This is a genomic window from Paenibacillus sedimenti (assembly GCF_014534655.1).
Taxonomy (GTDB): domain Bacteria; phylum Bacillota; class Bacilli; order Paenibacillales; family NBRC-103111; genus Paenibacillus_E; species Paenibacillus_E sedimenti.
In genome coordinates this window covers 980,415-1,095,757 of record NZ_JACVVD010000001.1, presented here as the reverse complement: position 1 = coordinate 1,095,757, position 115,343 = coordinate 980,415, and the positions used below count along the sequence as shown (strand labels likewise).

118 protein-coding genes, 1 tRNA gene, 1 pseudogene and 1 other annotated feature (2 of these 121 cut by a window edge) are annotated in these 115,343 nt (G+C 47.4%); of the genes and pseudogenes, 33 read left to right on the top strand and 87 right to left on the bottom strand.

All coding sequences use genetic code 11. The features are described from left to right. The 4 genes in view from recG to ICC18_RS04320 are tightly spaced (at most 30 nt apart) and all read right to left on the bottom strand, a layout consistent with a single transcriptional unit that may run on beyond the window. Positions 1-1,340, bottom strand: the 5' portion of a protein-coding gene (gene recG, locus ICC18_RS04335) for an ATP-dependent DNA helicase RecG (protein WP_188173118.1). 709 nt of this gene lie to the left of the window's left edge; only the first 1,340 of its 2,049 coding nucleotides appear in the window; its start codon is at positions 1,338-1,340; the stop codon falls past the left edge of the window. A gap of 1 nt (position 1,341) precedes the next feature. Then, a complete protein-coding gene (locus ICC18_RS04330) occupies positions 1,342-2,199 on the bottom strand; it encodes a fatty acid kinase binding subunit FakB (protein ID WP_188173117.1) in 858 nt (285 codons plus the stop codon). A gap of 25 nt (positions 2,200-2,224) precedes the next feature. Next, positions 2,225-3,967, bottom strand: a complete 1,743-nt coding sequence (locus tag ICC18_RS04325) for a fatty acid kinase ATP-binding subunit FakA (RefSeq protein ID WP_188173116.1) — start codon at positions 3,965-3,967, stop codon at positions 2,225-2,227. Between the two features lie 30 nt (positions 3,968-3,997). Continuing rightward, on the bottom strand, positions 3,998-4,357 hold the full coding sequence (locus ICC18_RS04320) for an Asp23/Gls24 family envelope stress response protein (RefSeq protein ID WP_188173115.1): 360 nt from the start codon (positions 4,355-4,357) through the stop codon (positions 3,998-4,000). Between the two features lie 290 nt (positions 4,358-4,647). Between ICC18_RS04320 and rpmB the strand changes: the two genes are divergently transcribed. Further along, positions 4,648-4,836 (top strand): 50S ribosomal protein L28, encoded by a 189-nt coding sequence (gene rpmB / locus ICC18_RS04315; RefSeq protein WP_134754871.1) that lies wholly within the window; start codon positions 4,648-4,650, stop codon positions 4,834-4,836. Positions 4,837-4,952: 116 nt separating this feature from the next. Here rpmB and spoVM read toward each other — a convergent pair whose 3' ends face one another. From spoVM to ICC18_RS04220, 19 genes are all read right to left on the bottom strand, one after another. After that, positions 4,953-5,033 (bottom strand): stage V sporulation protein SpoVM, encoded by an 81-nt coding sequence (spoVM, locus tag ICC18_RS04310; RefSeq protein ID WP_014652194.1) that lies wholly within the window; start codon positions 5,031-5,033, stop codon positions 4,953-4,955. 250 nt (positions 5,034-5,283) lie between these two features. Then, positions 5,284-5,529: a hypothetical protein gene (locus tag ICC18_RS04305; protein ID WP_188173114.1), complete on the bottom strand. Its 246-nt coding sequence runs from the start codon at positions 5,527-5,529 to the stop codon at positions 5,284-5,286. A 16-nt stretch (positions 5,530-5,545) separates the two neighbouring features. Then, the gene (rpe, locus tag ICC18_RS04300; protein ID WP_188173113.1) at positions 5,546-6,196 is read right to left on the bottom strand and encodes a ribulose-phosphate 3-epimerase; all 651 of its coding nucleotides are present in this window, start codon (positions 6,194-6,196) and stop codon (positions 5,546-5,548) included. Positions 6,197-6,200: 4 nt separating this feature from the next. Further along, positions 6,201-7,127 carry a ribosome small subunit-dependent GTPase A gene (rsgA, locus tag ICC18_RS04295; protein WP_188173112.1) on the bottom strand — a complete coding sequence of 309 codons (927 nt, stop codon included), beginning with the start codon at positions 7,125-7,127 and terminating at the stop codon, positions 6,201-6,203. Continuing rightward, positions 7,127-9,235: a Stk1 family PASTA domain-containing Ser/Thr kinase gene (gene pknB / locus ICC18_RS04290; RefSeq protein WP_188173111.1), complete on the bottom strand. Its 2,109-nt coding sequence runs from the start codon at positions 9,233-9,235 to the stop codon at positions 7,127-7,129. Before pknB ends, rsgA begins: the two co-directional genes overlap by 1 nt. Positions 9,236-9,241: 6 nt before the next feature. Continuing rightward, entirely contained in the window at positions 9,242-9,997 is a 756-nt protein-coding gene (locus ICC18_RS04285) for a Stp1/IreP family PP2C-type Ser/Thr phosphatase (protein ID WP_188173110.1), read from the bottom strand. Positions 9,998-10,012: 15 nt separating this feature from the next. Beyond that, positions 10,013-11,083, bottom strand: a complete 1,071-nt coding sequence (gene rlmN / locus ICC18_RS04280) for a dual-specificity RNA methyltransferase RlmN (protein WP_223192273.1) — start codon at positions 11,081-11,083, stop codon at positions 10,013-10,015. A 225-nt stretch (positions 11,084-11,308) separates the two neighbouring features. After that, on the bottom strand, positions 11,309-12,772 hold the full coding sequence (gene rsmB, locus ICC18_RS04275) for a 16S rRNA (cytosine(967)-C(5))-methyltransferase RsmB (RefSeq protein WP_188173109.1): 1,464 nt from the start codon (positions 12,770-12,772) through the stop codon (positions 11,309-11,311). A 23-nt stretch (positions 12,773-12,795) separates the two neighbouring features. After that, positions 12,796-13,764: a methionyl-tRNA formyltransferase gene (gene fmt / locus ICC18_RS04270; RefSeq protein ID WP_312029476.1), complete on the bottom strand. Its 969-nt coding sequence runs from the start codon at positions 13,762-13,764 to the stop codon at positions 12,796-12,798. Continuing rightward, complete coding sequence (def, locus tag ICC18_RS04265) at positions 13,761-14,243, bottom strand: peptide deformylase (RefSeq protein WP_188173108.1); 483 nt, start codon at positions 14,241-14,243, stop codon at positions 13,761-13,763. The genes fmt and def overlap by 4 nt, the downstream gene beginning before the upstream one ends. Positions 14,244-14,285: 42 nt before the next feature. Next, positions 14,286-16,799 carry a primosomal protein N' gene (gene priA, locus ICC18_RS04260; RefSeq protein ID WP_188173107.1) on the bottom strand — a complete coding sequence of 838 codons (2,514 nt, stop codon included), beginning with the start codon at positions 16,797-16,799 and terminating at the stop codon, positions 14,286-14,288. A gap of 19 nt (positions 16,800-16,818) precedes the next feature. Next, entirely contained in the window at positions 16,819-18,024 is a 1,206-nt protein-coding gene (coaBC, locus tag ICC18_RS04255; RefSeq protein WP_188173106.1) for a bifunctional phosphopantothenoylcysteine decarboxylase/phosphopantothenate--cysteine ligase CoaBC, read from the bottom strand. Between the two features lie 221 nt (positions 18,025-18,245). After that, the gene (gene rpoZ / locus ICC18_RS04250) at positions 18,246-18,461 is read right to left on the bottom strand and encodes a DNA-directed RNA polymerase subunit omega (protein ID WP_188173105.1); all 216 of its coding nucleotides are present in this window, start codon (positions 18,459-18,461) and stop codon (positions 18,246-18,248) included. A gap of 2 nt (positions 18,462-18,463) precedes the next feature. Next, positions 18,464-19,102, bottom strand: coding sequence for a guanylate kinase (gene gmk / locus ICC18_RS04245; RefSeq protein WP_188173104.1), 639 nt, complete (start codon positions 19,100-19,102; stop codon positions 18,464-18,466). After that, positions 19,092-19,352: an extracellular matrix/biofilm regulator RemA gene (remA, locus tag ICC18_RS04240; protein ID WP_009672664.1), complete on the bottom strand. Its 261-nt coding sequence runs from the start codon at positions 19,350-19,352 to the stop codon at positions 19,092-19,094. Before remA ends, gmk begins: the two co-directional genes overlap by 11 nt. Before the next feature lie 32 nt (positions 19,353-19,384). Then, positions 19,385-20,257, bottom strand: a complete 873-nt coding sequence (locus tag ICC18_RS04235; protein ID WP_262495832.1) for a YicC/YloC family endoribonuclease — start codon at positions 20,255-20,257, stop codon at positions 19,385-19,387. 41 nt (positions 20,258-20,298) lie between these two features. Then, complete coding sequence (locus ICC18_RS04230) at positions 20,299-22,173, bottom strand: bifunctional homocysteine S-methyltransferase/methylenetetrahydrofolate reductase (protein WP_188173102.1); 1,875 nt, start codon at positions 22,171-22,173, stop codon at positions 20,299-20,301. Positions 22,174-22,277: 104 nt separating this feature from the next. Beyond that, entirely contained in the window at positions 22,278-23,108 is an 831-nt protein-coding gene (dapF, locus tag ICC18_RS04225) for a diaminopimelate epimerase (protein ID WP_188173101.1), read from the bottom strand. Between the two features lie 183 nt (positions 23,109-23,291). Further along, positions 23,292-26,081: a calcium-translocating P-type ATPase, SERCA-type gene (locus ICC18_RS04220; protein WP_188173100.1), complete on the bottom strand. Its 2,790-nt coding sequence runs from the start codon at positions 26,079-26,081 to the stop codon at positions 23,292-23,294. Between the two features lie 200 nt (positions 26,082-26,281). Here ICC18_RS04220 and ICC18_RS04215 point away from each other — a divergent pair, with 200 nt between their 5' ends. Next, positions 26,282-28,030, top strand: a complete 1,749-nt coding sequence (locus ICC18_RS04215; protein WP_188173099.1) for an Rqc2 family fibronectin-binding protein — start codon at positions 26,282-26,284, stop codon at positions 28,028-28,030. A gap of 52 nt (positions 28,031-28,082) precedes the next feature. Here the strand turns inward: ICC18_RS04215 and ICC18_RS04210 are convergent, their stop codons facing one another. The 6 genes from ICC18_RS04210 to ICC18_RS04185 form a co-directional block, all read right to left on the bottom strand. Further along, a complete protein-coding gene (locus tag ICC18_RS04210; RefSeq protein WP_188173098.1) occupies positions 28,083-29,405 on the bottom strand; it encodes a UDP-glucose dehydrogenase family protein in 1,323 nt (440 codons plus the stop codon). 33 nt (positions 29,406-29,438) lie between these two features. Further along, positions 29,439-30,320 carry a UTP--glucose-1-phosphate uridylyltransferase GalU gene (galU, locus tag ICC18_RS04205; RefSeq protein ID WP_188173097.1) on the bottom strand — a complete coding sequence of 294 codons (882 nt, stop codon included), beginning with the start codon at positions 30,318-30,320 and terminating at the stop codon, positions 29,439-29,441. Next, positions 30,317-31,174, bottom strand: coding sequence for a PHP domain-containing protein (locus tag ICC18_RS04200; RefSeq protein WP_188173096.1), 858 nt, complete (start codon positions 31,172-31,174; stop codon positions 30,317-30,319). The genes galU and ICC18_RS04200 overlap by 4 nt, the downstream gene beginning before the upstream one ends. Before the next feature lie 75 nt (positions 31,175-31,249). After that, positions 31,250-32,161 carry a selenium metabolism-associated LysR family transcriptional regulator gene (locus tag ICC18_RS04195; RefSeq protein ID WP_188173095.1) on the bottom strand — a complete coding sequence of 304 codons (912 nt, stop codon included), beginning with the start codon at positions 32,159-32,161 and terminating at the stop codon, positions 31,250-31,252. A gap of 136 nt (positions 32,162-32,297) precedes the next feature. Continuing rightward, positions 32,298-32,735, bottom strand: a complete 438-nt coding sequence (locus tag ICC18_RS04190) for a hypothetical protein (protein ID WP_188173094.1) — start codon at positions 32,733-32,735, stop codon at positions 32,298-32,300. A gap of 220 nt (positions 32,736-32,955) precedes the next feature. Continuing rightward, a complete protein-coding gene (locus tag ICC18_RS04185; RefSeq protein ID WP_188173093.1) occupies positions 32,956-33,219 on the bottom strand; it encodes a YlbG family protein in 264 nt (87 codons plus the stop codon). 47 nt (positions 33,220-33,266) lie between these two features. Here ICC18_RS04185 and ICC18_RS04180 point away from each other — a divergent pair, with 47 nt between their 5' ends. Next, positions 33,267-34,271 (top strand): asparaginase, encoded by a 1,005-nt coding sequence (locus tag ICC18_RS04180; protein ID WP_188173092.1) that lies wholly within the window; start codon positions 33,267-33,269, stop codon positions 34,269-34,271. A 44-nt stretch (positions 34,272-34,315) separates the two neighbouring features. On the opposite strand, the gene ICC18_RS04175 is transcribed toward ICC18_RS04180, so the two are convergent. The 3 genes from ICC18_RS04175 to ICC18_RS04165 form a co-directional block, all read right to left on the bottom strand. Beyond that, positions 34,316-34,762: a YlbF/YmcA family competence regulator gene (locus tag ICC18_RS04175; protein ID WP_188173091.1), complete on the bottom strand. Its 447-nt coding sequence runs from the start codon at positions 34,760-34,762 to the stop codon at positions 34,316-34,318. Between the two features lie 71 nt (positions 34,763-34,833). Further along, positions 34,834-36,870 carry a helicase-associated domain-containing protein gene (locus ICC18_RS04170; protein ID WP_188173090.1) on the bottom strand — a complete coding sequence of 679 codons (2,037 nt, stop codon included), beginning with the start codon at positions 36,868-36,870 and terminating at the stop codon, positions 34,834-34,836. An 18-nt stretch (positions 36,871-36,888) separates the two neighbouring features. After that, entirely contained in the window at positions 36,889-38,577 is a 1,689-nt protein-coding gene (locus tag ICC18_RS04165; protein ID WP_188173089.1) for a DNA repair helicase XPB, read from the bottom strand. A gap of 141 nt (positions 38,578-38,718) precedes the next feature. Here ICC18_RS04165 and ICC18_RS04160 point away from each other — a divergent pair, with 141 nt between their 5' ends. Further along, positions 38,719-39,231: a thermonuclease family protein gene (locus ICC18_RS04160; protein WP_223192272.1), complete on the top strand. Its 513-nt coding sequence runs from the start codon at positions 38,719-38,721 to the stop codon at positions 39,229-39,231. Between the two features lie 118 nt (positions 39,232-39,349). Here ICC18_RS04160 and ICC18_RS04155 read toward each other — a convergent pair whose 3' ends face one another. The 4 genes from ICC18_RS04155 to ICC18_RS04140 form a co-directional block, all read right to left on the bottom strand. After that, positions 39,350-40,423, bottom strand: coding sequence for a Gfo/Idh/MocA family protein (locus ICC18_RS04155; RefSeq protein WP_188173088.1), 1,074 nt, complete (start codon positions 40,421-40,423; stop codon positions 39,350-39,352). A gap of 34 nt (positions 40,424-40,457) precedes the next feature. Continuing rightward, positions 40,458-41,618, bottom strand: coding sequence for a Gfo/Idh/MocA family protein (locus ICC18_RS04150; RefSeq protein WP_188173087.1), 1,161 nt, complete (start codon positions 41,616-41,618; stop codon positions 40,458-40,460). A 210-nt stretch (positions 41,619-41,828) separates the two neighbouring features. Then, positions 41,829-42,269 (bottom strand): CBS domain-containing protein, encoded by a 441-nt coding sequence (locus tag ICC18_RS04145; protein ID WP_188173086.1) that lies wholly within the window; start codon positions 42,267-42,269, stop codon positions 41,829-41,831. 111 nt (positions 42,270-42,380) lie between these two features. Next, positions 42,381-43,550, bottom strand: a complete 1,170-nt coding sequence (locus tag ICC18_RS04140; RefSeq protein WP_188173085.1) for a M20 family metallopeptidase — start codon at positions 43,548-43,550, stop codon at positions 42,381-42,383. Between the two features lie 177 nt (positions 43,551-43,727). On the opposite strand from ICC18_RS04140, the gene ICC18_RS04135 reads away from it, so the two are divergent. Both ICC18_RS04135 and ftsW read left to right on the top strand, forming a co-directional pair. Next, positions 43,728-44,075: a YugN family protein gene (locus ICC18_RS04135; protein WP_188173084.1), complete on the top strand. Its 348-nt coding sequence runs from the start codon at positions 43,728-43,730 to the stop codon at positions 44,073-44,075. A 13-nt stretch (positions 44,076-44,088) separates the two neighbouring features. Continuing rightward, a complete protein-coding gene (ftsW, locus tag ICC18_RS04130; protein ID WP_188173083.1) occupies positions 44,089-45,255 on the top strand; it encodes a putative lipid II flippase FtsW in 1,167 nt (388 codons plus the stop codon). Between the two features lie 27 nt (positions 45,256-45,282). Here ftsW and ICC18_RS04125 read toward each other — a convergent pair whose 3' ends face one another. Continuing rightward, entirely contained in the window at positions 45,283-45,660 is a 378-nt protein-coding gene (locus ICC18_RS04125; RefSeq protein WP_188173082.1) for an Asp23/Gls24 family envelope stress response protein, read from the bottom strand. A 167-nt stretch (positions 45,661-45,827) separates the two neighbouring features. Here ICC18_RS04125 and cax point away from each other — a divergent pair, with 167 nt between their 5' ends. Beyond that, a complete protein-coding gene (gene cax, locus ICC18_RS04120; protein WP_188173081.1) occupies positions 45,828-46,874 on the top strand; it encodes a calcium/proton exchanger in 1,047 nt (348 codons plus the stop codon). 47 nt (positions 46,875-46,921) lie between these two features. Here the strand turns inward: cax and ICC18_RS04115 are convergent, their stop codons facing one another. The 4 genes from ICC18_RS04115 to ICC18_RS04100 all read right to left on the bottom strand — a co-directional run bounded on the left by ICC18_RS04115 (position 46,922) and on the right by ICC18_RS04100 (position 50,555). Beyond that, on the bottom strand, positions 46,922-47,209 hold the full coding sequence (locus ICC18_RS04115) for an Fpa/YlaN family protein (protein ID WP_188173080.1): 288 nt from the start codon (positions 47,207-47,209) through the stop codon (positions 46,922-46,924). 124 nt (positions 47,210-47,333) lie between these two features. Then, positions 47,334-47,582, bottom strand: coding sequence for an HPr family phosphocarrier protein (locus ICC18_RS04110; RefSeq protein WP_188173079.1), 249 nt, complete (start codon positions 47,580-47,582; stop codon positions 47,334-47,336). Positions 47,583-47,695: 113 nt separating this feature from the next. Next, positions 47,696-48,379, bottom strand: coding sequence for a TVP38/TMEM64 family protein (locus tag ICC18_RS04105; protein WP_188173078.1), 684 nt, complete (start codon positions 48,377-48,379; stop codon positions 47,696-47,698). A gap of 187 nt (positions 48,380-48,566) precedes the next feature. Further along, positions 48,567-50,555 (bottom strand): sensor domain-containing diguanylate cyclase, encoded by a 1,989-nt coding sequence (locus tag ICC18_RS04100; protein ID WP_223192271.1) that lies wholly within the window; start codon positions 50,553-50,555, stop codon positions 48,567-48,569. Positions 50,556-50,909: 354 nt separating this feature from the next. Here ICC18_RS04100 and rpsD point away from each other — a divergent pair, with 354 nt between their 5' ends. Then, on the top strand, positions 50,910-51,509 hold the full coding sequence (gene rpsD / locus ICC18_RS04095; RefSeq protein ID WP_188173077.1) for a 30S ribosomal protein S4: 600 nt from the start codon (positions 50,910-50,912) through the stop codon (positions 51,507-51,509). Positions 51,510-51,558: 49 nt separating this feature from the next. On the opposite strand, the gene tyrS is transcribed toward rpsD, so the two are convergent. Continuing rightward, positions 51,559-52,821 carry a tyrosine--tRNA ligase gene (gene tyrS / locus ICC18_RS04090; protein ID WP_188173076.1) on the bottom strand — a complete coding sequence of 421 codons (1,263 nt, stop codon included), beginning with the start codon at positions 52,819-52,821 and terminating at the stop codon, positions 51,559-51,561. Between the two features lie 50 nt (positions 52,822-52,871). Further along, positions 52,872-53,154, bottom strand: a binding site (T-box leader). A gap of 129 nt (positions 53,155-53,283) precedes the next feature. Here tyrS and ICC18_RS04085 point away from each other — a divergent pair. Continuing rightward, a complete protein-coding gene (locus tag ICC18_RS04085; RefSeq protein ID WP_188173075.1) occupies positions 53,284-56,448 on the top strand; it encodes a transglycosylase domain-containing protein in 3,165 nt (1,054 codons plus the stop codon). A gap of 113 nt (positions 56,449-56,561) precedes the next feature. On the opposite strand, the gene acsA is transcribed toward ICC18_RS04085, so the two are convergent. Then, positions 56,562-58,286: an acetate--CoA ligase gene (acsA, locus tag ICC18_RS04080; RefSeq protein WP_188173074.1), complete on the bottom strand. Its 1,725-nt coding sequence runs from the start codon at positions 58,284-58,286 to the stop codon at positions 56,562-56,564. Positions 58,287-58,570: 284 nt separating this feature from the next. On the opposite strand from acsA, the gene ICC18_RS04075 reads away from it, so the two are divergent. Both ICC18_RS04075 and ICC18_RS04070 read left to right on the top strand, forming a co-directional pair. Next, the gene (locus ICC18_RS04075) at positions 58,571-59,209 is read left to right on the top strand and encodes a GNAT family N-acetyltransferase (protein WP_188173073.1); all 639 of its coding nucleotides are present in this window, start codon (positions 58,571-58,573) and stop codon (positions 59,207-59,209) included. Positions 59,210-59,280: 71 nt separating this feature from the next. Continuing rightward, a complete protein-coding gene (locus tag ICC18_RS04070) occupies positions 59,281-60,462 on the top strand; it encodes an acetoin utilization protein AcuC (RefSeq protein WP_188173226.1) in 1,182 nt (393 codons plus the stop codon). A 251-nt stretch (positions 60,463-60,713) separates the two neighbouring features. Here the strand turns inward: ICC18_RS04070 and ICC18_RS04065 are convergent, their stop codons facing one another. The 7 genes from ICC18_RS04065 to ICC18_RS04035 all read right to left on the bottom strand — a co-directional run bounded on the left by ICC18_RS04065 (position 60,714) and on the right by ICC18_RS04035 (position 68,467). Then, complete coding sequence (locus tag ICC18_RS04065; protein WP_188173072.1) at positions 60,714-61,415, bottom strand: 5'-methylthioadenosine/adenosylhomocysteine nucleosidase; 702 nt, start codon at positions 61,413-61,415, stop codon at positions 60,714-60,716. 102 nt (positions 61,416-61,517) lie between these two features. Continuing rightward, positions 61,518-62,522, bottom strand: a complete 1,005-nt coding sequence (gene ccpA / locus ICC18_RS04060; protein WP_188173071.1) for a catabolite control protein A — start codon at positions 62,520-62,522, stop codon at positions 61,518-61,520. A gap of 190 nt (positions 62,523-62,712) precedes the next feature. Further along, entirely contained in the window at positions 62,713-63,120 is a 408-nt protein-coding gene (locus ICC18_RS04055) for a hypothetical protein (RefSeq protein ID WP_188173070.1), read from the bottom strand. Positions 63,121-63,256: 136 nt separating this feature from the next. Then, the gene (locus ICC18_RS04050) at positions 63,257-63,787 is read right to left on the bottom strand and encodes a type 1 glutamine amidotransferase domain-containing protein (RefSeq protein WP_188173069.1); all 531 of its coding nucleotides are present in this window, start codon (positions 63,785-63,787) and stop codon (positions 63,257-63,259) included. Positions 63,788-63,961: 174 nt separating this feature from the next. Further along, positions 63,962-65,728 carry a phosphoenolpyruvate--protein phosphotransferase gene (gene ptsP, locus ICC18_RS04045; RefSeq protein WP_188173068.1) on the bottom strand — a complete coding sequence of 589 codons (1,767 nt, stop codon included), beginning with the start codon at positions 65,726-65,728 and terminating at the stop codon, positions 63,962-63,964. Continuing rightward, complete coding sequence (locus ICC18_RS04040) at positions 65,725-67,614, bottom strand: glucose PTS transporter subunit IIA (RefSeq protein ID WP_188173067.1); 1,890 nt, start codon at positions 67,612-67,614, stop codon at positions 65,725-65,727. Before ICC18_RS04040 ends, ptsP begins: the two co-directional genes overlap by 4 nt. A 154-nt stretch (positions 67,615-67,768) precedes the next feature. Beyond that, a complete protein-coding gene (locus ICC18_RS04035; RefSeq protein WP_188173066.1) occupies positions 67,769-68,467 on the bottom strand; it encodes a hypothetical protein in 699 nt (232 codons plus the stop codon). A 241-nt stretch (positions 68,468-68,708) separates the two neighbouring features. Between ICC18_RS04035 and ICC18_RS04030 the strand changes: the two genes are divergently transcribed. Then, positions 68,709-69,275, top strand: coding sequence for an NAD(P)/FAD-dependent oxidoreductase (locus tag ICC18_RS04030; protein ID WP_188173065.1), 567 nt, complete (start codon positions 68,709-68,711; stop codon positions 69,273-69,275). 65 nt (positions 69,276-69,340) lie between these two features. On the opposite strand, the gene ICC18_RS04025 is transcribed toward ICC18_RS04030, so the two are convergent. From ICC18_RS04025 to crcB (ICC18_RS04005), 5 genes are read right to left on the bottom strand one after another with little or no spacing between them, the layout of a single operon-like run. Then, a complete protein-coding gene (locus ICC18_RS04025; RefSeq protein ID WP_188173064.1) occupies positions 69,341-69,766 on the bottom strand; it encodes a CoA-binding protein in 426 nt (141 codons plus the stop codon). Between the two features lie 37 nt (positions 69,767-69,803). Further along, a complete protein-coding gene (locus ICC18_RS04020; protein ID WP_188173063.1) occupies positions 69,804-70,625 on the bottom strand; it encodes a C39 family peptidase in 822 nt (273 codons plus the stop codon). A 32-nt stretch (positions 70,626-70,657) separates the two neighbouring features. Continuing rightward, entirely contained in the window at positions 70,658-71,953 is a 1,296-nt protein-coding gene (aroA, locus tag ICC18_RS04015; RefSeq protein WP_188173062.1) for a 3-phosphoshikimate 1-carboxyvinyltransferase, read from the bottom strand. 27 nt (positions 71,954-71,980) lie between these two features. Then, complete coding sequence (crcB, locus tag ICC18_RS04010; RefSeq protein ID WP_188173061.1) at positions 71,981-72,340, bottom strand: fluoride efflux transporter CrcB; 360 nt, start codon at positions 72,338-72,340, stop codon at positions 71,981-71,983. Beyond that, complete coding sequence (crcB, locus tag ICC18_RS04005) at positions 72,337-72,723, bottom strand: fluoride efflux transporter CrcB (protein WP_188173060.1); 387 nt, start codon at positions 72,721-72,723, stop codon at positions 72,337-72,339. The genes crcB (ICC18_RS04010) and crcB (ICC18_RS04005) overlap by 4 nt, the downstream gene beginning before the upstream one ends. A 141-nt stretch (positions 72,724-72,864) precedes the next feature. Between crcB (ICC18_RS04005) and ICC18_RS04000 the strand changes: the two genes are divergently transcribed. Next, complete coding sequence (locus ICC18_RS04000) at positions 72,865-73,155, top strand: rhodanese-like domain-containing protein (RefSeq protein WP_376745600.1); 291 nt, start codon at positions 72,865-72,867, stop codon at positions 73,153-73,155. Between the two features lie 3 nt (positions 73,156-73,158). On the opposite strand, the gene ICC18_RS03995 is transcribed toward ICC18_RS04000, so the two are convergent. Further along, the gene (locus ICC18_RS03995) at positions 73,159-73,683 is read right to left on the bottom strand and encodes a shikimate kinase (protein ID WP_312029475.1); all 525 of its coding nucleotides are present in this window, start codon (positions 73,681-73,683) and stop codon (positions 73,159-73,161) included. A 147-nt stretch (positions 73,684-73,830) separates the two neighbouring features. Here ICC18_RS03995 and ICC18_RS03990 point away from each other — a divergent pair, with 147 nt between their 5' ends. After that, on the top strand, positions 73,831-74,154 hold the full coding sequence (locus tag ICC18_RS03990; protein ID WP_376745599.1) for a hypothetical protein: 324 nt from the start codon (positions 73,831-73,833) through the stop codon (positions 74,152-74,154). A gap of 43 nt (positions 74,155-74,197) precedes the next feature. Here the strand turns inward: ICC18_RS03990 and gnd are convergent, their stop codons facing one another. From gnd to ICC18_RS03955, 7 genes are all read right to left on the bottom strand, one after another. After that, positions 74,198-75,610 carry an NADP-dependent phosphogluconate dehydrogenase gene (gene gnd / locus ICC18_RS03985; protein WP_188173058.1) on the bottom strand — a complete coding sequence of 471 codons (1,413 nt, stop codon included), beginning with the start codon at positions 75,608-75,610 and terminating at the stop codon, positions 74,198-74,200. Between the two features lie 213 nt (positions 75,611-75,823). Next, positions 75,824-76,591, bottom strand: a complete 768-nt coding sequence (locus ICC18_RS03980; protein WP_188173057.1) for an SDR family oxidoreductase — start codon at positions 76,589-76,591, stop codon at positions 75,824-75,826. 26 nt (positions 76,592-76,617) lie between these two features. Beyond that, positions 76,618-78,186: a gluconokinase gene (gene gntK / locus ICC18_RS03975; RefSeq protein ID WP_188173056.1), complete on the bottom strand. Its 1,569-nt coding sequence runs from the start codon at positions 78,184-78,186 to the stop codon at positions 76,618-76,620. Next, positions 78,183-79,454: a nickel pincer cofactor-dependent isomerase, group 22 gene (locus ICC18_RS03970; protein WP_188173055.1), complete on the bottom strand. Its 1,272-nt coding sequence runs from the start codon at positions 79,452-79,454 to the stop codon at positions 78,183-78,185. The genes gntK and ICC18_RS03970 overlap by 4 nt, the downstream gene beginning before the upstream one ends. A 4-nt stretch (positions 79,455-79,458) precedes the next feature. After that, complete coding sequence (locus tag ICC18_RS03965; protein WP_188173054.1) at positions 79,459-80,478, bottom strand: LacI family DNA-binding transcriptional regulator; 1,020 nt, start codon at positions 80,476-80,478, stop codon at positions 79,459-79,461. Positions 80,479-80,609: 131 nt separating this feature from the next. After that, entirely contained in the window at positions 80,610-81,206 is a 597-nt protein-coding gene (locus tag ICC18_RS03960; RefSeq protein ID WP_188173053.1) for a YkzI domain-containing protein, read from the bottom strand. Positions 81,207-81,404: 198 nt separating this feature from the next. Beyond that, the gene (locus tag ICC18_RS03955) at positions 81,405-81,641 is read right to left on the bottom strand and encodes a DUF6953 family protein (protein ID WP_188173052.1); all 237 of its coding nucleotides are present in this window, start codon (positions 81,639-81,641) and stop codon (positions 81,405-81,407) included. Positions 81,642-81,822: 181 nt separating this feature from the next. Here ICC18_RS03955 and ICC18_RS03950 point away from each other — a divergent pair, with 181 nt between their 5' ends. Next, positions 81,823-81,918: a YjcZ family sporulation protein gene (locus tag ICC18_RS03950; protein WP_188173051.1), complete on the top strand. Its 96-nt coding sequence runs from the start codon at positions 81,823-81,825 to the stop codon at positions 81,916-81,918. Positions 81,919-81,998: 80 nt separating this feature from the next. Here the strand turns inward: ICC18_RS03950 and ICC18_RS03945 are convergent, their stop codons facing one another. Genes ICC18_RS03945 through ICC18_RS03935 form a run of 3 tightly spaced genes read right to left on the bottom strand, consistent with a single transcriptional unit; the run spans position 81,999 to position 85,282 of the window. Further along, complete coding sequence (locus ICC18_RS03945) at positions 81,999-83,153, bottom strand: ABC transporter permease (protein WP_188173050.1); 1,155 nt, start codon at positions 83,151-83,153, stop codon at positions 81,999-82,001. Beyond that, positions 83,146-84,330, bottom strand: a complete 1,185-nt coding sequence (locus tag ICC18_RS03940; protein WP_188173049.1) for an ABC transporter permease — start codon at positions 84,328-84,330, stop codon at positions 83,146-83,148. The genes ICC18_RS03945 and ICC18_RS03940 overlap by 8 nt, the downstream gene beginning before the upstream one ends. Before the next feature lie 13 nt (positions 84,331-84,343). Next, complete coding sequence (locus ICC18_RS03935) at positions 84,344-85,282, bottom strand: ABC transporter ATP-binding protein (protein WP_188173048.1); 939 nt, start codon at positions 85,280-85,282, stop codon at positions 84,344-84,346. A 227-nt stretch (positions 85,283-85,509) separates the two neighbouring features. Here ICC18_RS03935 and ICC18_RS03930 point away from each other — a divergent pair, with 227 nt between their 5' ends. Then, complete coding sequence (locus ICC18_RS03930; RefSeq protein WP_188173047.1) at positions 85,510-86,652, top strand: sensor histidine kinase; 1,143 nt, start codon at positions 85,510-85,512, stop codon at positions 86,650-86,652. A 17-nt stretch (positions 86,653-86,669) separates the two neighbouring features. Continuing rightward, positions 86,670-87,332, top strand: coding sequence for a response regulator transcription factor (locus tag ICC18_RS03925; protein ID WP_188173046.1), 663 nt, complete (start codon positions 86,670-86,672; stop codon positions 87,330-87,332). A 2-nt stretch (positions 87,333-87,334) separates the two neighbouring features. Here the strand turns inward: ICC18_RS03925 and ICC18_RS03920 are convergent, their stop codons facing one another. Beyond that, positions 87,335-88,180 (bottom strand): stalk domain-containing protein, encoded by an 846-nt coding sequence (locus tag ICC18_RS03920; protein ID WP_188173045.1) that lies wholly within the window; start codon positions 88,178-88,180, stop codon positions 87,335-87,337. A gap of 195 nt (positions 88,181-88,375) precedes the next feature. Between ICC18_RS03920 and ICC18_RS03915 the strand changes: the two genes are divergently transcribed. Together ICC18_RS03915 and ICC18_RS03910 are read left to right on the top strand one after the other, a co-directional pair. Then, complete coding sequence (locus ICC18_RS03915; RefSeq protein ID WP_188173223.1) at positions 88,376-89,008, top strand: YktB family protein; 633 nt, start codon at positions 88,376-88,378, stop codon at positions 89,006-89,008. 99 nt (positions 89,009-89,107) lie between these two features. Then, entirely contained in the window at positions 89,108-89,785 is a 678-nt protein-coding gene (locus ICC18_RS03910; RefSeq protein WP_188173044.1) for a hypothetical protein, read from the top strand. 91 nt (positions 89,786-89,876) lie between these two features. On the opposite strand, the gene ICC18_RS03905 is transcribed toward ICC18_RS03910, so the two are convergent. The 4 genes from ICC18_RS03905 to garR are packed head-to-tail and all read right to left on the bottom strand — an operon-like array spanning position 89,877 to position 94,468. Continuing rightward, positions 89,877-91,235 carry a GntP family permease gene (locus ICC18_RS03905; protein WP_188173043.1) on the bottom strand — a complete coding sequence of 453 codons (1,359 nt, stop codon included), beginning with the start codon at positions 91,233-91,235 and terminating at the stop codon, positions 89,877-89,879. A gap of 45 nt (positions 91,236-91,280) precedes the next feature. Then, entirely contained in the window at positions 91,281-92,111 is an 831-nt protein-coding gene (locus ICC18_RS03900) for a class II fructose-bisphosphate aldolase (RefSeq protein WP_188173042.1), read from the bottom strand. A 29-nt stretch (positions 92,112-92,140) separates the two neighbouring features. Next, positions 92,141-93,571, bottom strand: coding sequence for a four-carbon acid sugar kinase family protein (locus tag ICC18_RS03895; RefSeq protein WP_188173041.1), 1,431 nt, complete (start codon positions 93,569-93,571; stop codon positions 92,141-92,143). A gap of 3 nt (positions 93,572-93,574) precedes the next feature. Then, positions 93,575-94,468 (bottom strand): 2-hydroxy-3-oxopropionate reductase, encoded by an 894-nt coding sequence (garR, locus tag ICC18_RS03890; RefSeq protein WP_188173040.1) that lies wholly within the window; start codon positions 94,466-94,468, stop codon positions 93,575-93,577. Between the two features lie 300 nt (positions 94,469-94,768). On the opposite strand from garR, the gene ICC18_RS03885 reads away from it, so the two are divergent. After that, positions 94,769-95,389 (top strand): GntR family transcriptional regulator, encoded by a 621-nt coding sequence (locus ICC18_RS03885; protein WP_188173039.1) that lies wholly within the window; start codon positions 94,769-94,771, stop codon positions 95,387-95,389. A gap of 299 nt (positions 95,390-95,688) precedes the next feature. Here the strand turns inward: ICC18_RS03885 and ICC18_RS03880 are convergent, their stop codons facing one another. After that, positions 95,689-96,858 (bottom strand): MFS transporter, encoded by a 1,170-nt coding sequence (locus ICC18_RS03880; RefSeq protein WP_188173038.1) that lies wholly within the window; start codon positions 96,856-96,858, stop codon positions 95,689-95,691. Positions 96,859-96,893: 35 nt separating this feature from the next. Next, positions 96,894-98,144 (bottom strand): MFS transporter, encoded by a 1,251-nt coding sequence (locus ICC18_RS03875; RefSeq protein WP_312029474.1) that lies wholly within the window; start codon positions 98,142-98,144, stop codon positions 96,894-96,896. 171 nt (positions 98,145-98,315) lie between these two features. On the opposite strand from ICC18_RS03875, the gene ICC18_RS03870 reads away from it, so the two are divergent. Next, positions 98,316-99,785 (top strand): aminotransferase class I/II-fold pyridoxal phosphate-dependent enzyme, encoded by a 1,470-nt coding sequence (locus tag ICC18_RS03870; RefSeq protein ID WP_188173036.1) that lies wholly within the window; start codon positions 98,316-98,318, stop codon positions 99,783-99,785. Between the two features lie 86 nt (positions 99,786-99,871). Further along, positions 99,872-100,291, top strand: coding sequence for a DUF1885 family protein (locus ICC18_RS03865; RefSeq protein WP_188173035.1), 420 nt, complete (start codon positions 99,872-99,874; stop codon positions 100,289-100,291). Between the two features lie 67 nt (positions 100,292-100,358). Here ICC18_RS03865 and ICC18_RS03860 read toward each other — a convergent pair whose 3' ends face one another. From ICC18_RS03860 to ICC18_RS03850, 3 genes are all read right to left on the bottom strand, one after another. Continuing rightward, the gene (locus ICC18_RS03860; protein ID WP_188173034.1) at positions 100,359-100,670 is read right to left on the bottom strand and encodes a DUF1292 domain-containing protein; all 312 of its coding nucleotides are present in this window, start codon (positions 100,668-100,670) and stop codon (positions 100,359-100,361) included. A gap of 92 nt (positions 100,671-100,762) precedes the next feature. Beyond that, positions 100,763-101,380 (bottom strand): stalk domain-containing protein, encoded by a 618-nt coding sequence (locus tag ICC18_RS03855; protein WP_188173033.1) that lies wholly within the window; start codon positions 101,378-101,380, stop codon positions 100,763-100,765. 80 nt (positions 101,381-101,460) lie between these two features. Next, entirely contained in the window at positions 101,461-102,342 is an 882-nt protein-coding gene (locus ICC18_RS03850; RefSeq protein WP_188173032.1) for an alpha/beta hydrolase, read from the bottom strand. A 288-nt stretch (positions 102,343-102,630) separates the two neighbouring features. Here ICC18_RS03850 and ICC18_RS03840 point away from each other — a divergent pair, with 288 nt between their 5' ends. The 3 genes from ICC18_RS03840 to ICC18_RS03830 all read left to right on the top strand — a co-directional run bounded on the left by ICC18_RS03840 (position 102,631) and on the right by ICC18_RS03830 (position 105,453). Then, positions 102,631-103,383 (top strand): MBL fold metallo-hydrolase, encoded by a 753-nt coding sequence (locus ICC18_RS03840; protein ID WP_188173031.1) that lies wholly within the window; start codon positions 102,631-102,633, stop codon positions 103,381-103,383. Between the two features lie 43 nt (positions 103,384-103,426). Continuing rightward, a complete protein-coding gene (locus ICC18_RS03835) occupies positions 103,427-103,663 on the top strand; it encodes a DUF3892 domain-containing protein (RefSeq protein WP_188173030.1) in 237 nt (78 codons plus the stop codon). Between the two features lie 167 nt (positions 103,664-103,830). Then, positions 103,831-105,453: an ATP-binding protein gene (locus tag ICC18_RS03830; RefSeq protein WP_188173029.1), complete on the top strand. Its 1,623-nt coding sequence runs from the start codon at positions 103,831-103,833 to the stop codon at positions 105,451-105,453. Here the strand turns inward: ICC18_RS03830 and ICC18_RS03825 are convergent. Together ICC18_RS03825 and ICC18_RS03820 are read right to left on the bottom strand one after the other, a co-directional pair. Continuing rightward, positions 105,450-105,887 (bottom strand): GNAT family N-acetyltransferase, encoded by a 438-nt coding sequence (locus tag ICC18_RS03825; RefSeq protein ID WP_188173028.1) that lies wholly within the window; start codon positions 105,885-105,887, stop codon positions 105,450-105,452. The two genes, ICC18_RS03830 and ICC18_RS03825, sit on opposite strands and share 4 nt — an antisense overlap. A gap of 71 nt (positions 105,888-105,958) precedes the next feature. Continuing rightward, positions 105,959-106,423: a divergent PAP2 family protein gene (locus ICC18_RS03820; protein ID WP_188173027.1), complete on the bottom strand. Its 465-nt coding sequence runs from the start codon at positions 106,421-106,423 to the stop codon at positions 105,959-105,961. 126 nt (positions 106,424-106,549) lie between these two features. Here ICC18_RS03820 and ICC18_RS03815 point away from each other — a divergent pair, with 126 nt between their 5' ends. Then, entirely contained in the window at positions 106,550-106,978 is a 429-nt protein-coding gene (locus tag ICC18_RS03815) for a CBS domain-containing protein (RefSeq protein ID WP_188173026.1), read from the top strand. Here ICC18_RS03815 and ICC18_RS03810 read toward each other — a convergent pair. The 8 genes from ICC18_RS03810 to ICC18_RS03775 all read right to left on the bottom strand — a co-directional run bounded on the left by ICC18_RS03810 (position 106,947) and on the right by ICC18_RS03775 (position 111,857). Next, entirely contained in the window at positions 106,947-108,158 is a 1,212-nt protein-coding gene (locus ICC18_RS03810) for an ArnT family glycosyltransferase (protein WP_188173025.1), read from the bottom strand. The two genes, ICC18_RS03815 and ICC18_RS03810, sit on opposite strands and share 32 nt — an antisense overlap. 14 nt (positions 108,159-108,172) lie before the next feature. After that, positions 108,173-108,526 carry an EamA family transporter gene (locus tag ICC18_RS03805; RefSeq protein ID WP_188173024.1) on the bottom strand — a complete coding sequence of 118 codons (354 nt, stop codon included), beginning with the start codon at positions 108,524-108,526 and terminating at the stop codon, positions 108,173-108,175. After that, complete coding sequence (locus tag ICC18_RS03800; RefSeq protein ID WP_188173023.1) at positions 108,523-108,867, bottom strand: DUF2304 domain-containing protein; 345 nt, start codon at positions 108,865-108,867, stop codon at positions 108,523-108,525. Before ICC18_RS03800 ends, ICC18_RS03805 begins: the two co-directional genes overlap by 4 nt. Positions 108,868-108,872: 5 nt before the next feature. Then, positions 108,873-109,571 (bottom strand): glycosyltransferase family 2 protein, encoded by a 699-nt coding sequence (locus tag ICC18_RS03795; protein ID WP_188173022.1) that lies wholly within the window; start codon positions 109,569-109,571, stop codon positions 108,873-108,875. A 328-nt stretch (positions 109,572-109,899) separates the two neighbouring features. After that, entirely contained in the window at positions 109,900-110,079 is a 180-nt protein-coding gene (locus tag ICC18_RS03790; RefSeq protein WP_188173021.1) for a hypothetical protein, read from the bottom strand. 217 nt (positions 110,080-110,296) lie between these two features. Then, the gene (locus ICC18_RS03785; RefSeq protein WP_188173020.1) at positions 110,297-110,782 is read right to left on the bottom strand and encodes a hypothetical protein; all 486 of its coding nucleotides are present in this window, start codon (positions 110,780-110,782) and stop codon (positions 110,297-110,299) included. 23 nt (positions 110,783-110,805) lie between these two features. Beyond that, positions 110,806-111,357, bottom strand: a complete 552-nt coding sequence (locus tag ICC18_RS03780) for a superoxide dismutase family protein (RefSeq protein WP_188173019.1) — start codon at positions 111,355-111,357, stop codon at positions 110,806-110,808. 173 nt (positions 111,358-111,530) lie between these two features. Continuing rightward, positions 111,531-111,857 carry a hypothetical protein gene (locus tag ICC18_RS03775; protein WP_188173018.1) on the bottom strand — a complete coding sequence of 109 codons (327 nt, stop codon included), beginning with the start codon at positions 111,855-111,857 and terminating at the stop codon, positions 111,531-111,533. Positions 111,858-112,211: 354 nt separating this feature from the next. Between ICC18_RS03775 and ICC18_RS03770 the strand changes: the two genes are divergently transcribed. The 3 genes from ICC18_RS03770 to ICC18_RS03760 all read left to right on the top strand — a co-directional run bounded on the left by ICC18_RS03770 (position 112,212) and on the right by ICC18_RS03760 (position 113,234). Then, entirely contained in the window at positions 112,212-112,367 is a 156-nt protein-coding gene (locus ICC18_RS03770; RefSeq protein WP_188173017.1) for a hypothetical protein, read from the top strand. A 177-nt stretch (positions 112,368-112,544) separates the two neighbouring features. Beyond that, entirely contained in the window at positions 112,545-112,751 is a 207-nt protein-coding gene (locus ICC18_RS03765) for an alpha/beta-type small acid-soluble spore protein (protein ID WP_188173016.1), read from the top strand. A 192-nt stretch (positions 112,752-112,943) separates the two neighbouring features. Then, positions 112,944-113,234, top strand: coding sequence for a hypothetical protein (locus tag ICC18_RS03760; RefSeq protein ID WP_188173015.1), 291 nt, complete (start codon positions 112,944-112,946; stop codon positions 113,232-113,234). A gap of 67 nt (positions 113,235-113,301) precedes the next feature. Here the strand turns inward: ICC18_RS03760 and ICC18_RS03755 are convergent, their stop codons facing one another. Then, positions 113,302-113,496 (bottom strand): hypothetical protein, encoded by a 195-nt coding sequence (locus ICC18_RS03755; protein WP_188173014.1) that lies wholly within the window; start codon positions 113,494-113,496, stop codon positions 113,302-113,304. 208 nt (positions 113,497-113,704) lie between these two features. On the opposite strand from ICC18_RS03755, the gene ICC18_RS03750 reads away from it, so the two are divergent. The 4 genes and pseudogenes from ICC18_RS03750 to ICC18_RS03735 all read left to right on the top strand — a co-directional run. Further along, a complete protein-coding gene (locus tag ICC18_RS03750) occupies positions 113,705-113,923 on the top strand; it encodes a hypothetical protein (RefSeq protein ID WP_188173013.1) in 219 nt (72 codons plus the stop codon). A gap of 80 nt (positions 113,924-114,003) precedes the next feature. Further along, positions 114,004-114,076 (top strand) — tRNA-Val (locus tag ICC18_RS03745). A gap of 434 nt (positions 114,077-114,510) precedes the next feature. After that, positions 114,511-115,029, top strand: a pseudogene (locus tag ICC18_RS03740) (DUF3231 family protein). Positions 115,030-115,203: 174 nt separating this feature from the next. Then, a protein-coding gene (locus ICC18_RS03735) for a CBO0543 family protein (protein ID WP_188173012.1) crosses the window boundary here: on the top strand, positions 115,204-115,343 show its 5' portion. 388 nt of this gene lie beyond the right edge of the window; only the first 140 of its 528 coding nucleotides appear in the window; it begins with the start codon at positions 115,204-115,206; the stop codon falls past the right edge of the window.

The following is a 115,343-nucleotide window of genomic DNA, read 5'->3' as shown; positions in this document are numbered from 1 at the left end:
GCGTAAGTCTTGATCGGCTTCCGCCCCTTCGGCAGCTCACGCAGCGTCGACACGTCCATGTCGCCGAACGCGGTGATCGCCAGCGTGCGCGGGATCGGCGTCGCCGTCATCGTCAGCACGTCGGGGTTCATCCCCTTGCGCCGCAGGATGCTGCGCTGGTTCACCCCGAAACGGTGCTGCTCATCGGTCACGACGAGCCCCAGCTGGCGGAAATATACGTCCTCTTGAATCAGGGCATGCGTACCGACGATGACGTCGATCATGCCCATTTGCAAGGAGGCCAGGATATCCCGCCGTTGGCGGTCGGTAGAGCTGCCCGTGAGCAACGCCACCTGCAGACCGTAAGGCTCGAATATTTTGTCGAGCGAGCGCTTGTGCTGCTCGGCGAGGATTTCCGTCGGCACCATCAGCGCGCCTTGGTAGCCGGCCTTCACCGTCGCATAGAGCACTATCGCTGCGACGACCGTCTTCCCCGCACCGACATCGCCCTGCAGCAGGCGGTTCATGCAATAAGGCTCCTGCATATCGTGCAGGATCTCGCCGACGACCTTCTTCTGCGACTCAGTCAGCTGGAAGGGCAGCGCGCGCACGAAGGCGCGGACAGCAGGCAGATCGACCTGCTGCTTTACCCCGTCCGCGCGGCTGCGCGTCACCGCGCGGTATGCCTGCAGCTTGAGCTGGAACAGGAACAGCTCTTCGTACACCATGCGCCGGCGCGCATGCTTCCCTTCCTCCACGCCGCTCGGCGTATGGATGACGGACAGCGCCTTGCCGCGCGGCATGAACCCGTACCGGCTGACAATCCCAGCCGGCAGCACCTCTACGATCAAGGCGCTGTACTGAGTCAGCGCCTGCTGAATGACCTTACGCATCCATTTTTGCGAAATGGAGCCTGCAACCGAGTATACCGGTTGTACCGTGCCGGTTTTGGAAGCGCCTTGTCCGGGGAATTCCGAGTCGGACACGCTCATTTGTCTGCGCTTGCCATCCCATTTGCCGGTGAGTACGATCTCCTGCTTGGGCCGCAAGCGGTCCTTTAAGAAGTGGCGGTTGAACCACACCGCCGTCAGCAGAAACTGATCGACCATTACCTTGCAGGATAGCCGGGATTTGCCGCTGTAGCGATGCAGCACCGGCTCACCGATAATGACGCCCTGTACCGTCACCCGATCGCCGTCCTTGACGCTCGCTAAGTCCCGAACCGTATAGTCCTCATATCGAAACGGTATGTATTCCAGTAAATCCATAACCGTAAAAATGCCCATGGCATTCAGCTCAACTGCTTTTTGAGCTCCAACGCCATGGACTTCGCGTACTGCACACTGATTTAAATCCATCATCCTACACCTTGCTCACGAAAGCTGCGATCGTCCCTGGACCGGCATGTGCGCCTATGACAGGTCCGAGCGCGATATAGTCCGCATGCTGCACGGCAAAGTGCTGCAAAATGACCTCACGCAGTTGTTCCGCGCCTTCCAAATTATTCGCATGCGCAATATGCAGCGTATGAATGCCGCCGCCTGCCAAATCCGCAGCTAGCAGCTCCAGGATGCGCGCGATCGCTTTTTTGTGGCCGCGAACCTTCTCAATTGCTGCGACTTCACCCTCCGCGTCAATCGATAAAATCGGTTTAATGTTTAGTAAGGAGCCGAACAAAGCGGAAGCCTTGCCGATTCTGCCGCCTTTTTGCAAAAATTCGAGCGTATCGACTAAAAAGTATATATAGAAGTTCTCTCTCATCGATCGAACAAGCTGCAATATTTGTTCCGTACTTTGACCCTCCATTGCAGCTTTCGCTGCCGCTACAACGAGTGCTCCGATCCCGTAAGAAGCAGATCGCGAGTCTACCACATGAACTTTGCCCTCGTCCTCTTCCAGCATCGTAGAAGCCAGCAATGCGGACTGATAGGTTCCGCTAAGCGCGGATGATAAATGAATTGAAATGATTTCGGTATCAGGCCCTTCAAGCAGCTTCCGATATAAATCCAGAAATTCCGCTGGAGAAGGCTGCGAGGTCCTAGGAAAATGCGTAGACGTTCTCAGTTTCTCGTAGAATTGATCTGATTGCAAAGTCACCGCATCCAGATATTCTTCACTACCGAAATGTATTTTCAGCGGTACCATCTCGATAATCAATTCTTGCCTTACCGAGAGTGGAATATCGGCTGTGCTGTCTGTAACGATCCTAATTTTGCTCAAACAGGGCTCACCCCATCCTATTTTTTCATTCCACCGAGAACAAGTATGCGTACAACGGCTGTCCGCCCGGATGAAGCTCGATTTCCATGTCCGGATACATTTCATGAATAAATGCTTCCAGCTCCTCGGTCTCTTCCTCTTTTGCATCTTCCCCTGTAAGGATCGTGACAATTTCATTGCCATCCTCAATCATTTCCTGCAGAAGCTTTTTGCAAGCATCCATCAGGCTTGGCTGAGAGCTGACAATACGTCCGTCTTGAATGCCAATGAAGTGACCTTGTTTAATGTCAATGCCATCCATGTTCGTGTCGCGTACTGCATAAGTGACCTGCCCTGATTTAACTCGTTTAAGCGAGGCGTTCATCGCCTCGGTATTCGCCTTCGCCTCTGCCTTTTCTTGGAAGGCAAGAATCGCTGCAAGTCCCTGCGGAATTGATTTGGACGGGATCACGATGAGCGACTTCCCTTCCACCAATTGCGCTGCTTGCTGAGCCGCCAAAATAATATTCGAGTTGTTCGGCAGCACGAACACAGTTTCCGCATGAATGCTGTTCACTGCATTGACGATGTCCTCCGTGCTTGGATTCATCGTCTGTCCGCCGGATAATACAACATCGACGCCAACGCTGGTGAGTATATCGGTAATGCCGTCGCCAAGAGCTACGGCTACGAAACCATAAGGCTTGCGTACTTCAAGAGGCACGGCCGTCTCAATTGCAACGTCTTCAGAAGCTGCATATACACCTGCAGCATCTTCTAATATATGTGAATGCTGGTCGCGCATATTTTCAATTTTGATACGGCTCAGAGCCCCATATTTCATGGCCTGGTTCATGACTTCACCCGGATACTCGGCATGAATGTGTACTTTCACCAGCTCATCGTCCGCTACAACAAGAAGCGAATCACCCAGCTTGCTTAACTGATCACGAAAACCGCTCTCATCGAACGTCAGTCCTTTGACTTTGCCTGGCTGGATCGTCAACATAAATTCCGTACAATATCCGAATACGATATCTTCCGTAGCCAAATGAGCTTGTGCAGGCAAAAGTTCATGAGCTTCCTTGGACAAATTGATCGCAGGAACAACAGATACATGGTCTAGCGTCGTATCCATCGACGCATACTCATCACTGACATCGACAAGACCGCCGTTCAGCGCCGTGACAAAGCCCTCATAGACACATACAAGACCTTGTCCACCGGCATCTACAACGCCGACTTGTTTAAGCACAGGGAGCTGTTCAGGCGTTCTGGCGAGGGCTTCCTTCGCTTTGCTCAGAACTTCCTGCATCAGATCCGCCAAGTCTCCGCCGCGTCTATACTGCGTCGCATGCTTAGCTGCTTCCTTCGACACTGTCAATATTGTGCCTTCTACAGGTTTGACCACTGCTTTATAAGCCGTCTCCACGCCTTGCTGCAAAGCAGCCGCGAACTGCTGTACGTTCACAGTTTCCAAATCATGTACATGCTTCGCGAAACCGCGAAACAGCTGCGACAAAATAACGCCTGAGTTTCCTCTTGCACCCATCAGTAATCCTTTGGACAACGCATCAGCAGCTTTCCCAATATGAGAGGATGGCTTCTTTTTCAGTTCCTCCACACCGGAGGTGATAGTCAGATTCATGTTGGTGCCGGTATCTCCGTCGGGTACGGGGAAAACGTTTAATCCGTTAACCTTGTCTACGTTACGGCGAAGGTTATCCGCACCCGCCAAGACCATGGCGGTGAAGTCATTTCCATTTATTGAAATAAAGCGCTTACTCAAAGCGATTCTCCTTCCTGGTTATCGGGGCTTTTACTTAGCAACGCGAACGCCTTGAACAAAAATATTCACATCGTCCACATGGAGTCCTACGACTTCATTTAAAATATATTTAACTTTGGTTTGCACATTACCCGCGACAACGGATATTTTGGTGCCGTAGCTGACGATAATGTAGAGATCAATTTCGAGCCGCCCGTTTTCTCGACGCACTTCGACACCGCGGGTCAAATTGTCCCGTCCAAGCAACTCTGCGATTCCATCCTTCAGCTGTTTTCTAGTCGCCATGCCAACAAGTCCATAACAATCCAAGGCAGCGGAACCTGCCAGAGTTGCAAGCACTTCATTGGTAACAGTAACTTTTCCGTATTCGGTTGTAAGCTCAATCGGCATTATTCTACAACTCCTTCGAGTTTCCTGAGTTTTCTTCAGTAAAACTAACTCTCTATGTATGGGATTATGGACTAATCTTCATTGTACTATAACATACTAAATAAATAAACGGCAAAAATACAGGCAATTCGTTGACTAGGCTCCTCGCGCTATGCTATTATATCTAAGTGTGTTTTTGCGGTTTGTTTATTGATAAGATAAAACCGAGATTAAATTTGAGGAAAGCTGTCAAGTCAAGCTTAGGCTTGCCACCCAGGCTGCTTTGTATACTGCCGAAGGAGGTGTCAAACATGTCCCGCAAATGCTTTATTACAGGTAAAAGTCCAGGCACTGGAAATCACGTGTCCCACGCTAACAATAAAAACAAGCGTACTTGGGGAGTTAACGTTCAAAAGGTTCGCATCCTCGTTGATGGTAAACCTAAACGTGTTTACGTAAGCGCTCGTGCGTTAAAGTCCGGTAAAGTGACTCGCGTTTAATCGCGGCAAGCTGTTGCGATTTTACACTTGCGAAGTCATGTAAAATCGTCAACTAATAGACAAAAAGCACCTTTACGGTGCTTTTTTTGCATTTCTGGGAAAAGTATGTGTCGGGCCTAGTTTTTGCTAAAAGTATTTAGTACGGCCTTCACGAATCCACCCAAAAATTTTGGTAGTTTGATTGTGTAAAACTTCATACTCTACCCCTCCTTCGAGTTTACCTGGAAACTTACTGCGCAGGGCATAAGCTTCGAGTTTCAAATCAGTTATGGACTGCGCCAACATAAGCCCCACTGGTTGCATCACTGCTCCTCAGCATCGTTACAACAGTATATGCCCGGACCGTAAAAAAGTGCCTTCTATTTACTCGCGCCCTCAAAAATCGCTTCCAGAAAGCAAAAAAAGCTACAAGAGCGTATCACTCTTGTAACTATGTGTATGCGGCTTCTATGGAGTTATGCTCCTCATATGCGTGTAAAGCGCAAAGCCCAAACTGAAAATAAAGTATAAAATGACGGAAAGAACGATAAACCACACGCGAAATCCAATTTGCTCAAAGCGGCGAAAAAATCGAATGCCCGCATAAAGAGCGCCTAGTGAGAATATAAATTTCGTCATGTCTTGTATGTTCGTATAAAACGTCAGCAGCACTCCGCAAATGATGCTGTAGATGAATAACCAGAGAATTCTCATCTACCGTAGCTCCCTTCTACCCGCGGATTCGACTTATCGCTTCAGCACGGTTCTGCTGACCAAACACGGCGTTGCCGGCAACCAGCACATTGGCACCGGCTTCCGCCACCTGACGTGCGGTCGCCTCGTTAATACCGCCGTCCACTTCGATATGAAGGCCGTTCAGTCCCTTGGCATTCGCTTGCTCACGCAAATCGCGTATTTTACTTAGCATACCGGGAATAAACGCTTGCCCGCCAAATCCGGGATTGACCGTCATGATCAGCACCAGATCCAACTGCTCGTCGAGCACGTGCTCAATCATCGATATTGGCGTTGCCGGGTTCAGCACCACACCTGCTTTAACACCGCTCTGTTTAATCAAATGCAATGTCCGGTGAAGGTGCGTGCATGCCTCTACATGAACGGATATCAAATCGGCACCCGCTTTGACAAAGTCAGGAATGTAACGGTCCGGATGTTCGATCATCAAATGCACGTCTAGCGGCAGCTTGGTTATCGGGCGAATGGCATCCACGACGAGCGGGCCAATCGTAATGTTCGGCACGAAATGACCATCCATCACATCAACGTGAATCCAATCCGCCCCGCCAAGCTCCGCTTCCTTAATCTCTTCCCCAAGCCTCGCAAAGTCGGCTGATAATATGGAAGGTGCCACGTATACCATCCGTTTAATACCTCCTCTTCCGATCCTTCATTTCATTTAAAAACAATAAGTAATGTTCGTACCTGGAAGCGGCGACCGTCCCCTCGGAGACGGCTTCGCGCACTTTGCAGCTCGGTTCGTGCAGATGCAGACAGCCTCTGAACTTGCAGCCTTCTGCAAGTACCGCGAACTCCTTAAAGCAGCTTCCCAAATCCTCCACTTCCAGCTCCATGAAATCCAACTGACTGAAGCCCGGCGTATCAGCCACGAAGCCGCCGTCCTCAAGCGGAAGCAGCTCTACATGGCGTGTCGTATGCTTACCGCGGCCTAGACGCTGGCTGATGGCGTTCGTTTCCAGCTCAAGCCCGCTGATCATTTCATTGAGCAAAGAGGATTTTCCGACACCGGATTGACCGGCAAACACGCTGACCGTCCCCTTCAAACGCTGCTGAATCGCGTCGACGCCTTCATGCAGCTTGGAACTCGTCGTTAGAACATCATATCCGATATCCGTGTAAAGTTTATGGATCCGATCAAGTTCGGCAACTGTCATTTCCTTGGTTTCAGTGGCATCGCCTTCGGCGAGCAAGTCTCTCTTCGTAAAGCACAGCAGGACATCAATGCCTGTATGCTCGATATGAACGAGAAATTTGTCCAGCAGCTGTAAATTCAAGACGGGCTCTGTGACTGCGAAGACGAGTACAACCAGATTAACATTGGCAATTGGCGGACGAATAAGCTCAGACGATCGAGAAAAGATCTCAGTTACCGTTCCTTCCCCATTTTCCGTCAGCTCATACGTCACCTGATCTCCGACGAGCGGAGACACATTTTTTTTCTTGAAAATTCCTCGTGCGCGGCACGTAATTGTCACTGCCGTGCGGAGGTCCGCCCCTTCGGGCAAAACGTAGTAATAGCCGCTTAATGCCTTAACAATAACTCCTTGTGGCATTAATTGCCTCCTCCAGTTCCAGGTTTGGAGGTGTTCCCCCCAGTTTGCCCGTTGCCGCTACCGCCGGCCGGAATCGCCGGTCCGCTGGTTTGCTGTTTGGGTGATGTCCCAGGCGATGGGGATGGATTTGGAGATGTGGTTTTGCCACTTTTTTGATCCAAATAATCTTGATACGTACGGGTTATTGAGTTCACCAGGTTGTCGCCTTCTTTGATCAAGATAACAGCTTTCTTATCCGGAGAAACGATAACTTTGACATCCAGATTTTGCGGCTTCGTCACTTTTTCCGTCTTGTATTCGAAATTGTCGTATTGCGCATCGCTTACGACGATTTTAAACTCCGAATCTTTACCTTCCTCAGTCGGTTTTACAGGGATGCTGACGTTCAATTGTCCGGCGTCTTCAGGCAGTCCGTCGCTAATGATTAAACTCGTGATTTCTAAACCCGCAGATACATCTTGGTTTTTCTTATAAGGAAATTGATCAATGACTTTCCCTTTTGGCTGCTTGTAAGTTTTCTCACGTGTTATGGCATTTACGGCAAGCTTCAAATTCAGCTTTGCGATTTGATCTTTTGCTTCCTTTTCGGTCATACCGACAAGGTCAGGCATTTTGAAGGTTTCCTTCGCTTTACTGATTGTAAAGGTTATCGCCGCCTTCTCGACTTCAAATTCGTCGCCGACAAGCGGTGTTTGCTTTTGAATGATATCCGGTGTATCCTCGGTCGTCCCTGGCACGACTGTTATCTGATCTTCCTTGATCCCGAGCGCTTGGAGCTTCAGCTTGGCATCATTGATTTTCTGCCCCACGAAGTTCTCCATCTTTACTTTTGGAACGCCTTCACTGACATACAAGGTCACTTTCGTCCCGACATTCATCCGCATCCCTGTTGGGTCTTGGCGAATGACGGTATCCTTCGGAAGTTTGCTTACCTTATCAAGCTCAATGGTCCAACCCAGTCTTGCAGCCGTCAACTCCGCTTGTGCCTGCGTCAGCGGTTTATTGACGACATTGGGAACATCGACGGTTTCAATCGTAAACATGCTCTTCACATACCCGACCAAGTACCACATCCCGCCGAGGACGATGAGCAAAATTACGATCCAGATCGTAGGCTTGATCCAGCCGTTTCGTTTGGCTGGTGCCGGTTCTTCGCGCCAACTCGGCTTTTCGTACTCCTCGTCCTTGAAATCGCCAAGCTGGTTCGCACGAATGGCGGGCATTACCAGAGTCCGCTCCTCATCCATGCCATCTGCATCCCAGAAAGCAACCTTCGGTTCATTCCTGCGGTCCGGACTAAGGCACGTATCCAAATCCGCCATCATCTGCTTTGCCGACTGATAGCGTTCTTCAGGCTTTTTGCGCATCGCCTTCAAAATGATATTTTCCACGCTCTGCGGAATAAGCGGATTTACCTTGCGCGGCTCCTCTACATCTTCCTGCAAATGCTTGAGCGCCACGCTGATCGGACTTTCCCCGAGGAACGGCAATCTGGCAGTCAGCATTTGATACATGACGATGCCAAGCGAATATAAATCGGATTTCTCGCCCGTATTCGTCCCTTTGGCATGCTCCGGCGAAAAATAATGCACCGATCCTACCACGGATCCGGTTTGCGTTATCGTTGAAGAGGTCGCTGCGCGGGCAATACCGAAATCCGTCACCTTAACGCGGCCATTTTTACCGATCAAAATATTGTGCGGCTTAATGTCGCGGTGAATGATTTCATTGTGGTGCGCGTGATCCAGCGCATCAGCGATTTGGCCGGCGTAATGGACCGCGTCTTCAACCTGCAGCGGTGCTTTTTCCTTGATTAAATCGTTCAAGGTCGTGCCCTCTATGTATTCCATAACGATATAATGTACTTCACCTTCTTGCCCGACGTCATAGATGCTGACGACATTCGGATGAGACAGTGAAGCGGCTGCTTGAGCTTCTCTGCGGAAACGACGTATAAATTCTTCGTCATGCACATACTGCGAACGCAGCACTTTCACGGCGACTTTGCGATTAAGTAAGAGATCATGCCCTTTGTACACCAAAGCCATGCCGCCTCCGCCGATTCTCTCCAATATTTCATAGCGGCCTCCAAGCTTTTTACCGATCAACTCTCATCACCCCTTTTCTTCGTCTTCATCATGATCGTGAGCCAGTAAAACAACCGTTACATTATCGTCCCCGCCAGCATCCAGCGCACGGTAAATTAATCGTTCGGCAGCTTCCTCCAGATTCGTATGCGACTTGACGATTTGCCAGATTTCGCCAGACTCCACCAGCCCGCTGAGACCGTCCGAGCAGATGAGAATCGTCTCGCCCGGGCGCCATCCGTATTCGTACAGATCAACCTCAACGCCCGGCTCTGTGCCAAGCGCCCTGGTGATCCAATTTCGTCTTGGATGATGATCAGCTTCTTCAGGCGTAATTTGACCGTTTTTGACCAGTTCATAGACGAGAGAATGGTCTTCTGTCAGCTGTGTGATCGCATCGTTAGTAATCTTGTAAGCGCGGCTGTCGCCAATATGTCCAATAATCAAAAGCTCTTGAGAAACGACGATCGCTACGACCGTCGTCCCCATGCCGTGGTAATTTTCCCTATGCGAAGCAAATTCATAGATTTTCTCATTCGCCATCTCAATCGCTTGTTTCAGCGCCTGTTTACACTCTTCCACGGGCATCCCCCAATGGATCGTTTGCAGCTGGGCTTCAATGATTTCGATTGCCATTTGGCTGGCGATATCCCCTGCTTGATGTCCCCCCATGCCATCGGCAACGATGGCCAGAGAGAGACCATTCAGTTCCTGATGAATGGCGGCGCGGTCCTCATTCACTAACCGAACCTTGCCGATATCGGTACGGCTCACCATCTTCATCCCGATTTCACCTCATTACTTGCTCTCCATATGCTTGGCCCGTAATTGTCCGCAGGCGGCAGCAATATCACTGCCTTGTTCACGGCGTATGGTCGCATTAATTTTGCCCTTCTCGAGAATGCGTTGGAACGTAAAAATATCGTCCCGTGGCGTACGCTTAAAGTCACGTTCGGCCACGAAGTTAACAGGAATCAGGTTTACGTGGATAAGCGGCATTTCCTTCAACACCCGAGCCAATTCTTCCGCGTGTTCAGGCTGGTCGTTCACTTCGCCCATGAGTGCGTATTCAAACGTAATTCTCCGGCCTGTTTTGGCTATGTAGTATTTGCAGGCTTCGATCAAATCAGCGAAAGGAAATCTCCGGTTGACCGGCATTAGCTTGGAACGCAGCTCATCGTTCGGCGCGTGAATTGAAATCGCCAGATTTACCTGCAAATTCTCGTCCGCGAACTTGTAAATATTCGGCACGATGCCGCTCGTCGAAACCGTAATATGACGCTGGCCGATGTTGAGTCCCTTCGGATGAATCATGACGCGCAGAAAATTCATTGTCGCCTCATAATTTTCAAACGGCTCCCCGATCCCCATGATCACAATGGAACTAATCCGCTCCCCGGTATCATCGAGCAGCTTTTGAGCTTTAACAACCTGAGCAACAATTTCGCCAGGGCGCAAATCGCGCTTGAGTCCGCCAAGCGTGGATGCACAAAACGTACAACCGACACGGCATCCTACCTGTGTAGTTACGCAAATGCTGTTGCCGTAGTTGTGCTTCATGACAACGGTTTCGATGGCATTCTTATCTTCCAGTTCAAATAAAAATTTGACCGTACCGTCCTGCGACTCGTATTTGGCGATTTCGGTAAGCGTTACAAACTCAAATTGTTCTTTGAGCTTGTCTCGCAGCGTCTTTGGCAAGTTGGTCATCTCATCAAAGCTAAACACGCGCTTGATATAGAGCCAATCAAAGATTTGCCCGGCGCGAAAAGAGGACTCGCCGTTCTCTTTGACCCAGCCCTGCCACTCATCCCAATTTAAATCATAAACAAACGGTTTATCTTTCTCGTAAGGCTTTAAAGACATCATTATCACAACCTGTTGTTAGTTCAAATTTTTTCTTGCCGATCTTATCTATTTTATCACAATAAGGGGACGAACACACATCCCCGTGACTTGTCCATACAATTTGGACCGCTAAAAACCCAAGCCTGATTAAACCATTACCGACTGAAAATAGCAAAATGCCCGCCTACTCGACGCTGCTCTCATTGAGCATCCTGCAAAGAGTGCAGGTCGCTAACTCGCAAACCGCTAGGTTCGCTTACGCAGGCGTGCAATGAAAAATCCGTCGGAATGGAATTGCTGCGGCAAAATTTGGACCATTCCGGATGCTGCCGCTTGCGGATCGATGCCGGCGAAGGCTTCCTCCGGCAAAGCCGCAAGCTCAAATTCGCCATGATCGGCGAGGAAGCGCCCGATCATGCCCTCATTCTCCGCGTGCTCGATCGTGCACGTGCTGTACACCAGCACGCCGCCTGGTTTAAGCAGGCGATGAACCTTGCTCAGAATAGCGTACTGCAGCTCGCTAATCTCGGCGATCTCCGCTTCCTGCTTGGCCCACTTCAGATCCGGCTTGCGCCGGATCACGCCCAGCCCCGAGCAGGGAGCGTCGAGCAGAATGCGGTCGAACGACTCGGCCGCAAAATGCTCCGTCAAGTTCGCCGCATCCATAACCAGCGTCTGAATGGACTTCAGTCCCAGACGCTCCGCCTGATCGGCGATCAGCTTCTGCTTGTGCTCATGCAGATCACAAGCCCAGATCTGTCCCGCGTCGTCCATTTTCTCGGCGATGTGTGCAGTCTTGCCGCCAGGGGCGGCACAGCAGTCCAGCACCTTCATGCCTGGACGCGGATCCAGAGCCTCGGCGACGAGCATCGAGCTCTCGTCCTGGATCGAGAAGTCCCCTTGCTGAAAGCCGGGGACTAACGCCATGTTCCCGGCCCCATGCACGAGGATGCCGGCCGGGGCCAGCTTCGACGCTTCCGCGTGAAGGCCGCTCGCCTGCAGCTTCTCCAGCAGCTGCGCGCGGGTGCGGCGCCTCGCGTTCGCGCGGATGCTCACATGCGGCGGCTCGTTGTTCGCCGCACAGATCTGTTCCGTCAGCTCCGGGCCGAGCTGACGAATCCACCGGCGCACGAGCCATTCCGGATGGGAATGGCTCAGCGCGATGCGCTTCACGTCGCCGAGCGCAGCCGGCAGCGTAAGCTCGTCTTTGCTGCGAAGGACGGCCCGCAGCACGCCGTTGACCATCCCCGAGATGCCTTGATGACCTCGGCGCTTCGCGATATTGACCGCTTCGCTTACGACCGCATGATCAGGAATCCGGTCCAAATAATAGAGCTGATAAAAACTAAGCCGCAGTAAGCACCTTACCCACGGCTCCAGCTTTCCGAGCCCTTTGCTCACAAAGCGCTCAAGAAAGAAATCGATTGTGTTTTTACGGCCGATCGTCCCGTAAACAAGCTCCGTAGCCAGCCCTGCATCGGCCCTTTCCAACGCATGCTTTTGCAACGTTTGGTTGAGCAGCAGGTTGCTATAGGATTGATCCTCTTCCACCCGGATCAGCACATCCAGCGCCGCTTCGCGAGCAGAACGCTTAACAGCGCTGCTCTTCGCAGCGCTTGGAGAAGGTTTTGATGCAGATGGACTACCAGCCCTCTTCTGCGGCTTGTTGTTTGATCCGGATTGCGGACGTTTTGGTTTTTGCGTAGCCAAATGCAATACCTCTTTTTATGTAGTTAGTTGCCGAACACAGTGCCGTCCGGAATCTTGACGCCTCGAATTAATTCTGACACTTGCATCGCCTTTTTGCCTGAAGGCTGAATCTCTGTAAGCCAAAGCGTACCGCCTCCGGTCATCACTTCAAGGCCAAGCTCGGTGCTGTTAAGTACAGTTCCGGGAGCTGGCTTTGCGCCACCGGCTTGTGTAACCTGACGACTCTTCGGCACTTCTTCCTTAGGATTTACACAAGACCAAACTTTCATCACTTCGCCGTTCCAGAGCGTATATGCGCCCGGAAAAGGGTTCAAGCCACGAACTTGATTCCAGATCTCGACAGCGGAACGCGACCAATCAATGAGCTCGTCTTCACGACGGATATTCGGCGAGTATACAGCATCAGCTTCATTCTGCTTGACAGCCTGAATGCGTCCAGCCAATAGGTCCGGCAGCGTTCGTTTGAGCAGGTCGGCTCCGGCCAAGCTTAGCTTTTCGAACATCGTCCCGGTCGTATCCGTGTCTTCGATCGCCTCTTCCACCTTGCTAATCATATCGCCGGTGTCCAGACCTTCAGCCATGTACATAATCGTGACCCCCGTCACCTGCTCGCCACGCAGAATCGCATGATGAATCGGAGCGCCGCCGCGATACTTGGGCAACAACGAAGCATGGATGTTAATGCATCCGAACTTAGGCAGCTCCAAAACGGATTTAGGCAAAATCTGACCGTAAGCAGCCGTCACAATCAAATCCGGTTTCAACTGACGCAGCACCTCTACCGAGTCTGCATGACGCAGCTTTTCCGGCTGAAGAACGGGAATGTTGTGCTTCTCCGCTTCAACCTTCACTGGCGGCGGCGTCAGGACGCGTTTGCGTCCTTTCGGCCGGTCCGGCTGCGTCACAACGGTTGTCACGTTATAGCCTTCCTCCAATAACAATCGTAAGGAGGGTACTGCAAAATCAGGCGTACCCATGAAAATAATATTCACTCGTCTTCTTCCTCTTCTTCTGCCGTGTACGTTTTGGTTGCAAGGTCCGTAAACAGAACTCCGTTCAAGTGGTCGATTTCGTGGAAAATACAACGCGCAAGCAACTCAGTACCTGTAATCTCAATGGGATTGCCATGTCGGTCTTGACCTTTAGCCGTTACGTTTAACGGTCTGCTTACATCGCCGCGAATTCCTGGAATACTCAGGCAGCCTTCCGGTCCGATTTGCTCCCCGCTGGAAGTGACCACTTCCGGGTTCACCATTTCGATTAATCCGCCGTGCTCTTCTCCGCAATCCATCACAATCACGCGTTTCAAAATACCGATTTGCGGGGCTGCAAGTCCTACGCCTTCCGCATCGTACATCGTATCTGCCATATCATCGAGCAGCTTATGCAGATTGGAATTGAATTTAGTTACGGTGATGGCCTTCTCCCGCAGTACAGGATCCGGATCTTTAACAATAATACGAATAGCCATAACGTGCACCTACCTCTGAAGTCTTCTCTATGATTTAAAAGTTTACATCAAAAATTGCGGGTCTACATCGACGCTAATTTGCAATTTTTCCTTTGCCGAGCGCTCTTCAAACCACTGGGCGGTTCGGCCTACAAGCTCTGAAGCCTGAGCTTCCCCCCGATATTTTACCACGCATTGGAATCGATATCTATCTTTGATTCGGGAAATCGGTGATGCGACAGGCCCTAAGACATCCATACTGAACGATTCGGAGGATGGTTCCATGTTCGAAAACAGATCAACCGGCCTGTTCATTTGCTCTTGTGCAAGCTCTTTGAGCCTGGTCACAAATGCCTCCGCAGAGCGCACCAATAAAGGAACTTCCTCGTGGGAAAAAGTAATCAGAATCAACCGATGATAAGGCGGATAGTCCAAATTCGCGCGTATATCCAGTTCATGCCTTGCAAAAGCCATATAATCATGCCGGCTCGCACACTGCACGCTGTAATGCTCCGGCGTATACGTCTGCACGAATACTTCTCCCAGCTTTTCATGTCGCCCAGCCCTTCCGGCAACCTGCGTAAGCAATTGAAACGTCCGTTCAGCAGAGCGAAAATCAGGCAGATTGAGTACGGTGTCGGCCGCAATAACGCCAACCAGCGTCACGTCTGGAAAATCCAGCCCTTTAGCGACCATTTGGGTACCCAACAATACGTCGGCCTGCTTATCGCGAAACATCGTCAGCCATTTTTCATGGGAGCCTTTTTCAGTCGTCGTATCCACATCCATCCGTATAACGCGAATGCCGGGAAATAACTTGCCGAGCTCTTCTTCCACGCGCTGCGTTCCTGTCCCGAAATGACGGATGTGTTCGGAAGAGCAGTTCGGACACTGCTTGACTTCACGTTCGGCATAACCGCAATAATGACACCGCAGCATGCGCGAGCTTTGATGATAGGTAAGCGAAATGTCGCAATGGGGGCAAGTAGAAACGAAACCGCAGGTACGGCACATGACGAAGGTTGCATAACCGCGCCGGTTGAGCAGTAAAACGGTCTGTTCTTTCTTTTGTAACCTTTCTTCAATAGCTTTATACAGTGACTTACTGAACATGGAGCGATTTCCGTTTTTCAGCTCTTCCCGCATATCCACGATGCTAACGGTCGGCAGCGGCCTGCCGGCAACTCTTTCTTTCATCGTCAGCAGTCGATATGGAGGTTTTTCCCCGTTTCCGGTTCGCATCGTTTTTTGAATACTCTCCAACGAAGGGGTAGCGGAACCCAGAACAACGGCAGCGTTATGCTGTTTCGCTCTTTCGACAGACACGTCCCTGGCATGATATTTCGGACTCTCTTCCTGCTTGTACGAGGACTCGTGCTCTTCATCAATAATAATAAGACCGATTTGGGTAAAAGGGGCAAAAATGGCCGAGCGAGCGCCGATTACGACCTTCACTTGCTTGCGGGTGATTTTACGCCATTCATCATAACGTTCGCCATTCGATAACCGGCTGTGAAGCACGGCGACCAGATCGCCGAACCTGCCTTTAAAACGTTCCACCATTTGCGGTGTTAACGAAATTTCGGGCACCAATACAATGGCTTCTCTGCCTTGGTCTAGACATTCCTGAATGGATTGTAAATATACTTCTGTCTTACCGCTGCCCGTCACTCCGTGAAGAAGAAAAACCTCATGCCTGCGCTCAGCGACGGCGCTGCGGATTTCGCCGAAAACGCTGCTTTGTTCCTCTGTCAGAGGAAGTGGTTTCGTTCGCGCGAACGAGCGGCCCGCGTAAGGATCACGCATCACTTCGACCTCCCGCAGCTCGATCCAGCCGCGATCCGCCAAGCTTTTAACAGTGCCGGCTCCAACCTGCACCGCTTCCATCAGCTCTGTGAGCCGAATCGCATGCGGATGCTCTATCAGATAACGAAGCACGTCCTGCTGTTTATTCGCTCTAGCCGGCAGCATGCCAACCGCTTCTTCCAAGCTTCTGCCATCTGCCGGAGGAAAGACCGTCAGCGCCTTCTTAGCCGTCATGCGGTCTTTGACCATCTGCGCTTCCATAAGGATGCCGCTGGACAAGAGCTGCTTAATGAGCGACCCGTCATTCTCGAAACGCTCCATCAGCGTTTCCATCGGAACAGTTCCCTTTGCTCGCACAAAGGCGACGATCTCCTGCAGATCCGGCAAATCCAACAGCGATTGCTCGCCGGATTCATCCCCAAGAGAGATGGCCCTTTCGTATTTCGCCTTGAGAGCCGCAGGCAGCATCGCTTGCAATGCCGTAACCTCATGGCACAAGTACATACGGCTGAGCCACCTGCCGAGTCCTACAAGTTCTTCTGTCAATGGCGGAACCAAATCCAGCACGCTTTGAATCGGCTTGACTCGTTTAGTATCCATCTGCGTTTCTTCAAGCAGTTCGACAACAAATCCTTGCAGCACCCGAGGACCAAATGGCACGCCAACGCGGCTCCCTACTTCGACCCATTTGCGCAAAGCCGCAGGAATTTCATAGTCAAAAGCCCGATTGGTTTGCTTTGCCGGGACATCGACAATGACTTTTGCATACATCCACATTCTCCTTAGCGTTTCAAGTTGTCTTCATCCGCCCCGCCGCCAACTCCAGAAGCCTGCGCGCCACATCTTTCTTGCTCTGTAATGGCAGGGCCTCGACAAGCCCGTTCCGATCAAAAATCCGTACCGCATTCGTATCCCCGCTAAAGCCTGCGCCCTCTTGGGAAACGTCGTTACCAACGATAAGGTCGCAATTTTTACGCTTCAGCTTCTCCAGCGCATGTTCATCCAGACGTTCGGTTTCAGCGGCGAAACCGATAACAAACTGATCTTTTTTCAGCGTACCGATCTCCTGCAAAATGTCCGGATTTTTGACAAGCTCCAATGTGAGCGAGTCCGCTTTCTTTTTCATCTTTTGCTCAGCGACGACTGCAGGGCGATAATCGGCGACGGCAGCCGCTTTGATAATAAGCTGACTCGTATTCATTCGCGACATGACAGCTTCTCTCATATCCAAAGCGGACTGTACGGGTATGATTTCCACGCCTTCAGGGGCAGGCAAAGCTGTTGGTCCTGTCACTAAGGTGACACTGGCTCCCATCCGTACCGCTTCTTCTGCGATCGCATAGCCCATTTTGCCTGAAGAATCATTCGTAATATAGCGAACCGGATCAATCCGCTCCACTGTGCCTCCGGCTGTCACAAGCACACGCTGCCCTTGAAGCAGACCGTTCCCAGCAAAATGCTGCTCAATTGCAGCAAAAATCTCTTCAGGCTCGGCCAGGCGCCCTTTCCCGACATACCCGCAGGCAAGCTGTCCTTCTCCCGGCTCTATAAAACGAACGCCTCGGCTGCGCAGCGTCTGCATGTTTTGCTGCACTGCCGGATTGGCGTACATATGCACATTCATCGCAGGTGCCACCCAAATCGGTGCCATGGTCGCAAGCAGCATAGTGCTCAGCATATCGTCGCCAAGACCAAGTGCCAGCTTGCCGATCATATTGGCCGTTGCCGGCGCAATCACAACGAGATCGGCGCTATCCGCCAGGTTAATGTGAGAGACGACGGAAGGGTCTTTCTCATCGAATGTATCAACGAACACATGATGACGCGACAACGTCTGAAACGTCAGAGGCGCTACAAATTGGACTGCGGACTCTGTCATAATGACCCGTACATTAGCCCCAGCTTGAGTCAGTTTGCTCGTCAGCGCAGCAGCCTTATAAGCAGCAATGCCTCCGCATACGCCGAGTACGATCGTTTTACCGTGCAGAACACCCATGGAGTATCCTCCTTAATAGTCCCCACAAAGTGACACTGTGACACTTCGAAGGTTAGTCCGTCCGCACCGAGTGATAGCTCGGTCGGCGTCTAAACATTCCGCTTAAAGCGGTCGAGCTTCTTCGGCTTACTTCGATAAATGTTTATACATTACTTTGCGGGGAGCCCCCAAATGAATAATAAGAAAAAAATAACAACCGCTAGGGTTGTCAGGGAAAGCATTTATTTCACGATCTCTTTAGACTGAATTTTCTCGTAAGCAATGTAGTCACCGTATAGTTCTTCTAAGGCAACTCCGACTTGTTTATGGGATTTTTGGCCTCTCAAATCGGACTTGGCTCCGTCGCGCAGTAGTCTTGCTCTCTTCGCTGCGGCAACAACGAGCGAGTATTTGCTGTCTACTTTATCGAGAAGTTTATCAATTGAAGGATATAACATGTTTAGTTCACCTCACCAATCCATTGAATGACTTTCGGATACATCCGATCTTTTTTGCAATGTTCCGCAGCCAGAATCGACTGTATTTTGGAACAAGCCGTCTCAACACGATCATTGATGATCGCATAGTCGTAATGCTCCATCAAGCGGATTTCATCCACAGCGACTGACATGCGGCTGCGAATGACTTCGTCCGTCTCCGTGCCTCGGGTCACGATGCGATTCTGAAGCTCATCGAGCGAAGGCGGCAGCAAGAAGATGAAAACACCTTCCGGAAACTTCTGTTTCACCTTCAAAGCGCCCTGCACTTCAATCTCCAAAATGACGTCTTGGCCCGCACGCAGCGTATCTTCAACAAAACGACGCGGCGTTCCATAGTAGTTGCCTACATATTCAGCCCACTCGAGCACTTCATCGGTATCGATAAGCTGTTGAAATTGTTCCCGGGTCTTGAAAAAATAATTCACGCCTTCCACTTCCCCTTGTCTCGGGGCGCGTGTTGTCGCTGATACGGAATACACAATATCCGGTGAACAATTGCGCAATGCAGCGCAAACTGTTCCCTTTCCTACACCGGAGGGACCGGACAATACAATCAAAATGCCTCTCTCACGCTCGAGAGTATTCGTATTACTCGTCATGATCATCGTCCTTGTTGGAAAGTCGATGTGCTACCGTTTCTGGTTGTACCGCCGACAAAATGACATGATCGCTGTCGGTGATAATAACGGCACGGGTTCTTCTACCATATGTAGCGTCAATCAGCATGTGACGATCACGCGCTTCCTGAATGATTCTCTTGATCGGCGCCGATTCCGGACTCACGATCGAGATAATGCGGTTCGCCGATACGATGTTCCCGAACCCGATATTGATTAATTTGATAGCCATTCAACTTCCTCCTCGCGAAGCCTCATGCCGCTTCACTCGATATTCTGTATTTGTTCTCTCATCTTCTCCAGCTCTGCTTTCATGTGAATGACTCTTGTCGTTAGCTCAGCATGATTCGCTTTGGAGCCGATGGTATTCACTTCGCGATTCATTTCTTGAATCAGGAAGTCAAGCTTGCGTCCTACGGGTTCATTGCCTTCCAGCAGCTGATCGAATTGCTGAAAATGACTTTGCAGCCGGGTAAGCTCTTCGTCGACATTAGAGCGATCTGCAAAAATGGCAATCTCTGTAGCCAAACGCTGCTCGTCTACAGGCGTCTGCTCCTGCAAAAGGGACTGGATTCTGCCGCTAAGCTTGCTGGCATGATCTTGAACCACTTGCGGGGCAAAAGCTTGCAGTTCTACATGGATACGCTTCAGCTCGGCTAGACGTTCACGAATATCCTGCTCTAGAAACGCCCCTTCCCGAACCCGCATGTCAGATAAACGGGCTACGGCATCTTGCAAGCAGGCGCATAGCTCCATCTCGAACTGTTCATCCGGATCCGTGCGATCTTCCTTCATTTGAACTAAGTCGGGAAGTTTCAATACATCTTTGAGTTCAATGTTCTCGGTGAAGCCGTAACGCTGCTTCAACTGTTCCGCCGCTTGTAAATAAGCATCGGCTAAGGTAAAGTCCACAGTTACATTTCTGGAAGTAACCGCTTCGCGCTCAGCTGAAATGTAGACGTCGACGCGTCCTCTTTTCACTGCTTGCAGCACAGTTTTCTTCAATGCGTCTTCAAAAGCCGCCCATTCTTTGGGCAGACGGACAGCCACTTCACAATACCTATGATTGACCGATTTGGCATCGATAAATACCTTGTATCCCACAAAAGAACGATTCGCTTGTCCGAATCCGGTCATACTGCAAATCATCCTGATCACATCCATTACCCTATTTTAATTCATTTTGAAAGTGGGTACAAGTGGAAATCATGGCGATTCGACTTTTCCCATACGTACTTCGTCAAGTCTACGCACATTTCATAGAGCAGAAACGGCGTCATCAGATAGATGCCGTTAAAATACGGCATGGCAGCATCCAGCAGCTCTTTGGCGATTTCAACGCCCATCGCACGGCCTTCTTCCCCTTTGAGACCGCTCATGCGGCTTCTGACTTCATCCGATAATTGAATTCCGGGAACTTCATTATGGAGGTACTCAGCGTTCCCGCCGCTGGCCAGGGGCGCGATCCCTATAAAGATCGGGACGTTCAGATGCTTGGTGGCGTTATGAATCTGCTCAATGAGCTTGGCGTCATAAACGGGCTGCGTCATGATGTAATCTGCGCCGGCCTCGATTTTTCGCTCCAAACGTTGAACAGCTTTATCCAAATGCTTCACATTCGGGTTAAAAGCAGCACCGACGACGAAATTCGCCTTCTGTTTAAGCGGTTTGCCGGAGAAGGCGATGCCTTCGTTGAGCTGCTTGATCATGCGGATGATCTCAAACGAAGTGAGATCGTACACCGATTTGGACCCTGGCAGATCGCCGAACTTGGCGGGATCGCCGGTTACGGCCAGCACGTGGTCGATGCCCAGCGCGTGCAGACCCATGAGATGGGACTGCGTCCCGATCATGTTGCGGTCGCGGCATGCGATATGAATAAGCGGACGCGCGCCCAACTTGTCCTGCACGAGGTAGCCGAGGGCAAGGTTGCTCATGCGCGTCACTGCAAGTGAATTATCGGCCATTGTGATGGCGTCGACATGAGCGTCCTGCAGGGCTTTCGATCCCTGCATGAATTTGTCGATGTCGAGATCCCGCGGGGGATCTAGCTCGACGATAACGGTTTTACGCTGCTTGACGATGTCCAGCAGCGACGGCTTTGCCGCCGGCGGCGCAGGCTTAGCCGGCGCCGGTTCGCTTACGCGCACCGGTCGAACGTGCGCGGCGGCGCCGGGCGCCGCCGGGACGTAGCCGCTTAGCGCCTTGGCGACAGCGGCGATATGCTCCGGCGTCGTGCCGCAGCAGCCGCCGATGATGCGCGCGCCGAGGTCGGCGAAGCGCAGCGCGCTCTCGGCGAAGTACTCCGGCGTCGCTGCGTACGTGTAATGCCCGTCAACGTAGTCGGGCAGCCCCGCGTTCGGGAACGCCGAAAACGGCACGCCGGCGAGCAGCGTCAGCTTCTCCATCGAGCGGAGAATCCCGTTCGGGCCGACGCGGCAGTTGAAGCCGATGACGTCTGCCCCGCCGTCGCGCAATCTCTCAAAAGCCTCCTGAAGCGGTACGCCATCCTGCGTACTGCCTGTTCCTTCATTTGCGAATTGGCAAATGACCGGCAGGTTGCTCATGCTGCGAATAATCCGCAGAGCCAGCTGAAGCTCATCCAGATCGTAAAACGTCTCAAGCAGCAGCCCGTCCACCGGAGAGTCCAGTAAAACACCGATCTGTTCACGAAGCGATTGTTCCACATCGGCCGTGCGAACATTTTTACGTTTGCCGGCACGTATGGAACCGATTGCTCCAACGACATAAGCATCGTTGCCGACTGCTTTACGGGCCAGCTCAACGCCTGCACGATTAATCGCTTCAACATCGCTTTCCAGCCCATACTTGGACAGCTTCTCACGGTTCGCCGAGAAGGTGTTCGTCTCAATAAGACGAGCACCTGCTTCAAAATAGCGGCGGTGCACGTCAGCAACCGTCTCCGGTCGCAGCAGATTCAATTCTTCATAAGAAATACCGACGGGAAATCCCATCTGATATAAATAAGTCCCCATAGCGCCGTCACCGGTCAAAATTTCCCGCTGAAGTGCCGTCCGAAGATCCGATTTCATGATAAACTCCCCACCCACTAAAAAATGTAGCTTTACTGTATCACAAAACCAGGCCGATATTAAGGAGAACGTTTATCAATTTTTTTTATACTTAAAACTCGCCATTAGAGCGTTCCCTTAAACACTTCTTCCGCCGGTCCAGTCATGTACACGTGATTATCGGCTTCGTCCCATTCAATGAAGAGATCTCCGCCCTTCAGTGAAACCGTTGCCCGGCGGTCTGTCAAACCGTTCAAAACAGATGAAACGAGAGTCGCGCATGCGCCCGTTCCACAAGCCAATGTCGGCCCCGCTCCTCTTTCCCAAACGCGCATATCCGTATGCTCACGATTCTTCACCGTCACGAATTCAACATTCGTCTTGCGAGGAAACATCGGATGCACTTCCAGCCTCGGCCCCCATAAGGAAAGATCGAAGTTAACCGCGTCATCCACGTAGATTACACAGTGCGGATTGCCCATCGATACGGCCGTGAACCGGAATTGCCGATCATCCACTTCAATCGGATAGTCGATAACTTCTGCTTGATCCACAGTCGTAGGCACCTGAAGGCCCTCTAGAATCGGCTGCCCCATATCAACACGTACCGTTGCGACTTTCCCGTTCTGAACGTTAAGCTGCACTTTTTGCACGCCTGCACCTAACGTCTCGACAGTTATTTCCGCTTTATCGGTCATGCCATTATCGTAGACATATTTAGAAACGCAGCGAATTGCATTTCCGCACTGTTCCGCTTCGGAACCGTCGGAGTTGATAATGCGCATTTTAAAATCGGCCGTTTCGGAAGGAAGGATATAGACTAAACCATCCGCTCCGATACCGAAGAAACGGTTACACAGCCGGATGGCAAGTTGATCCGCGCCGGACGGCAGTTCTTTTTCACCGGCTACAACGATAAAATCATTGCCTAGACCGTGCATTTTTGTGAATTTCATTTTAATCAGCACTCCAAATAAGTGTTTTATCCCTTATCATAGCGTAAAACCGCAATGATGCATAGTGCTATGCCAAAAGAGGCAATCCCGCCAATCATCATAGATGACGGAGGGACTGCCTCTTTGACAAATTCGGAGAACATGAAGAAATATCTCTTTGGTTTCAGCTTGTCATCATTCCGATTATCTGAAGCTGGGCTTTGAATTAAAAGGAATTGAACCAGAGCGTTTGTTTTTTTTCGGTGACAGTACACTGCCCAGCCCCATCAGGAACGTTGGAATACCTGCAGCAATTAAGACAAGAATCCATTCTTTGAAGCCGAGCGGTACCGTTTTGAAGATCGGCTGCAGCTGCTCGACATACATCACAAGGAGCATTAACGCAAGTGAAGAAAGCACAGCAAGCACCAAATATTTATTTTGTAATGGATTGCGGTGGAAAATGGATCGTGAGCTGCGACAGTCAAACACATGAATCAGCTGAGCCATGACGAGTGTTGCGAAGGCAACGCTTTGCGCTTTGAGCAGTGTCTCCGCATCATCTGGATTCCCCCGCAGGATGAGCCAGAAAGCACCCAACGTACATACGCCGATCAGGATACCGCGAGAAATGATTTTCCAACCCAAACGTCTTGCAAAAATATTCTCTTTCGCCGAACGCGGCTTCTGCTGCATCAAGTCCTTCTCGGCTTGGTCGATGCCTAGCGCCATTGCAGGAAGTCCATCGGTTACAAGGTTGACCCATAAGATTTGGATCGGCACGAGCGGAAGCGGCATGCCCGCCATCATGGCGATGAACATGGTCATAATTTCGCCGACGTTCGAAGCAAGCAGATAACGAATGAATTTACGGATATTTTCATAAATGCCTCGTCCTTCTTCAATCGCAGCAACGATTGTTGAAAAATTGTCGTCACTCAAGATGAGCGAAGATGCTTCCTTCGATACGTCGGTTCCCGTAATCCCCATCGCGATGCCGATATCAGCCGCTTTGATCGCGGGCGCATCGTTCACGCCATCCCCTGTCATCGCAACGACATGACCTTTGCGCTGCAGAGCCTTGACGATGCGGAGCTTATGTTCAGGCGATACCCGCGCGTAAACGTAGATATCGTCGACTTTCGCTTCCAGTTCCTCATCCGACAGTTGTCCGAGCTGCTGTCCGCTCAAGCTTATCCCGTTGGCCGGAATCATCCCAAGCTGCTTGGCGATTGCCTCTGCCGTCGTTTGATGGTCACCGGTAATCATGACCGTTTTAATGCCCGCTTTGCGGCATTTGGCTATAGCTTCCCGGACTTCTTTGCGAGGCAGATCGATCATGCCGGTAAGGCCGACGAAAACAAGACCATTTTCCACGTCATCATATTCGTCGTAACGGTCGCTGATCTTAAGATCTCGATAAGCCAGTCCCAATACACGCAGCGCCGATTTCGCCATACCTTCGTTAGCGGACATCACTTTCTGCTTCAATGTCTGCGTAAACGGGATCACTTTACCTTCCCATAGGATATAGCTGCAGTGCTGCAGCAGGACGTCAGGTGCCCCTTTCGTACAGGCCATCCGTCCTCCGTCATAGGATACCAGCACCGACATCCGTTTGCGTTCCGAATCAAAAGGAAATTCTGCAATCCGGTTGAATTGCTCGCTGAGCGATTTATGCGTGATACCGCTTTTGGCGCTCAAGACGACCAATGCCCCTTCGGTTGGATCCCCTTTAATGCTCCACACTGAATCCGGTTGGTCCTTGCCGTCTTTGCCTTTTTTTCGCTTCTGCTCCTGCTTTTCTTCTTCTAGTGTTGCATTATTGCAAAGTACGGAAATTTGCAGCAATTTATGCAGCATTGGATTTTTGCGAAGATCCGCGCTTTGACCTCCCACGTGTATTTCGCCGGTCGGCGCATACCCGTCACCAGTCACTTCCATAACCTCACCGCCTACCCACAGATGGGTAACGGTCATTTTATTCTGTGTTAAAGTTCCCGTTTTGTCCGAGCAGATAACGGAAGCACAACCAAGCGTCTCTACGGAAGGAAGCTTGCGTACGATCGCTTTGCGCTTGATCATACGCTGTACGCCTAGAGCCAGCGCTATGGTCACAATCGCCGGCAACCCTTCAGGTATGGCTGCTACCGCCAGGCTTACACCGGCCAGGAACATGGCGTAAGGCGGTTGTCCATGCATAATGCCTGCGACAACGACAAGAATGGTGAGTGCGATAGCTACTATGATGAGTATTTTGCCAAGCTGTTCTAAACGGTGCTGCAAAGGAGTTTCCATCGATTCCGTATTTTGAATCAAATCTGCGATTTTACCCATTTCGGTGTCCATGCCCGTACGAACGACGACTGCCTTAGCGGTTCCTCTGGATACCATCGTACCCATAAAGCCGAGATTGCGTTGATCGCCTAGAGGAATATCGGCGTTCGGCATCGCTGCCGTCATTTTGCTGACCGGTACCGACTCGCCTGTAAGGGCCGATTCTTCGATATAAACGCCATTCGTTTCCAGAAAACGAATATCCGCCGGTACGCGGTCTCCGCTTTCGAGCAGCACAATATCGCCTGGAACCAGATCGCGAGCCGGTATTTGATGAACTGCGTTATCCCTCCATACCTTCGCATTCGGGGCTGACAATTCTTTAAGCGCACGTAAGGAACGCTCTGCGCGGAATTCCTGCACAAAGCCAAGAATTCCGTTCATCAAAATGATAATCACGATGGTGATAGCGTCTAAATATTCCCCGAGCAAGCCGGAAATGAGGGTCGCCCCCAATAAGACCAGAACCATAAAATCTTTGAATTGATTCAGAAACAGCGTAATCGGAGAGACGCGCTGCCCCTCTGAAAGTTCGTTTCGGCCGACCTCTGCCAGCCGCTTAAAAGCTTCTTCCCAGGGCAACCCTTGCTGCATGCTCACCTGCTGAGACTGCAAGACTTCCTCCGATGTCATCTGGTACCACTTGTTCTGACTCATCCGCCCTTCTCCCTCCCAATTCCCACTTGATCTCGCCTTTCATTCATATGGGTCAACCTCTATTACGTATTTGTATTCAGACAAGCCGGAAAATATCCCTTTAAACATCTTTCTAACCGAAATGAGCTTAAGTTTTTGCTCAAAGTATGGCATGATAGAAGTTAACACGGTTTTCAACCTAGAATGGAGTTGTATGCATCATGGCTTTAGACGGACTCGTCCTTCATGCGATTGTTCACGAATTGCAAGCGTGTGTAGGAGGCCGAATCAATAAGATTCACCAGCCCACAAACAATGACGTCGTTCTGCAAATTAGAGCGCAAGGGCAAAATATCAAGCTTCTGCTTTCAGCGAATCCTACCTATCCGAGGGTACACGCAACCGAACAGCAGTTTATGAACCCTGTTGAAGCGCCCATGTTCTGTATGCTGTTTCGCAAGCATTTTGAGGGTGGTGTTATAGAAGCTGTTGAACAAGTGGGTTTGGAGCGTATCATTCGCATTCTGGTTCGTCACCGGGATGAATTAGGAGATATGAGCAGTAAATTAATCGTCGTTGAAATCATGGGTCGTCACAGCAACATGATTCTGATCGATCCGCTCACAGACACAATTATAGACGGCATTCATCATGTAACTCCATCCATTAGCGCTTACCGAATTGTGATGCCCGGAAGCAAGTACGTCACGCCACCCGAACAGGATAAGTTGAATCCTCTGGAGGTTGATTCCACAGCCTTTCATCACCTCTTTGAGGAGGTATCTTCCGAAGAGCCGGAGCAGCGATTGGTAGCTTCATTCAGCGGTTTAAGCCCCTTAATAGCAAGAGAAATTGTATACCGGGGCCGTAGAAAGGCAAGCCTGCACGATGGCGAGGCTCTGTTACCCTCGATGTGGCAAGCTTTCTCTGAAGTTATGGAAGCAGCGCGCCTGCATGAATATGACCCTGTTATCGTGGAGCATGCGGAGAGCGGCAAGCTGTTTTTTGCGATGACGCCTTTGACCCACCTCGATGGTCCTTCTACATCATACCCTTCAGCCAACGCTTGTTTGGAGCAATATTACGGGGACAAAGCCGAAAGGGATACAGTAAAGCAGAGAGTAGCCGATCTGCTGCGATTATTACAAAATGAGAAAAACAAAAATGTTAAAAAACTGGAAAAATTAAGGGAAACCTGGGAAGAATCCCAAGATGCCGATAAGCACCGGATTCTCGGCGAGCTGTTGACCGCTTCTCTTCATACCATCAAAAAAGGCGACAAAGAACTGGAAACGATAAATTATTATGATGAGGAACAAGCTTTAATCCGGATTCAGCTGGATCCGCTTCTTACGCCTTCGGAAAATGCGCAGCGCTATTTTAAAAAATATACAAAAATGAAAAACAGCACGGCGATCGTCGAAAAGCAAATCGAGCAAACCCATCAAGAAATCGCTTATTTGAACTCGCTCTTGCAGCAGCTAAGCGTAGCTTCTTTACAGGATATTGAAGAAATACGCGATGAGCTGATGGAACAGGGATATTTGCGTGACCGCAACAGGAAGCAGCGCAAAAAGAAAAAGCAGGATAAGCCGGCTTTAGCTTGCTATACATCAAGTGACGGCATTCCCATCTATGTCGGTAAAAACAATACGCAGAACGAATATTTAACGAATCGTTTAGCTGGTTCTACGGATACTTGGCTGCATACAAAAGATATCCCCGGCTCGCACGTCGTTATTCGCAGCGACCGTTTTTCCGATGAGACTCTTCTGGAAGCTGCGCAGCTGGCCGCCTATTTCAGTCAGGCAAAGCAATCGAGCCAAGTGCCCGTTGATTATACCTTTATCAAGCACGTCCATAAACCAAATGGCTCCAAACCCGGATTCGTCATCTATGTGAATCAAAAAACAGTATTCGTGACCCCGGATGAAAATAAAATTAAAAAGATGAAAGTAACTGTGAAGTAAATAAAAAGAACAGCTCTTTAGGGGCTGTTCTTTTTGTCTTTTATTAGTTGTGTCAAATAACCATTTCTAGAGAAAGAGCAGTTCTGCCGATGGAAATGTAGGTGAACCCGAGTTTGCTCATTTCCTTCGGCTCGAACATGTTTCTGCCATCGATAATGACTGGCTGCTTTATCATGCTGCGTACGAGATTGTAATTCAATTGCCGAATGGCCTCCCACTCCGTCGCAATGACCATAGCATCTGCGTTTTGAAGCGCATCATAAGGATTTATATGCAAACTCACATTTGTAAGCAGCTTGGATGCATGAACTGCCGCTGCCGGATCGTAGGCGGAGATGTTTGCGCCGAGCTTTTGAAGAGCAGCGATAATATCAAGTGCGGGAGCATCACGCAGATCGTCCGTATTCGGCTTGAAGGCAAGGCCCATGACGGCGATCCGTTTTCCCTCCAAATCACCTAGCGTGCGATGAATCTTGTTAACGAAACGTTCCCGCTGCAGCTGATTGACTTCGATAACGGAACGCAATATTTTGAAATCGTAATCCACGTTTTGGGCTATTTTCAATTGCGCCCTCGTATCTTTAGGAAAACAAGAGCCTCCATAGCCAATACCCGCGTTCAGAAAATGGGGACCGATACGTCGATCCAATCCCATTCCCTTGGCGACAAACCCAACGTCGGCTCCCACCTTCTCGCATACGTGCGCCATTTCGTTGATAAAAGAAATTTTTGCAGCAAGGAAAGCATTCGATGCATATTTAATAAGTTCGGCACTTTCACGGTCAGTCATGAGCAGTTCAGTTCGAATAGGAGCATGAATAGCGGCAATCCTTGCACCAGACTCAGCATGTTCCGAACCGATGACAATCCGGTCCGGGTGAAACGTATCGTGAATGGCTGAGCCTTCTCTCAGAAATTCAGGGTTCGAAACAACGTGAATGTGTGCATGCTGCGGTGCAAGCTCGCGAGTTTGCTTTTCAACCCACCTTCCGGTCCCTACGGGAACGGTGCTTTTCATCACAATGATCTTCGTTGCGGTCAAATGGGGAGCCATTCCGGCAATAACACTGCGGACCTGTGACATATCCACATCGCCATTGTCTAAAGTCGGTGTTCCAACGGCTATAATGATAATATCGGAAACCTTCACGGCTTCTACCAAGTTAGAGGTAAAAGAAAGATGGCCAGACTGCATATTGGCAGCGACTAGTTCTTGTAAGCCAGGTTCATAGATGGGAATGTCGGCTTGCTGCAATCGTACGATTTTGTTTTCATCGCGATCCACACAAACCACTTGATGCCCCATCTCTGCAAAGCAGGTGCCCGAGACCAAACCGACATAACCTGTTCCAATAACCGCAATGCGTTCGACCATCCTATCCTACCTCCCAAGATGAATCATACTTCTCTATTTTATTTCCCACTGACGAATCAATGCTAATAGATATGCTTTCACTTGGTCCTGTAAATCCGGACGCTGCAAGGCCAATTCAATGGTTGCTTCAATGTATCCGAGCTTGTCGCCTACGTCGTAACGTTTTGCCTGCATCAGATAAGCAGCCATTTGCTGCTCTTTATTCAGAACTCGAAGCGCATCGGTCAATTGAATCTCGCCGCCCCTTCCCGGCTTTTGACCTTCCAGGATCTTGAAAATTTCCGGCATTATAATATATCTGCCGATGACTGCCAGGTTAGACGGCGCTTGATCACGGTCAGGCTTTTCCACCAAATCTTGAATCAGTTTGTAACCGTCCATACTGCTTGACGGAGATACGATGCCGTATTTACTCACGTCTTCCCACGGGACTTCTTGTACCGCGATGACGGAGGTTTGGGTCTGTTCGTAAATGTCCATCATCTGCTTGAGCCCAGGCGGGGTCGATTGCAGGATGTCGTCACCGAGCAATACTGCGAAAGGCTCATCCCCAATAAATTTGCGCGCGCACAAAATGGCGTGGCCAAGTCCAAGCGGCTGCTTCTGGCGAATATAGTGAACATCCGCCAGGTTCGAGACGGATTCCACGATTTCGAGCAGCTTCGCGCTTCCTTTTTCCTCCAGCATGGTTTCGAGCTCAACAGATTTATCAAAATGATCTTCAATGGCGCGCTTGTTGCGTCCTGTAACAATAATTATGTCTTCAATACCGGACTCGATCGCTTCTTCGACGATATATTGAATGGCAGGTTTATCTACGATAGGCAGCATTTCTTTGGGCTGCGCTTTAGTCGCAGGCAGGAATCTCGTACCCAAACCTGCCGCAGGAATAATGGCTTTGCGGATTTTTTTCATGGACGTTGCTCCTTCCTCTTTTGCAGACTGGAAAGTATATCGATTCCAATTGTTCTGGCACCTATGGGTGCATGGAAGACTACGCCCCCGCGTTCGCCATGAAAGTCGGAACCAGCCGTCATCAGAAGTCCGAAACGATGCGCGAGTCCCACGTATCTCGCCTCATCATCAGGCGTATGGTCGGAATGGTATACTTCGATCCCATCCAAGCCCTGCCCGATAATGATCTCCACTAATTCATCATCGTGATAAATTCCAGGATGCGCTAGTACGGCGGTACCTCCCGCTTCATGAATCCACTGAATCGCCATAGCCGGTTCTATGCGCGGCGGATTCGCGTAAGCGGCAGCACCTTTGCCTAAATAGCGTTCAAATGCCTCACTGACGGAGGAGACATAGCCTTTGTTCAACAGTACTGCGGCAATATGAGGCCTTCCGACCGTGTCGCCCTTCGTCTTAACGTTTTCCACTTCCTGGAAGACTTCGTCCATGGTAATGCTTAGCCCAAGCTGCTGTAAGCGCTCAATAATCATTTCGTTCCGACGATCTCTAGTTTCTCTAAGAGACTCCAATCTTTCCAAAAATAGTGCATCGTTCACATCTATAAAATAGCCCAGCACATGAATATCTTGATTTCGGGCAACGGTACTTATTTCAACACCGGGAACAACCTCAATACCTAGTTTACGGCCTTCATCCAGTGCCTCTGCTATCCCCGAAACCGTATCATGATCGGTAATCGCCACTCCGCCCAATCCGGCTTTAAAAGCCATTCGCACATTTTCCGATGGCCTTTGCGTCCCGTCCGAAGCTGTCGTATGCGTGTGCAGGTCCGCCTGCATTCTTAAAGGCATGATGTTTCCCCTTTCTATATCGTAGATGACATGTATAAACAGACCATTAAGCGAACTGCAGCTTTATGTAAATTTTCAGAGCCAGCGGCTCAAGTCTTCCTGACGTAAAAAGGTCATAAAGCTGACCGCTGAAATCGGCAGCAGCGTCGAGCTCAAATATATCGCGTAGAAGCTCCGTTCGAAGGAAATATTCTCGATCTGTTTTACTTTAAGCAAACCTAGAGTTACCTCATGCTTAACGGACGACTGTGACAAAATGGAAATGCCAAGCCCAGCCTCAACGGCGGATTTGATCGCACCTGTGCTGCCCAGCTCCATAACAATCTTCATGTCACTGTAATCGATCTGACGACGAGTCAGTTCCTCCTCCATTACCCTTCTCGTCCCTGAGCCCTGCTCGCGGAGAACAAACGGATATTTGAGCACATCGTCAAATGTAACGACATTCAGATCCGCTAACGGGTGGTCCGCAGGCACGATCAGTTTAAGCTCATCGCTGAGAATCGCTTCCGTATGAACATCCGGATGGTGAATCGGCGCCTCAACAAGCCCAAAGTTCAGCTGATGTCCGAGAACCTCGTCCAAAATCTGCGTCGTATTCATGACCTTCATCGAGACGGAAATGTTCGGATAATCTTTGCTGAACGGACCGAGAAGCCGCGGCAAAATATACTCGCCCATCGTCAAACTCGCTCCCAACTGAAGCCTGCCTTCGATCATCTTCGTGAACTTCGACATCGCCACATCCGTTTCGCGAATAAGCTCGATGCTCCGCTTGGCAAACGGCAGAAGGGCCCGCCCTGCTTCGGACAATTCGATTTTTTTGGTGCTGCGGTGAAAAAGCTTGACGCCGAAATAATCTTCCAGCGACTGAACCTGCATCGTCACCGCCGGTTGCGTCATGTGCAGCGAAGCCGCCGCATGAGAGAAGCTGCCTTTTTCCGCGACTGTAAAGAAAATATGTAGTTGATGAAAATTAAGTGCCATCGTCCCCCGCCTCTCTTTTGTTCCATTATATGAAAATCCGTGATGAGAGTCCATTAACCGGTAAATCCGCCAAAATCGTAAACTCAAAAAAAGAGCATGCCCTACGACCGGGCATACTCTGGCAATGAGCATATCGTTACCTGCGTTTGCGGCTGTTTTTGATTAAAGTCATCCGACGTGAGTGTCGGAGCCAAGAATAATACGATTTCAAATCTCGCAGCTCGATGGTCTCGGACATTCTGCCCAAGAAGGTGACGATGATCATTTTATGAAGCGGGTTGCCTGCGATGTCGGTCTCGTGTTCCAGATGTGAAAACTCCGCAACGACGACAAGATCCTCATCAATTAAGTACACGTCTTCCTCATTGCGATAGTACGGCATGATTTTATTATTTTTTAGCTTTTCCCACAGAAAAGCGCAAATCTCTTCCAGCGAACCGTTTTGGTCGGATACACGATCATTCCATCTCAGCTTGGCATGATTCGTGATCACGATATCCGCCACTTTCTTATCACCTAATTGTACGAAAAATGGTTCGTAAGTACTCCATCTCCCCATAACCTTGTCTTTCATGATCACAACCCCTCTCCTACTAAAATGGGACCGAATACCTATTCCCTGTTGCGTTGTAAGTTTTATTTTACTTGATTATATCTTTTTTTTCCATGTAAGAATATATAAAATTATTAATTATTATTTGTGAATTCATGAAAAAATGCTTATTTTCTAAAAATTCAAACAAAACAGAAAAAAGAAAAAAGCTTCTTTCGAAGCTTTGTTTTGCACTGCAGCCTCAAAGGGTGTAAAATCTAGTTTTGTCCGGCATATTACTACTGTATTCAGTTTTGATTTCGTTGCGATAAGAGCGTTCTACTTTTTTTACGTATGGAAGCTTCTGAAGGTTTCGCATCGTTTCATCTAATTTACTTGCATGTATATAAAGGACAGCATAATTCATCTTTTTGGATATGTAATGGAGAGAGCCGAATCGTTCCAGGTTTCTGGCCGCTTTCGTATCGTTCACCCAAACAATTAATCCGCTACGCTCGATCATCATGATTTCTACCTCTTTTCAATTATCCTGCTCTGGAGTGAAACTAACACATGAAGCCATCTGACATGACCGTCCGCATCTATCGCGGTCCCATTACCGAAAGCATCCACCGCTTCCATCTCGCGGTGGTGAATACCGACGGGGCGCTGCTGCACCAAGCCGGCGACCCGCACCTGCTCACCTTCGCCCGTTCTACGGCGAAGCTAATCCAAACGCTGCCGGTCATCGAATCCGGCGCGGCTGACCATTTCGGCCTTGGAGATGCCGAAATCGCCCTTTGCTGCGCTTCCCACAACGGGGAAGCCGAGCATGTGAGCGCTGCCCGGGGGATCCTGGGCAAGCTCGGGTACACGCATGAGCACCTGCAGTGCGGCGCTCATGAGCCTTATCACGCGCCTACTGCGCAGGCGATGCGCGAGCAAGGCATAACCCCGACCACGCTGCACAACAACTGCTCGGGCAAGCATTCGGGCATGCTGGCGCTATCAGCGCACCTGCATGCCGCTCCTGATACGTACATGAGCATCGAACATCCCGTCCAGCAACTGATGCTGGAAGCGGTATGCGCCATGTCCGGAGTGCCCCAAGAACTGATGCACCTCGGCATCGACGGCTGCGGCGTTCCAGTGTTCGGCATGCCCATCGATCGGCTTGCACTCGCATTTGCGCGACTGGGTTCACCGGCCGGACTTGCAGAAGCACGTGCAAGCGCTTGCCGGAGAATTGTCGCCGCGGTGCGAAAATATCCTCAATTCCTCGCGGGAAGCGATCGCTTCGACACGCGATTAATCGAGGTTACAGGCGGGAGAATCATAGGAAAAATGGGAGCCGAGGGCATCTTCGCACTCACGATGCCTGAGGAAGGCATAGGCTTCGTCTTGAAAGTCGAAGACGGCAATCAACGAGCCATGTATCCGGCCGTCGTTGAAGCTCTGAAGCAGCTAGGCTTGCTCAAGGAATCCGAAGTAAGCGCACTTGCTGCCTATCATACTCCTACAATTCATAATTGGCAGGGTACCGAAGTTGGACGCATTCAACCTGACTTTCAGCTATAGAAGATCCCATCTGAAAGCCGGACTTGATCAACTCGCACTTATACTCAGCCGCAATTGCCGCTGCAGCTTCCGCCGGAGCTGCAGCCTTTGCCGGTTGGCAGCGGGTTGTTGCTAGGCACTTTGATAGATTCAGATACCGCGTGTGCGATTGTTGAAGAAACGGTGAACAGCAAATCATCCAGCCGGTCTTCGGCTTCTTTAAAACGGCGAACGGCTTCTAGCGCGTCCAGCTTTTGTTGCGCTTCATTCACTGCCGCAAGAGCTTCATGATAGCTCGGATGATAATGCCCGAACCGTTCGCATTCCTCAAACAATTCTTTCTTTCTCGCGAAAACCGCTTTTAGAACGCGAACTTCCTCGCTCTTTTCCACAACGGACTTCCAATATAAATAATCTGCCACTTCCGCAGAGGAATTAATCATATCACCCATGTCGTAAGCTTGCATGAGCACTGCTGACATATCCAGCGTATCCATTTCCATAGTATTCATACTGCGATCAACATCCTTCCTCTCTTAGAGTATAACAATCTCTATCATACCACAGTTCTTAAATTAAGTGTTTAAAAAGTCGGCTTTTCTTGATCATTGATGCCCGGCAATATAAGCTGCATCTCTTCCCAATCCTCACTTTTTAACATGATTTCTTGATCCTCTTCCAAACCGAAGAGCGTCCAGCCCGATCGTTCTTCATAAATGGCTCGCGGAATAATAAGTCGGTTTCGCCCTTCTTTGCGAAGCCGCAAGCAGCTCTTCCATTCAATGGCTTTGCGAATCATCTCTTTGCGCGTGGAACCGTGATAATCCCTGAATTCCTTTAACCATAGGCTTGGAATATCCTGCATATCTGGATACAAGTCATCCCACTCCGGGAGCGCAGAGTCGATTTCATATAGTTGAATCGTATCGCGAGAGTAAAACAACCCCTGCAGCTTGGCGGGTGCAAAAGTGCTTTCCACGGCGTCCGTCTGGCGAGCAACCGATGAAGTACTCTTTGATTTAGCACCATTACCTGCAATACCTCGCGGATGATAGCCCATTTGTTCGAGACATTTACGAAGATCAGCAAGATGATCCGCTTCGACAATAAAGTGAGAATCTCCAATTCGATTTTGCAAAAAGCGACTGCACTTCTCATTACGTAAAAGGACAGCGGCTACCTCGGCAGATTCGCATTGCAGCAGATTGACTTCTTTCAATTGCAGCTTGCCCGATTGCTGATCCCATTGCTGCAAAGTTATTTCAACATGCTCAGGAACCCCGTAACAAGCATGGTTATGCAAAAAGCGCAAAATTGCTTCACTTCTTGTTCCATTCTCAGAAGCGCGATGGAAGCTATCTTTCGTCATCCGGTAGGTGCGGACAAGATCGGATGATTGCAGATCGGCAAAAGCCGCAATTTGCCACTCCTCATACAATGACACATTGGGCGGCAGCAACAACTCGAAATCAGGTTGTACATATAGGGATCGCTCGGCCTTCGATTCATCTTGCGCTTCTATTTCAGCCGCTGTACTTCCCTCTTCATTCATATTTGGGGTCTCGAAAAGGGCAGATATCAAATAATGGAACCAGATACCCCCTTGTGCGTCAACCCCAAGCTTCAACCAACGGAAAGCGCATAACGGCTTGATCCATTGTTCCATAAGCGCATTTCTGATAGCAAGGACATCATACGGATTACTTGAGACGGAACAGCGGTGAATCGAGGTAACAATATCGTCCAAGCTGAACCAATCATGGGTTGAAAGACACTCCATCAGTGAAATTCCATGCTGCAGCCAAGCGGGTGCGGGGAGCAATAAACTTCGCCAAATGATATACAACTCAGCTTGCTGAGTGTCATAAGGAAGACGGAGCCATTTAAATAGCGCTTCATGATCAAGGTGGTATCGATCACCAATGTGAACCAACACTTCAAGACGAATGGCCATTTCAAGAAGAATCGCTATGTTCTCATCATAAACATCCCGGAATGCGTAAGAGAGCCCTGTCGCTTGGAATAACTCTCGCGGCAATACGAGTTGTTCTGACAGCTTCTGAAGCTGCTTTTTATGTAAGGTGCCTTTGTTTGTAAGAGGCAAACCCGGCTGCTGGGAGCAAGCTACGAAAAAATGCAGCAATTGCTGTGCAAGCCCTCTCGGGCTTGTTGCTGCAATGTCCAAAAGCTCCAATTCTCGATCATCGGCGATTGTTTGGATCAGAAAATCCGGGTAAAGCAGCTCCTGCCATGCACGAAAACCATCCTCAGGCAGCACGTACAACTGCTCGCCCCATGCTTTACGGAACGCTACTATCACGCCGACTTTCCTAAGCCCTATAAGCCCCACTGTTACTTCAGCACCAGCCATGCGGGCAGCGGCTTGCTTCTCTAGAGCCTCTTTGCTAAACGGCTCACATCCGAACGCGGATAGGATCAGACGAAGTGTATGAAGCTCAGCCACCGACATTTGACGGTGCAGCTTCGTTAAATGAATTTTTGCTGAGAGCAGCCTGCCCGGCTTCTCGCCTTGCTCAATCAAGGTTCGGCACCACGCCTGCCCAGAGATGAGTTCCAACATGCTTTGGGGCATTTTATTAAATATTTGCTCGTACCGCATCGCGTCCTCCTTCTCGCCCTATCTGACGGTATTCCGAGGGCTGATACTGTACCGGTAGCCTTGTTCTACAAGAAATAGCTGACGTTTGATCGCGAAATCCTGTTCCTTCGTATCTTCACTGATAAGGGAATAAAAAACCGCCTCGTTTGCACCCTTTCGCTTGGGGCGAAGAATCCTCCCAAGCCGCTGCGCTTCCTCTTGTCTGGAGCCATAACTCCCTGAAACCTGGATGGCTACGGCAGCGTCAGGCAGGTCCACGGCAAAATTTGCGACTTTGGACACGATCAGCAACGGGAGGCTTCCCTCTTTAAAGCGCTGGTACAGCTTCTCACGATCATCGTGCGACATCCCGCCGCTAATCATCGGCGCCCCTGTATGATCAGCGATTTGTTCCAGTTGGTTAATATACTGGCCTATAATCAATGTCTGCTCGTTCGCATGCAGCTGCAGCAAATCATCAATGACCTCAAGCTTAGCCGTATTTTCTCCAGCTATTCGAAACTGCTGTCTGGCGCCCGAAGCAACGTATAGATCGCGGTCTTGCGAAGAAAGCGGTACGCGTATTTCCTTGCAGGTGACCGTCGCAATCCAACCCTTGGATTCCAGCTCCTTCCAGGCCATTTCATACCTTTTCGGACCCACGAGAGAGAATACATCTTTTTCTCTCCCGTCTTCACGAATTAACGTAGCTGTTAAACCCAGTCTGCGGGTCGCTTGAATCTCAGCCGTAGCCCGGAACACGGGGGCAGGCAATAAGTGAACTTCATCATAAATAATCAATCCCCATTCCCGCTCACTAAATAAATGCAAATGAGAAAACTCGTCGTCTCTTTTCCCCCGATGCGTCAGAATCTGATACGTCGCTATCGTTATCGGTCGCACTTCTTTACAAGTTCCGTTGTACTCTCCAACCTGCTCTTCTGTAAGCCCGGTTTTTTCTAATATCTCTCGTTTCCACTGCCTTACGGAAGTCACATTTGAGGTAAGAATCAACGTTGCGCAGCTGCACCTGGCCATCGCGGCTATGCCGACGATCGTTTTCCCCGCTCCGCAGGGAAGCACCAACACGCCGCTCCCGATACCTCGGCCGTCTCCGATGCGTTGGAATGCATCAACGGCATGTTTTTGATAATCGCGCAATTGAAACGGGACCTCGACATCTTCCATGTTGTCAAGAAGCGGAATGCGGACGAATTCCCCACGACGGTAAGCAGCCATGTCTTCGACGGGATATCCAAGCTTTGTAAGCTCCTGTTTTAACAGCCCCCTATATTCAGGAGAAATGGCGATAGCTCGATCTCCTCGAGCATCCTGTAAATAACCATTTATTGAATCGTACGTACAAATTTCTTTTAGCACCACCGTGTCATCACTGACCAGGTATAGCTCTTTACCTACATTTTCCAAGCGCAGCAGGCCGTATCGCATTGAATATTTCCGAATGCTGCTCATGACGCCGGTTGGAACGTCGAATTTTGCGTATTTTTGCAAAAAAGCTGTCATTTCATCAACACGCATTCCTGCGGCGGCGGCATTCCATAGCGATAACGGCGTTATGCGGTATGTGTGCAGATGCTCGGGAGTTTTAATCAAATCTGCAAAACGGGATAAGGTGCTGCGAACGTATTCAAAATCCGAATGATGCGTTTCTAGCAGGACAGATAAATCATTTTGCACGATCAGCGGTCTTGCCGGATCCCAATTCAACCGTGTGCCACCTCCTAAAAGTTTTGCTTTAGCAAAACTGGCTTCGTAAGCATCTCTTATCTAGTATGAAAGGAAAGTACTTGATTTAAACATCTGTAACGTGCTAACGTCTATCCTATACATTTTGAAGTTAGGAAGTGAATGATGAGAACATGGATTACCGCAGTTAGCCTGCTGCTGCTTATCGCTGTCACAATCGGATGCGCAAAGCAATCTGCTGCAACGCTAGGCCGAGAAAGTGCGAAGGTAGATCGAATGGTAGACGGAGATACGTTCGAGGTTACGCTCAAAGGTAAGAAGGAAAAAGTTCGATTAATCGGTGTGGACACACCGGAAACGAAAAAGCCGAATACGCCAGTCATGTTTTATGGCAAAGAAGCCAGCGACTATTCTAAGAAACGGTTGTTAAAGCAAACCGTCGAACTTGAATTCGATGTTGAAAAGCAAGACCAATATAAACGCTTGCTTGCGTATGTGTGGATTGGGGATGAACTTTTTAACCGCACTTTGATTCAGGAAGGTTATGCACGGATGGCAACCTATCCTCCGAATGTAAAATACGTAGATTTGTTTAAGAAAGATCAGGAAGAAGCTAGAAACAAGAAAAAAGGGCTGTGGCAAGATTACGATCGTGCATTTGATACGAAAAAATAAGATCAACCCCTAACGAGGTCTTTCGAAGATAAGCGACCTTGTTAATTTATGTAATAGCAAAAGAGCAGTGAGCGGTTTTCCGCTGCACTGCTCTTTTTTAGCTTCTCAAGCAACTCTGCTATTCCACACGCACCGCTTGCTGCTGAGCAAGCAAACAAAGCTCGGCCGCTTTGAATGCATGTTCTTGCGTCATGGCATGCTCCGTACGGTGAATGCAGTCCAGGATGAACTGGCCGAAGAAAGGAAAGCCCACTTGCCCATGCAGGCTGTAATGTTTTTCTCCTTGCTGGTTGACCAGGTAGAGTTGATCTCCCTGAGGATCCCGCGCCACATCAATATATTTGCGAAGCTCAATATACCCTTCTGTTCCTAAGATGATGGTTCGACCGTCTCCCCAAGTACCAAGACCGTTTGGCGTGAGCCAATCGACCCGGAAATAATTCGTCGCCCCATTATCGCCAATAAGCGTTGCATCGCCATAGTCCTCTAGCTCCGGATAATCCTTGTTATGATAATTCGCCACTTTACTGCTTGCGACTTTCGCATCCTTACAGCCGGCATAGAACAGAAACTGCTCGATCTGATGGCTTCCAATATCGCAGAGAATGCCACCGTAAGTCTTCTTTTTGAAAAACCAGTCAGGTCTGGATGGCGCATTGAGTCGATGCGGGCCAAGTCCCATAACTTGCACGACGCGCCCAATTGCCCCTTCCTCAATGAGCTGACCGGCAAAAACAGCGCTTTCCACATGTAATCGTTCACTGAAATAAACGGCATATTTACGGCCTGTTTCTTTAACTTTCGCCTTAGCTGCCGCAAGCTGATCCAGAGAGGTAAAAGGCGTTTTATCCGTAAAATAATCTTTGCCATGATCCATAACGCGAAGGCCCAGTGCCCATCGTTCGGAAGGCACAGCAGCCGCTGCAACCAGCGTAACAGCCGTATCTTGCAAAATCTCCTGCTCCGATACAGCCGCTATTACTTGCGGGTACTTTCGGCAGAAAGCATCCACCTTATCAGGGTCCGGATCGTATACCCACTTCAACTCAGCCCCCGCTTCCAGAAGACCGTTGCACATCCCATAAATGTGACCATGATCCAGCCCGATGGCCGCAAATATGAACTCCCCATTGTTAACGACAGCATTCGGTTTTCCTTTTGGCGCGTAATTCATTCCATCGCTCTTTTGCATGGTTGACACCTCCGTTATTGCATGACGGGCACCCTTAATGGGAACCTTTCACTTCTAAGGTTTGATATGTTGTATCTTTCTTTACCTTGGACTGGTTGATCTTTGCTTGCAGATGCTGGTGGAATAAATCTTCGTCAATCGGAAGATCTACCCAATTATCGGTCCATGTAGAAAGAAGCATCGCATTTGAAAGCATTAGTCCCTTTATACCTTCTTCACCTGGAGCGATGAGCGGCGTACCGTGGAGAATGGCATCCACCCAATTTTGTGTAATGCCCATATGTCCTTTCTCTTTACCTTCAATCGGAATTTCACATTTCCAGCACTCCGGTTGTCCAAACCCGCCTTGATAGGTCTCATTAAATTCTCTTTCGGAGACACGTAATCGCCAGAACGTCAACTTCCCGTCTTCGATCACGATTTTGCCGCGATCTCCGGATAATTCGAAACGATTCGTTCCCGGCGCTTCCCCTGTTGTGGTCACGAATATGCCTGTTGCGCCGTTTTCATATTCCACAAATGCGGTTACATCATCTTCGACCTCAATATCGCGATGTTTGCCGAAGTAGCAGAATGCGCGCACCCTTTTGGGCATCATATCGATCGTCCACTGCCAAAGATCCAGTTGATGTGGATCTTGATTGATAAGCACGCCTCCGCCTTCTCCTGCCCACGTTGCACGCCAGCCGCCGGAATTATAATAACTTTGTGAGCGGTACCAATTCGTAATAATCCAGTTCGTTCTGCGAATTTCCCCTAGTTCTCCTGAGGATACAAGATCCTTCAACTTTGTATAAAGGGGATTCGTTCGCTGGTTATACATCATGCTAAACACTTTACCGGATGCTTTCGCTGACTCATTCATTTGTCGGACCTGCTTGGTATATACACCGGCCGGCTTCTCGCAAAGCACGTGCAGACCGTTTTGGAAAGCCTTTATCGCCACATCCGGATGATCGTAGTGAGGTGTGGCAATCAACACGCCGTCTATCGCATCAGATGCAAGAAATTCGTCTAGATTGTCAAATAATTGAACGCTTTCGCCAAGGTTTTCTTTCGCCCATTGCAAACGGTCAGGTCTTGTTTCACATATGGCCGTAAGTTCAGCGCCCTTGACTTCATTGTTCACCAAGTATTTGGCATGTCCAGTCCCCATATTGCCGAGACCAATGATTCCGATCCGCACTTTTCCCATCTTTTACGCCACCTTTATTATGTAATTCATATTCATAATTACTGTTCACGTTATCACTGTAGCATAATAACTATGGCATCATCTTGTCACGAATTGACCACCTTATTGCGAACTTTGACAGTTATATTTTTTCACAAAAAAAAGACCGGTCGCCTGGTCTTTGGCAAAATAATATCCGTTCCCTATGATGGAAACGGACGATATTCAATCTTATTTACTTCCTACCGGGGTTTTGTCGATAGAGATTTCGCTTAAAGCCTCACCTGCTTCATCGTCGAAAATGCTTCGTACAGCAAGGTCGCCAATCGCTACGACTCCGACAAGCTCGCCATTTACCACAACCGGCAGACGGCGAATTTGCTCCTTGGCCATAATTTTCGCTGCCTCGTCCACTGTCGTATCCGGGGTGATTGTGGTAACGTCTTTAGAAATAACCTGTTCAACCGCAGCCGATCCGGATCTTTTCTCGGCATAGCCGCGAATCACCAGGTCACGGTCGGTGACCACGCCTATTAATTTCTTGCCCTCAACTACCGGCACAAAGCCTATATCGTGCTGTTTCATTTTCAGTGCAATCTCGAATACGTTGTCCTGCAATGTAACGGTAACACAATCCTTCGCCATAATATCTTTGACTGTTCTGCCTGGCATATCCGTCATTCCTCCTCAAGAATTTTCGTTAAGACTCAGATTTCACGTTTGAGCTTGTAAGCCGCAGAAACCTGCTTCAAAGTTAGACTCTGTCGAAAACGGAGAAATGATTCATGCCATATAATCCAAAGCCATACCGAGAAGGAGCCTGGCTGAGTTCAGCATCGAACGCTCGTCAATATCAAATTTGGGATGATGATGCGGATGTATAATGCCGGCCTCTTCATTACCTGCACCGACAAACATATAACAGCCAGGTCTATGGTACAAATAATAGGAGAAGTCTTCACCGGCCATAATAAGCGGAGATTCATGAACTGCTTCCTCACCGAATAATGCCGTTCCGACTTTAAAAAAACGCTCTGCTTCATTCGTATCGTTGACAACAGGCGGATACCCCATCTTGTAGTCGAAGGTATACGATGCTTGAAACATGCTGCATGTGGAGTCGATAATTCGCTCCATACGTTTCATCACATCTTTTTGAAGCTCGGAATTAAACGTTCTGACCGTTCCGCTTAACGTACTTGTTTCAGCAATGACGTTAAAGCCGGTACCTGCATGAAAGGAGCCTATGCTGACCACGCAAGGCTCAACCGGATCCACTTGTCTGCTGACAATCGATTGAAGATTAACAACTAGCTGAGCGGCAGCGTGGATACTGTCGACTGCTTGATGCGGCAGGCCGCCATGTCCGCCTTTCCCTTGAACGCGAATCGTAAATTCATCAGGGGCGGCCATCATCGGACCTGATTTGGCGTAAACATGACCTATTGGAAACGGCGTCCATAAATGTACGCCGAACACTGCATCTACGCCTTCTAGCGCACCATCTTGAATCATAGCGTTGGCCCCGCCTGGCGTCGTCTCTTCAGCATGCTGAAAGAGGAAAACAAGATTACCTTGCAACTTACCGCGGTGCTGACTCGCTACTTTAGCAACACCGAGAAGCGTCGATGTATGAGCATCGTGGCCGCAGGCATGCATCACACCCTGAACAAGCGAGCTGTACTCGCAGTTTTTCTCATCCTGTATCGGCAGTGCATCCATATCCGCTCTAAGTGCGACAGTTGGTCCTTGACCATCACCGCGGAGCAGACCGACAACACCGTTTCCGCCTACCTGCGTACGCACTTCGATCCCCCAACTGCGCAAGTGATTGGCAACAAATTCAGCCGTGCGATATTCTTGGAATGAAAGCTCAGGATGTTGATGCAAATAACGTCTCCACTCAACCATCTCTTCGAAGCATTGCTGTAAACCGATCTCAAAATCGTTCATAGGGAAAATCCTCCGCTATCCTAAGTTATAACCTATTCTACCAAAATGAGAAGCACGTTTCATCTCTAAAGTGCCATCAAATAGTAGAAAATACAGTCAGTTATCGACTTGCAGAACCTTTAGAAACATACTATCATGAATAAAGAATGCATACGTACAATATGGAGGCGTTAATCTGTGATTATTGAAACAAAAGGCTTAAAAGGCTTAAAAAGCGACCTTGCTCATCTGGACGAAGTAACGACAAAACTTGGATTCGTGCGTTGGCAGTGGGAATATACCCGCGCGACCTACGACCTCAAAATTGAAGATAAAGCTGGCAAAGCCGTCTATTTCTTGCGCGTGAACGCTCGCGTTGAGTCCGGCAAATTGGAATCCCCTTATGCTGTTCTCTATTTGGAAGATGCTTACATAGGAAGAGAAACATTCCCTCACGGTTTGGATTACAACTCACCTGTACCTGAGTCCGTGATGAAAATCTCCACTCAAAAATTAGCCCAGCTGCAGCAGTTGCTAGCGGAATAAGCGGGGAATCGGCATGAATCCCCCTCGGAGAGGAACGCCGGATTTTCTGCTGCTTTTTTTGACCTTCGTGCTCGTTTGCTTTGGACTTGCGATGGTGTTCAGCGCAAGCTCGATGACTAGTGCCTTTTATGAAAAGTATAATAACGATCCATGGTTCTTTACCAAAAAGCAGTTGATCGCCGTGGGAATGGGCACGATCGGCATGCTGTTCTGCATGAATATCCATTACACCAAGTTTAAGAAGTTGGTCATACCTGCCTTCATTGTTACCGTTGTTTTGCTTATTTTCGTTATTTTTACTGAAAAGGCAAACGGAGCCGCCAGCTGGTTTAACATCGGTAAATTTGGTATCCAACCAACGGAATTCGCCAAATTAATGGTCATCATCTATTTGGCCTCTCTTATTAGCAATAAAGAGGAAAAGTTCCGGGACTTTAAAAAGGGGCTGCTCCCTGCCCTGCTAATTGTCGGATTTGTCAGCTTTCTCATCATGCTCCAACCCGATTTAGGCTCCTGTATGATTCTTCTTGCTTGCTCCGCTATCGTTATCTTTGTCGGCGGTTCGAATTTGAAGCATATTTTTACATTAGGGACAGGCCTTGCCGTAATCGGCGCCTTGGTTGTCAGCTTCTATTTATTAATGGGATCCGCGGTTGGTGACAGTTCTAAATACCGCGTGAATCGTCTGACATCTTTTCTCGATCCTTTTTCCGACCACTCCGATACAGGCTATCAGGTTGTCCAATCTTTATACGCTTTTGGCCACGGCGGGCTGTCAGGCGCAGGATTCGGTCAAGGTATTCAAAAGCTTCACTATCTGCCTGAAGCGCATAACGATTTTATTTTCGCCATTATCGGAGAAGAGCTTGGTTTCATCGGAAGCTCCTTGTTTATCCTTTTCTTCCTGTTCTTTATCTGGCGGGGCATTCTGGTCGCCGTTCGCAGTCCGGATATGTTCGGTATGGTGGCCGGCGTCGGCATCATGGGAATGTTTGCGTTCCAGGCTTTGATCAACATCGGCGGTGTGACGGGAGCGATACCGCTAACAGGTGTGACTCTGCCCTTCATATCTGCAGGCGGCTCCTCTATGATGGTCTGTCTGATCAGCATGGGTGTACTTCTTAGCATATCCCGCGAGCAGACACGCAAGGCCGATGCTCCAACCAAAAAAAGACCCTGATCGAGGATTTCGATAGGGTCTTTATTCTCATTTGACCCGATGCGGGTCTTCTACTTCTTCTTCTTTAAATGCAACGCCTTCCACTTTCACATTCACTTCGACGACGGATAGACCCGTCATATTCTCAACCGCTTCCCGAACGTTCTCCTGGAGATCCCGACATACGTCCTGAATCCGGGAACCGTAGTTAACAATAACTCGAAGATCGATGGCCGCTTCCACTTGACCCACTTCTACAGAGACGCCTCTTTGTACGTTCTTACCGCTCAGGCGCTTGGCTAAACCCTCCGAGATGCCGCCTGACATACCTGCAATTCCCGGTGTTTCCAGGGCTGCAAGTCCTGCGATGGTCGAAACTACGTCATCAGAAATACGAATTAAGCCGGTTTGATTGTCTTCGGACATACGGATCACTCCCTAAACTTGGTATAAATCTATTGTAATAAGTTCAAAAGATGAAAGCAAGAAATGCGGAATTCAATAAAGAACCGAATTTACTTTGCAGCCTAAAATCTGTATATTAAAGAAGTCAAAAAATGCCAGTCTCATTTTGCAAAGTCGGAGGGTTTGATTTGAAAGGAAAAATATTTAACATCGGTTTGATTGGTACTTTCGCGCTTAGCGGCGTGGCACATTACGCGCATTGGAACCAAACGCTCCAATTCGTCATTGCATCCATTGCGATCATTTTCGTAGCGGGTTTTCTCGGCAAAGCCACAGAAAGCGTAGCCCATTATGCAGGAGAACGTATAGGCGGATTTCTGAATGCGACATTCGGCAATGCCGCTGAGCTGATTATTGCGTTCTTTCTCGTAAAAGACGGATTGTTTGACGTCGTGAAAGCAAGCTTGACAGGGGCGATTATTGGGAATCTGCTGCTCGTTTTGGGACTCAGCGTCTTCGCAGGCGGCTTGAAGTTTAAAGAACAAACCTTTAACGTAAAACTCGCATCTCACAACTCTTCACTTATGCTTCTTGGTGTTATCGCCCTGTTTATACCAGCGATATTCGCAGGCGGCCTAACAACGAAGGAAACAACAAACATGAGCTTGATCGTAGCGATCTTACTCATAGCCGCTTACTTGCTGTGGTTGCTGTTCTCAATGGTTACGCACAAAAACGTGCTCGCTGACGAAGTCATTGAACATGGTGAGGCCGCATGGTCGAAGAAAACCTCGATCCTGTTTCTCATTTTGGCGACCGTTATGGTAGCCTTTACGAGTGAATGGCTAGTCGGAACATTGGAGGAAGTAACGCATAAATTCGGACTTTCCGAACTGTTCGTAGGCGCATTCTTGATCGCGATTATCGGAAACGCTGCCGAACATAGTGCAGCCGTGCTTATGGCGATGAAAAATAAAATGGGTGCAGCCGTCGAAATCGCGATCGGCAGCTCCTTGCAGATTGCTTTATTCGTAGCTCCTGTGTTAGTGCTCGTCAGCTTCTTTATGGGCGGAACGCCGATGAACATCGTATTCACCACATATGAGCTTGCAGCCATCGGTGTCGCCGTGTTCATCACCAAATCCATCGCGCAAGACGGATCAACCAATTGGTACGAGGGACTCCTGCTGCTTGTCGTCTACATCATCTTGGGCGTTGTGTTCTTCCTCGTATAAGTTCCCCCAAAATTCACGCAAACACAAAAAAAGTAACCCCTCGCGGGTTACTTTTTGGCATTTAGCGCTTCATATAGCTGAGCAAGATTACGTTCCAGCTTGCTGAGAATTTGTTTACCCGTCAATTCGGCAACGAGCCCCGCACGGATGGCAAAATCAATTTCTCTCGAAAGTCCGTACATTTGCGTATCGAGTACTTCTTCATACAGCGGACATTGACGAGTTGTCAAATTCTCCATCTGTACTTCGATCAGCTTTTCGATTTTATCTGCATCTTCTTGAAGAAGACTAAGCGCTTTTTGATTCAAATTAAGCATTAGATCAGATGAAGACATTCCAACTTTTCCCCCCATACGCTAAGTCATCCGTCCTTATATGATCTATATTAAGCGAAATTGCTCCAATATACAAGAGAAGGTACCCTCAGAGATTCTGAGAATACCTTCTTTTTCGTTCGGCTTATTCTTCTACAATGTTAACGCCTAGATTATGCTTGGAGAATACTTCGGCCATTGCTTTTTTCGCTTCTTCTGCATCAGGACCGTGCACATGCAAATCGTAGTTGCTGGAGCTTAGCAAAGTCGTGAACAAGCCCAGAATACTTTTCACATCGATATACTTATTATCATACTGAAGTACGATAGACGATCTGAATTTGTTAGCAGTTTGTGAAATCTCAACGATAGCAGCATTATTAGCACTTGGCATGTTACATTCCTCCATTTATTCACATATGAATCGGTCGCCTTGCTTCCTATATGATAACTTGGAAAGGTAGGAAAGCGCAACAACAAATTTCCTTCATTCTCCATTCGGAAACCTTACTTACGACTCGATGTAAGCACTTTCTTAATACTGCTGCCAATGACGATTAAAGCAACGAAGACAACCAGAAGCAGCAAGAGCCTTCCCTTATATTTATGGAAATGAAACAAATCATGAGCAATCATCGATTCCAAGAAAACGATTGGCAGTTTACCAATTAATGTGCCCCAAAGAAATTGATGAAAACGGATGCGCGTTAGTCCTGCAGCGAAATTAATCGCTGATGATGGGAGTATCGGAATCAATCTGCCCAGCAATACATATACAAAACCGTGTTTATCCATTCTCTCGCTAAATTGTGATACAAGGGGAAACTTTTGCAGTTTCTTTTCCACCCAAGCATGTCCATAATAACGTGCTATGAAAAATGAAACTACCGCTCCTAGGCAAGACATCGCATAATTGACAATAAAGCCCCATTCTATACCAAAAATCGCCACGTTCGTTCCGGCAACAAGCACGAAAGGAATAAACGGAAAAAAGGTCTGCAACAATATTAATGCCATCCCGATCCATTTGCCTGTCCAACCAAGATTCCTAAGATGCTCGGATAATTGTGACATATTGCTATGTGAAAGTTTAATGCCTACCTGGTTATAGAAGAAAAAATAAACCAAACTCAACACGAAGATGAGTACAATTCCAATTTGCAAAATCCGCACTTTATTTAAATACGACAAATTTCGACCATCCTTCCTGTAGACCCCAATTATTGTACCATGTTAAAGAAGGTTCAGGAAGAGGGATCTGGCTTTGGGGAGCCGATGCTGGTTCATTCATTTATGAAGCTTTCCCTTCTAATGGCAAAAATATGAGACGTGGGATATTGAAGAAGCACTGTCCTTAGACAAGTGCTTCGTTAGATGTCTAGCCGGCCTGGATTTGGTTCCGGCCATTGTGTTTGGCTTGATATAGGGCCATATCCGCTCGATAGAAAAGCGATTCCACGCTAATCTTATCCTCTTCCCAATTCCAGTCGGACACACCGCAAGAAACGGTAACCTGCGGGCTCGTCTCTTGTTGGACGCGAAGGCGGATTCGCTCTGCGATGCGTTGCGTCTGCTCCTTGCCCACTTGCGGTAAATAGACCGCCAGTTCTTCCCCGCCCCATCTGGCAGCGATATCGCTGTCACGGATACATGATTTTATGATCTGGCTGACTTGAATTAATATTTTATCGCCAACTTGGTGACCATACGTATCATTAACTCTTTTGAAGTTGTCGATGTCTACAACGATAAGCGACCCGCAGAAATCTTTTTTTTGCATCAGATTGGCCTGTTCGTCCAGGTAATGGCGCACATACAAACCAGTTAGATTATCCGTAATCACCATGCGCTTTACTTCAGCATGTAGGGATGCATTCGACATGGCGAGCCCAATGTGCCCGGACAGAACTTGCAACAGCTTGTAATTATCATACGAAAAGAAGTTAGGCTTACTATGAACTACAAGTATCACACCGACAACTTCCCCGTTCACGAGAATCGGCGAGCCGATCAGTGATCTGGAACCGGTTAATTCCATTAACTTGGAATTCACCTTGGAGCTGGCCCAGTAATCAGAAATAATGATCGGTTCTTTGGATGTATAGATGAGTCCGGAGAAGCCTTGATCAAGAGTGAAACTCTCGTGATACATCGCTGGAAGATTACTTGCTTGAACAATTAGCTTTTCATTCTGTTTATCCGTTTGCAAAATACAGCTATAGTCGGCACCAAAGATCGATAATAACTCACTGGATGCGAAATTAAATATTTCATTCAGCCGCAAGCTTTGATTCAATTGCTTTGTAATTTCGTTAATAAGACGAAGCTCGTTAATGAGCAAATTCGATTGCTCGTAGAGCTTAGCGTTTTCAAATGCTGATCCCGCCGTATCGGCCAATAATGAAATGAACTGCAAGTCGGATGCATGTATCAAATCATGCTCTGACTGCAGGTATAGAACGCCATATACGCCTTGTTTACCGGACAAAGGAACAGCGATATTGCCAACGCTCGGTCCTATGGCTTCAGAGGTAGGCTCGAAGATCAGATGCCCTTCCATAAAGGCGCGGGTACATATATCATCTTCTAAACTTTGAAAATTTAATGGTTTAACACGTAAATTCGTACTATCGTTATCTTGCGAAAGCAGTAAATCCACTTGAATCTTGGGATATACACTATGAATACTCTCTATGACTTCAGTTAACACTGAATCTACATCGATCTTGGCGTGCAGCTTCTTTGATGCTTCGAATAAAACATCCTGCTTCTTTGATTTCCGCTCATTTTGACGATTCAACTGCAAAATATATTCATATTTACTCCGTTCAACTAATACTTGTAAACTGCCCTGGAAAGAAATAACGAGTGTATACAGTAAGTTTGCTAATTCTTCTGGTTCTCTATATGATTGGGAAAAAAGTCCTAAATATCCAATTATATTGCCTTGAGCTTCTTGTACTGGAATGGAGGCGCCCGAGACCATTTTCAATTCACTTGAACCCATCTCATGCCCCGTCATGAACTGAAAAGTAGGGTCGTCAGCACAGCTGGCAAACGGATTTGCTCTTCTGACACTGGAATGCCAATAAGTTCCCGGCTGCAGCAAATAATTGGCAAGTTCAATAGCGTTTGCGCAAGAACTCATCACGCATAATTCCGAATCAACGCATAACAGCGCGGTTTGCGGCGGAATCATCGCTTGGCCGGCACCACCGAGCCATTCATTTAAAGTATCTTGCAACGCTTGTCGATAATCATTTCCGAAGTCGGAAAAATCGGCGGAAAGAATAAGTCCTTGACGAAAGAAATCTTCGAAGTGCTTCGCACGACTATGCTGTTGGTTACTACGAAGTAATTCGCTCATAGGCTTCTCCTCTCCCGAAAACTTACAACCCAATGTGTTTTTTCTAATTTCTATACCTATATATAATACTATTTTTCTATGCTTATTGCACTATTTTTTCGAATCGAGTCGAAGGAATGAGACTTGACACACTAGGTTGTTTTTTATAAAATTAGAAGTCGAGTACTAACATGATTTCGGTGAAAGCCATTTGTGATCACCCTCACTGATTTTGCTCCTGCCAAGACAGCGGCTGAACTACTCTTGCCAGGGAATCCTATCAATAGATTCGTAAGCAAAATCGGGCACATGTCTTCACCCTGACACCAAGAGATTTTATTAACTAAATGTGAAAAAGAAGGAGTTTTTCCTAACATGGCACGTTATACAGGTCCGAAATTTAAATTAAGCCGTCGTCTTGGCATTTCCTTGAGCGGCTCTGGCAAAGAATTGAAACGTCCTTTCCCTCCAGGTCAACATGGCCCGGGACAACGTAAAAAATTGAGCGGATACGGCGTTCAATTGCAAGAAAAACAAAAACTTCGTCACATGTACGGCTTGAACGAAAAACAATTCCGTAACCTGTTCGATAAAGCTTCCAAGCTAAAAGGTATCTCCGGTGAAAACTTCATGATTTTGCTTGAAAGCCGTTTGGACAACCTGGTTTACCGTCTTGGTCTTGCTAACTCCCGTGCAGGCGCTCGTCAATTAGTTGCTCACGGTCACGTAACTGTGAACGGCAAAAAAGTAGATATCCCGTCCTACATCGTATCTACTGGCGACGTTATCGGCCTTCGCGAAAGAAGTAAAGGTCTTTCCTCAGTGAAAGAAGCTCTTGCAAACCGTAACTACCTGCCAACTTACCTGGAGTTCACAGAGTCCAGCGTAGAAGGTAAATACATCCGTTTGCCAGAACGTTCAGAGCTTCCACAAGAAATTGACGAGAAACAAATCGTCGAGTTCTACAGCCGTTAATATTAAACCCCTTAGGGATTGCCCTAAGGGGTTTACTTTTTAAAATAACTTATTTGGCGAACTGAACAAGGTAGTAATTCTTTTTGCCGCGGCGGGCGATCAGGTAGGATTCGCCGAGTTTGCCGAGTTCATTAGCAGCTGCATCCACTTGCGTAATACGCACGCCATTTACCGTAACGGCTCCGCTCTCGATATCTTGACGCGCTTGACGTTTGGAAGGTGCTGCCCCAACTGCAATTAGCAGATCTACTAAAGCAATGTCATCTTGTTCTAAAGTCGTCGACGGTACATCCTTGAAGGCCTCTTCAATCTCGGAACGGGATAGCTCTTGAATATTGCCGCTAAACAAAGCCGCTGTTATGTTCAAAGAGCTTTGCAGCGCTTCTTCCCCATGCACCAGCTTCGTTACTTCTCGCGCCAGCACCTTTTGTGCTTCTCTCTTCTCCGGCTGTTGCTTCACCTCTTGCTCCAATCTCTCAATTTCTTCATGGCTGATGAAGGTGAAATATTTAAGGAAGCGCACGACATCATTGTCATCGGTGTTCACCCAGAACTGATAGAACTGGTATGGCGAAGTTTTGTCGGCATCCAGCCAGATGGCTCCGCCTTCCGTTTTACCGAATTTTTGACCATCGCTCTTTGTCACGAGCGGCAGTGTGATACCATAAGCGCGTTTGTCCGTCGTTTTGCCAATCAGTTCCAGACCCGCTGTTATGTTCCCCCACTGATCGCTGCCGCCAATTTGCAAGGAACAGTTTTTCGTTTGGCTCAGATTCAGGAAATCGTAAGCTTGCAATATCATGTAGCTGAATTCAGTGAAAGAAATACCTTTGCTAATCCGCGAATCCACGGAATCTTTGGCGAGCATGTAGTTCACCGTAAAGTTTTTGCCCACATCGCGCAGAAACTCGATCACATTGAGCGATCCGAGCCAGTCATAGTTGTTGACAAGTTCAGCCGGGTTGTCCAATTGCTCGGAGAAGTCCAGAAAACGAGACAATTGTCTCTTAATGCTCTGGGACCATGCTTCTACGACTTCAGGCCCGTTAAGCGTTCTCTCGTTCGCTTTACCGCTCGGGTCTCCGATCAACCCCGTTCCGCCGCCTACGAGGGCCAAGGGAACATGTCCCGCAAGCTGGAACCGTCGTAAAGTCAAAATCGGAAGCAAGCTGCCGATGTGCAAGCTATCCGCCGTTGGATCAAATCCGCAGTATAAGACGACTTTCTCCTCGCTCAGCTTTTTGTCGAGACCTTCCCGATCCGTAATTTGATGCAGCAAACCGCGAAACTCAAGATCCTTTAAAATACTCATGTTTATCCATCTCCTTTGTCTGAATACATGCAAAAAAGCCTTCTCATCCACAAAGGGACGAGAAGACTTGACTCGCGGTACCACCCTAATTAAAACAGCAGCTGCGTACATCTATACCGAGCATGTATAACCGTACGGCACTGACCATTTTCACTCAAGAACCGGTAACGGGGTTTACCCGGCAAACGCTACTGCTGCCGCGCAAACTGCTGCAGGTTCCCATTTGCTGCTCAAGACCGTAATTCACTAACATGCAGGTACCGGTTCGCACCTTCCACCGGCTCTCTGAAAGCATCCGCAAGTTACCTACTGCTGATCCATCCACGCATTTGTAACAAGTTATATCACAGCTTGCTAGTGTTGTCAAACCCTTGCAGCAGCTCTAATCGACGTTCATCATTACCGCAAAACAGGCAGATATGGTATACTATTACCGTTCATGTAAGGAGGATATTGGAACTTATGCGCAATTTTTTTACGAAATGGAACCGCCCTTGGGTGAGAACAACGTTCAAAGTAACATGGATTACCTTAAAGTGGACTCTTATTGCGGCCTTTCTGGCCGGGCTTGTTGGCGGCTTCGCAGCATTCGGATATGTTAGCGCTCTGGTCAAAAAAGACCCTGTACGCAGCCAGGATGCAATTCGCCAGCAAATGCAAGAAAATTCCGTTACAGGCTTTGCTTACTTTAATGACGACACCGTCATCGGCCAATTGCGAACGGAAGAAGACAGACGTCTCATCGCACTGGCAGATATTCCGCAAGTCGTGCTGGACGCCGTTCTGGCGATCGAAGACAAAGACTTCTACAACCATCGAGGCATTGATTTCCGCGGTCTTTACCGCGCAGTTACGCAGAAGCTCCTCAATGAGGAAGTCCAAACAGGCGGAAGTACAATCACTCAACAGCTTGCAAGACGGGTATTCCTAACGCTCGATCGCGACGACGGTCGTAAAGCCCGGGAGATCCTCCTCGCACTGCGAATGGAACGATTGATGTCCAAGGACGAAATTCTGTTGGCGTATTTAAACAAAATTCCATATGGTAACGGAGCTACCGGTTATAACCTTTACGGGATCAAGGCGGCAGCCAAAGGCTTGTTCAATATCGATGATTTAAACAATTTGAACGTAGCGCAAGCCGCTTACCTGGCCGGACTGCCTCAATCGCCTTCGCAGTACTCGGCATTCACAAGCAAGCCCTCCTTCGATGACGATAATTTCAAGAAAGCCGTCACGCGGCAGCAGCTTGTTCTCAAACGGATGTTGGAAGAAAAGAAAATCACGAACGATCAGTACCAGGAAGCGCTGAAATTCGATTTGAAAGCTTCGATGCCAGCCCCTTCGCAAAAGGCATATACGACGTATCCTTATCTGATGATTGAGACCGAAAGAGAAGCAGCAGAAATTCTGCTCAAAGTGCAGAATCCGGATCTCGATCCCAAGAAAGATTCAGCCGCTTACAATGAAGCGTTAAAAAACGTACAAGCACAACTGTTGCGCAGCGGATATCAAATTTATACAACGATTGATAAAACGATTTATGACTCCATGCATGATATTTCGAATAATGCAAAAAACTTTGCTCCAAAAGATGACAAAAAAGGCATCGAGCAAGTTGGAGCCATTATGATCGACAGCAAAACAGGCGCGATAAAAGGCATGATTGAAGGCCGCAATTTCTTTGATGAGCAGCTCAATCACGCTACGCAAGCTTTCAGACAGCCGGGTTCGACGATGAAACCGATCGCCGCATACATACCAGCTTTAGAAAAAGGCGCTATCCAGCCTGCGAGCGTACTGGACGATGTGCCTATCATTCTGAAAGATGGCGTCAAAGGCTTCCATCTACCGGAAAACTGGGATCATAAGTTCCATGGTTTGATGACGGCCAGAAGAGCATTAAACCAGTCCTACAACATCCCGGCGATCGACCTGTTTCTTAACAAAGTCGGTATGGATGAAGCCTGGAATTTCGCCAAGAAATTAGGGATCACTTCCATTCAAAAGGAAGATTATTACGCACAGACCGGGGTTATCGGCGGTTTAAGCCGAGGTACTTCCGTGAAAGAATTGACGGGCGCTTACGCATCCATTCCAAATAAGGGTGTTTTCAACGAACCCTACATGATACGCCAAATCAAAGATTCAAACGGCAAAATTATTTACGAACAGGAGCAAAAGCCTGTCAAAGTCTATTCCGAGCAATCCGCTTACCTGATAACCGATATGATGAAAACAGTCATAAGTCAGGGCACAGCAACAGATTTGATGAAAAAGTATAAGTCGTACGGCAAAATTGAAATCTCAGGAAAAACCGGTTCTACTCAAGACGATGCCGATGCGTGGTTCATGGGCTTTACACCGGATATTACGGTTGGCGTATGGATCGGTTATGACCAACCGATCCATAAATTGAGCGCCAAGACGCTCCAGACGCATCATGCCAAAGATATATGGGCGCACATCATGAACAGTACCATCGAGAAGAAACCTGATCTCTTCCCGAACAAGACGTTCGCGAAACCGGACGGCATCGTATCCGCTACCGTATCAAGTCTCTCAGGCAAGCTTCCGAGTGAATTAACGACGAAGGCTAATCATCTGGTAACCGATATTTTCAACAAAAAATATGTACCTACTGAAGAAGATAACGTCATGATGAACGCGAAAATCAGCACATACAACGGCCTGAATTACCTCGCGCAAGATGGTACGCCAGTTGATTTCGTGCAAGAGAAAACGGTCATTAAGCGGCAGAAATCGATTAGCCAGCTGCTAAAAGAAGTGGAAGAAGCGATGAGCAAGCTTCCTGAGAAGAGCAGAAAGCCGATTGGTAACTACAAGCCGACCGATTATGACGACGACGCTCCTTCCGAGGTCGATCCACGCGTCGACGATGGGAAAGCACCGGAAACGCCAACGACCGTTGTAGCTACCAAATCCGGCGATACAGCCGTCATAACCTTTCAGGCAAGTCCAAGCTCTGATATAGTCGGGTATCGCATCTATCGTTCCGACAATCATGGCGACAAATTTCAGCTTTTAGGCGGCAAGGTTGTCCTGGCAGGAGCGGAGACAAAGTTCACCGATCAAGTCCCTGCATCCAGCTTGATGGGTTACTATGTCACTGCAGTTGATGTTGCAGGCAAAGAATCGGCGCCAAGCCGTACCGCTTATACGGACGGAAGCTCGCTCGATACTTTATTCGTCCCTCCTGTTGACGGCAATGAAATTCCGGACCATACAAATCCGGGAACTGATAACGGCAATGAAGGAAACAACAACGGCTCTGAAGGTTCTGCAGGTGCTGGAAATACCAATAATGGCGGTGAGTCCACCAGCAAACCCAAGGACCTCCCTGCTGCTCCTACGGGCATTAAAGCGAAGGAAGACGGCGCTGGCCTTGTATTGACTTGGAAGGCCAATACTTCCAAAGACAAGGTCAAACAGTACAACGTCTATTACAGCGACAAAGAAAAAGGCACCTATGCGAAGCTTGGCTCTGTAAAGGGTGCCACGGAATATCATTATTACGCACCGGCGTACAATGGCTACTACAAAATAACTGCCGTGAACGACACAGGGGAATCAAAACCTTCTGCAGCCATTGCTTATAACAACTGACCGATCAAAGACTCGGGAAACCGGGTCTTTTGTTTTTAAGAAAAGATAAGCCCTCTTTCTACCGCAAGATGCGGAAAAAAGAGGGCTTGCTTGATTATCCGATTCGATTGCTTTTAATCTTCGATCGTGGACAAATCTCCTGTCGGCAAGTTGAGCTCCCATGCTTTCAAGACACGGCGCATAATTTTACCGCTGCGCGTCTTCGGCAGCTTATCTTTAAATTCGATCTCCCGAGGCGCTGCATGCGCAGAAAGGCCTTCTTTAACGAATTTGGAAATATCCGCTTTCAGCTCATCTGATGGAGTGAATCCTTCGCGCAGGGCGATGAAAGCTTTAATGATTTCGCCGCGCATCGGGTCAGGCTTACCGATTACGCCAGCTTCTGCGACGGCCGGATGCTCAACAAGCTTGCTCTCGACCTCAAACGGTCCTACGCGCTCGCCGGACGTATTGATTACGTCGTCCACACGACCTTGGAACCAGAAATATCCATCTTCATCCTGATAAGCGGAGTCTCCGGATACATACCAGCCCGTTAGACGGAAATACTCTTCGTATTTGGCCGGATTGTTCCAAATTTTACGCATCATGGACGGCCAAGGGGTTTTGATTGCCAAATTCCCCATCCGGTATGGAGGAAGAACGTTGCCGGCATCATCGATGATCGCGGCTTCCACACCTGGAATCGGACGGCCCATCGAGCCTGGCTTAATTGTCATGGAAGGATAATTACAAATCAATTGTCCGCCTGTTTCCGTCATCCACCATGTATCATGGATACGTTGGTTATATACTTTAAGTCCCCAACGAACAACTTCCGGATTGAGCGGTTCGCCCACGCTCAGGACGTGACGAAGCGAGGAAAGATCGAACTGTTTAACGACCTCGTCACCTGCGCCCATCAGCATGCGGAATGCCGTCGGAGCGCTGTACCAAACGGTCACTCCATATTTTTGAATCGTATTATACCAATCTTGAGGACTGAATCGTCCGCCACGAATGACATTCGTAGCCCCATTCAACCAAGGTGCGAAGATACCATACGAAGTGCCAGTGACCCAGCCTGGATCTGCCGTACACCAGTAGATATCATCTTCTTGCAGATCCAGTACAATTTTTCCGGTAAAATAGTGCTGCAGCATGGCGTTGTGCACATGGAAGACACCTTTTGGCTTGCCCGTTGATCCGGATGTGTAATGAATGATCAATCCGTCTTCACGATCGACCCACTCTATGTCCAGATCCGTAGAAGCTCCCTCCATTTGCTTGAAGAAATCCACTTGACCCTCGCCAAGCTCGATATCTTGACCAACTAGAATGACGTGTTTCAAATGAGGAAGTTCACTGACAGGAACGCGGGACAATAAGCTTGGCGTTGTGACGATCGCAACCGCTGCGCTGTCTTCCAAGCGATCCTTGACCGCCGTTTCCATAAAAGCTTCGAACAATGGACCTACGACTGCCCCAACTTTGATCGTACCTAGAAGCGCATAATACAGTTCCGGTGTACGGGGCATGAAAATAAAAACGCGCTCTCCTTTGCTAACGCCCAAATTGCGCAGCACGTTACCAAACTGATTTGATTTCGCTTTCATTTGTGCGAAGGTAATTGCTTCCTCGCGCTGATTGTCACTGTAGTACAGGGCAATCTTGTCCTTTTTGGAAGAATCCGCGTGACGATCAATCGCTTCATAAGCCAAGTTGATTTTACCGGTTTCAGACCAGGAAAAACTTTGTTCGATTTCTTTCCAATCAAACTCCGCACGAGTTTGCTCATAATTTTTCATGTTCGGGTTAGGGGATACCGCTTCAATGAGTTCGACTTTCATTTCCTCCATGTTCGTAAAACCCTCCTCACAGTTTTAAAACGCTTTCATTTTAGTGACTTTTTCACGCAAAATGTGATCACTTTTTGACATATTCTATTATATCATATAGTGAAATTTTCGCCTATGCCCAAATACGCATTTATTTCCAGTTACTTTAATGAGCAAACCTCTTCTTTGAAAGTTGTTTTCATGAAATCTAAACTTTATACTTTCTATTGTGGTAATATATTCTATGACCTTATTTGGAAAAGGAAAACTTCAACATGCTGTTTTTTAAAAGGAGAGCTAAGGTTATGCAGCATATCAAGAGGTATCACTCGCACAGCTTTCGCGCTGCTCCGAACCAACCCGAAATCGTCATTGAAGGCCCTGTTTCGCCGGAGAGCTTGCAGGATCTTACGATGCACGTCAAACTGGATGCCTTTCGCAAACCCAAAGAGCAGCTTGAGGCTTTAATCGAAATTGCCCGGCTGCCGGAAGGCCGCATTATATTGGCACGTGACGGCTCAACGATCGTCGGTTATGTCACTTTTCATTATCCTGACGAAATTGAACGGTGGTCGCAGGGCCATATGCAGGATTTAATCGAGCTTGGCGCTATTGAAGTTGCCGACGATTATCGTTCCGTTGGCTTAGGCAAAAAGATGATCCGCCTTGCTTTTGAAGACGAGCAACTCGAGAATGTAATTTGCTTCACAACGGAGTATTACTGGCATTGGGACCTGGAAACAAGCGGTTTAACCGTCTGGGAATATCGTCAGATGATGGAAAAGCTGATGAAATGCGTCGATATGGTCTGGTTCGCAACCGATGATCCCGAGATTTGCTCACATCCGGCTAACTGCCTGATGGTTCGGATCGGCAAAAAAGTGCCGCTCTCCTCCGTCGAGCAATTCGACCGCATTCGTTTTCAGCAGCGCTTCATGTATTGATCGTTCCGAAGAGCCATCGTCAGTTTAATTAAGCATTGTTTGCGAGTCTTGGGGGAGTATTGGATATGAAAATGAAACAATCTAGTCCCGTCTTCATCTACGATGTTCAGGAAATTAAATATAGATTTAACGAAGATCACCCTTTCAATCAAGACCGGCTCCTCATGACCGTTGACCTGCTTCGCAAAGCCGGCGCGCTCCCGGATGGCGCGCTGAGGCTGCCTCGGCCAGCTACGGATGCGGAGCTGCTGCAGGTTCATGCACCCGCTTACATCGAAGCTGTGAAAGCGCTTAGCTGCGCCGTTCCGGAGGATCGCTGGGTCCGGGAAGCGGCACGCTTCGGCCTCGATACCGACGACACGCCGTACTTCGCCGGGATGCACGAGATCACGGCGAAAGTCGTTGGCGGCTCCATCACCGCAGCGGAGCTGGTGATGTCCGGCGCCGCCCCGCACGCCCTCCATCTGGGCGGCGGGCTGCACCACGCCCTGCGCAGCAAGGGTGCGGGCTTTTGCGTCTACAACGACGCCTCGGCGGCGATTGCGCATGCCAAAGAGACGTACGGCGCGAAGGTGCTGTACGTCGATACGGACGTGCATCATGGGGATGGCGTGCAGTGGGCCTTCTACGCCGATCCCCAGGTATGCACGATGTCCATTCACGAGACGGGGAAATATTTATTCCCCGGCACGGGCGCCGTGAACGAACGGGGCGAAGGCGATGCATTCGGCACGAGCATTAACATCCCGGTGGAGCCTTACACCGAGGATGAATCGTGGCTGGAGTGCTTCGGTGAGGTGCTGACCGAGACCGTCGCCCGCTTCCGTCCGGACGTCATTGTCTCGCAGCATGGGTGCGACGCCCACGCCTACGACCCTCTCGCGCATGTACACTGCTCCATGCGCGTGTACAAGGCCATGCCCGAGCTGATCCACTCCCTTGCGCACCGGTGGTGCGAAGGTCGGTGGATTGCGCTCGGGGGCGGAGGGTACGACATCTGGCGCGTCGTACCAAGGGCCTGGAGCCTGCTCTGGCTCGTGATGAGCGAGCAGGCCGTCATACAGCAGCTGGATGCGCAGCATCAGCTGAGGCTGCCCCAGGCGTGGCTGGACGCCTGGCAGGGCAAGAGCCCGGTCCAGCTGCCTGATACGTGGCTGGACCCCGTTGACGCCTGGGCGCCGATTCCAAGGCGCCAAGTGATCACAGAGAAAAATCGGCAAACGAAAGAGATTGCCATGATGTATTTGAAATAAGCGAGCTATTATTCACGGTACTTTTTGCATACTGATCGTCTATTCTTGCATAATCGGCAAAAAAACAGGCACATTTTGCTGTAATATTTATTTAAGATGCAACCTTTATTCCCGGAACAGCAAAGCGATACGCTTGCGCATGGGGTGGGAACTGGGTTCGGACTCCTCAAATTTTATACTTTCTTATCTTTGATACAAAAAAAAGCTCAGGACCACTGCCAAACCGGCATGTCCTGAGCTTTTCTTTATCTCTATAGTTGTTTCACGATATCCTCAACCATTTTATAAGAATTCTCCGAAGCTTGCACCGTGAACTCAGCAAAGTTCACATGTGCCGAACCATCCGCTTTATCGGACATGGAGCGGATTACCACGAAGGGAATATGATGCATGGAGCATACCTGAGCCACGGAGGCACCTTCCATCTCTACACAAACGCCATCAAGTTCTTGGTGGAGTTGAGCAACGACTTCACGATTGGCAATAAACTGATCGCCGGATAACACCCTTCCCAGCTTCACTTTGCCGGCAAACAGTTTTTCTCCCGATGCCACGGCGAGTTCAACCAGTTTCCCATTCGCTTCATATGTGGATTTAGCTTCGTATGGAATGACGCCACGCGGAAAACCAAGCGCGGTAACATCCATATCATGCTGCAAGCATTCGCTCGACACGACGATGTCGCCGATGTTCAATGCCGGATCAAGAGCCCCGGCTACACCGGTAAAGATGATAGCCTCTACTCCAAATTCAGCAATCAGGATTTGCGTCGTCACAGCCGCATTCACTTTGCCCACGCCGGTTCTGCATACGACTACTTGTTTACCGAAGTATTCGCCTTCACGGAACGTAATTCCCGCTTTACCGGTTTCCTTCACACCGCTCATGTGAGAGAGCAGCAGCTCTATTTCTTCATTCATCGCTCCGATGAGCGCAATTTTGTTCCAAGTCATGTTCGGCAATCCTCTTTCCTTCTTTAAATGAGAAAACCTCTAGCGATGTCGCCTACTCATAAGCGACCGCGTCTAGAGGTTGTTGATCATGCGGCAGATTCCTTAAGACTGAGCCACAGATTGACGGTTAATGATCTCATGCGGCAAAATAACCTGCATATTGTCAGTCGACTCTTTGTTCATCAGCTTGGTCAGGAGACGCATAGACACGGCGCCGATGTCATACATAGGTTGAGCAACGGTCGTTAATGTCGGTCTTACCATGGAAGCCATACGGATGTTATCCACACTGATGACGGCGATATCTTGAGGAACTCTCAGGCCATTATCTTGAATCGTATGGATGGCTCCGATTGCCATCTCGTCTGTAGCCGAGAAGATCGCTGTCGGTCTAGGCGATAGCTCCAGAAAATGTTTGACGGCATCCACACTGGATTCGTAACGGTAGTTCCCGACACGTACATACTCATCACGAACGGAGATACCTGCTGCTTCCAAAGCTTTCTTATAGCCTTGATAACGAGCATAGCCGTTCGCTGGATCCTGCAGTGTACCGGAAATCATTGCGATATCACGGTGACCACTGGCAATCAACACATTCACAGCATCGAGCGCCGCTTTCTCGTGATCGATATCGACGGAAGGCATCGTGTTGTTCTCATCTTTCGTTCCACACAGTACAACAGGTACGGATGACGTACGGAATGCTTGAATATGATCCTCTGTGACGATGCCGCCCATGAACAACAGGCCATCAACCTGTTTTTCAAGTAACGTATTGATAACACGAATTTCTTTTTCTTTCTTCTTATCCGCATTACTCAAAATGATATTGTAATGATACATATTCGCGATATCTTCAATTCCACGTGCCACTTCGGCAAAAATAGAGTTGGAAATATCCGGAATGACAACGCCGACCGTTGTCGTTTTCTTGCTGGCAAGACCTCTCGCCACCGCATTTGGGCGGTAACCGAGCCGTTCAATCGCTTCAAAAACTTTTTTACGCGTCTGCGGCTTTACGTTCGGATTGTTATTGACAACCCTGGAAACGGTCGCCATCGAAACTCCTGCTTCTCTAGCTACATCATAAATGGTTACGGTCACGGTTACTCTCTCCATATTCAAAAGTATTCTGCGATCCTAGCATATTACAGTTATGATACGACAAATTTAGGCATCTTGCAATGAATATTGAAAATGCTTTGAAAATAATTGTACAGATTTTCATAATCATTTTCAAATGCAGCCGTGCGTAGAACAAAAGCCAACCTCCAAGGAGATTGGCTATGTACGTCTAAGTCGAGATTGTACTCTGCGTAATTTGCGATAACCGTTTGCGGATTTCTTCCGTCCAAGGCTCGTCACCAAGCGATTGGGCCAGCAGCAGGATGTCCAGAAGCTCGTTGATGCGTTCTTCAACGATTTTTTCCATAGAATCATTCATGTGCTCTTTTTCCGTCACTTTGAGCAGCAAATAGGCGATTTCCGATAGTTCATGAAAAAAGAATTGCTGCTTCTCAGGTTTACTCCCCAGCTTGCCGATCAAACTGGTCAATTCGGGTTTGACATGGGGGACTACTTCGCTTCTGCCGCATGCTTCACATGAGTAGATAGGCACATTTTCAATGTCGACTTTATTTTGATAAATCACCGTACGCAGACGAAGGTTCATCGTGCGTCCGCACTTGCAATACTTTTGCATCCTAAACACTCCTTCATGACAGGCGGCCTGTACTCGCTTTGCTTGTACTATGATATTCTACTATATCGGTCGATTTCCTTCCGGATTATAAGTAGTAGTTTTTGCCACCTATGGAAGACGGATGCTGATTTTCCTTCTATTTGTCGTACTTTGCTAGCTCATCCACAAAACGTTTGGAAAACGCGGGAAGATCCGGCGGGCGACGCCCGGAAATGATGTTCCGATCCACAACCACTTCCTCATCTACCCATGTGGCTCCCGCATTTTCGATGTCGTCACGAATGCCTGGCGTTGAAGTCAGTGTGTAGCCTTTTACGATTTTGGCTGAAATCAGCACCCAACCGGCATGGCAGATTTGTGCAATCGGCTTTGCAGCGGCGTGGAACTCCTGCGTAAGGCGGAGTACATCGGGGTAGCGGCGAAGCTTATCGGGCGCCCAGCCTCCAGGCACATAGAGACCTATATAATCTGACGATTTAACCTCGTCAAATGCGTAATCCGTCGTAATAGGAACACCATATTTGCCATGATAAACGGTCTTCGCCTTTGGTCCGACGATATCAACTTCAGCTCCAGACTCTCTTAGTCGCAGAACCGGATACCACATTTCCAGATCTTCAAATTCCTCATCAACAAACGCTAACACCTTTTTACCTGTTAATTCCATTTCATTTCCCTCCTAATGTTCATTGGGGCCCCCCGCAAAGTAATGTCTAAACTCTTATCGAAGCAATTCGGGAAGAATGACCGCTTTAAGTAGTGTGTTTAGACGCCGATCAAGTCTTTGACTCGATGCGGACGAAAATATGCTTCAGAGTTTAACGTCACTTTGTGGGGTTATTTATTCGCCAGTATAACCGGCATCGGATACATAAGCTGCTTTCGATTCATCTGCTTGTTCGTTCAGAGCAAGCAATTCCGTAATTTGTTCGCTTGTTTTGCATGTTAAGATTTGATCTACGAGCTCTTTGCACTTGGCTGCATCGCTTGTCAACAAACGGTGTTTGACCTGAAGCAGCGTTTGTACGGAAATGCTGAGCTCCTCAATGCCAAGGCCAAGCCAGATCGGCAGAGCCCGGATATCCCCGGCCATCTCTCCGCACACGCCAACCGGAATACCGACGCTTTTGGCTGAATCTATGACATGTTTCAATAGTCGAATAACCGCGGGATGATAAGGATCATATAAATGCGCGATGCTCTCGTTCATGCGATCTACAGCTAACACATACTGGACAAGATCGTTCGTGCCTATGCTGATGAAGTTCACTTCGCTCGCCAATACGTCCGCTATTAGCGCCGCAGCCGGAACCTCAATGGTTAATCCGACCTCAATGGATGCGTTATAGGGAATCCCTTTCGCGCTTAACTCCTGCTTAGCCTCTTCCAGCATCGCTTTCGCTTGACGCACTTCACTGAGCGAGGTCACCATCGGATACATGATCTTAACCGAACCATAGCTGCTTGCTCTTAGTATCGCTTTAAGCTGGGTCATAAACAAATCTTTGCGGTCCAGCGAGATACGGATGGCCCGGTAACCCAGAAATGGATTATCCTCCTTGGCGAGCGGCAAATAGTCCAGCTTCTTATCGCCGCCGATATCGAGCGTTCGTATGATGATCGGTTTGCCTTGCAATTGCTTTACCGCGTGGCGGTACACTTCAAATTGCTCGTCCTCGCTTGGCAGCGAATCGCGATCCATGTACAAATACTCTGTTCGAAACAGCCCTACGCCCGAGGCTCCGTTGCGCAGAACTTGGTCAATCTCCATCACAGAATTCATATTCGCATGAAGATTCACAAGTTTGTGATCCAAGGTCATTGGAACGACATCCGCAATTTCCTGCAAGCTTTCTTTGAATTCAAGCCAATTACGTTTCCGCGCTTTATAACGCTCAATGGTTGATTGATCGGGATTAATATAGAGCGTGCCTTCCTGACCGTCAATGATAAGAAAATCACCGTTCTGGATCGGTCTAAGCAGCTTGCCCTCCAAACCCAGTACATAAGGAACGGACATCGCTCTGGCCATGATGGACACATGGGAATGCGTTCCGCCGAGAATCGTAAGCAGACCAAGCACTTTACCCGGATCCAGATGAGCCAGCTGCGAAGGCGTCAGTTCTTTAGCCACCAGAATATACGGATGATCAACCGGTGGAACATTCGAGCTGGTATCGCCCAGAAGATGCTTAAGCAGCCTGTTCCCGACATCCTTGATATCAAGCGCCCGTTCTTTCATGTATTCATCGTCAATGAGATTGAACATGCCGACGAACTTATCAATCACTTCTTTCACTGCGACTTCCGCCGCCTTATATTGCAGCTCGATGATGCCTTGGATTTCATTCATGAAAATCGGGTCTTCCAAAATCGCTAAATGCGCATCAAAAATATAGGATTGGTCCTGTCCGACGACTTCTTTAATTTCCTGTTTGATGAGTTCCAGCTCATCTTTGGAAGATCTGATGCCATCATACAGACGTTCGAATTCATAGGCCAGATCCGTCACGTCAATCATTTTCTCCGGAAAATCCCACTCCCAGGTTGGGATGACGAATGCTTTACCCATTGCGATCCCCGAAGAAGCTCCTATCCCTCTGATCATCCGTTTGTCCCCCCCGACGTTTTAGTAGGCTTTAAGACGACGGACATCACGGAACCTTGGCCTTTTTTGACTGCTTTAAACGGAGCAAAACTCCAAGACTTCACAAGATCCGGATTCGTAATAATCATAGGTGTCGCCAATGATGCTGCAAACTTTTTCACTTTATTCAGGTTGAATTTAACGAGCAATTGCCCCGGCTCCACGCGATCGCCTTCTTTCACCACCGCAGTAAAGCATTTGCCCGGTAAGCTTGCCGTATCGATTCCAATATGAAGCAGTACTTCCAACCCCTCTTCCGTTAAAATGCCAAGTGCATGCATGGTCGGATAAATGTGCATAATGGTACCGGCCACCGGCGAAACCAGCTCCCCTTTTTCCGGAAAAAAAGCGACACCATTACCGACTAAACGAGAAGCAAAGATGCGATCCGGCACCTCTTCAATCGGAATCATTCTGCCCTGCATAGGGGCATTGAACAGCACTACATGAATGTCTTTGCGTAATACTTTCATAATTTCTTCACGAATTAGCTCAGAGAATGTTCCGAACACGACCTGAACATTGCCTCCCCCAAGACGTATGACGCCTGCCGCTCCCAAATGTCGTAATGCCGTGATGTCCATCAGACGATCATTGACAAGGGTAAGTCGCAGCCTGGTTATGCAGGCTTCAATCTTCTTAATATTGTCTTTCCCACCGAGTGCTTGCAAAATAAGCGGAGAACGGTAAGGGATATCTCCTGCCCATTCTTCCAATGATGAACCCTCTTCCCTGCCGGGTGTCGGGATTTGAAATCTCCGAATCGCCCATCGGAATAAGAAATAGTACAGCAATCCATACACAAGACCGATAGGTATGAGCAGCAAACCGTGATGCGATAAGTGCAGATTAATGACATAGTCGATTGCGCCGGCCGAATACGAAAAACCATGTTGAATGTTCAAATAATAAGCGATCCACATGGCCGCGCCTGATAATATCGCGTGAATCACAAATAAATAAGGTGCAACGAACAAAAAGGCGAATTCAATAGGCTCTGTTACACCGGTCAAAAATGAAGCCAATGCCGCGGTAAGGAATGTCGTTTTAATCTTTGGTTTCAAATCCTCCCGTGCTTCACCGATAATGGCGAAGGCGATTGCCGGCAAGGCAAACATCATGATAGGGTAAAGTCCTGCCATATAAGTACCGGCTGAAGGGTCTCCGGCAAAAAACCTGGGGAGATCTCCATAAACCATATTGCCCGTTGGCGTACTGTACGCCCCCACTTGAAACCAGAAAAAATTGTTCAAGATATGGTGTAAGCCTGAAGGAACAAGCAACCTGTGTGCGATTCCGTATATGAAAGAGCCAAAACCGCCCATTCCAAGAAGCCAACCGGACAGTTTCGCCATTCCCACTTCCAGATAAGGGCCGATGCCAATCATGATATAAGACACGATTAAGGTAGCTAAGCCCATCACAAGCGGAACGATGCGGGGACCACCAAAAAATTGAATGTATTCCGGGAGCTTTACCTCTTTAAAGCGATGATAAATAATGGCGGACAGAAGACCAATCAGAATTCCGCCAGGTACCCCGAGCTGAAAATCGGTTCCTAATTGGTGTTCGATCAGCCTGGTAAACATAAAATAGCCAAGCATCGCCGATAATCCGGCTATACCTGCGCTCTCTGTTAAACCTAGAGCAACTCCAACGGCGAAAATGATCGGTATATAGTCAAAAACGGTATTCCCCGCTAACAGCAGCATATCCCCGAAGCTGGAAGCATGTATCGCATCCCACGGCAAATCACCTAGACGAAGCAGTACAGCAGCTATAGGAAGCGCAATGGTAGGCAGCATTAAAGAGCGGCCTAGCTGTTGTAAATTCCCCATCCAGTTCAAACGATTGCTACCTCCCCTAGAGTTTTCGTAGAAAACTTTCTTCGTAGCGTAAGCTTTCTACTCAAATCGTATAGCTTGTCAGTCTGTTTGTCAAAATAAAATAAGCAGGTCGGCAATCGACCTGCTTATTTGCTCTTCAGCGCACTTTCCGATATTAAAACGAGGAACCGAATTGACCGGATTGTCCGAATTGATTAAGTCCTGGATTAAAGGACGAAATCCCTTGGGAACCAAATCCTGCTTGCGGTTGGAAAGACGCTTGTGTTGGATTCGAGGAATCCGAACGATATATAGCGTCATGACCAGGTTGGTTACCGCGGTAATTCGCTGTGTGGAAAGCATTCGGAGATACCGGTGTTTGTCCATAAGATTGACCGGACTGAATTGCACTGCCGAATTGGCTGCCGGCAAATTGCTGTTGAGCGTTTTGGAAACCGAATTGGGATTGGCTTTGGTTGCTGTATTGTGGTTGAGCTTGAGCCTGGTTGCCATATTGGCCGGCACTAATGCCGCTATAGGAAGAATATCCGCCTTGGAAGCTGGATTGAGTAGGCGTTGAAGAATCGGAACGCTGGTAAGCGTCATGTCCAGGTTGGTTACCACGGTAGTTCGCTGTGTGAAAAGATTCCGGAGAAGTTGCTTGTCCCCAGTTTTGGTTCACTTGCGATACGTTTTGTCCATACCCTTGGCTCGTTTGTCCTGCGTTTTGTCCGTAGAAGGACTGAACAAAACCTACCGGTTGGTATTGCTTCTGAATACCTTGATATTGCGAGGTTGGGTTTTGGCCACTCTGTAAACCTTGTGTCCGGCCAAAAGACGAAGTACCATAGCTGCTGAAGTTGGTGTTATACACGTGTAAATCCTCCTCTGATTTTCATCATGAATGTAGCCTTTTTTTGCGGCCTTTTTTATTCTCTCCGCTAGTTCCGTTTTTATTTATCAAAGGCAAACTTTATCTCCCTTTGGGGATACTTAATTCAGAAGACAGCCGGAGGATTATTTCCTATACTTTTTATACACATAAATTGACTATATTAAGATAAGTATGCCATAATCTTCTTGTACTTCATTTTCTAATAACGAGGAGTGACGACATGTCTTACGATGTTATTATTGTTGGAGCAGGTCCTACTGGTGCTAGCGCTGCTTTATTTACAGCTAAGGCAGGCAAGAAGACGCTTGTCATTGACAACGATCAAAGCGTTACTAAGAGAGCTTGGATTGAAAATCATTACGGCGTGGAGTCCATAACGGGTCCTGACTTAGTGGAAATCGGTAAAAAGCAAGCCGCAAAATTCGGTGCTGAATTCGTTCAAGGCAAAGCAACCCAATTGGAGAAATCCGGCAACGGTTTCCGTATTGCAACAGAAAATGGAGAATACGAAGGAAGCCATATTATTCTTGCGACAGGATTATCCGTTGAGCTGGCAGAAGCTGCTGGCATCAAGACAAAGCCCGGTACCGAGCCACGCATCAAATCGATCATTGATGTGGATTCGCAAGGAAATTCAAGCGTTAAAGGCGTATGGGCTGCAGGAACAACCGGAGGAGTCAGCATGCACACGATCATCACAGCAGGTGATGGTGCTAGAGTCGCCATTAATGTAATAAGCGAGATAAACGGCGAACGTTACGTGGATCATGACGTGCTGAAAGCTTAATTAATAAAACCTAAAAAACCGCTCGCGCTTTTCCTAAGCGTGGAGCGGTTTTTATTTGGAGTCGTTTAATTATTCCTGGGATTAAGGATCGCATCCTCGACTTTGATGCATCTATCCATGATCACTTCAAGCCCTGCATCGCTGGCAATGCGGGCAGCTTCCTCATTCACAATATCCAGTTGAAGCCAGAATACCTTGGCTTTGATCTTCGCTGCTTCTTCTGCGATTGGTACGACTTGATCAGCGCGGCGGAACACATTAACAATATCGACAGCCTCAGGAATCTCACTAAGCGAAGCATAGCTTTTCTCCCCTAATATTTCAGTTGCGTTGGGATTAACGGGGATGATTCGGTATCCTCTTTTTTGCATCGCCGCAGCGACCATATGCGAGGTGCGGTCAGGATTGTCGGATAATCCGACTACAGCAATATTGCCGGCTTCTGCCAGAAGTTCCTTAATGTGTTCACGGGATGGATTTTCGAAGGCCATCGTCATTCCTCCTAATGTTCATTTGGGGCCCCCAGCGTCACTTTATGGGGAGTAGATATGTCAAACCCTGTTTTCCCATTGCTGCCCAGCTTTCGATGAACTGTGCCTTATTCACTTTTAATTGCTTTTTGCCGCTAAGCGGATCATTCAAGTAGACGTTATCTTCATCATATCCTACCAATAAAACCGCATGTTCGGCAAATGAAGTCTGCAGGGGGCCAATCGGCGTATCCCATGTTACCCATTTATAAGGAATATTATAATCAATCGTCGTCCATACGATGACTGGAATTCCTCTTGCCACTTGCTCTTCATACATATCAAACGATTCGCCGGTTACATCTATAGCGGATGGGATGTAAGCTTTTAGCAGTGGGAACAAGCCCGCATGGTAAATGCCGAAGCCCCTTTGGTTACGAGTCACATCCCCGACAAAACCTGTATTCGGATTACCCCAGTAAGCGATGGAGCCATCTGTATTCAAGGAAACAGGCGTATTATCCTTCGGCATTTCGTGAGCCAGCTCTATCTTATTTTTATTTACGCCGCTGAACTGCAGAAGCATGGTCAAACTGGTTATTTCGCACCCTGCCGGCAATTCGGGCAATTGTTTAACAACAGGCGCATCAATCATAGCTGATTTTAGCTTTTCACGGACTGGCTTTGGTGTTGCTTCGATGACTTGGACTGGCTTTATCGACGATTTAACAGGCAAAACAGTTCCGGATGCGAAAAAGGCCTGCTCTTTACCGGTCGCTTTGGCATACAGTAATACGGCAAAAACACTGCTGGCAAATACAAGTCCTGCAACGAGAAACATACCAAACGTTACCTTTAATCCTTGCCAAATAATCCTCATGTTGATTCACCCGTTCGTTGATTTGAGAATGCTCAATCACTCACAAGTTCAACCTGGGCACCGATGGAACGCAAATGGTCAAAATACTGCGGGTAAGATTTCGCTACGTGGTGGGCATCTTTAATAATGAGCCCTTTTTTCGAACGAAGTCCTACAACGGTTAGCGCCATAATAACGCGATGGTCAAAATGCGCATTGATCTCAACCCCGCCTTCAACCCCATCCGGTTTACCATGAACAATAATCTCGCTTTGGCGCTCTTCTACTTCGGCACCCGCTTTTCGCAGTTCGTTTAAATAATCGGTGATCCGGTCGCACTCTTTATATCGTAAATTTTCGACATTATAGAATCGGGAGGTTCCCTCAGCAAACACGGCTGCAGCTACCATAGCAAGAACAGCGTCTGTGAAGTGATCGCCGTCGAATTCTCCGGCAATTAATTTCTGATTGCCCCGTACATGAACAACTCCGTTGTCATGCGTTAAATTGACGCCCATAGCGCGAAGCACATCCACACATGCCTTCTCGCCTTGCTTGCTGTTCTCTTCAAGACGCAATACGCGCACATCCGAATTCGTGACAGCTGCCGCTGCCAGAATCGCTGCCGAACCCGGATAGTCACCTTGAATCACATATTCCTTAGCTTGGTAGGACTGACGTCCCGGTATACGGTAATGCATCAGATCATCGCTGGCATGAACGACAATTCCTGCCTGCTCTAATACTTCCAGTGTTTGACCGACAATAATTTTGGATTTCAAATCATGCAATACTTCGATCTCGGTATCCTCTTCAAGAAGAGGCGTCATAAATAACAGAGAGCTTAAGAACTGAGAGCTGACATTACCGGAAACAGTAAGTTTGCCGCCTCGTGGTTGTCCCCCTTTAATAGTTATCGGAAGACGACCATTGGAATGTTGTACCTCAATGCCCATTTGTTGCAAAGTTTCTATTAAATCGTCGTGCGGACGTTTGCCTAACGATTCAGGATATGTGTTGACAAAGGTCAGATCTGGACAAAATGCCGCTATCGACATCAAAAACCGCAATACTGCACCCGCATTACCGACGTTAAGTTCAGAGACATGCTTCGGATGCTTGCCGAAACCGGTAATTATGATTTTCTCGTCATCTTCTTCAATGATTGCTCCAAGATCGCGTACGCAGCGTCGCATCGCATCACTATCCTCACTATGAGCGGGATAATAGATCGTGCTTGTCCCATTCGCAAGCGCTCCGATTAAAAGGTAGCGCGTCGTATAGTTTTTGGAAGATAACGCGTTGATTTCGCCTTGAAGCTCAGCAGTCGGTTTCACAATGGCTTTCATGTTATTGATCTCTCCTAAACATATAAATTATATGTAATATCCAAAGAACGCTAAACAAATACCGCCGATATAGCTCAGGAACGTATAAAGCAGCCATGCCTGCATCTCCCCGGTGCGCAGTTGCTTTAGACTTTCTAGCTTTAATGTGGAAAAGGTTGTAAAAGCACCCAAAAATCCTGTCCCAATCAGCAGCTTCCAATCATCAAATTCATGATACCTCATCAACCAGCCGATTAGAAAACAGCCCACAAGATTTACAGTCAGTGTACCATACGGAATAGAACTTGGGAACCTTTTGGAGACGTAGCCGGCAACCTGAAATCGGCAAATAGCACCAAAAAAACCGCCAATCCCTACCAAACATAAAGGCCACAACCATGCTGTCATGAAGGCTTGCCTCCCGTTCGGGTAATCTCACCTAAACGCATCCCGATCCATGTAAAGACTAGCCCTCCAGACAAACTGCCACACACATAAATTGCAGCCAGGAGAAGATGTCCCTGTTTCAACATGCCGATCGTTTCATAGCTGAATGTGGAAAATGTCGTAAATGACCCGATAAACCCTGTGGTCAAAGCGATACGAAGTTTATCTGGTATATGCAGCCATTCGGCAAATGCCAAAAAACCTAACAGCAAACAACCGAAAAAATTGCATAACAGCGTACCCCAAGGAAATGCCGTCGGCGATGCGGAATTCCATGCAAGTGATAGCGCATATCTGGCGAGGGCACCAAATATTCCAGCAACGCCGATATAGAGCATATTCATTAGGCACTCCCTTCCAACGATTGCAAAAAAAGGCTAATAAGCGCAACTAATTAACCAGTGGTTTGACATCTTGTTTAATTCTTTCTATCATTACTACAATGGGACTTCTTCCCAACCAATTTGATGCCAGGAGGCCTTGCCTTGGATACGATTTTACCATCCGAAATCAAAGAAAGACTTAGCCGCGGCGAGCAGCTGACGATTATTGACGTTCGCGAAGACGAAGAAGTGGCCGCCGGCACCATTCCCGGTGCCAAGCACATCCCGCTCGGTCAACTGCCGGAGCGTCACACCGAAATCCCGCAAGCAGAAGAAGTGATTCTCGTATGCCGAAGCGGCAACCGCAGCGGTCGGGCGCTTGGATATTTGGAATCGCTAGGATATAAAGGCCTCAAAAATATGACAGGCGGGATGCTGGAGTGGGAGGACTAAGCGTCAGGCTTGTCCCTCTTCCTTAAGCCCTGCCCTGACAATAATTTCCTCTACAATTTGATCCGTTGTAAGTTCTGTGGTATCAATTGTCGTATGCGCAAAGTCGTAGGCATGTTTTCGCTGTTCGAGCAGCATATATACACGGTCCTCCAGATTGCCTTGCAGGAGTGGCCTGTTCTGATCGCTCCTTACACGCTGTATGATCGTTTCCGGCGATGCCTGAAGTGCAACTACATAACCGTGACGCAGCATGCAAGCCCGGTTGCTCTCAGCCAGAACGGCACCGCCGCCTGTTGCTAGAATTTGACCCTGCTGACCTAAAATATGTTCGAGCGCTTTGCTCTCCAGAACACGAAAATGAGCTTCCCCATGCACGCGAAACAATTCGGATATCGTCGTCTGCTGCTCTTTTTCAACCACCGCATCCGAATCTTGAAATGTCCAGCTCAGACGCTCAGCTAATTTTTGACCAACCGTCGATTTGCCTGTCCCCATGAAGCCCACCAGCACAATATTGCTTGTTGTCACTTGTGATCCCCTTTTCCCATAAGCTATACATGCAAACTTTCCCAACATCATACCACATGCAGTCAAGTCATGAATACATTCCTTCAAAAAAACATATAGTAGTGTGAATAAATTCCAGCATGAACCGCTAAGAATGAAAAAGACCACATGCCGACAAGGAGAGATGGAGCTTTGAACCATACTGCCCTCTATACCAATCATACCAAAGGCAAATTGGAACAAATTCTGCACCCGAGCTATCCGCTTTGCAAAGACGATGTTGTCTGGATTCTGGAATTTATTAAGAAAAAAGTGGCTGAAGAAGACCCGCAACTACAAGGCCTTGCTCAACCACGCTTAATGAGAAATTTCCGGTATTTTGCCGAGGTCGCCATGATGTTGATCCATAGGCGCAATGGCTTCGATCAAGAAGCTGATCGACTGAAAATGTGGCTGCGCGAAGCGGCGTACGGCATACAGGAGGATGAATAAACACACTGCAAGCCGCATTGTTTCCGTTCGATAGAAGCGTCTCTTAGTTTTCCATCCAGTTGAAGTGGAACGATCCTTCTTTGTCAACGCGCTGGAATGTGTGTGCGCCGAAATAATCGCGTTGTGCTTGCAGCAGGTTCGCAGGCAGTCTTTCCGTACGATAGCTGTCATAGTAGGCAAGCGCCGATGCAAAGGCAGGAACCGCGATACCGCGAGTTACCGCTTCAGCAATTACTTGTCTCCATGATTGTTGATAGTTCTCAACAACGCCTTGGAAGTAAGAATCGAGAAGAAGATTTTTGAGCTCAGGATTACGATCGTATGCATCCTTGATATTTTGCAGGAATCTCGCACGAATAATGCAACCTCCGCGGAATATCATTGCGATGTTGCCGTACTGCAATCCCCAGTTATACTCTTCAGAAGCAGCCCGCATCTGCGCGAAACCTTGCGCATAAGAGCAAATTTTACTTGCGTACAGCGCTTGACGAACAGCTTCGATAAACGCTTTACGATCGCCAGAAAATGCTGGAGCAGCAGGCCCTTTGAGCACTTTGCTAGCCGCTACGCGTTCTTCTTTCATTGCCGAGATGAAACGGGAGAACACGGATTCCGTAATGATGGAAAGCGGTACGCCAAGATCCAAAGCGCTTTGGCTGGTCCATTTTCCTGTGCCCTTTTGTCCTGCGGAGTCAAGAATCACATCAACCATCGGTTTGCCTGTCTCAGCATCGTATTTGGTGAAGATATCTCTAGTGATTTCGATCAGGTAACTGTCGAGTTCACCGTTATTCCATTCTGTAAATATCTCATGAAGCTCTTCCGTGTTTACGCCCAGCACGTCTTTGAGCAATTGGTAAGCTTCGCAAATAAGCTGCATATCGCCGTATTCGATGCCGTTATGCACCATTTTCACATAGTGACCGGCGCCGTCCGGTCCGATATATGTACAGCAAGGGTCGCCGTTCACTTTGGCTGAGATGGCTGTAAGAATCGGCTCAACCAATTTATATGCGTCTTCTTGGCCGCCTGGCATGATAGACGGGCCTTTAAGCGCACCCTCTTCACCGCCGGAAACACCTGTACCGACAAAGCGGATGCCATGTTCTTCGAGCTCTTTATTACGGCGCTGCGTATCCGGGAAGAACGCATTGCCTCCATCGATCAAAATATCGCCTTTATCCAAATGAGGAAGCAGCTGGTTGATTGTATCGTCCGTAGGTCCGCCCGCTTTGACCATGATCAAAATTTTACGCGGAACTTCGAGCGATTGCACGAATTCCTCAACACTGTATGTACCTACCAGGTTTTTACCAGGGGCTTCAGCAAGAAGCTCTTTTGTTTTTTCGGAAGAACGGTTATAAACCGATACGCTGAATCCTCTGCTTTCGATGTTCAGCGCCAGGTTTTTCCCCATGACCGCAAGACCGACGACACCAATTTGTTGTTTAGACATCTCTCTCATACACCCTTCCGATAGATAAATTTTATTGAAAGTTTAAATTGTCCGCTTTCAAAACCGAGAAGGTTGGACGAAATCCGGAGAAGGAGGAACGGAGCATAGTGATTTGCTATGTGAGTACCGGACTTCCCGGATTCGTTCAAGATTCGATGCCGAAAATACTTCTCGAAATACTTCGTTTTCAAAGTGGATAATTTAAACCTCCTCTTAAATCGTCATCGCGCCGAAACCGCCGTCCACTCTAAGCACAGACCCCGTCACAAAGCTGGAAGCCAGTTCGGACGCAAGAAATACCGCTGCGCCCTGCAGCTCTGCCGCTTCACCGAATCGATTCATAGGGGTATGCCGCATGATAGATTCGATGCGCTCAGGCGATAAGATCTTACGATTCTGCTCCGCCGGGAAAAATCCTGGAATGATCGCATTAACGCGTACACGGCTAGGAGCAAATTCACGGGCCAAATTTTGCGTGATGTTATTGACGGCCGCTTTGGAGGCAGAGTAAGTGAATACACGGGAAAGCGGAGGATCCGATGAAACCGACGAAATATTGATAATACTGCCGCCAGCTCCTCGTTCTACCATATATTTCCCAAATACTTGGCAGGCTAACACGACGCTTTTCAAATTAACCTCCATAATAGAATCCCATTCTTCCATGGAAATGTCAAAGAAAGGCGTGGCGCTATTTTTGCCGGGACAGTTCATGAGAATATCTACGCTCCCAGACCATGCGATCACTTCTTTGAGAAGAAGCTCCAAATCCTCGCGTTTGGTCGCATCCGCTTGGAAGCATTGAGCTTCGCCGCCCGCTGCTTCAATGCTCTGACGCACCAGCTCGCTTTTCTCCTGATTGCGGCCAACGACGGCCACTTTCGCTCCATGACCGCCTAGCGCTACTGCCATCGATCCGCCGAGCGTGCTGTTTCCGCCAATAATGACTGCCGTTTTGCCTGTAAGATCAAATAAGTTCATCTTCCTCATCCTCTCAATATTATGCATTATGTTTGAGGACTCGTGAGGTGCTGCTGCTGAAAGGCGGTTATCGCATCGAATTGATCTTTTAACTGATGATATACGTTTGAATAAATAGATGTCAATTGTTTATAGATGCGATAATCGCTTTCATTTACCTCATGAGCCTTTCCTACCTGAATCCAGTTGTGCGCGTGAGACAAATCTTTGATTTCACCCATTGCGAGCAATCCGAGCAAGGCTGCTCCTACACCGGAGCTCTCAATGGAATCCGGAACGGTTACCGTCGTGCCGATCATGTCCGCCATCATTTGACGCCAAAATTCGGATCGCGCAAATCCGCCGGAAGCCCGGATCTCGGACGCCGGTCCCATCAGCCGTTCTAAAGAAGCAGCGACGGCATGAATGGAAAACATCACGCCTTCCAAGGCTGCTCGAACCATATGCTTCTTCTGGTGACTGAGCGAGAGTCCAAAGTAGACGCCTCTGGCATTAGCGTTCCAATAAGGAGCTCTCTCACCGGAGAGAAGCGGCAGGAACAACAAGCCATCAGAGCCGGCAGGCACCTCAGAAGCCAGCTCCGTTAAGTGGTCATACGGGTCGATGCCCTGCCGTCTCGCTTCTTCCGCTTCCTGAGTCGCCACCTGGTCTCTAATCCAGCGAAAAACGATGCCGCCATTGTTGATCGGTCCGCCGACGACCCAGAAGTTCTCTGTGAGCGCGTAGCAGAACAGCTTGCCTTCGGGGTCCGTTTGCGGCTTGGAGACAACCCTTCGAACCGCACCGCTTGTCCCGATCGTCACGGCGACTACGCCAGGCTCGAAGGCGCCGACGCCGAGGTTGGCCAGCACGCCATCGGAGGCGCCGACTACGAAAGGCGTATCTGCGGCTAGCCCCATAGCTGAGGCGTGCTCCGGACTTAGTCCCTCGAGTCGGAACGTAGTGGGCACCAGCTCCGAGAGCTGGTCTCGCGTCACACCGGCCAAACGCAGCGCTTCTTCGTCCCAGTCGAGCCGCTCGAGATTGAACAGTCCTGTAGCGCTTGCCAGTGAGTGGTCGATGACAAAGCGGCCGAATAACTTAGCGAATACAAATTCTTTGATACCGATGAATTTGTGTGTTTGGCTCACGAGTTCCGGTCTGTTGTCACGGAACCACATCAATTTGAGCAGCGGTGACATCGGATGGATTGGCGTACCCGTGCGGGCATAAATTTGCTGCCCCAAGCCGCTGATCTTCAGTTGTTCCGCGTAGCTGGCGCTGCGGTTGTCCGCCCATGTAATACAAGGCGTGAGCGGAATAGCTTCCCGATCCACGGCGATAATGCTGTGCATCGCCGAGCTAAAGGATACGCAAAGTACCTCTTCGGCGCGGATGCCGAGTTTGCTCATAACTGCGTTGATGCCTTGAACTACAGCATCGAATATTTGCTGGGGATCCTGCTCTGCGCGATCGGCAGCCGGCGTGTGCAGCGGGTACTCGATCGAATGCGAAGCTTTCACGACTCCATCCCGGTCGATGAGCAGTGTCTTAGTACTCGTCGTGCCAATATCCGCCGCTAATACATATGGCTTCGTGGCTGCTAGGTATGTCATTTGCGAATATTCCCCTCTTTGTCAAATTGAAGCTCGTATGGTTCTGTCAAAATCTCAATGTCCGGATGCTGACGGGCAGCTTCTAGCAGGTTAACGGAAATTTCAATTTCTCCAAGATGAAGCGTGTCCTGTATGCGAACCAGCTTACATGTGTTGTAATCAAGAATGTTGCATGTTTTGATGGCAGCTTTCAACGCGTAGAAATCGTTCTCAAGCGTTGTAGCGAGTTTAGTAGGGGCACAAACCGTCGAAGTCAATCCGTTAGCGTAAGTAGCCTCCAAATTCGTCTTATCGACAAGCCTCTGCGTTGTGAAATCTGCGGTGCCTACGCCATTCGCATTCCCTTTTGTTTCTGGAGTCAGATCCAGAACAACCATTTTAGCCACTTCAGGGCCGCCATGAGCATAGGGTGTCGGGTAACGGCCGGTGACATTCGGGTCCATGCCGTCGCCGCTAATGTTTTTGCCGATATAATCGATGACCAACACATCAATCTCGTCGAACAAAATTTTGGGCAGACGTGATTTCGCTTCTACCAACAGTTCCTCTTCGCGCGCTTCGATCTCAGACGCAGGAAGCACCTCTACGCGGCATGTCTCGTCGTAAGCGTTCTCCACGAGTGCCACGCCGAATACGATCGGCAGCTTCTCGATCATGATTGCAGCCATCGCAGGCACATTCTCAGCCATATACTTGAAACCGAGCTGATGGCACGCCTCGGCCCCTTTTTGCTTACCGAGTCCGATCGCAATCATCTTCATGATACCGCTTTCAATGCGTCCCCGAAATGCCGTATGCGGCTTTACCCGGTTGATGACGACAATCGCGTCCGCCTCAGAGGCAATGCGGTCTACATAAACGGGCAGCCCATTGGGCAGCTGATCGATTTGTACCACTTCCATAGAGGAGCGGATCGGGGCTCCCATGCTATCCTCTGTAATACCGAGATGCTGCAGCACCTCCGTTTGTCCGGCAGCTGTTGCTCCGCCATGGCTTCCCATGCACGGTACGACGAAAGGATAAGCGCCTCTGGCTTTGATCGCATCAAGCGTCGTTTTTGTAAAACCCGCAATGTTCGCGATACCCCGACTGCCTACGGCTACTGCCACGTGCTGTCCCGGCAGAATGCTTTCCATTACACCGCTGCCGGCGAGCTTGAACTCAAGCTCCTTCTCAGGATGCTCCAGCCGTGTTCGGTCAAATTTCTGCCGAATTTTCACCATTTGCGGTATTGGAATATCTTTCAACAACTCTCTGAGAATGCTCATCGTCTTATCCCTCTTCCCCCGTTAATTGTAGCGGATGTACGGATTCCCGCACAATCAGCTCCGTTTTTAGAAGCACTTGCTCCGTTGCGTACTGTTTGTTCTCTATATTGCCTAGAAGACGGATGGCGCCTTCTTTGCTGATTTGCTCAATCGGTCTACGCACGGTCGTTAATGCGGGGGTCACATAAGCAGCGAATACCGTGTCGTCAAAACCGATCACCGATATATCACCGGGCACTTGCAATCCTGCTTCCGAGATCGCTTTCATAGCACCAAGCGCCATCTCATCATTACAACAAAACACCGCAGTAGGCCGATCCTCGAGCATCAAAAATTGCTGCATTGCTTTATAACCGCTCTCCAAATCGTATAGCCCGGGAAAGCGATGGCTTGGCTTCAGCGTTATACCATGATGCGCCAATGCTCTCTCAAAGCCTTCCTTACGGTTCTGAGCGGATTTAAACCCGACCCGACCCTCGATCAAGGCCATATTCCGATGTCCCTGCCGAATTAAATACGAGGTTGCTTGGAACGCTCCCTGCTCTTCATCAGAGAGGACGTTCAGCACTCCCACTGTATCTACAGGCCTGTTCAACACAACCAGCGGTATTCCTTTGTCCGCCGCATGATCGATCAACGGCTGATCCTCATCGCTCTGGCTGACGACAATAATGCCGTCGAAGCTTTTGCGCGTAATAGAGTGAAAGCTGGTATAGTCGTCAATGCCTTTGACAATAAGCTGATACCGGTCTTGAATGACGCTATTAACGCCACGGATCGCATCGTAGAAGAAACCCGCCGAAGTCCCTTTACTCAGTGTGGTAAAAAAGAGCCCTAAATTATAAGATCGATCCAGCACCAAACTTTTCGCGCTAAAATTCGGCGTATAATCCATCTCTTCCGCGATGGCGCGAATCCGATCTTTCGTCTTCTCATTGATTAGCGGACTATCGTTCAGCGCTCTGGAAACAGTCGTATGCGATACGCCTGCTAGTCGTGCTATATCTTTGATCGTAACGCTCATACATTCACCTCTGAGAACAGAATACCATGTTATGCACACGTTAACAATAGTCATTTTTTCGCAACAAAAACGCAAAAGAGAGACCGTATCTGGATACAGGCTCTCCTTTTATTTGATTCCACTATTCATTTTCACATCTCCAATAATAGCATTTCTTGTCTCATTTCGACCAGCCTCAGCTTGCTTTCCAGCACAGCTTTCTGATCCCCTGCCGCGATGGCGTCTTGAAGTGTTGCCAATTCGTAGTCGAGTTCCATACGCAGAATAGGAATTCGTTCATCTGTCCGTTTGGATCGCAGCGCTTGCATCACTTCCTCAACTGTCACAGTGGGCTCCTTCTGATACAGCACTTTATGTTCGATACCGCTAATCTCCACCATGCGAATGATCTCACCGAACATAATATTCTCAATGAGAATTTGACGATCTTTAAACCTTTTTACCACCGCGTGACCGCGCGTGTCCCCAATCAGTTTTTCCATCATTTCAGCGAGCTTCTCATCCTTGAAGGAGTAATTGCCAACAATTTTATATTTCTCACCAATTCTTTCGAATTTTAGCTTGATCAGCTTACGACCCGTGCGAATCGAAATGATAAATTGCTGCTCACTCTCATTCCAGTACAAAGAATAACCTTCCTGAATAAGTGCTTTGATGAAATTCCGGATTAGCCGGCGATCAAATCGTAACTCTAGGTTGCAATACTCCACTTCATGACTCTTACTCACGGCAATCCCCTCCATATCAAATCCCAGCATTTTTGTTTAAATATTCAGACAACTTATCCTCTTACCCTTATCTTATTATGAATTCTATGTTTTAGCAACTTGGATTATTGACATTTTTTTAAGTGAAAGCGTATAAAAAAAGCTGACGCCTATTCCAATGCGGCCCCAGCCTAACTTTGTAAATATTCCCGCTATTGCCTAGTGCCAGCCCCAGAAGAATCCGTCCCGTTCCCAGGCCGCTCTCCCGCCGTGCAATTTTTTAAACGCTTTTTTCACATCTTTCCCGATGGCTTGATTACCGTTCTCGTTCACGTATATGAACGATTCGCCAAAGTTGTTTACAATATAATCGACGGCATCCTTTTGATATAAAATGCCGGCTGATTTCAATTCCTGAAACATCCATTCAGCTACTTCTTCTGCAGTAATTGGCATGTTCTCGACTCTCCATTCCCACTATCATGTCATCACTGTATTGTAACATAAACCATGATTTTTTTTCATGCTAGGTAGGAGCACAATCATAAAAGCACTTCCCATTAGCCCATTCATTCTGAGGAACTTAACCATATGCTATCTCGTAACTCAATCAGATCAAGACGAAAGGGTGAATACAATGAGCTATGGAGCAGGTGTAGGATACACGTCTTCGGCGGCAATTTTGGTTCTTTTCATTTTGTTGGTAATTATCTCTAGCGCTTTCGTTCTCTAATTCAATTATAAATACGAAAAGGGCAAGCCTGTGATACGCAGGCAGCCCTTTATTTTTGTATGATGGGGGACTTTTGGCGATTAGCTGGCCTCAGCTTCCCCCGGTTTGAGGATCACCGAACCGACTCCAAGCAAGATCAAGGCGAACAAGCTTAGTATGCCCATATGCATCCACATCTCAGACAGCGTCTGCCCCGAAGCCATCCGTTCGATGGCGTCGATCACCCACGTTTGCGGTACGAAGTTGGAAATTTTCTGCATCCAGTCCGGCATCACACTTATCGGCCAGAAACAACCTCCCAGCATGCTTGTCGGCGTAATAACAATGGAATTAATGATGTTGATATTCGTTGAATTTTTGACCATGCCTGCGATCGCACTGGCAATTCCCATACTCGCGAGCAAGAAAAATTCAATAATGATGAAATGCGGTAGGAACGGCAATCCGTAATCGTAGTTGATGACATATCTGGTGAACAAAAGGATGGCTAGAACTTGTAACGTGCCCACAAGGAAACTGCCTAAAAAATTGCCGAGAACAATTTCCGCCGATCTGACCGGAGCCGTATACATCCGCGCCATCGTACGATGTCTGCGGTCTTCCATAATCACAGTGACTGTATTATTAATTAATCCCATCATGAATAACAGCATAAAACCGATAACCGTGCTCATATTCGGATTGGTATACAAATCGTAATCGGTGACCGCTGCCTTCACTTGATGCTTCTCCATTTGAACAATCGTCTTTTCTACGGCATCCGCCAATGCCTCATTTTGCAGCCCAATGCTTTGTTGAAGATCAATGATTTCTTTATATCTGGACAATGTGCTGTCGAGATTAAGTTTTAGCGAATATGTTGATTCATTCAAGCTGATCTGAAACAGATCAACCTCGGCTGTGGATCCCCTCATCATCGTATCGCTGAATCCTTCGGGAATCATTACAGCTGCACTCACCTTTTGCTTGATCACGTGTTCTTTCAACGATTGTTCCGACGGAGCTTCCGTTAATTGATAATCAGGCAGGGTTGAAAGCTCGTGGACTAGGTGTGCACCCAGCGGCCCCCGATCCGCATTGATATATTCGATGTTGCTTTGGTTTGTATGTTGTTGTCCGACTACGCCGATAATGAACGAAATGACAGCTGCAGGTATGACCACATAGATTAGAAATCCTTTTTTCTGAAGCAACGTACGTCGCAGCATATTAAGCGCAATATAGAAACTATTCATGGTACCCCGCCTTTCGGTATACGACCAGAGAAACGATCAGAAGCCCAGCAGCTATCGCGACCAGCGTCCACACGTGATGCATGATAATCGAGTTGTCACTCCCAAGCATTATTCGGAGCATACCTTGCATTCCCCAGTGATTCACTGTAAATACACCCAGTTTATGCAACAAGCCATCCGGCAATGGCGAAAATCCTCCGCTCAGAAAAGTCATCACCGTAATGAGAATTTGAAAGATCATGCTAATTGTCTTCGTCGACCCGGCAAGACACATGGCCAGAATCGCAAGACTCATAGATGCAATGATGATCATCAAGCAAACAAGGAAAAGCATCAGGAATGAGTGTCCCCAATCCACTCCGAACAGTAACGTCGTTGTCCCGATGATGACAAAAGCTTGCAGCAATGCAATTCCGGTATTCCCCAGCACTTTGCCCAGCAGAATCTGCAGATTAGAAATAGGCAGTGAATTCAACCGTGACAATGTGTGAACCTCCTTCTCGCTTTGCAAACCAATTGCTGCGGCCATTCCCGAGTACAACAAGAACATAACAAGCATGGATGCCGCGTAATACTGCGTAGCGGTATAAGCAGCATCAGAATTGCTCAGTTTTCCGAGACGTACATAGGAAGCGGGGTAAACCGGATTTTGAAAAGCATTGCCCGCTTGACTCTTCATCATATTAATCGCAGCAGGATCGGCTGTTAACGCGGTTGCTTGAATCAGATTCACTGTTTCTAAAAAGGAGCGCAGCGTCATTTGAGCGATGAGGTTCTGATCGTAATCCTTGCCAAGGATCATCTCCCACCCTGCTTCTTGACCCGTAATAACTTTCGTGCTGAAATCAGCGGGGACGATCAGGGCAAACTCGGATTCTCCCGCCTTTACCCGTTTCACGGCTTCATCTCTTGTGGAAACGGGATTCGCATTTAGAAGTTTTTTAATTTCAGGCTCCGCAAGAAAGCTTTGAAATTGGTTGCTCAAAGAGCCTTTATCTGATTGAACAATATCCACTTCCACCGGTTTCAGCGATCGGTCCTCGACCTTAAACGCATTAGACAGTGCTGATCCTAAGATGAATATAAGCAAAAGAGGCAAAATAAATTGAACGATAAGTACGTAGCGCATACGCAGTATTCGCAGCATTTCGTACCAGGCGATAACCCATATGGTCATGATGCGCAGCCCCCTAATCCCGCAAGGTTCGCCCTGTCAAGGACAGGAACAACGCCTCAAGATCCGGCTCAACTTGGGTAAGCGAAACGATTTTCACCTGATGTTTAGATAAAATAAACAAGATATCCTGTAAATAAGCTTGCGAGGACGCTAATTGTAGTAATTCGATCATTTGATCTTGAAGAGTTACTTTCTTGATTCGCGGATGATTATTGAGCTCTTGAATCGCTTCGTCCACGATATTCGCGGCCTGAATAATAATTTTATTGTCTTGTGCCACTTTGCACCGTAGCTCCTCCTGTGTACCGCAAGCGATCAGATGGCCGTGGTCCATTATCCCGACTCGTGTTGAAATCGCCGATACTTCCTCCATATAGTGGCTAGTATAAATGATCGTAGAACCCATGCGGTTCAACGTGCGAACCGACTCAAGAATATGATTGCGGGACTGCGGATCGATGCCCACCGTCGGTTCATCCATTATGATCAGCTTAGGATGATGCATGATGGCGCATGCGATATTCAATCTTCGTTTCATTCCACCCGAAAAAGAACTCGCTTTATCTCCGCTGCGATCCGCTAATCCGACGAAGTCCAGCGCTTCTTCCACTCTTGATTTAAGAAGCTTCCCGCGCAAACCGTATAACCTCGCGAAAAATGTCACATTTTCCTTCGCAGTTAACCCCTCGTAGATCGCCAGATCCTGAGGAACGAGTCCGATTCTGCGCTTCACTTCAAGCGGTTGACTCGCGACGGAAAGACCGTCAACCAGCACGTGCCCTTGATCGATTTTGAGCAATCCGCTCAGCATTTTGATGGTTGTGCTTTTACCTGCGCCATTCGGACCTAATAGCCCGAAAACCTCGCCCTCCTGAATGGTTAAATTCAGATGATCCACAGATATATTGTTGTTGTACCTTTTAACGACATCCTTGAGTTGGATAAAGCTCATAGAATCTTCTCCTTCGAGTTTTGCTTCAGCAAAACTTTCTTCGTAAACATCAGCGTTCTCTTCCATTTATTGTCCGTGAAGCAATTGTACTTGATTAGACGATATACCACAGGTAGAATTAGTCATTTTCCAACATGACAAAAGTCATATATGGCCAAATCCCTGCTACCCCTTCTAAAAACTGTGCTATAATTTTCGTAAACCTGCTGGAAAAGGACGGGAACGGATTGACTGCTCTTCTGCCGCTTACGCGATACATGCTTATACTCATACCGGCAATTGCTTCTATGTATCTGGAAAACTATTCCTCATACGGAAAATTTGTCTTTTTCACTCTCCTGCTCATATGGATCGCAGAGCTTCGCAGAATTGCTCTTTTAGCATCTTTTTCTTTTTTTATCCTGCTAATCGAAATCGGTTTTGGTGCTTGGTTGAGCTATTCTTATGGAGGTCTATTATTTCTCACGTTCTACTCGACTCAACTTTCGTATGTCCAACTCGCGGGCAGTCAATATCGTTACCCTTGTTTGCTCCTTCAACTCATCCTATTAAACATTTCCTTGCATGAACAACCCGCCAGTCATTACGTAATCGCCAACCTCATTTTTATCGCGCTTACCCTCCTCCTCTTGCAGCTGCTTTTCACATCGCAAAATAAAGAGGAAGTGGAACTGGTCTATGATCGACTGCGGAGAAAACATTACGAGCTTGACGAAGCTCGCATGCAGTTGATCGATTATGCCCGTAAGGTCGAAAATATCGCTCAAGCCGATGAGCGTAACCGCATTTCAAGGGATATCCATGATGATCTCGGACATAAGCTTATTCGCTTGAAAATGATGATGGAGGCCGGTATCCGCATCCTTCCGGCACAGCAGCAGCAAGGGATGGATATGATGCTCTCCGTACGCGACCAGTTGACGGAGAGCATGGAGCTGCTCCGGGCGACAGTACGCCGTTTAAAGCCTGATGAGGGTACCATGCAGACTTATTCGCTGAACAAGCTGATCGAAGAATTGATTCGGGACAGCGGCATCACGATCGATTTGGAGATATACGGTATGCCATATGCACTGTATCCGAGTCTGGAATTTATTCTGTACCGTAACGCCCAAGAAGCCGTGACGAATGCAATTCGTCACGGCGGTGCAACACAGGTATTGATTGAATTAACTTACGAGCCAAAATTAATAACGATGAATATTTCCAATAACGGGGCGCTGCCTACCGATACGAGCATCAAAGGCTTGGGAATTAGCGGGATGGAAGAACGCGCGAAAGTCATTGGCGGTCAGTTATTCGTCAGCGTCGATGAAAGGTATAACGTCACCACCGTCTTACCTGCCTACCGTCATGCTCAATCTATGTAGAAGGGGTTTCATATAAAATGATACATGTACTCATCACTGATGACGATCCATTTATTCGTGAAAGTTTAAAATTAATTATCGGCCTTGACGAGGAAATTACAATTGCAGGTACTTGCACCCATGGCGAGGAGGCATTTGAACTCATTCAGGCTGGCACAAAAGTAGACGTTGTGCTGATGGACATTCGTATGCCGATCTGCGACGGCGTTCAGGGTACCCTCCGCATCAAACAGGCTTTCCCTCGTATTGCAGTACTCATTTTGACGACTTTTGACGATGATGAATTCATCGTTCAGGCATTACGTAACGGAGCGAGCGGATACCTGCTTAAAAATATTGCGCCCGATCGGATTATACAGAGCATCAAAACCGTCCATCAGGGTAACTTGCTTATCCACCCGGACATCGCGAAGAAGCTGACTTCGTTCATCAACCTTAGTCCAAATACGCCTAAGGAAGCACATAAGCCATTGAGCACTCTCGGATTAACGCCAACTGAGCAGTCCGTCGTTGTCAAAATCTCTGAAGGTCTCTCCAACAAAGAAATCGCCCAGGTATTATTCCTGAGCGAAGGTACGGTCAAAAATTATATTACTGAAATACTCAGTAAACTGAATTTGCGCGATCGAACGCAGATTGCGATTTTTTATTTAAAGAGCCAGTCAGGCGCAGGTGCTTAAGTCTATTGAACCTTGGTCACCTGTATGTCTTCTTTGGACGAACTGCCGACTACATAATCCATCGTGCTGTTAGTCGTCATTAACTTCGTAAGTTTCAGCGTTGTCCGGTAAAAGTGCCCATTCTCCGTCAATAAGTAACTATAGGTGTTCTCCTCCGGCAGCGCATCTACTATGATTGGCGTAGTCATATAGGGCACTTTATTAATTTCATAATAACGGAAACCGTCTATGTACTCTTTTATCACCTTGCGCTTCAAGTCATTTGTCTCGCCCGTAATCACAACCGGCTCATTCATGAGATACGAAATCTGCGGCTGCTCTTTCCATTTGGTCTGCAATTCCGCCTCGCTTACGTACAGGTCGCCCGTATATTTTTCCTTCGCTTTGCGTAATCCTTGCGTATCAATGCCCATTCGCTCCACGTCTTTCAAACGATAATACGTTTGATCAGTCATGTTCGTTAGAACGGGATACGTACCTCCGAGATAATCCATATATTGCGCATATGGAACCTGCAGCACAATTTCCGTATAGGTCGTATTGTTTCCTTCTGTCGGCTGCTGAGGACTGATTCGGCTATTGATATAGATGGTTTTGTTGCTGTCCTTCCAATTCACAACCGCTCCCAAATATGTGCTCAGTTCTTTCACGGGCAGGTAACTCGAATTATTATAAATTAGAGGCGGATTCGTAAGCTTCACCTGCTGGCCGTTAACGACAATATTGTAGTCATTGCGCAAATACGCATCAACACGTTGAATCAAATCCTGTGCGTAAACGCCTGCTGTGAAGCAGGTACCCATTAAAGTGCCGATAATTGTAAGTTTAGACCATTTTGGCATACTCATACGTATAATTTCTCCTGTCTTCCTTTATAAGTTCTTTCTAAAACTTCGCCAAAATCCGAGAAATTTCCTGCTTTTCTCATTAAAATGGATCAAATGACCTACTACCACAAGGCTACCTAACTGCCCTGCATTGCGAGAAGCGTCGAATTGTTTTAGAATTATTATAAATAGGAGATAAGAGAGGAATTGAACAAGATGAATTTCACCGGATTTACTTCACATGATTTTAAAACGTTTGCTATAGAAGGTCTGGAGGGCCGTATGGAAGCGATCCGCGAGCGTATACAACCCAAATTCAAGGCTATTGGCGACTCACTCTGCGAGGATCTTACCCTTCTTTCCGGCACGGAAATGTATTTGCATATTGCCAAGCATGCCAGACGCACTGTTAACCCGCCTGTAGACACATGGATGGCGATCTGCCCGAATAAACGGGGGTACAAGCAGGTTCCTCACTTTCAGGTCGGGCTTTTCGACGATCGTGTCTTTATATGGCTTGCACTCATTTATGAGCTCCCGAACAAAAGTCATATCGCTGCGCGATACATGAAAGAAATCGATCGGCTTCAAAAGGAGCTCCCTTCCGATTTCGTAATCTCCTTCGATCATATGAAAAAAGATACCACTGCCGTTTCCGAGCTGGATCGCAATGGGTGGAACGCGGCGTTAACCCGCTTCCGTGACGTGAAAAAAGCGGAGCTGCTGATCGGCCGCAACCTGAATTCCGTTGATCCGTTATTAACTAAAGGCGCTGAGTTCGAGCAGCTTGTCAAACAAACGTTTGAGACATTGATGCCGCTTTATCAGATGGCTGTGGGTGTGCAGTAAAATTTATGTTAGGCTAAGGTTCTTTTAAACTAATTTTAACCCCTCCTGCACAGACTAAATGCTGTAATTCCGTATCCTAACGGAAAGGAGGGTCCCAAAATGAACCAGGCATACATGAAAAAACTCATAGTGAGCTCTATTGCTCTCAGCCTTGTACTTGGTGGCAGCTTCGGTCAGAATGCCAAGGCCCAAGCCAGCAGCTCAGAGACTCAGCAAAGTACAATCGATTCATACACGGACGAGTATAAGGATGGCCGCCATGGCCGAAAATGGCCTATCGTCGAAGAATCCGCATCCTTGCTGGGCATCGATAAAGATGCGATGGTCAAGTCGCTGAAAGACGGTAAGAGCATCGTTCAAGTCGCAGCGGAAAAAGGTGTGAGCGAAGCTGATCTGACCGCCAAACTGCAGCAGCTGCGCACAGGCAAGATCGAAGCAGCCGTCAAAGACGGCAAGCTGACAGCCGAACAAGGCGAGCATATGAAACAAAACCTCGGCGAGCACCTTAAGTTTATCCTTAACGAGAAAAACTTGTTCGAGCATGCGGACGGACACGGCAAGTGGCACAGGCACAGTTTGAAGCCTGATCCGGAGAAGCTGGCGAAAAAGCTCGGCATGAGTAGGGATGAGATGCGTGACCAGCTTAGAGCAGGCAAGTCACTTGCAGAAATCGCCCAATCCAAAGGGATTTCGAAGGATAAATTGGTCGCATCGATTAAAGAGCAGCTAACCCCGTCTATTGAGAAGATGGTTGACCGCAAGAAGCATGTTGAGTAGCCAACAGGTATAGAATATCTTCAAAACGAAAAGAAGCAGCGGCGGATAAACACATTACTTATCCAGCAAACTGCTTCTTTCTCGCTTTCCCTTAAATGAATAGACTGAGCAACAAAATCAAGCCAAAGGCAACGAAAGACAGAATGGTTTCCATCACGGTCCACGTTTTTAACGTCTGGGCTACCGACATGTTAAAGAACTCTTTAATCAACCAGAACCCGGAGTCATTCACATGAGAAAGCATGATCGAACCTGCACCTACTGCAAGCACTAACAGTTCAGGGCTAGTACCGGGCATTGTAGCAGCCAGCGGGGCAACGATGCCGGCTGATGTTGTCATCGCGACAGTGGCAGATCCAACTGCAGCTCGGATAATGCCGGCGATTACAAAGGCCAATACAAGCGGCGAGATATGTGCGCCTGTAGCCAGTTTAGCAATCGCGTCGCTCACTCCGCTTGAAATCAATATTTTATTGAAGCCTCCGCCTGCGCCAATAATCAAAATGATGGAAGCGACAGGTCCCAGACAATCATTCGTAAACTTCAGAAGGTCGTTTTTATCATAGCCGCGGGCAAAGCCAAATGAATAGAAAGCAAATATCAGCGAAATCAGGAGAGCTACAACCGGACTTCCAATAAAATCAACAACGATGCGTAATCCGTTAGTCGCAGGAAGAGTAACATCCACGAGAGTAGCAAGCAGCATCAAAATAACCGGAAGCAAAATTGTAAAGATCGTAATGCCGAAACCAGGCAGCTCCTTTTGCTGAGCCTTCGTGAATTGCTCAACCAGTTCACCCGTCGGTTCTACTATAACCTTCTTGGCAATGTACGAGCCATAAATCGGTCCCGCTATCGCAGCAGCAGGAAAAGCTACTAAAATGGATAATAAGATCGTCATACCCAAATCAGCTTTGAAAATACCTACTGCCAGCATCGCTGCCGGGTGAGGCGGAACCAGACTGTGAACAACGGCAAGTCCGGCAACTAAAGAAAGACCGATCTTGATTAACGAAGTGCCGGTATGCTTGGCAATCACGAATACAAGAGGAATCAACAAGACAACCCCGACCTGAAAAAATACAGGAATCCCGCAAATGACAGCCACTACCATCATCGCCCAGTGGACATTCTTCTCGCCAAAAACGCGTATAAGCGTGCGGGCGACACGTTCGGCTCCCCCTGACTCGGCCATCATTTTGCCGAGCATCGTTCCAAGTCCGATCACGATGGCAATAAAACCTAAAGTGCCGGCTACCCCATCCTGAAAGGACTTTACAATGTCAGGCAGCTTCATTCCCGAAATCAATCCCATGAACAAAGCTGCAACGATCAACGCGATAAATGGGTTTGTTTTAAACCTGGCGATCAATACAATTAAACCTACGATGGAAATCAAAGCATAAAGCAACAAACTAGCGTCGTGGCTTAATCCGAACAAAGAATACATATTTATCCCCCTTTATTTGTAAGCGATTTCCTTTTTCCGAAAAATTTACTCAGCGAACAAGCGGATGAATTTAGTCATTACAGTTTCCATTGATTTTTGCATCTCTGACATGATAGTTGACAGATGAACCATCGATTGGTCAGACCTATTTTGCAGATAAGTCACCGCTGCCATGGACACTTCCGTATTCACATTAATTTTGCAGATGCCGCGCCCAATCGTTTGCCTGATTATCTCATCAGGTGTCCCTGACCCGCCGTGCAAAACAAGCGGAATATCGACGGCATCACGAATTCGTTCTAAAAGCTGCAGGCTAATCTTAGGTTCCCCTTGATACATGCCATGTACTGTGCCTATAGCGGCGGCCAAAAAATCAACGCTCGTCGCCTCAACAAACTCTTTTGCCGATTGCGGATCTGTAAGCGTTCCATCGCCTTCTTCTTCGTCCGAGAAAGCGCCTCTGGCCAGAGACCCTATCTCAGCCTCCACCGATACATTTGCCTGATGAGCGATGTCTGCGATTTCTTTTGTGCGTGAAATATTTTCACTAAGATCATATTTGGAGCCGTCATACATCACAGATGTAAAGCCGTTCTGAATCGCTCTTATTATGGATTCCTTTTCATAAGCGTGATCCAGATGCAGCGCAACGGGAACTCTAGCTTTGGACGCAAGTGCTCGAACCAGCGCAGCAAATCCTTCAACATTGACTGTGGGAAAATAGCGCTCTCCCAGTGCAATGATCACCGGTTGTTTCTCATTCTCCGCTGCCTGAATAGCGGCTTGTACAGTTTCAAGATTAATAACATTGAATGCCGCGACAGCATATTTTTTCTTTTGCGCCTCTAATAAAATGTCTTTCGTATTTACTAACATCCTGCGGGTCCCTTCTCTCTCTAATCCGGTTATCCTTCGATTTTCTGAACTGTTTCAAGAAGTGTCGTATCGCTCCCTACGTTACCCGGAAACACGATATATGGAATTCCTGAGAATTTGGCCTCTTCGCCAGTAAGCCAGACTGGAATACCTGCTGCGGCTTGTCCAATGATTCTTGCTTTGCGAATGCCAAGCCCTTTCGTGGCGACATCGCTGGAGGTGATGCCTCCTTTTGCAATGATGAATTTAGGGATAATGTCCAGAGATCTTACAATTTTAACGAGTGATTCCGATACCGTTTGGCTAATGTTTAAGTTTCCCTCTGAGCTATCAACGGCAATAAGCTTACGGCTGCTGAAAACAACCACATTTTTCCCTCTGGCGATGTACTCATTCACTTTCGAAATAAGCCGCTTCGTTTCATCCGCTTTTTCTGCAGGGTTCAAAATCTTATTGACGTCCATTTCCAGCGAAATGATGTCGGTCCCTTTCAGCAATTGCTCCAATTGGCGTGTTGTCTTCTGTACATGGGAACCGACGACCACAAGACCTCCGTGTGTTTCTTGACCTTTTGCAATAAGCTTTTCCTTCGGCAAAATATCTTGATCAGCGATGCCCCCGTAGGCTTTCACGAAAGAGGCTGCCGTGCGGAAAATATACTTTTTGCCTTTTTGCTCAGCTTGCAGCAGGGCAAAAGCCAGGACATCAAGATCTGCATAGGATAGGCAATCTACGATTATAGGTGCATTCCCTTCCACATTTAACAAGATTTCTTCCACAGCATCCGGTCCGCTGCGCACTTGCTCAAGTGATATCACAACGCAATCATCCGACTTGATGCGACCCTTTGTTTTTTCTTCAACCCATTGCGCTAAATCACTATGCTCATAGCCAAAAACTTTATCTTTGGCAAACTCCGTCTGGTGAACCGGTAACAGCTTGTCGTCTTCTTTAATGAAATGTGTATGTTGATAGGTGACGCGGCCCGCTTCAAAAAAAGCTGGAATTATGAGATGCCCGTCATATTCAAGTCCGGTCATACGATGAAGCTCATCCCTCAACGTATCCGTTTCTAAAGGATAATATCCGCGTAATGTAGAGTCGCCTCGGCTTACAAAGACGAAATCAATCCCGGTTTCACTAGCAACTGCCTGTACGTTTTGGGCAATTTCACGGTTAATGCGTTCCACTTCAGCCGCTTGATAGGCGCGTGTGTTGGTTAAAATATAGAATACAGTTTCAGGCTTATTGAAAGCTTCTCGCAATAATTCTTTATCCCACTGCGTCAATACATCGACATCATGTACAGTTTGTACGCCGGTTGGATCATCATCCAGAACAATAATTTTTTTGTTGCCGGTTTGGTTGATTTGACGGATTTGCTCGCGATAATTGCTACTCTGCCATTCCGGTGGTAACTGTGATTCAATTGAAGAAATACTTACTGCGCCCGTACTCATTCCTTATGCCCTCCTAACTTCGACATGTGCAAGTTTTTCGTAATACTGGACGATACCGCCATGATCATGACTTGCTTTGCCATCTGCTTTCAGCGCATGCATGATCTCTAACAATTGGCTGGATAATGGAAGCGGAACTCCGATCTCGTGAGCTGTCTCCATCACATTCGAAATATCCTTAAGGTTAATATCGATTCTTCCTCCGGCTACAAAATTTCTGTCGAGGATCAAAGGAACTTTTGCATCCAGCACAGCGCTTCCGGCCAGTCCCCCTCGAATGGCCTGATACATTTTATCGATATCAATGCCTGCTTTTGCTGCCAGAACAAGCGCTTCCGACATTGCGGCGATATTGAGATTCACCATAATTTGATTGGCTAATTTGGCCGTTGATCCGCACCCGTTTCCGCCGACTAATGTTATAGCTGTTCCCATACAAGAAAGAACATCTTTCACGCTTTCAAAAACTTCTTCCTTACCGCCTACCATGATGGCCAAAGTGCCGTCAATCGCTTTAGGTTCGCCGCCGCTTACAGGCGCATCCAACATTTCAACGCCTTGCTTAGCCAGCTCGTTTGCGATCTCTTTGGAAACTACGGGTGAGATTGAGCTCATGTCAATGACGACCGATCCTTCTTTTGCACCTTTGCGAATTCCGTTTTCCCCGAAAATAACCCCTTTGACGATATTTGCATTCGGAAGCATAGTAATGATAATGTCGGTTTTCTCCGCAGCCTCTTGGGGAGATGCAGCAGCGACAGCACCGGATTGAACAACCCCGTCCACGGCTTCCTTATTTACATCGTATACGGTTACATGATAACCGGCTTTCAAAAGATTAATGGACATCGGTTTTCCCATAATGCCTAGGCCTATAAATCCAATTTTTTTACTCATTCGATTCCCTCCAATTGATTACGCTTTCACATGTTTGCCGCTAAAGCTTTGCTCTTTTTGACAAATGCAGCGTTCATTAAAAATAAAATCTAGAATTCGTTTGCAGGAAGAAGCGTTTCGCATTATCCCGATCGACCGAAATGTATTCAATTACACATATTTTTGTATACAATTTTATATTTTTCGGATACAAATATATTATTCTGAATTTATATAAAGTTCTAGTCTATACTTTTAAGATAAAATGCATTATAATTTATAATTTAGTTATGATTTCGGATCTGCAAAGAGGTGTACATATTGCCCAAGAACACTGAAAAATCTCGTCCAGCTTACCACCAATCCTACGAAATTATTCGTGACATGATCTTACAAGGCGACATTCCTCGCGGAACCAAAATTGTTGAGGAAAAGCTTGCTGCTGAATTGGGAGTCAGCCGGACCCCGATACGCGAATCAATACGTAAATTGGAACAAGAAGGGCTTATTGCCGGTAAAATGGTTATCAATCCTTCCGAGAAGGATTTGAGAAATACGTTTCAAGTCCGCATGCTGCTTGAAGGACACGCAGCCCGAAGCGCTGCAACGTATCTTCACGAAAGCGAGCTTCAAGCTCTGCTTGAATGTGTCAGGATCGGCAGAACGGGTGAACTGGAAGAAATTATGAAGGCTAACGAGAAATTTCATGAGATCATCGTCCAGGCAAGCAACAACCCTTTCATGATTGATATCATCGATCGTATGCAATCGATTATTTATCTCTTTCGCCGCACCGTTGTTTACTACAACCGGCCCTTCTTAATAGATGAGCATGAGAATATTTATGAGGCCATCAAAGCAAGAGCTGGAGACCAAGCGGAAGAATTGATGAAGCAGCATTTGCAGGCGGATTTAGATTTTTGCTTGCATTTGATTTGTTAAAACCGGAAAGCATGAATCCAATCAATGAAAACTAGGCATTACAAAAGTTTTATTAACCACATCAGTTGCACCTATATCACTCTAATACGTACTTCCTGTGACCCAATCCAAAAAGACCTGCATCGTGTTGAGATGCAGGTCTTTTTGGATTGGGGTGAATTAGTGGGAGTTTATCCTAATGTTCCACCGAGAAACGCGGTTTCCCAACGTTATCTACGGCTCCCCAGTACGCAGGAACTTTAACGTGGAAAAATCGCTTAAAAGTTCCATGGCCATATGCCCCGCGGGCACCATGCCGCTCAAGCTGCTTGCTGGACCTCACTCTGGCGGTCCAGGAGCATAAAGCGCAGCAGCAGAAGCATCGCCGCCAAGCAGAGCACGCCGCCGATGATAAACGGCAGCGAGTGCGCAACCGTGAACACCGCTCCTCCGAGCAGCGGGCCGGCAATGCGGCCCAGGCTGTCCATGGAGGAGCTGAGGCCCGTTGCCACGCCCTGCCCGACTTTCGTCCGCTGCGTAATCAGCGACGTCACACACGGGCGGATGAGCGCGTTGCCGGCGCCGAAGATCGAGAGATACAGCGCGGCCGTGAGCACGCTTGACGAGTACAGCAGCAGGAAGAATCCCGCTGCCGACAAAATAAGGCCGATCGCGATCACCCGCTGCTCGGCGCCGTTTTTGACCAAGCGTCTAACGACTCCGCCCTGAATAAGAGCGCCGACGATGCCGCTTGCCAGGAACATCATGCCAATATCAAAAGGCGTAGCGCCGATCTTGTCCATTTGAAAATACTGAAGCGTTGCTTCCAAGCCAGCAAGCGTAAAAGAAACGAAAAACGACAATACATACAAATACTTGGAAGCGCCGGCAAACGCGGTCCATCTGGAAGCCTTGTTCTCCTTCACAGTTGTGCGCCGATCTGCAGGCAATGACTCCTTCAATATCGCGAAAGCGAATAAAAAAGCAGCCAATGATAAACCGGATGCTGCAAAAAACGGAAGCTCTGTGCCCCAACGGCTCAAAATGCCGCCGATGGCCGGGCCGAAAATAAAGCCTAAACCAATGGACATGCCGACCATGCCCATACCTTTGGTCCGATTTTCATTCGTCGTAATGTCAGCCACGTAAGCGACTGCACAGGCGGTAGCCGCACCCGAGAATAACCCGCCGAAGATCCGGGACACATACATGACCCACAAATGACCATCCGCAAATCCGAATATAAGGAAACTAATGCAGAAACCGATCAATCCGATCAAAATGATCGGCCTGCGTCCGATGCGGTCCGATATGGCCCCCCATATCGGCGACATGAGAAATGACGCTGCAGAGTATATCGAAAGCAAGAGCGCATTGTGAAATTCGGCTCCAGCACCTTTCACGACCTCAGGAAGTACAGGGATGATAATACCGAAACCAATAAATATGGTCATCAGCAACAGCATGATGATACCGATTTGTTTATTCATGTTGCTTGTCTATCCTCCAAATGAAACATTTTCCACTATCGTACCACACCTTTTTTTCCGATGGAAATGAACATTTGAAGAACGAGCAGTACGACCAGAACGGAACCGCTCATTAGAAAAGGTGCATGATAGCCATATACATCCCATAGCTTGCCTGATACGATGGGCCCTACGATCATCCCTAGACCTTCAATGGTCAAGAAGAAGCCCCAGACGGCTCCTCTTTTCTCTGGCGGGATTGCTGAGGCAAGAAGCGCATTCCATGATGGAATGATGAAAGCATAGCCAACTCCAAGTGCAGCCACAAGCACATAGAGAATTGTCAAAGATTGTACGAATGTAAAGAAAAGCAACGTGACGGCGCTAATCGAAAAGCCGGCAATCAAGAAAGGACGAATACCGATTCGATCCACCAGCTTCCCCATTGGAACCAGTAAGATCACCGTCACCGCACCTCCGGCGATCAGAAACATGCTGAACTGAAAGGAAGTTAGTTGCAACACTTCTTTTGCATATAGCGTTAAAATCGGCGTCAAAATGCCTAAAGCAAAGGTTTGCGCGAACATCGCGGGAAACAAAAGCGGGCTTACGGACATGGAACGGCGAACTTCTCTAAAATATGCAGCAGCTCTTTGAAAAAAAGGAATGTAAGTTTCATGCGCCTTACCCCCCACCTTATCTATCTTAGGATCCTCAGCACTCTGTTTTCTTGGCAGCAGCAGCGCTACCAGCACGACAAGAGTCATACATCCGATAAGCAGACGGAAAGCTAAACTGTAATTGTTGTCATTGATAAAAAAGTTGATCGCCACCGGCCCCAGCCCCACCCCTGAAAGCCAGGCCATATAGATAACACTCATAATCGTTCCTTTTGCTTCATCCCCTGCCACCTCCGTTGTGCCTGTAATCACACAGGGCCATAGCGGAGCCGTACCAAAACCAAGCAGCGCACAAGCGATGATCGTCCATAAATATTGTGAGGTTGTCGCGATGAGAATAACGGAAATAAAGGTAAGCAGAACTCCCGTAAGCATCGTCGTCCGGTATCCCATCTTGTCGATAATCCAACCGACCGGAGTGCGCAGCACATTGTCACCTATGTATTGAGCGGCTAGTGTCCATCCGATAATAAATGCGGAAGCGCCGAGCGTCGTTTTCATATAGACAGGAAGAATCGTCAAAAGCAGGGCTCCCTTCACAAATTCGACAACAAACATAATTATTAACAATTTCAGCACAAACGGTGAAAATAATCGTTTTTGCTGCCATTTTTGCAGCGGATTCACGGAATATCGCCTTCTCTTCCAGTTTTTTATACGGATACTGTTAGTTTTGCCGTATTTGACGCAAACTATTTTCAAAAATTTAGCTTGCATGTAATTTCTATTTTGTTATACTTTTTTTGTTTGTTGCAAAGATCGACAAGCAATCCACAATAGAAGGGAAGCGATAATCAGGTGGATCATACCCGTACCCCCCTGTTCTCTGCACTGCTTAAGCACGCCGAGAAAAATCCGATTCAGTTCCATATTCCTGGACATAAAAAAGGAGTCGGCATGGACCCGGAGTTTCGTTCCTTTATTGGGGACAACGCCCTGTCCATCGACCTCATCAATATAGCACCGCTGGATGATCTTCATCAACCAATGGGCGTGATTGAGGACGCTCAGAAGCTTGCTGCGGACGCTTATGGCGCCGATCATACATTTTTCTCCGTACAAGGCACAAGCGGTGCCATCATGACGATGATTATGACCGTTTGCTCGGAAGGCGATAAAATCATCGTTCCGCGCAATGTGCACAAATCTGTCTTAGCGGCCATTATTTTCGTAGGAGCTAAGCCGGTCTTCATTCAACCAGCCCGCGATAAAAACCTCGGGATCGACCATGGAATTCCGACTCGTTCCGTTCGCAGAGCCTTGGAGAAGCACCCCGACGCCAAAGCAGTGCTGGTCATAAACCCTACATACTATGGCGTCTGTACGAATCTTAAAGAGATTGTAGATCTCGTTCATAGCTATAACATGCCTGTTCTTGTCGATGAGGCGCATGGCGTTCTGATTCACTTTCACGAGAAGCTGCCGATGTCGGCGATGGAAGCCGGAGCCGATATGGCCGCAACGAGTGTGCACAAGCTGGGCGGGTCAATGACCCAGAGCTCGGTTCTTAACGTGCAGGGCAACCGCGTGAACCCGAAACGCATTCAAACGATCATCAGTATGCTGACCACGACGTCTACCTCATACATCTTGCTAGGTTCATTAGACACAGCGCGCAGACACCTCGCTCTCAATGGCCGCGCAATGGCTGAGAGGGCCATCGAACTCGCCCAATACGCGAGAAAACAGATCAATGAAATTACGAATCTGTACTGCTTCGGTGAAGAGATACTTGGCGAAGAGGCCACATATAATTATGATCCTACTAAAATTTGCGTACACGTGCGCAAGCTTGGCATTACCGGCTTTGAAGTTGAGAATTGGCTGCGTGAGCATTACAACATCGAAGTGGAAATGAGTGATATGTACAATATCCTCTGCCTGATTACACCTGGGGACACGCAAGAGAACGTTGATACTTTGCTGGATGCATTACGTAAGCTTTCCCACGTCAACGATGATGTTACTGATGTTAAAGAAGTTGTTATCAAAGTACCGGCGATACCGCAGCTAACGCTGACGCCTCGGGATGCGTTCTATGGCGAAACCGAGACGATTCCTTTCAAAGATGCGGCAGACCGCATTATCGCCGAATTTATATACGTTTACCCGCCGGGTATTCCTATATTGCTGCCAGGCGAGGTTATTACGCAAGAGCTGATCGACTACATCGTCGAACATGTAGAAGTCGGTCTTCCTGTGAAAGGCCCTGAGGACCGCAGCGTACAGAACGTGAAAGTCATCGTCGAGACGCAGGCCATCTTCTAGCCTGCTCCCCCTCGTGAAAATATTGTAAAACCGTTTACATGATGCTATGATGATGGTGATGTTTAGTCGGTGAGGTGATCAAGGAAATGGCTCAAAGCGCCTATATTAAATTCGTAACAGGCTCCGCTGTCCCCGCTCTATCCTTGGATGAGCTGAAAGAGAAACTGCTGCATTACAGAGAACAACTGTCTCTAACTGCTAAGCAGCTGGGATGGGAGTACGACGAGGCTGGGTTTCCCTATACGATCGAGACGAAGCCGGAAGGCGAAGGCAAGTGGTTTTACCTTAAAGGCATAAATCCGCTGTACAAATATATAGTTATCGGTGTTGGCAGCGAGCGGAACCAAGAGGAAGATCGCCACTATGTCCAAGTTGTATTGCCGGAAGATGCAACCCACGGAGACAAGAGCAAAGGCAACGAGTTCTGCAAATATCTTGGCAAGCAATTAAAAGCTGAACTTCATCTATTCAATGGCAGAATCATGTATTTCAACCCAAGAAAATGAAATCGTAGAAACAAACAGAAACCCCCTTCCAGAAACTTCTCTGAAAGGGGGTTCTTATGTATAGCTCTTACTCTTCGTTCTCTTGAGCTACGATTTCATTATAAATGGTCACGACGCGTTCCCATTCTGCTTCATCTTCGATATTGACCAGGTAAGCTTCTTCATCCTCTTCTTCGATACGGAAAATGACACCATCTGCCTCAGGATCGTTACGATCGAGCAAAACGGCATATGCCTGCTCTTGAGATTGGAATGTGTACACCATTACCATCTCGTGTTCTTCACCGTTCTCGTCAGTTACGATAAAAATATCTTCCCCATGCTCGTGATCGTGGTCACAGTCCGGGCCGTGCACATGATCGTGCTTATGATCGCTCACAGGCAGAACCTCATTTCGTTTAATAATTGGTTACCCAATTATCCTAACATTTTCAAATTGAGAGGTCAAACCGCATCTTGGTATGGAAGTCCTTATTCCGATTGAATTTGCTTCTCCGATACGACGGAGTAGTCGGAAGCGCCATCCTGTTTCATGGCAAACTTCACCACGTACGTGCCGGATTCATCAAAAGATACGCCGTAAAGCGGAACCTTCAACCAGAAAGACTCTTTGGATTCATTGATCGATTTCACAACCGGGGTCACGACACTCTTGCCGCTTGGGGAGATAACGGAAACTTGCACGGAATTAATGCTCGTTTTTAAATTGTCGACTTGTGCGAAAACGATGAAATCCGCTTCCTTGCCTTCCTCGACTACGCCAAAAGGTACGATAGCGGAATCCTTACGGACTTCGGTCGTAAAGAACATATGTACGTTCGGTTTGTACAAGGATACCGTTTTGTTCGAATTATCCCACTTTACAAGTGCTTGCAGCGCATCGCTTACTGCACGAAGCGGCAGGACGGTTTTGCCTTCAACAATAAGCGGAGGCACTTCCGAATCGCCAAATTCCGCAGTCTTGTCATTGACAACTAAGCGAGCAATATTAAACCCCTTATAATCCCCCCATATCGATGAGGCCACCACTGCAGCCGTACTAAGAACAAAAAACACCAGCATCAACGCAAATATACGCTGAACTTTCATCCTCTTAACCTCCAGCTCTCGTTAGTAATCTTTGTGTCTGCATCTTTATACTCCGAAGGTTAAGAAGAGTTGCGTTGTTTTTACAATTTTGAAAAAAAAGCAAGTACCCGTTTGGTATACGCATCGGGATGCAGTTTGTAAGACCCTACATGCGCTGCTTTTTGTGTAATCCACATTTCGAAAGCATCCGGATGTCTGCTCCACATCGCTTCGCTGTTGGACCAAGGAATCGCAGAATCGTCTTCACTATGAATGAATAGCATAGGTCTCGGATAGACTCGATCGACGGCTGTAAGCGCATCGACATAGTGAGGATGTATCCCTATCAATCGCGGCAAAATCGCCAGTATTAGCGGTGTGAACGGGAAGCGCGGCAGCTTGGACCAGACCGGTAAATTCGCTTGTAAGTAAGGACTCAGCTGGCTAAAAGGACTGTCGGCAACGACGCCTCTCACGGCGGACTCTTCTGCAGCAGCTAATATAGACGTACTGCCTCCCATAGAAAAGCCGATCAGTCCGATTTTACCAGGGATATGCTCCTTCACCCAATCGATCGCGCCGAGCAGATCTTCCTTCTCCAAATAGCCGACTGTCGTCAAATGCCCTTCGGATTCTCCCGAATTGCGAAAATCGAACATGACCACGTTATACCCGGCTTCCACGAGTGATTTGGCGAAAGCTAACGCGGGAAGTCCTTTCTCCAGACGTGTTCCCGCGTAACCATGAGCGAGAATGAGCGTCATCGAAGATTCGGTTTGCGTCGCGGGGATAAACCAGCCTTGCAGTATCACATCCCCCATCCTGCTTGGAAACCTAATCGCTTCGGCTTGCAGCCCGTATTGCTCCGGAGTTTCGTCGACCGGTTTGCGTATCGGGTGCGTGAGCCTCCACCCCACATACGTAGACATGCCTATCAATCCCAATCCAATGAGTACAAATAAACTAACGATGAACCATAGCATGAATCTATCAACACCCCATTGTTTGAACAATCCGAATTCGACTAATTCTAATGGCTTAATTTCCGGTACTGTGCATACATGGCTACCCGCCAAGGAAGAAGCATACCATAAGCCAAAATGAAAAATATCGCTCCCGTCTGATAAATGGAAACAAACGCTTCCACATACAGCCCATTATAACACTGCCCTATCCCGTTCTAAAGTGAATTCACATAATGGTTGAAATTCGGCAACCTCCCATGCTACATTAGAAAAAGATGATTTTTGTCGAAAAATGGAGGCGGCTGAATGAGTTTGCAAATTCAAATGCTTGGAACCGGCAGCGCGTTTGCCAAAACCTTTTACAATACAAGTGCCATGGTCACGAATGAACATGCCCGAATTCTGATCGACTGCGGCTTCACGACTCCCAAATCGCTGCATAAACTTGGAATTACACCTGATCAAATCGATGGAATCGTCATCTCACATATACATGCCGATCATGTCGGAGGTCTGGAAGAGATCGCATTTCGATTGTTTTATCAACACAACAAGAAGCGGATCAAACTTTTTATCACGGAACCTTTGGCGTTCATACTCTGGGAAAATACGCTCAAAGGCGGTATGAACAATCCCGAAGACGGTTATATCAGCTTAGATGATTATTTCGATGTGATCCTTTTAGAAGAAAACAAGCCCACTGAAATATTCCGGGGTCTAACCATCGAAATCTTACCTACTCAACATATTCTTCGCAAAACCAGCTACTCTCTTTTTATTAATAGCCGGATATTTTACAGCGCAGACATCCGCTTTAACGAACAGTTGCTGATTCATGAAGTGGTCCAAAAAAGAAATTGTCATACGATCCTGCATGATTGCCAGCTAAGCGGTACGGGAGTCATCCATGCAACGCTGGAAGAACTACTAACGCTGCCAGACGATGTACAAAAACGCATTTTTCTCATGCACTATGACGATAAAATGCCCGCTTACATCGGTCAAACGGGCAGCATGACTTTTATCGAACAATATCAAATTCTTACGCTGCCTGAATAATCAATTCCGTTCTCCTCCATACTAAGCTGTGGAGGTGATCGCGATGAATCCAAACAACAAAGAACAAGTAGTCGCTGTTAGAAAAAATGGCGACGGCGATATCGTTGAGCTCCAATTGTCCTCGGGGGCAGTCGTTGATTATAAGCAAGCTCAACAGATGGCCAAGGCAGGACAGATCGAACATGTCAACGTGTTCAAGGGACGCGATGGAGACGAACACTTACGTTCCGATGCAGACGGCGATCCGAACAATAATCTAGATAATTTACCAACTTTTTAACAGATATACCAGAACCTGCTCGCGATATTTCCAGCAGGTTCTTTTTTTCGAGAAATTCCGTGATTTTTTCCTATTATTTACGTTTTGTTGAAGGGATTTTAACGCCAATAGAGAACATATGACATGGGTGTAAAATTCCGTCACGCTTGCACTCAGGAGATGATACGGTGTTAATCAACTGGATTCTTTATGCTTATGCTATCATTTTTACGATCTATGCGTATGTTTCGCAAGTTGCATTCAACCAGCAACTGCTCATTCTATCTTGTATTCTGTATGTGATTAGTTTGCATGCTTGGCGTTTTTCTTCCTTTATGCCATGGGTGCGCCTTCTGCTGTTGTGCTGCTTCCATTGGGCGAGCCAGCTCAACCTCATTCTACCCCTTTACTTGCTTACCTTGTCGCGGGATATTTATGCGGAAGATAGCAAAAAGAAGTCATGGATCTTAGCAATTATTCACACACTGACATATATGACTACTGCTTACACTTTTTGGGATCATGGTTCAATACATTTACTCTGGTTTTACGCGCTTACGAACACGCTGCATTTCACTGCAATCGCGCTAATGACCAGAACGAGTCATACGACCATTAAACAGACTGAGTTGCTGAGGAAAGAGCGCGTTTTATTATCCAAACAAGATTCATTAACAGGCTTATATAACTACGAAGAATGTCATCGGCGTTTGGAACAATACATCGAAGAGAAACAAGATCTGATCCTTATTCTTATCGATTGTACTGACCTGAAGTCGATGAATACGACTCGCGGCTTTCAAGCGGGTAACTTTATTTTGAAGCAAATCGCGGAGCTGCTCAAAATTTTATTCTCGGACGCTCTTTTCATTTCACGATATGGAGGCGATGAATTCGCAGTCGTGATGCCATTAATGAAGGATAGTCATTCCTCTTCCGTCTCCTACAAACTTCAGCTAGACTCTGAACTTCCAAAACTGACAGGCATTCAAATTACATACGGAATCGCTACCTATCCCTCACAAGGTTTAACGAAAGATGATCTGATACTTCTCGCGGAGCATAATTTATTTATGAAAAAACGCGAAGCTTGGCTCAAGCGCGAAGAACATATGCTGCGTTCGGAGAAACTGCGAGTCGTAGGAGAACTTGCTTCCGGCATGGCACACGAAATAAGAAATCCGTTAACCACAGTCAAGGGTTTTCTACAATTATCCAAGGCAAACGGTTATAACATTGAAAATTGGTACTCGATGATTATGGATGAAATCGATCGAATGAGCGATTTAACTGCAGAATTCCTTCAGTTTTCCAAACCGCATTCGACCCAATTCCGCGTCCATTCTCTTCATGAGTGTGTACTAAAAGTGATTTCGCTTATGGAATCAGAGGCGACTCGACTTGGGCATGAAATTCATTACAGCGAATCGTTTGAACCGATTCCCATTATGATGGATCAGGATAAAATGATACAGCTCCTTCTGAATTTGGTAAAAAATGCTTGTGAAGCGATTGAAGAAAACGGCATCATTCAAATCAAATTAAGCCGCGATCAGAAGAACGCGACTTTGGTCATTGAAGATAATGGACCAGGCATTTCGAATGAATCGCTTGAGAAAATCTTTCATCCTTTCTATACGACGAAAGAAAGCGGAACGGGACTTGGTTTGTCCATTTGCCACAAAATCGTGCAGGATCATCAGGGGACGCTGGAAGTGGAAAGTGAGCCAGGACATGGAGCTCGTTTCATCATCACGTTTCCGCTTGCATCAGAAAAAGATACTGATATAGACAAAGCCGCTTTCATTTAAAGCGGCTTTTGCATTCTGACATGTAAGATGTCGGCATCATAAAAGGGCTCTTCCGAAATCACCCTATAACCAAGCTGGCTATAAAATCCCTCGGCCTGACATTGAGCATCCAAAATTGCCGATTCGGCATTCAATTCGCGAGCTTGCTTTTCCATTTCTACAATAAGTTTCTTGCCCAGACCTTTGCCCCGATACTCTTTCAAAACGGCAACACGTTGGAATTTAGCTGTTTTATCTTGATAGAAGTACCAACGGGCAGTCGCAACAGGTTGCCCCTCGTCTACAATGAGAAAATGATGGCAGGCTGCAGGGGATTCATCTTTCTCATCCATTTCCAACTCTTCGGGAACTTGCTGTTCCTCAACAAATACTTTCAAACGCACTTGAAAGCATGCCTGCAGCTCCTCTGACGTTGTTACGCGTATCGTTTCCATATCGACTTTCATCCTTTCTGAGAACGTTCCTTGATCTTATCCCATTCTCAAAAAGTTGTCTATAAGCAGGCTCATTTGTTACTTTGCTCAACCAAATAACTGAATGCTCCGACGGCCACGCCCAATAATGCTCCACCCAGCACTTCTATCGGCAGATGACCCAGCCGTTCCTTTAGTGCTTTACGTCTCCGCGCATGGTAGAGCCCAGGATGCTGACGGGCGAGTCTCTCCACCTGCTCATCCAAATCATTCACTTCTATGGCAATTTCACCAGCTGCACGCCGAATGCCCATTGCATCGTACATGACAACAGCCCCAAACACTGAACTCACTGCAAAATCAATGGCTGATAACCCGCGTTTTAGCGCAATGTATGCAGCTAATGCGGATACGCCGGCAGAGTGGGAACTGGGCATGCCTCCCGTTTGTATGAGTTGGGACCAGTCCCATTCTTTAGTCTTAACATAAGTGATAGGAATTTTTAACGCTTGTGCTGTACCAATTCCAATTAACGCGGTTGTTAGCGCTCGATTCATAAATTCACCTCTCTCATAGAATTCATCGAAGGTTTAGATTCTATTCGCTTTTTTTGATACAATAGAGGTGAAGACGACTCTACGAAGAAAGTTTTGCATATGCAAAACTCTAAGGAGTGCTACGAAATGAATATTGCTTTTTTCCTTTTACCTAAATCCGAAGTCATTACTACGACATTACAAGCGACACTTCGCCAAACGCTGGAGCGGATGGAATATCATCGATACACGGCTGTACCTATTCTTTCCGATGAAGGGCACTATGTCGGAACCGTAACGGAAGGCGATCTGCTTTGGTTCCTTAAAAACTCAGAAGGCATTGGCTTTGAAAATGCTCATCGCCATCTGCTGGAAGAGGTGCCGCTTCGAATGAAAAATAAGCCCGTCCACATTCATGCCGAAATGGATGATCTGATTGAGCTTGCTAAAGTACAGAACTTCGTTCCAGTCGTCGACGATTCCGACAAATTCATTGGAATCGTGCGAAGGAGCGACATAATCGAATACTGCGCAAAGCAGATGTTTAAATCCCCTTCCGCAGCATTAGAGATGTAGTCCATGCATAACGTATCAGAAGCCCGATCTGCGTCACGAAATATGCTGTTCCCAGCATGAGAAAGGGCAGCATCGCATAGAGATATCGATCAACGGGTATGAATACCATATGTACACTTAGAAACACAAGAAAACCAACGGCTAAAAAACGGATAGAGCTGTTTCGTAAGCTAAACAAGGCCAGCGTTATGCTGCCAATGATAATCAGGTAGTTATGCAGTTTCGTTAGCAAGCTTGCATACCACTCCGGTATGGAGAACGGGTAAGGCCCCCACCACATCGTTTTGAAAAATACGAGCAATTTTCCGATTGTCAACCACTTGATCCACAAGATCGGATCCTCTTTAAATCCTTGTTGAATCCGCTTGATCCCTTCGGCAAATTGATGATTTTTGTCGATATGATTCCAGTCAATGGTGCCTTGGAAGTAAGGATCCGTTCCGCCTAGGAACGGATTACCTGCTTCCCCTTTTGCAATGAAAATAAATTCATGAAACGTTAGCAAATTTCGAACCCACCAAGGAAGCATGACGATTGCAAATGAAGCGGCGGCGTACAAAGCTGGCTTCATATCTATCCTTTTCTCTTTAAACCAGAGGAATAGATAAGGAATGACGGCCATCGGGAGCGAATTTGGTCGAATAAGCACACAAATCCCCAGCAATAAGCCCATCCATACATGATCTCTCCACTTGTTCTCTTGTATGATCCGCACTTGCATATAAAGCATTCCTGTAAATACCGTCAAAAATGGAACTTCCGTTAGTATGAGTGATGCCGACCATACATATGACGGATAAACTGCCGCAAACCCAGCCGCCATTAAACCGGATACGGGATGAAACAATCGGCTTCCCAGTAAATATATGAACATAATTGCCCCTAAAGCGACAAAACAGTTTAACACCCGGACGACCATCAAAGCAGGCTCTAATTGATCATAACCTGTAAGGCTAAAAACAGCCGCTAAAATGATCGGCCAACCGGGCGTAACCAGCGAATTCGGTATCGTATCCCGGTACGCAAAAATGCCTTTTTCAAGAAGTTGAATCGCAGTCTTCGTAAATTCCAGCTGATCCCACTCCAAGGGTGCATACTCCGCTTCCAGTACATAATGAAGCCTTAAATACAAGGCAACAGTCAATAGGAGTATTAACCCTAACAAACTCCGTTTTTTCATGAAACCCTCACTCCCTATCTTGCTAACATCCAAGCGCCGCCAACAAGCAATACGAGTCCCATCCACTGTGAGGTTGTAAACGTTTCCTTGAACATTAGCAAACCGCAAAGCGCCCCAATTACGTAAGCTATGGATTGGAGCGGATAAACTCGGCTGAGATCAAACCGACTTAGCGCTACGAACCATAAAAGCGTTGCGACTCCATAAAGCATGCAACCGAGCAGAATGTAAGGTTGCATCAAAACCGTACCCAGGTTATTAAGCCCGGTTAGCGGAGTACGGCTCAAAGCCAGTTTCCACAAAATTTGTCCACCCGTTAACAGGAGAACGTTCAATAAGACGATGACAAGCGGCGTCACTTGAATCATTCTGATCCCTCTCTTCTAACTTGCTCCCGCAGCAGGGCTACTTCCTGGACGAGTCTTGTCAGTTTACGGTGAAGCTTGGAAATGACGATGGTCAAATGCATGATGAATACAAGCGAAAACAGCAAACCAACGAGGAATAGCAAAGAAGGAGCATAATGAATTTGCATCAAACGGGATATTGGACCCAGCATATTCGGAAACAAACTGAACAGCGCCATAATAAAGCCTAGCATGAGCCATAGGATGGCATACTGCTCTTGAAGCTTCTGACGTCGAATCAGCTCTATCGTCATAAATAAGAATACCAGGCAAAAGGTAATGGCGAGCATGTATATATTCATATCCATCAACTCACATTGCGAATTCTAGTCATACATACGGCTAAGGAAACCTTGATCATATAATACAGCGATTTCATGGGTGTAATCGATGAGCGGCCCGCTTGGCGGGAATGCATGACAACGGATACTTCCCGTACGCGGAATTTCTGCCGCTCGAGCCATACAATCGCCTCCACCTCCGGATAATCTTCAGGATAATAGGCAGCGAATCGTTGAATGATCCTACGGTTCACAGCACGGAATCCTGAGGTTGGATCTGTATATGTTTTACCTATCATCCACTGAATCATCCATGTAAAGAACCATATCCCGATTCTACGAATCCAGGCCTGTCGATAATCGGTTTTTTGCAAAAATCGAGACCCGATACAGCAATCCGCCTGATGATTCAAGATGGGTTCCATAATTTTGAATAGCTCATGAGGATCATGCTGTCCATCTGCATCGATCTGTATAGCAAGATCATACCCGTTCCGATAAGCATATAAATACCCGGTCTGCATGGCACCGCCGATCCCTAAATTTACAGGTAAATCGATCACGGCAGCATGTTCCGTTGAGCGGGCAACGGATGAGGTTTGATCCGCCGAACCATCGTTAATGACAACAATATCTGCATCAGGCAGCGCGCTTTGGATCGATGAAATTACGTTGGCGATGCTCTTCTCTTCATTGTAAGCAGGAATAATGACGATTGTCTTCATCGCGATGTTTTCCACCTCCGATAAGTCCTCTCTTCTGTTCCAAGCATTCCCCCATCCATCTGTAAATAAACTAGCGTCCCCCGGACAAATTCATGTTGTAACAAAAAAAAGAATGGGATTTAGACCCCATTCCTACCGATTAGAAATTAAAAAAAATTATAAACTCTATCAAACCTTCAGTCGTGTTCATGAAAATGTATTTACAAGGGGTCATTGAGGAAGCTGGCGAAACGATTCATTTCCGATCAGCTTAAAAACCTAAGAGGCTGCTGCACAAGTGGCCGTTAAACGGATGGTATAGCTGTTTAAGAATCCTTTCTAGTACAAACTAATAGGCAAGTTCAATGGATGATCCAGACGACAGTTCGGCGAGCGAATCAACCGGGGTCTCGATGATGCAAGGCTCCTCCACTTCGGAATGATTGGTTTGTTCTGTTTGCCATCTCACAAAATCAACTGAAGATAGTCCGAGCTGACTCATTAAGTGGTTAATATCGATTTCTCTCATGGCTCCACACCTCATCAATAGTTTGTCTATGTTTTATCTTTTTCTATTCTATACTTTATCGGTCATTCCAGCTTCTGTAAATAAGTGCATATTGTCGAAACGCCTAAAAAATCGATCAAATCCTTCTTAATATATTTTGATGGAATGATCCGGATTTCGACAAAAAGAACAAAAGAGTCGCGAAGAGCGGCTCTTTTGTCATAAAATGACATATTACTTACTGAACTTGCCCGTTGGAAGAGGCTTTTGACGAAACAAATTCAGTTGCCCAATCCACCATGCCGTTCATCAGGGTAAGTACAAGGTTAACAGCATCTTTTTCGGTTAAAGCCCCATTCGTCTGGCTGCTTACATATTGAGACGTTTTCTGCTCCAGCTTCTCAACAAGATCTTTTATTTTCAACAACTCGTAGGCTAGATCAGATACTTGCAACCCACTAGATCCGCTTTGATTCGCATTCTGGCTTTGAGCTTGAGCTTGCCCTTGACCCTGTTGGTTAGCGCCAGAAGCTTGCTGTCCGCTTGTTCCGGCACTTTGACCGGCGTTTTGATTCTGGCTCTGATTTTGTCCGGTACCTTGAGAGATCTGCGAGCTGCCCGCGCTCATCAGCATTTTCTTAACTTGTTCAAGCTCAATGAGCACCATATCATTTTGTTTGGTCAACTCGTCGATTTGCAGTTTAAGGTCTTGTGTCTTAATCATGATGGATACGTCAGTCCCTTCAATTATTTCACTGCTCCACAAGCGATGCGTTTGCCAGAGTTGCCACTCGGATCCGTTTTATAATCGTCCACCTGTTCATGAATGACGATGCTGGTGCCTCCTGTTTTTAGCAGCGAATTGGGCTTGTCCGGTAGGAGGACAACCGTTTTTGCGATGACATCATAATTGCCATTCCCTTGCGCATCAACTAACAAATTCGGTAAGTCTCCTGCGTGATAGCCTTTGGAATTGTGAAAGCCATGCTCCATATGCGTTGGATTAAAATGTGTCCCTGCGGATTCGAAAGCCGGCGCTTCACAGACAGCCTTCTCATGAATGTGCAATCCGTGCAGTCCTGGTTTCAACCCGCTGACTTGGACCTCGATCCTTACTCCCTCTTGGACAGCTAATACCTTAGCGTTACCTATTTTTTGTCCGGTAGCGCCAATCAATGGAACGTTAATTTCTTGTGGCGGAGCTGCCGCTTCTATCGTTGCTACGTTTTGAGTAGTTTGACAGCCACTAAGCAGAAGCATCATCATAGTGGCAGTCATAAGAATATGGATTGACTTCATTGCTTAAGGTTCCTCCTAGTTACTAGTCGTTTTACAAAATCTACCCTTAGGATGCGCAACTGGATTCACCCGTAAACGTTCGAAATAAACAAAATCTTATTTATCTTTCCATCATGAAAAAAGCCTGCAAAGGGTTGCAGACTCTTCATCCAAAATATCATATGAACTGAGGATTACAATATGATCATCATCTTCGCGATCGTTTGCAAATTTTCCAGCTTCCTTTTGTAATAATGGAATTCCACCTTGGTATGCTCTACGGAAGCTTCCATACGCAGAACTTGCTGTTGCAAATCCCTGGTATACGGCCATAGCTCTGCTTGTCTTTGCAATTCATTCTTTCCTGTAACCAATCCTTCCCCGATTACCTCGCATTCTTTGGCCAACAGTTGATGCTTTGCTAAAGCTAGCTCATTAACCGCATCTACATAAATGGCTTCGGCCTGCTTTAACAGCTCAGGTACGAGCTGAAGTTCCAAAATAACATCGGACCGATTCATTTGGATTCCTCCTAAATATAGGGATCTTTGAGCATAGCCCAAAGTCTCTCCTTTGCCACATATATATTCAGATCAGGACGAAACATGCTATGTAAGCTTGCACGCTTCGGACATCCATTTACAGATTGGGATTAATACGTTATGTATCATTCGAAATAGAGGCTGAAATACCAGTCCTCTCCGTGTGAATTCAACTTATTAAAACAGCGTGCGACCAATTTTGACGGGATTAAACGCGCAAATTGACAATCACATTAAGTTCCTGTTAAATCTAACATATTAACGCTAACCCTACTTGTCCTTCCTTCAAAAAAACGATATTATGATACTATACGTATCGGAGGAGGTGACCATATGAGCCAAGAGGAAGAAGTAGTATCCGTGAATGAAGAAGAAAACGCCGAAGAATCCGTTGAAGACGTAGTCGGCGAAGAATCGACTGGGGAAGAAGTTGAAGCAATCCAGGAAGTTGCGGCAACTGATGAAAGTCCGGAATCCGAAGAGGAATAATTCTTAATATATACAAGCGGCCCCCTTTCTTAAATGGAAGGGGGCTTATTAATTTCTTCCTAAAAACCAAATGGAATGCGGGAAAAGCGGCAATTAAAATTTTTTTGTTAAACTTTGAATAAATAATCTGAACATTCAAATAATACTGGTGTACCAAATACAAGGAGATGATTTTGAATGGCTAACAATAACACTTTAGTCGTGCAACAAGCAAAGGCAGCATTGAATCAACTAAAGTTAGAAGTCGCTCAGGAAATTGGTATTCCACTCTCTCCAGGCTATAACGGTAACTTAGCAACTCGCGATGCCGGTGCCGTTGGCGGTAACATTACCAGACGATTGGTACAAATTGCTGAACAACAACTATCTAGCTTCAAACGTTAGTCCTTTGATGCAGGAGCAAGCACAAAAAGGCTGTTTCACTCCATCCTCCTTAGAGTGACTGCAGTCTTTTTCCTTTTTCTTCGAAATTATCATGCAATCCTTCAATATTCTCACCAGTTTAATCCAAACCATTCTATTTGTAAAATGCTTCTAGTATGATAGCCTTACCATGTTAATGAAGGAGTGCTTACTATGACCGAACAATACGAAATCTTCCGTGATCCATACCGAATGTTGATTCTATTGGCCACTTTGGTTAGTGAAAAAAAAGGCGAAGCTGAACTGAATTTTGACAATGTGCCCCCTTTCGAGAATGATACCTTTCTCATTCAGCACGAAAAGTTTATATACAAAAAAGAAGCAACTGAAATTACCTGGTTTCAATTCTTAGGAAGAGACATTGCCTGCAATAAGGATTTAACACGTGAGGAATACAACAAAATGTTCGTGGATTGTCTCGCTTCGCTTTACAACATCACCTAATCGCAATCCTTCAAAAAAAGCGCCGCCTAACGGAATTATCCGTCTAGGCTAGCGCAGCTTTGAGCCATCACTTCTTTTTCACTTCTTCCACAAAAACATCGCTTGCATCTCTTGAACTGCCCAGCTCCAGAATCGTGTACTTCTTATCTCCGATCATGATGACATCTTCCACTTCCGGAAGCGGATCCCCCAAATATACAGTTCCCAAATAAACATTACTGCTCTTTAAACGCAAATTCCATCTGTGCTGCTGCTTAGCCATTACCCTTTTCCTCCCATGCTCTAATGACAACAAGTTACCATAAAACGTTCAAAGAAGATAGTCTTATGATCAAACAGCCAAGCTGAACCGACAATAAATCTTCTTAGAAACTGCCATGATATGACATATCCTTTCAATTTACACCTCTTCCATTAATTATCATTTGGTGATATTTTAATATATACATCAAAGCGAAGGAGATGGAATTATGAGAACGATTTACGATAATTACAGAGGATTTAAAATCAGTAAAGATGAAAATAAATATAAAGCCGTCCAAAACGATATCATGTTTAGTCAATCGCTGTTGAGCGAAGTATTAGACAAGATAGACACTTACATAGAATTTAATTTTCAAAATGAGCTGGCTTTCATGTCACCTCTTATACAGGAAACGTGCTATCCTGATGCTTATAGCATAGATTAATGAATAAAGATTGGACAATTATTAAAAAAGTGTTGACATTCACTGTCAACCTTGGTATATTACTAATTGTCCTCAAAAACGACTTGTTAGCTCAGCTGGGAGAGCACCATCTTGACAGGGTGGGGGTCAGTGGTTCGAGCCCACTACAGGTCATATTAGAAAAACCCTTGATGTTCAAGGGTTTTTCTTGTTTTTAATCAAATCATTCTTATCATTTTCTCACTACAAATACAGAGTGATACGAATTTGATACGAATTGCTTCTAAACCGTTCAGCATCCGATATGTTTGCGGGGCTACCGGCATGATGCTGCTGGACAAAAGCTTGCATCTGCAGCGGATCAACTAGTTTGTTCCTCTGATAAGCAGCTCGCCGCACGCCTTCAATGCTTCCCGTAGTATCCAATAGGTGACGCGATAAGACTTTTTAAGGTTCCAAATATGTGTTAGCCAAACATTGGTTTGATCAGCCTCGCGCACCACGCTCATCACTCCTTAGCTGGAACATTTTCTTTGAATTTTTCTGTAATCATTGGGAATCTTAAGAACCGCGATAAAAAAATCTTTTAATAGGAGTTAGTTGCAACTATGGGTATCTTATCTGGTAATCAAAAAGATGAACCATTACATTACGGAGAGATCTATGATTTATGGCAGTTCTCAAAGATGGCAAAAGGCTGTGTTTCTGCCAACCGAGCATATTAGTATCATGCTGGTGATAAAGACCTCAAGAAAATACTTGGCGACATCATTAACCAAGCAGAGCTTGAAATAAGCGAGTGCGATACTATTTTAATAAATAATGGCTTCGTGCCTCCCCCAGCATTACCCGATAGACCTGAAACTAAATTAGAAGATATCCCAGTTGGTGTAAGATTCGCTGATCAAGAAATTGTCGCAATGATTGGTGCTAATACTTCTATTAGCTTAGTGGCATGTAGTCAAGTTATGAGTAAGGCGACACGAGAAGACATTGGGGCACTATTTGCTAAGTACCACGCAACCAAAGCTGCAATTGGATTGAAAATATTGAAGGTGAGCAAGGAAAAAGGATGGTTAATTCCTCCTCCGCTTCAAATTAAAAGACCAGAGTTTGTAGAAGTTTAATTGAACAAAATCGTAATAAGGAGAGGGTGACCTCTTCTTTTTTAGTTTCTTAATATGTAGCCATGTATATAATTTTCTTACCAGTTCTTGGTCAGGTAACCCTAAGTTTAACTAAACATGATATGGGTACAATAAGCCAGAGGAAAAAAATTCCGATGGTCGAGGCAAAAAACTATGAATGATCAATTACATGAAATACAACAAAATACTGCATATTTCGAACTTGAAAGATGGTTAGACGGTGGTGTATTTACTTGGACTTGGTGGTTCATGCTTGGTATGCTTGTTATTCCATGGTGCATTTTTATAAAGTT

Coding starts and splice junctions, on each gene's coding strand:
- ICC18_RS04320 (WP_188173115.1), bottom strand. CDS start 4,357: ATGCCGATTGAGCTTACAACCGAATACGGAAAAGTTACTGTTACCAAT.
- rpmB (WP_134754871.1), top strand. CDS start 4,648: ATGTCCCGCAAATGCTTTATTACAGGTAAAAGTCCAGGCACTGGAAAT.
- spoVM (WP_014652194.1), bottom strand. CDS start 5,033: ATGAAGTTTTACACAATCAAACTACCAAAATTTTTGGGTGGATTCGTG.
- ICC18_RS04305 (WP_188173114.1), bottom strand. CDS start 5,529: ATGAGAATTCTCTGGTTATTCATCTACAGCATCATTTGCGGAGTGCTG.
- rpe (WP_188173113.1), bottom strand. CDS start 6,196: ATGGTATACGTGGCACCTTCCATATTATCAGCCGACTTTGCGAGGCTT.
- rsgA (WP_188173112.1), bottom strand. CDS start 7,127: ATGCCACAAGGAGTTATTGTTAAGGCATTAAGCGGCTATTACTACGTT.
- ICC18_RS04285 (WP_188173110.1), bottom strand. CDS start 9,997: ATGAAGATGGTGAGCCGTACCGATATCGGCAAGGTTCGGTTAGTGAAT.
- rlmN (WP_223192273.1), bottom strand. CDS start 11,083: ATGATGTCTTTAAAGCCTTACGAGAAAGATAAACCGTTTGTTTATGAT.
- def (WP_188173108.1), bottom strand. CDS start 14,243: ATGGCTATTCGTATTATTGTTAAAGATCCGGATCCTGTACTGCGGGAG.
- priA (WP_188173107.1), bottom strand. CDS start 16,799: ATGTATGCAAAAGTCATTGTCGATGTCCCGGCAAAGCAAACCAATCGG.
- coaBC (WP_188173106.1), bottom strand. CDS start 18,024: ATGGGTGTTCTGCACGGTAAAACGATCGTACTCGGCGTATGCGGAGGC.
- rpoZ (WP_188173105.1), bottom strand. CDS start 18,461: ATGTTATATCCTTCAATTGATAAACTTCTCGATAAAGTAGACAGCAAA.
- gmk (WP_188173104.1), bottom strand. CDS start 19,102: ATGACGAGTAATACGAATACTCTCGAGCGTGAGAGAGGCATTTTGATT.
- remA (WP_009672664.1), bottom strand. CDS start 19,352: ATGGCTATCAAATTAATCAATATCGGGTTCGGGAACATCGTATCGGCG.
- ICC18_RS04235 (WP_262495832.1), bottom strand. CDS start 20,257: ATGACCGGATTCGGACAAGCGAATCGTTCTTTTGTGGGATACAAGGTA.
- ICC18_RS04230 (WP_188173102.1), bottom strand. CDS start 22,173: ATGAAATCGGATCTTCGGACGGCACTTCAGCGGGAAATTTTGACCGGT.
- dapF (WP_188173101.1), bottom strand. CDS start 23,108: ATGAAATTCACAAAAATGCACGGTCTAGGCAATGATTTTATCGTTGTA.
- ICC18_RS04220 (WP_188173100.1), bottom strand. CDS start 26,081: ATGAGTCAGAACAAGTGGTACCAGATGACATCGGAGGAAGTCTTGCAG.
- ICC18_RS04215 (WP_188173099.1), top strand. CDS start 26,282: ATGGCTTTAGACGGACTCGTCCTTCATGCGATTGTTCACGAATTGCAA.
- ICC18_RS04210 (WP_188173098.1), bottom strand. CDS start 29,405: ATGGTCGAACGCATTGCGGTTATTGGAACAGGTTATGTCGGTTTGGTC.
- galU (WP_188173097.1), bottom strand. CDS start 30,320: ATGAAAAAAATCCGCAAAGCCATTATTCCTGCGGCAGGTTTGGGTACG.
- ICC18_RS04200 (WP_188173096.1), bottom strand. CDS start 31,174: ATGCCTTTAAGAATGCAGGCGGACCTGCACACGCATACGACAGCTTCG.
- ICC18_RS04195 (WP_188173095.1), bottom strand. CDS start 32,161: ATGGCACTTAATTTTCATCAACTACATATTTTCTTTACAGTCGCGGAA.
- ICC18_RS04190 (WP_188173094.1), bottom strand. CDS start 32,735: ATGAAAGACAAGGTTATGGGGAGATGGAGTACTTACGAACCATTTTTC.
- ICC18_RS04185 (WP_188173093.1), bottom strand. CDS start 33,219: ATGATGATCGAGCGTAGCGGATTAATTGTTTGGGTGAACGATACGAAA.
- ICC18_RS04180 (WP_188173092.1), top strand. CDS start 33,267: ATGAAGCCATCTGACATGACCGTCCGCATCTATCGCGGTCCCATTACC.
- ICC18_RS04175 (WP_188173091.1), bottom strand. CDS start 34,762: ATGAATACTATGGAAATGGATACGCTGGATATGTCAGCAGTGCTCATG.
- ICC18_RS04170 (WP_188173090.1), bottom strand. CDS start 36,870: ATGCGGTACGAGCAAATATTTAATAAAATGCCCCAAAGCATGTTGGAA.
- ICC18_RS04160 (WP_223192272.1), top strand. CDS start 38,719: ATGATGAGAACATGGATTACCGCAGTTAGCCTGCTGCTGCTTATCGCT.
- ICC18_RS04155 (WP_188173088.1), bottom strand. CDS start 40,423: ATGCAAAAGAGCGATGGAATGAATTACGCGCCAAAAGGAAAACCGAAT.
- ICC18_RS04150 (WP_188173087.1), bottom strand. CDS start 41,618: ATGGGAAAAGTGCGGATCGGAATCATTGGTCTCGGCAATATGGGGACT.
- ICC18_RS04145 (WP_188173086.1), bottom strand. CDS start 42,269: ATGCCAGGCAGAACAGTCAAAGATATTATGGCGAAGGATTGTGTTACC.
- ICC18_RS04140 (WP_188173085.1), bottom strand. CDS start 43,550: ATGAACGATTTTGAGATCGGTTTACAGCAATGCTTCGAAGAGATGGTT.
- ftsW (WP_188173083.1), top strand. CDS start 44,089: ATGAATCCCCCTCGGAGAGGAACGCCGGATTTTCTGCTGCTTTTTTTG.
- ICC18_RS04125 (WP_188173082.1), bottom strand. CDS start 45,660: ATGTCCGAAGACAATCAAACCGGCTTAATTCGTATTTCTGATGACGTA.
- ICC18_RS04115 (WP_188173080.1), bottom strand. CDS start 47,209: ATGTCTTCATCTGATCTAATGCTTAATTTGAATCAAAAAGCGCTTAGT.
- ICC18_RS04110 (WP_188173079.1), bottom strand. CDS start 47,582: ATGCCAAGTGCTAATAATGCTGCTATCGTTGAGATTTCACAAACTGCT.
- ICC18_RS04100 (WP_223192271.1), bottom strand. CDS start 50,555: ATGAGCGAATTACTTCGTAGTAACCAACAGCATAGTCGTGCGAAGCAC.
- rpsD (WP_188173077.1), top strand. CDS start 50,910: ATGGCACGTTATACAGGTCCGAAATTTAAATTAAGCCGTCGTCTTGGC.
- tyrS (WP_188173076.1), bottom strand. CDS start 52,821: ATGAGTATTTTAAAGGATCTTGAGTTTCGCGGTTTGCTGCATCAAATT.
- ICC18_RS04085 (WP_188173075.1), top strand. CDS start 53,284: ATGCGCAATTTTTTTACGAAATGGAACCGCCCTTGGGTGAGAACAACG.
- acsA (WP_188173074.1), bottom strand. CDS start 58,286: ATGGAGGAAATGAAAGTCGAACTCATTGAAGCGGTATCCCCTAACCCG.
- ICC18_RS04075 (WP_188173073.1), top strand. CDS start 58,571: ATGCAGCATATCAAGAGGTATCACTCGCACAGCTTTCGCGCTGCTCCG.
- ICC18_RS04070 (WP_188173226.1), top strand. CDS start 59,281: ATGAAACAATCTAGTCCCGTCTTCATCTACGATGTTCAGGAAATTAAA.
- ICC18_RS04065 (WP_188173072.1), bottom strand. CDS start 61,415: ATGACTTGGAACAAAATTGCGCTCATCGGAGCGATGAATGAAGAAATA.
- ICC18_RS04055 (WP_188173070.1), bottom strand. CDS start 63,120: ATGCAAAAGTATTGCAAGTGCGGACGCACGATGAACCTTCGTCTGCGT.
- ICC18_RS04050 (WP_188173069.1), bottom strand. CDS start 63,787: ATGGAATTAACAGGTAAAAAGGTGTTAGCGTTTGTTGATGAGGAATTT.
- ptsP (WP_188173068.1), bottom strand. CDS start 65,728: ATGATCAGAGGGATAGGAGCTTCTTCGGGGATCGCAATGGGTAAAGCA.
- ICC18_RS04030 (WP_188173065.1), top strand. CDS start 68,709: ATGTCTTACGATGTTATTATTGTTGGAGCAGGTCCTACTGGTGCTAGC.
- ICC18_RS04025 (WP_188173064.1), bottom strand. CDS start 69,766: ATGGCCTTCGAAAATCCATCCCGTGAACACATTAAGGAACTTCTGGCA.
- ICC18_RS04020 (WP_188173063.1), bottom strand. CDS start 70,625: ATGAGGATTATTTGGCAAGGATTAAAGGTAACGTTTGGTATGTTTCTC.
- aroA (WP_188173062.1), bottom strand. CDS start 71,953: ATGAAAGCCATTGTGAAACCGACTGCTGAGCTTCAAGGCGAAATCAAC.
- crcB (WP_188173061.1), bottom strand. CDS start 72,340: ATGACAGCATGGTTGTGGCCTTTATGTTTGGTAGGGATTGGCGGTTTT.
- crcB (WP_188173060.1), bottom strand. CDS start 72,723: ATGAATATGCTCTATATCGGCGTTGCTGGAATATTTGGTGCCCTCGCC.
- ICC18_RS03990 (WP_376745599.1), top strand. CDS start 73,831: ATGCCGACAAGGAGAGATGGAGCTTTGAACCATACTGCCCTCTATACC.
- gnd (WP_188173058.1), bottom strand. CDS start 75,610: ATGTCTAAACAACAAATTGGTGTCGTCGGTCTTGCGGTCATGGGGAAA.
- ICC18_RS03980 (WP_188173057.1), bottom strand. CDS start 76,591: ATGAACTTATTTGATCTTACAGGCAAAACGGCAGTCATTATTGGCGGA.
- gntK (WP_188173056.1), bottom strand. CDS start 78,186: ATGACATACCTAGCAGCCACGAAGCCATATGTATTAGCGGCGGATATT.
- ICC18_RS03970 (WP_188173055.1), bottom strand. CDS start 79,454: ATGAGCATTCTCAGAGAGTTGTTGAAAGATATTCCAATACCGCAAATG.
- ICC18_RS03965 (WP_188173054.1), bottom strand. CDS start 80,478: ATGAGCGTTACGATCAAAGATATAGCACGACTAGCAGGCGTATCGCAT.
- ICC18_RS03955 (WP_188173052.1), bottom strand. CDS start 81,641: ATGCCAATTACTGCAGAAGAAGTAGCTGAATGGATGTTTCAGGAATTG.
- ICC18_RS03950 (WP_188173051.1), top strand. CDS start 81,823: ATGAGCTATGGAGCAGGTGTAGGATACACGTCTTCGGCGGCAATTTTG.
- ICC18_RS03945 (WP_188173050.1), bottom strand. CDS start 83,153: ATGAATAGTTTCTATATTGCGCTTAATATGCTGCGACGTACGTTGCTT.
- ICC18_RS03940 (WP_188173049.1), bottom strand. CDS start 84,330: ATGACCATATGGGTTATCGCCTGGTACGAAATGCTGCGAATACTGCGT.
- ICC18_RS03935 (WP_188173048.1), bottom strand. CDS start 85,282: ATGAGCTTTATCCAACTCAAGGATGTCGTTAAAAGGTACAACAACAAT.
- ICC18_RS03925 (WP_188173046.1), top strand. CDS start 86,670: ATGATACATGTACTCATCACTGATGACGATCCATTTATTCGTGAAAGT.
- ICC18_RS03920 (WP_188173045.1), bottom strand. CDS start 88,180: ATGAGTATGCCAAAATGGTCTAAACTTACAATTATCGGCACTTTAATG.
- ICC18_RS03915 (WP_188173223.1), top strand. CDS start 88,376: ATGAATTTCACCGGATTTACTTCACATGATTTTAAAACGTTTGCTATA.
- ICC18_RS03910 (WP_188173044.1), top strand. CDS start 89,108: ATGAACCAGGCATACATGAAAAAACTCATAGTGAGCTCTATTGCTCTC.
- ICC18_RS03905 (WP_188173043.1), bottom strand. CDS start 91,235: ATGTATTCTTTGTTCGGATTAAGCCACGACGCTAGTTTGTTGCTTTAT.
- ICC18_RS03900 (WP_188173042.1), bottom strand. CDS start 92,111: ATGTTAGTAAATACGAAAGACATTTTATTAGAGGCGCAAAAGAAAAAA.
- ICC18_RS03895 (WP_188173041.1), bottom strand. CDS start 93,571: ATGAGTACGGGCGCAGTAAGTATTTCTTCAATTGAATCACAGTTACCA.
- garR (WP_188173040.1), bottom strand. CDS start 94,468: ATGAGTAAAAAAATTGGATTTATAGGCCTAGGCATTATGGGAAAACCG.
- ICC18_RS03880 (WP_188173038.1), bottom strand. CDS start 96,858: ATGAATAAACAAATCGGTATCATCATGCTGTTGCTGATGACCATATTT.
- ICC18_RS03865 (WP_188173035.1), top strand. CDS start 99,872: ATGGCTCAAAGCGCCTATATTAAATTCGTAACAGGCTCCGCTGTCCCC.
- ICC18_RS03855 (WP_188173033.1), bottom strand. CDS start 101,380: ATGAAAGTTCAGCGTATATTTGCGTTGATGCTGGTGTTTTTTGTTCTT.
- ICC18_RS03850 (WP_188173032.1), bottom strand. CDS start 102,342: ATGCTATGGTTCATCGTTAGTTTATTTGTACTCATTGGATTGGGATTG.
- ICC18_RS03840 (WP_188173031.1), top strand. CDS start 102,631: ATGAGTTTGCAAATTCAAATGCTTGGAACCGGCAGCGCGTTTGCCAAA.
- ICC18_RS03835 (WP_188173030.1), top strand. CDS start 103,427: ATGAATCCAAACAACAAAGAACAAGTAGTCGCTGTTAGAAAAAATGGC.
- ICC18_RS03825 (WP_188173028.1), bottom strand. CDS start 105,887: ATGGAAACGATACGCGTAACAACGTCAGAGGAGCTGCAGGCATGCTTT.
- ICC18_RS03820 (WP_188173027.1), bottom strand. CDS start 106,423: ATGAATCGAGCGCTAACAACCGCGTTAATTGGAATTGGTACAGCACAA.
- ICC18_RS03815 (WP_188173026.1), top strand. CDS start 106,550: ATGAATATTGCTTTTTTCCTTTTACCTAAATCCGAAGTCATTACTACG.
- ICC18_RS03810 (WP_188173025.1), bottom strand. CDS start 108,158: ATGAAAAAACGGAGTTTGTTAGGGTTAATACTCCTATTGACTGTTGCC.
- ICC18_RS03805 (WP_188173024.1), bottom strand. CDS start 108,526: ATGATTCAAGTGACGCCGCTTGTCATCGTCTTATTGAACGTTCTCCTG.
- ICC18_RS03800 (WP_188173023.1), bottom strand. CDS start 108,867: ATGAATATATACATGCTCGCCATTACCTTTTGCCTGGTATTCTTATTT.
- ICC18_RS03795 (WP_188173022.1), bottom strand. CDS start 109,571: ATGAAGACAATCGTCATTATTCCTGCTTACAATGAAGAGAAGAGCATC.
- ICC18_RS03790 (WP_188173021.1), bottom strand. CDS start 110,079: ATGAGAGAAATCGATATTAACCACTTAATGAGTCAGCTCGGACTATCT.
- ICC18_RS03785 (WP_188173020.1), bottom strand. CDS start 110,782: ATGATTAAGACACAAGACCTTAAACTGCAAATCGACGAGTTGACCAAA.
- ICC18_RS03780 (WP_188173019.1), bottom strand. CDS start 111,357: ATGAAGTCAATCCATATTCTTATGACTGCCACTATGATGATGCTTCTG.
- ICC18_RS03775 (WP_188173018.1), bottom strand. CDS start 111,857: ATGAATCGGTCCGATGTTATTTTGGAACTTCAGCTCGTACCTGAGCTG.
- ICC18_RS03770 (WP_188173017.1), top strand. CDS start 112,212: ATGAGCCAAGAGGAAGAAGTAGTATCCGTGAATGAAGAAGAAAACGCC.
- ICC18_RS03765 (WP_188173016.1), top strand. CDS start 112,545: ATGGCTAACAATAACACTTTAGTCGTGCAACAAGCAAAGGCAGCATTG.
- ICC18_RS03760 (WP_188173015.1), top strand. CDS start 112,944: ATGACCGAACAATACGAAATCTTCCGTGATCCATACCGAATGTTGATT.
- ICC18_RS03755 (WP_188173014.1), bottom strand. CDS start 113,496: ATGGCTAAGCAGCAGCACAGATGGAATTTGCGTTTAAAGAGCAGTAAT.
- ICC18_RS03750 (WP_188173013.1), top strand. CDS start 113,705: ATGAGAACGATTTACGATAATTACAGAGGATTTAAAATCAGTAAAGAT.